Annotated in this window: 109 protein-coding genes, 8 tRNA genes and 1 pseudogene; 49 read left to right on the top strand and 69 right to left on the bottom strand. The window is 68.2% G+C overall.

Features of this window, described 5'->3' with window-relative positions; genetic code table 11:
* Positions 1 to 30 precede the first annotated feature (30 nt).
* Complete coding sequence (locus tag DL990_RS04920) at positions 31 to 591, top strand: TetR/AcrR family transcriptional regulator (protein ID WP_125798022.1); 561 nt, start codon at positions 31 to 33, stop codon at positions 589 to 591.
* Here the strand turns inward: DL990_RS04920 and DL990_RS04915 are convergent.
* Positions 588 to 1,787 carry a hypothetical protein gene (locus DL990_RS04915; RefSeq protein ID WP_125798021.1) on the bottom strand — a complete coding sequence of 400 codons (1,200 nt, stop codon included), beginning with the start codon at positions 1,785 to 1,787 and terminating at the stop codon, positions 588 to 590. The two genes, DL990_RS04920 and DL990_RS04915, sit on opposite strands and share 4 nt — an antisense overlap.
* A complete protein-coding gene (locus DL990_RS04910) occupies positions 1,784 to 3,238 on the bottom strand; it encodes an AAA family ATPase (RefSeq protein WP_125798020.1) in 1,455 nt (484 codons plus the stop codon). Before DL990_RS04910 ends, DL990_RS04915 begins: the two co-directional genes overlap by 4 nt.
* A 163-nt stretch (positions 3,239 to 3,401) precedes the next feature.
* Between DL990_RS04910 and DL990_RS04905 the strand changes: the two genes are divergently transcribed.
* The 7 genes from DL990_RS04905 (at position 3,402) to DL990_RS04885 (ending at position 6,761) form a co-directional block, all read left to right on the top strand.
* Positions 3,402 to 4,409 carry a hypothetical protein gene (locus DL990_RS04905; protein ID WP_125798019.1) on the top strand — a complete coding sequence of 336 codons (1,008 nt, stop codon included), beginning with the start codon at positions 3,402 to 3,404 and terminating at the stop codon, positions 4,407 to 4,409.
* 515 nt (positions 4,410 to 4,924) lie between these two features.
* Positions 4,925 to 4,998 (top strand) — tRNA-Arg (locus DL990_RS04900).
* 35 nt (positions 4,999 to 5,033) lie between these two features.
* Positions 5,034 to 5,110, top strand: a tRNA-Pro gene (locus DL990_RS41205).
* Positions 5,111 to 5,123: 13 nt separating this feature from the next.
* Positions 5,124 to 5,212: transfer RNA gene (locus DL990_RS04895), tRNA-Ser, on the top strand.
* 3 nt (positions 5,213 to 5,215) lie between these two features.
* Positions 5,216 to 5,287: transfer RNA gene (locus DL990_RS04890), tRNA-Arg, on the top strand.
* A gap of 15 nt (positions 5,288 to 5,302) precedes the next feature.
* Positions 5,303 to 5,374, top strand: a tRNA-Cys gene (locus DL990_RS41200).
* 217 nt (positions 5,375 to 5,591) lie between these two features.
* Positions 5,592 to 6,761, top strand: coding sequence for an HNH endonuclease (locus DL990_RS04885; protein WP_125798018.1), 1,170 nt, complete (start codon positions 5,592 to 5,594; stop codon positions 6,759 to 6,761).
* A gap of 82 nt (positions 6,762 to 6,843) precedes the next feature.
* On the opposite strand, the gene DL990_RS04880 is transcribed toward DL990_RS04885, so the two are convergent.
* The 8 genes from DL990_RS04880 to DL990_RS04845 all read right to left on the bottom strand — a co-directional run bounded on the left by DL990_RS04880 (position 6,844) and on the right by DL990_RS04845 (position 13,844).
* Positions 6,844 to 6,917 (bottom strand) — tRNA-Arg (locus DL990_RS04880).
* 42 nt (positions 6,918 to 6,959) lie between these two features.
* Positions 6,960 to 7,049, bottom strand: a tRNA-Ser gene (locus DL990_RS04875).
* A gap of 65 nt (positions 7,050 to 7,114) precedes the next feature.
* Positions 7,115 to 8,764: a phosphatidylglycerol lysyltransferase domain-containing protein gene (locus tag DL990_RS04870; protein WP_125798447.1), complete on the bottom strand. Its 1,650-nt coding sequence runs from the start codon at positions 8,762 to 8,764 to the stop codon at positions 7,115 to 7,117.
* Positions 8,765 to 8,794: 30 nt separating this feature from the next.
* Positions 8,795 to 10,771 carry an acetoacetate--CoA ligase gene (locus DL990_RS04865; protein WP_125798017.1) on the bottom strand — a complete coding sequence of 659 codons (1,977 nt, stop codon included), beginning with the start codon at positions 10,769 to 10,771 and terminating at the stop codon, positions 8,795 to 8,797.
* A gap of 19 nt (positions 10,772 to 10,790) precedes the next feature.
* Positions 10,791 to 11,552, bottom strand: a complete 762-nt coding sequence (locus DL990_RS04860; RefSeq protein WP_125780681.1) for an ESX secretion-associated protein EspG — start codon at positions 11,550 to 11,552, stop codon at positions 10,791 to 10,793.
* Positions 11,552 to 12,694: a PPE domain-containing protein gene (locus DL990_RS04855; RefSeq protein WP_125798016.1), complete on the bottom strand. Its 1,143-nt coding sequence runs from the start codon at positions 12,692 to 12,694 to the stop codon at positions 11,552 to 11,554. Before DL990_RS04855 ends, DL990_RS04860 begins: the two co-directional genes overlap by 1 nt.
* Positions 12,694 to 13,101, bottom strand: a complete 408-nt coding sequence (locus DL990_RS04850; protein WP_125780791.1) for a hypothetical protein — start codon at positions 13,099 to 13,101, stop codon at positions 12,694 to 12,696. Before DL990_RS04850 ends, DL990_RS04855 begins: the two co-directional genes overlap by 1 nt.
* Before the next feature lie 119 nt (positions 13,102 to 13,220).
* Entirely contained in the window at positions 13,221 to 13,844 is a 624-nt protein-coding gene (locus DL990_RS04845; RefSeq protein WP_125780677.1) for a dienelactone hydrolase family protein, read from the bottom strand.
* A 97-nt stretch (positions 13,845 to 13,941) separates the two neighbouring features.
* Here DL990_RS04845 and hisC point away from each other — a divergent pair, with 97 nt between their 5' ends.
* Positions 13,942 to 14,997 carry a histidinol-phosphate transaminase gene (gene hisC, locus DL990_RS04840; protein ID WP_125780675.1) on the top strand — a complete coding sequence of 352 codons (1,056 nt, stop codon included), beginning with the start codon at positions 13,942 to 13,944 and terminating at the stop codon, positions 14,995 to 14,997.
* A gap of 149 nt (positions 14,998 to 15,146) precedes the next feature.
* Here hisC and DL990_RS04835 read toward each other — a convergent pair whose 3' ends face one another.
* The 3 genes from DL990_RS04835 to DL990_RS04830 all read right to left on the bottom strand — a co-directional run bounded on the left by DL990_RS04835 (position 15,147) and on the right by DL990_RS04830 (position 16,804).
* Positions 15,147 to 15,908 (bottom strand): sulfite exporter TauE/SafE family protein, encoded by a 762-nt coding sequence (locus tag DL990_RS04835; protein ID WP_125780673.1) that lies wholly within the window; start codon positions 15,906 to 15,908, stop codon positions 15,147 to 15,149.
* Between the two features lie 81 nt (positions 15,909 to 15,989).
* The gene (locus tag DL990_RS42115; protein WP_255431308.1) at positions 15,990 to 16,124 is read right to left on the bottom strand and encodes a hypothetical protein; all 135 of its coding nucleotides are present in this window, start codon (positions 16,122 to 16,124) and stop codon (positions 15,990 to 15,992) included.
* A gap of 14 nt (positions 16,125 to 16,138) precedes the next feature.
* Entirely contained in the window at positions 16,139 to 16,804 is a 666-nt protein-coding gene (locus DL990_RS04830; protein WP_125798446.1) for a GNAT family N-acetyltransferase, read from the bottom strand.
* Between the two features lie 74 nt (positions 16,805 to 16,878).
* Here DL990_RS04830 and DL990_RS04825 point away from each other — a divergent pair, with 74 nt between their 5' ends.
* Positions 16,879 to 17,571, top strand: coding sequence for a FadR/GntR family transcriptional regulator (locus DL990_RS04825; protein ID WP_125780671.1), 693 nt, complete (start codon positions 16,879 to 16,881; stop codon positions 17,569 to 17,571).
* A gap of 77 nt (positions 17,572 to 17,648) precedes the next feature.
* Positions 17,649 to 18,464 carry a class I SAM-dependent methyltransferase gene (locus tag DL990_RS04820; protein ID WP_125798015.1) on the top strand — a complete coding sequence of 272 codons (816 nt, stop codon included), beginning with the start codon at positions 17,649 to 17,651 and terminating at the stop codon, positions 18,462 to 18,464.
* A gap of 473 nt (positions 18,465 to 18,937) precedes the next feature.
* On the opposite strand, the gene DL990_RS04815 is transcribed toward DL990_RS04820, so the two are convergent.
* Positions 18,938 to 19,438, bottom strand: coding sequence for an FBP domain-containing protein (locus DL990_RS04815; RefSeq protein ID WP_125798014.1), 501 nt, complete (start codon positions 19,436 to 19,438; stop codon positions 18,938 to 18,940).
* Between the two features lie 84 nt (positions 19,439 to 19,522).
* Here DL990_RS04815 and DL990_RS04810 point away from each other — a divergent pair, with 84 nt between their 5' ends.
* A complete protein-coding gene (locus DL990_RS04810) occupies positions 19,523 to 21,007 on the top strand; it encodes an adenylate/guanylate cyclase domain-containing protein (protein WP_125780787.1) in 1,485 nt (494 codons plus the stop codon).
* Here the strand turns inward: DL990_RS04810 and DL990_RS04805 are convergent.
* Positions 20,994 to 21,992 carry a beta-ketoacyl-ACP synthase III gene (locus DL990_RS04805; RefSeq protein ID WP_125780665.1) on the bottom strand — a complete coding sequence of 333 codons (999 nt, stop codon included), beginning with the start codon at positions 21,990 to 21,992 and terminating at the stop codon, positions 20,994 to 20,996. The two genes, DL990_RS04810 and DL990_RS04805, sit on opposite strands and share 14 nt — an antisense overlap.
* Before the next feature lie 358 nt (positions 21,993 to 22,350).
* On the opposite strand from DL990_RS04805, the gene DL990_RS04800 reads away from it, so the two are divergent.
* Together DL990_RS04800 and DL990_RS04795 are read left to right on the top strand one after the other, a co-directional pair.
* Positions 22,351 to 22,824: an Lrp/AsnC family transcriptional regulator gene (locus DL990_RS04800; protein WP_125780663.1), complete on the top strand. Its 474-nt coding sequence runs from the start codon at positions 22,351 to 22,353 to the stop codon at positions 22,822 to 22,824.
* Positions 22,825 to 23,036: 212 nt separating this feature from the next.
* Entirely contained in the window at positions 23,037 to 23,441 is a 405-nt protein-coding gene (locus tag DL990_RS04795) for an SsgA family sporulation/cell division regulator (RefSeq protein ID WP_125780661.1), read from the top strand.
* A 102-nt stretch (positions 23,442 to 23,543) separates the two neighbouring features.
* Here DL990_RS04795 and DL990_RS04790 read toward each other — a convergent pair whose 3' ends face one another.
* Complete coding sequence (locus tag DL990_RS04790) at positions 23,544 to 24,647, bottom strand: S1 family peptidase (protein ID WP_125780659.1); 1,104 nt, start codon at positions 24,645 to 24,647, stop codon at positions 23,544 to 23,546.
* Positions 24,648 to 25,119: 472 nt separating this feature from the next.
* Between DL990_RS04790 and DL990_RS04785 the strand changes: the two genes are divergently transcribed.
* The 6 genes from DL990_RS04785 to DL990_RS04760 all read left to right on the top strand — a co-directional run bounded on the left by DL990_RS04785 (position 25,120) and on the right by DL990_RS04760 (position 32,395).
* Positions 25,120 to 28,083: a LuxR family transcriptional regulator gene (locus DL990_RS04785; RefSeq protein ID WP_125798445.1), complete on the top strand. Its 2,964-nt coding sequence runs from the start codon at positions 25,120 to 25,122 to the stop codon at positions 28,081 to 28,083.
* 171 nt (positions 28,084 to 28,254) lie between these two features.
* Positions 28,255 to 29,106: an ESX secretion-associated protein EspG gene (locus tag DL990_RS04780; RefSeq protein WP_125780657.1), complete on the top strand. Its 852-nt coding sequence runs from the start codon at positions 28,255 to 28,257 to the stop codon at positions 29,104 to 29,106.
* Between the two features lie 30 nt (positions 29,107 to 29,136).
* Positions 29,137 to 29,544 carry a hypothetical protein gene (locus DL990_RS04775; protein WP_125780655.1) on the top strand — a complete coding sequence of 136 codons (408 nt, stop codon included), beginning with the start codon at positions 29,137 to 29,139 and terminating at the stop codon, positions 29,542 to 29,544.
* A gap of 12 nt (positions 29,545 to 29,556) precedes the next feature.
* Positions 29,557 to 31,548, top strand: a complete 1,992-nt coding sequence (locus DL990_RS04770) for a hypothetical protein (protein ID WP_125798013.1) — start codon at positions 29,557 to 29,559, stop codon at positions 31,546 to 31,548.
* Entirely contained in the window at positions 31,545 to 31,874 is a 330-nt protein-coding gene (locus DL990_RS04765) for a type VII secretion target (protein ID WP_125780650.1), read from the top strand. Before DL990_RS04770 ends, DL990_RS04765 begins: the two co-directional genes overlap by 4 nt.
* The gene (locus tag DL990_RS04760) at positions 31,871 to 32,395 is read left to right on the top strand and encodes a YbaB/EbfC family nucleoid-associated protein (RefSeq protein WP_125798012.1); all 525 of its coding nucleotides are present in this window, start codon (positions 31,871 to 31,873) and stop codon (positions 32,393 to 32,395) included. Before DL990_RS04765 ends, DL990_RS04760 begins: the two co-directional genes overlap by 4 nt.
* 92 nt (positions 32,396 to 32,487) lie before the next feature.
* Here DL990_RS04760 and DL990_RS04755 read toward each other — a convergent pair whose 3' ends face one another.
* From DL990_RS04755 to DL990_RS04745, 3 genes are all read right to left on the bottom strand, one after another.
* Positions 32,488 to 33,663, bottom strand: coding sequence for a diguanylate cyclase (locus DL990_RS04755; RefSeq protein ID WP_125798011.1), 1,176 nt, complete (start codon positions 33,661 to 33,663; stop codon positions 32,488 to 32,490).
* A gap of 254 nt (positions 33,664 to 33,917) precedes the next feature.
* The gene (locus DL990_RS04750) at positions 33,918 to 35,180 is read right to left on the bottom strand and encodes an MFS transporter (RefSeq protein WP_125780645.1); all 1,263 of its coding nucleotides are present in this window, start codon (positions 35,178 to 35,180) and stop codon (positions 33,918 to 33,920) included.
* A gap of 72 nt (positions 35,181 to 35,252) precedes the next feature.
* Positions 35,253 to 35,969, bottom strand: a complete 717-nt coding sequence (locus tag DL990_RS04745; protein ID WP_125798010.1) for a hypothetical protein — start codon at positions 35,967 to 35,969, stop codon at positions 35,253 to 35,255.
* A gap of 76 nt (positions 35,970 to 36,045) precedes the next feature.
* On the opposite strand from DL990_RS04745, the gene DL990_RS04740 reads away from it, so the two are divergent.
* Positions 36,046 to 36,894 carry a LysR family transcriptional regulator gene (locus DL990_RS04740; RefSeq protein WP_233620395.1) on the top strand — a complete coding sequence of 283 codons (849 nt, stop codon included), beginning with the start codon at positions 36,046 to 36,048 and terminating at the stop codon, positions 36,892 to 36,894.
* Here the strand turns inward: DL990_RS04740 and DL990_RS04735 are convergent.
* Both DL990_RS04735 and DL990_RS04730 read right to left on the bottom strand, forming a co-directional pair.
* Positions 36,882 to 37,538, bottom strand: a complete 657-nt coding sequence (locus DL990_RS04735) for a hypothetical protein (protein WP_370451244.1) — start codon at positions 37,536 to 37,538, stop codon at positions 36,882 to 36,884. The two genes, DL990_RS04740 and DL990_RS04735, sit on opposite strands and share 13 nt — an antisense overlap.
* Before the next feature lie 114 nt (positions 37,539 to 37,652).
* Entirely contained in the window at positions 37,653 to 38,477 is an 825-nt protein-coding gene (locus DL990_RS04730) for an SDR family oxidoreductase (RefSeq protein WP_125780637.1), read from the bottom strand.
* A 146-nt stretch (positions 38,478 to 38,623) separates the two neighbouring features.
* Between DL990_RS04730 and DL990_RS04725 the strand changes: the two genes are divergently transcribed.
* Positions 38,624 to 39,382, top strand: a complete 759-nt coding sequence (locus DL990_RS04725) for a serine protease (RefSeq protein WP_125780635.1) — start codon at positions 38,624 to 38,626, stop codon at positions 39,380 to 39,382.
* Between the two features lie 7 nt (positions 39,383 to 39,389).
* Positions 39,390 to 39,608 (top strand): RNA-binding S4 domain-containing protein, encoded by a 219-nt coding sequence (locus DL990_RS04720; protein WP_061980312.1) that lies wholly within the window; start codon positions 39,390 to 39,392, stop codon positions 39,606 to 39,608.
* A 176-nt stretch (positions 39,609 to 39,784) separates the two neighbouring features.
* On the opposite strand, the gene DL990_RS04715 is transcribed toward DL990_RS04720, so the two are convergent.
* The 11 genes from DL990_RS04715 to DL990_RS04660 all read right to left on the bottom strand — a co-directional run bounded on the left by DL990_RS04715 (position 39,785) and on the right by DL990_RS04660 (position 51,010).
* Positions 39,785 to 40,222, bottom strand: a complete 438-nt coding sequence (locus DL990_RS04715) for a hypothetical protein (RefSeq protein WP_125798007.1) — start codon at positions 40,220 to 40,222, stop codon at positions 39,785 to 39,787.
* A gap of 332 nt (positions 40,223 to 40,554) precedes the next feature.
* Complete coding sequence (locus DL990_RS04705) at positions 40,555 to 41,103, bottom strand: hypothetical protein (RefSeq protein ID WP_233620394.1); 549 nt, start codon at positions 41,101 to 41,103, stop codon at positions 40,555 to 40,557.
* A 17-nt stretch (positions 41,104 to 41,120) separates the two neighbouring features.
* On the bottom strand, positions 41,121 to 41,819 hold the full coding sequence (locus tag DL990_RS04700; protein ID WP_125798005.1) for a vWA domain-containing protein: 699 nt from the start codon (positions 41,817 to 41,819) through the stop codon (positions 41,121 to 41,123).
* The gene (locus DL990_RS04695; RefSeq protein ID WP_125798004.1) at positions 41,803 to 42,768 is read right to left on the bottom strand and encodes a protein kinase; all 966 of its coding nucleotides are present in this window, start codon (positions 42,766 to 42,768) and stop codon (positions 41,803 to 41,805) included. The genes DL990_RS04700 and DL990_RS04695 overlap by 17 nt, the downstream gene beginning before the upstream one ends.
* Positions 42,765 to 43,787, bottom strand: a complete 1,023-nt coding sequence (locus DL990_RS04690) for a serine/threonine protein phosphatase (protein WP_233620429.1) — start codon at positions 43,785 to 43,787, stop codon at positions 42,765 to 42,767. The genes DL990_RS04695 and DL990_RS04690 overlap by 4 nt, the downstream gene beginning before the upstream one ends.
* A 16-nt stretch (positions 43,788 to 43,803) precedes the next feature.
* Entirely contained in the window at positions 43,804 to 44,784 is a 981-nt protein-coding gene (locus DL990_RS04685; protein WP_233620393.1) for a hypothetical protein, read from the bottom strand.
* A gap of 11 nt (positions 44,785 to 44,795) precedes the next feature.
* A complete protein-coding gene (locus DL990_RS04680; protein WP_233620392.1) occupies positions 44,796 to 46,832 on the bottom strand; it encodes a hypothetical protein in 2,037 nt (678 codons plus the stop codon).
* Between the two features lie 129 nt (positions 46,833 to 46,961).
* The gene (locus DL990_RS04675; protein WP_233620391.1) at positions 46,962 to 47,678 is read right to left on the bottom strand and encodes a hypothetical protein; all 717 of its coding nucleotides are present in this window, start codon (positions 47,676 to 47,678) and stop codon (positions 46,962 to 46,964) included.
* 518 nt (positions 47,679 to 48,196) lie between these two features.
* Positions 48,197 to 48,898, bottom strand: coding sequence for a Crp/Fnr family transcriptional regulator (locus DL990_RS04670; protein WP_125798000.1), 702 nt, complete (start codon positions 48,896 to 48,898; stop codon positions 48,197 to 48,199).
* Positions 48,895 to 49,860: a hypothetical protein gene (locus DL990_RS04665; protein ID WP_125797999.1), complete on the bottom strand. Its 966-nt coding sequence runs from the start codon at positions 49,858 to 49,860 to the stop codon at positions 48,895 to 48,897. The genes DL990_RS04670 and DL990_RS04665 overlap by 4 nt, the downstream gene beginning before the upstream one ends.
* Before the next feature lie 205 nt (positions 49,861 to 50,065).
* Positions 50,066 to 51,010: an Ldh family oxidoreductase gene (locus tag DL990_RS04660; RefSeq protein WP_233620390.1), complete on the bottom strand. Its 945-nt coding sequence runs from the start codon at positions 51,008 to 51,010 to the stop codon at positions 50,066 to 50,068.
* Positions 51,011 to 51,123: 113 nt separating this feature from the next.
* Between DL990_RS04660 and DL990_RS04655 the strand changes: the two genes are divergently transcribed.
* The 3 genes from DL990_RS04655 (at position 51,124) to DL990_RS04645 (ending at position 51,935) form a co-directional block, all read left to right on the top strand.
* Positions 51,124 to 51,411: a DUF2277 domain-containing protein gene (locus DL990_RS04655; RefSeq protein ID WP_125780632.1), complete on the top strand. Its 288-nt coding sequence runs from the start codon at positions 51,124 to 51,126 to the stop codon at positions 51,409 to 51,411.
* 28 nt (positions 51,412 to 51,439) lie between these two features.
* Positions 51,440 to 51,802 (top strand): DUF4190 domain-containing protein, encoded by a 363-nt coding sequence (locus tag DL990_RS04650; RefSeq protein ID WP_125780630.1) that lies wholly within the window; start codon positions 51,440 to 51,442, stop codon positions 51,800 to 51,802.
* A gap of 44 nt (positions 51,803 to 51,846) precedes the next feature.
* A tRNA-Ser gene (locus DL990_RS04645) sits at positions 51,847 to 51,935 on the top strand.
* 49 nt (positions 51,936 to 51,984) lie between these two features.
* Here DL990_RS04645 and DL990_RS04640 read toward each other — a convergent pair.
* Positions 51,985 to 53,757 (bottom strand): RICIN domain-containing protein, encoded by a 1,773-nt coding sequence (locus DL990_RS04640; protein WP_125797997.1) that lies wholly within the window; start codon positions 53,755 to 53,757, stop codon positions 51,985 to 51,987.
* Positions 53,758 to 54,021: 264 nt separating this feature from the next.
* Here DL990_RS04640 and DL990_RS04635 point away from each other — a divergent pair, with 264 nt between their 5' ends.
* Both DL990_RS04635 and DL990_RS04630 read left to right on the top strand, forming a co-directional pair.
* Complete coding sequence (locus tag DL990_RS04635; protein ID WP_125797996.1) at positions 54,022 to 54,429, top strand: YciI family protein; 408 nt, start codon at positions 54,022 to 54,024, stop codon at positions 54,427 to 54,429.
* Between the two features lie 8 nt (positions 54,430 to 54,437).
* Positions 54,438 to 55,580: an RNA polymerase sigma factor gene (locus DL990_RS04630; RefSeq protein ID WP_125797995.1), complete on the top strand. Its 1,143-nt coding sequence runs from the start codon at positions 54,438 to 54,440 to the stop codon at positions 55,578 to 55,580.
* On the opposite strand, the gene DL990_RS04625 is transcribed toward DL990_RS04630, so the two are convergent.
* Positions 55,570 to 56,073 carry a MarR family winged helix-turn-helix transcriptional regulator gene (locus DL990_RS04625; RefSeq protein WP_199746220.1) on the bottom strand — a complete coding sequence of 168 codons (504 nt, stop codon included), beginning with the start codon at positions 56,071 to 56,073 and terminating at the stop codon, positions 55,570 to 55,572. The two genes, DL990_RS04630 and DL990_RS04625, sit on opposite strands and share 11 nt — an antisense overlap.
* Before the next feature lie 540 nt (positions 56,074 to 56,613).
* On the opposite strand from DL990_RS04625, the gene DL990_RS04620 reads away from it, so the two are divergent.
* Positions 56,614 to 57,537, top strand: coding sequence for a neutral zinc metallopeptidase (locus DL990_RS04620; protein ID WP_125797994.1), 924 nt, complete (start codon positions 56,614 to 56,616; stop codon positions 57,535 to 57,537).
* 183 nt (positions 57,538 to 57,720) lie between these two features.
* Here the strand turns inward: DL990_RS04620 and DL990_RS04615 are convergent, their stop codons facing one another.
* Entirely contained in the window at positions 57,721 to 59,268 is a 1,548-nt protein-coding gene (locus tag DL990_RS04615) for a M28 family metallopeptidase (RefSeq protein WP_199746219.1), read from the bottom strand.
* A gap of 80 nt (positions 59,269 to 59,348) precedes the next feature.
* Between DL990_RS04615 and DL990_RS04610 the strand changes: the two genes are divergently transcribed.
* Complete coding sequence (locus tag DL990_RS04610; RefSeq protein ID WP_125797993.1) at positions 59,349 to 60,326, top strand: NAD(P)H-quinone oxidoreductase; 978 nt, start codon at positions 59,349 to 59,351, stop codon at positions 60,324 to 60,326.
* Here DL990_RS04610 and DL990_RS04605 read toward each other — a convergent pair.
* The gene (locus tag DL990_RS04605; RefSeq protein ID WP_125797992.1) at positions 60,323 to 61,522 is read right to left on the bottom strand and encodes a cysteine desulfurase-like protein; all 1,200 of its coding nucleotides are present in this window, start codon (positions 61,520 to 61,522) and stop codon (positions 60,323 to 60,325) included. The genes DL990_RS04610 and DL990_RS04605 overlap by 4 nt on opposite strands.
* A gap of 134 nt (positions 61,523 to 61,656) precedes the next feature.
* Here DL990_RS04605 and DL990_RS04600 point away from each other — a divergent pair, with 134 nt between their 5' ends.
* Entirely contained in the window at positions 61,657 to 62,259 is a 603-nt protein-coding gene (locus tag DL990_RS04600) for a bacterial proteasome activator family protein (RefSeq protein WP_125780620.1), read from the top strand.
* Positions 62,260 to 62,341: 82 nt separating this feature from the next.
* Here DL990_RS04600 and DL990_RS04595 read toward each other — a convergent pair whose 3' ends face one another.
* The 4 genes from DL990_RS04595 to DL990_RS04580 are packed head-to-tail and all read right to left on the bottom strand — an operon-like array spanning position 62,342 to position 66,824.
* Complete coding sequence (locus DL990_RS04595) at positions 62,342 to 63,496, bottom strand: epoxide hydrolase family protein (protein ID WP_125797991.1); 1,155 nt, start codon at positions 63,494 to 63,496, stop codon at positions 62,342 to 62,344.
* Between the two features lie 39 nt (positions 63,497 to 63,535).
* Positions 63,536 to 65,113: a hypothetical protein gene (locus DL990_RS04590; RefSeq protein WP_125797990.1), complete on the bottom strand. Its 1,578-nt coding sequence runs from the start codon at positions 65,111 to 65,113 to the stop codon at positions 63,536 to 63,538.
* Positions 65,110 to 66,081: a spore coat protein gene (locus tag DL990_RS04585; RefSeq protein ID WP_125797989.1), complete on the bottom strand. Its 972-nt coding sequence runs from the start codon at positions 66,079 to 66,081 to the stop codon at positions 65,110 to 65,112. Before DL990_RS04585 ends, DL990_RS04590 begins: the two co-directional genes overlap by 4 nt.
* On the bottom strand, positions 66,078 to 66,824 hold the full coding sequence (locus DL990_RS04580; protein ID WP_125797988.1) for a cytidylyltransferase domain-containing protein: 747 nt from the start codon (positions 66,822 to 66,824) through the stop codon (positions 66,078 to 66,080). Before DL990_RS04580 ends, DL990_RS04585 begins: the two co-directional genes overlap by 4 nt.
* Before the next feature lie 49 nt (positions 66,825 to 66,873).
* Here DL990_RS04580 and pseB point away from each other — a divergent pair, with 49 nt between their 5' ends.
* On the top strand, positions 66,874 to 67,857 hold the full coding sequence (pseB, locus tag DL990_RS04575) for a UDP-N-acetylglucosamine 4,6-dehydratase (inverting) (RefSeq protein WP_038507572.1): 984 nt from the start codon (positions 66,874 to 66,876) through the stop codon (positions 67,855 to 67,857).
* A complete protein-coding gene (locus DL990_RS04570) occupies positions 67,850 to 68,983 on the top strand; it encodes a DegT/DnrJ/EryC1/StrS aminotransferase family protein (protein WP_125780610.1) in 1,134 nt (377 codons plus the stop codon). Before pseB ends, DL990_RS04570 begins: the two co-directional genes overlap by 8 nt.
* A gap of 165 nt (positions 68,984 to 69,148) precedes the next feature.
* On the opposite strand, the gene pseI is transcribed toward DL990_RS04570, so the two are convergent.
* The 4 genes from pseI to DL990_RS04550 are packed head-to-tail and all read right to left on the bottom strand — an operon-like array spanning position 69,149 to position 71,797.
* The gene (gene pseI, locus DL990_RS04565) at positions 69,149 to 70,204 is read right to left on the bottom strand and encodes a pseudaminic acid synthase (protein ID WP_125780609.1); all 1,056 of its coding nucleotides are present in this window, start codon (positions 70,202 to 70,204) and stop codon (positions 69,149 to 69,151) included.
* A gap of 30 nt (positions 70,205 to 70,234) precedes the next feature.
* A complete protein-coding gene (locus DL990_RS04560; RefSeq protein ID WP_125797987.1) occupies positions 70,235 to 70,687 on the bottom strand; it encodes a GNAT family N-acetyltransferase in 453 nt (150 codons plus the stop codon).
* A 3-nt stretch (positions 70,688 to 70,690) separates the two neighbouring features.
* Positions 70,691 to 71,131 carry a hypothetical protein gene (locus tag DL990_RS04555; protein ID WP_125797986.1) on the bottom strand — a complete coding sequence of 147 codons (441 nt, stop codon included), beginning with the start codon at positions 71,129 to 71,131 and terminating at the stop codon, positions 70,691 to 70,693.
* A 36-nt stretch (positions 71,132 to 71,167) separates the two neighbouring features.
* Positions 71,168 to 71,797 carry a hypothetical protein gene (locus tag DL990_RS04550; RefSeq protein WP_125780778.1) on the bottom strand — a complete coding sequence of 210 codons (630 nt, stop codon included), beginning with the start codon at positions 71,795 to 71,797 and terminating at the stop codon, positions 71,168 to 71,170.
* Positions 71,798 to 71,941: 144 nt separating this feature from the next.
* Here DL990_RS04550 and DL990_RS04545 point away from each other — a divergent pair, with 144 nt between their 5' ends.
* Genes DL990_RS04545 through DL990_RS04535 form a run of 3 tightly spaced genes read left to right on the top strand, consistent with a single transcriptional unit; the run spans position 71,942 to position 74,625 of the window.
* Positions 71,942 to 72,886, top strand: coding sequence for an ABC transporter permease (locus tag DL990_RS04545; RefSeq protein WP_199746218.1), 945 nt, complete (start codon positions 71,942 to 71,944; stop codon positions 72,884 to 72,886).
* A gap of 3 nt (positions 72,887 to 72,889) precedes the next feature.
* Positions 72,890 to 73,720, top strand: a complete 831-nt coding sequence (locus DL990_RS04540; RefSeq protein WP_125797985.1) for an ABC transporter ATP-binding protein — start codon at positions 72,890 to 72,892, stop codon at positions 73,718 to 73,720.
* Positions 73,717 to 74,625 carry a glycosyltransferase gene (locus DL990_RS04535; protein ID WP_125780605.1) on the top strand — a complete coding sequence of 303 codons (909 nt, stop codon included), beginning with the start codon at positions 73,717 to 73,719 and terminating at the stop codon, positions 74,623 to 74,625. The genes DL990_RS04540 and DL990_RS04535 overlap by 4 nt, the downstream gene beginning before the upstream one ends.
* Before the next feature lie 88 nt (positions 74,626 to 74,713).
* Here the strand turns inward: DL990_RS04535 and DL990_RS04530 are convergent, their stop codons facing one another.
* From DL990_RS04530 to DL990_RS04515, 4 genes are all read right to left on the bottom strand, one after another.
* Positions 74,714 to 76,174 carry a hypothetical protein gene (locus tag DL990_RS04530; protein WP_125797984.1) on the bottom strand — a complete coding sequence of 487 codons (1,461 nt, stop codon included), beginning with the start codon at positions 76,172 to 76,174 and terminating at the stop codon, positions 74,714 to 74,716.
* Between the two features lie 9 nt (positions 76,175 to 76,183).
* Complete coding sequence (locus tag DL990_RS04525) at positions 76,184 to 76,735, bottom strand: DUF3558 domain-containing protein (protein WP_125780603.1); 552 nt, start codon at positions 76,733 to 76,735, stop codon at positions 76,184 to 76,186.
* Between the two features lie 6 nt (positions 76,736 to 76,741).
* On the bottom strand, positions 76,742 to 77,218 hold the full coding sequence (locus tag DL990_RS04520; RefSeq protein ID WP_233598648.1) for a hypothetical protein: 477 nt from the start codon (positions 77,216 to 77,218) through the stop codon (positions 76,742 to 76,744).
* Between the two features lie 139 nt (positions 77,219 to 77,357).
* Entirely contained in the window at positions 77,358 to 78,122 is a 765-nt protein-coding gene (locus tag DL990_RS04515; protein ID WP_199746217.1) for an ESX secretion-associated protein EspG, read from the bottom strand.
* Positions 78,123 to 78,237: 115 nt separating this feature from the next.
* Between DL990_RS04515 and DL990_RS04510 the strand changes: the two genes are divergently transcribed.
* Positions 78,238 to 78,480 carry a hypothetical protein gene (locus DL990_RS04510; protein WP_016330689.1) on the top strand — a complete coding sequence of 81 codons (243 nt, stop codon included), beginning with the start codon at positions 78,238 to 78,240 and terminating at the stop codon, positions 78,478 to 78,480.
* Here DL990_RS04510 and DL990_RS04505 read toward each other — a convergent pair.
* The 3 genes from DL990_RS04505 to DL990_RS04495 all read right to left on the bottom strand — a co-directional run bounded on the left by DL990_RS04505 (position 78,477) and on the right by DL990_RS04495 (position 82,162).
* Positions 78,477 to 79,490, bottom strand: a complete 1,014-nt coding sequence (locus DL990_RS04505; protein WP_125797982.1) for an acyl-CoA dehydrogenase family protein — start codon at positions 79,488 to 79,490, stop codon at positions 78,477 to 78,479. The genes DL990_RS04510 and DL990_RS04505 overlap by 4 nt on opposite strands.
* A gap of 257 nt (positions 79,491 to 79,747) precedes the next feature.
* On the bottom strand, positions 79,748 to 81,673 hold the full coding sequence (locus DL990_RS04500; RefSeq protein ID WP_125780599.1) for a glycosyltransferase: 1,926 nt from the start codon (positions 81,671 to 81,673) through the stop codon (positions 79,748 to 79,750).
* A 6-nt stretch (positions 81,674 to 81,679) separates the two neighbouring features.
* Positions 81,680 to 82,162, bottom strand: a complete 483-nt coding sequence (locus tag DL990_RS04495; protein ID WP_125780598.1) for a GtrA family protein — start codon at positions 82,160 to 82,162, stop codon at positions 81,680 to 81,682.
* A gap of 101 nt (positions 82,163 to 82,263) precedes the next feature.
* On the opposite strand from DL990_RS04495, the gene DL990_RS04490 reads away from it, so the two are divergent.
* The 6 genes from DL990_RS04490 (at position 82,264) to DL990_RS04465 (ending at position 87,722) form a co-directional block, all read left to right on the top strand.
* Complete coding sequence (locus tag DL990_RS04490) at positions 82,264 to 83,634, top strand: FAD-binding oxidoreductase (protein WP_125780596.1); 1,371 nt, start codon at positions 82,264 to 82,266, stop codon at positions 83,632 to 83,634.
* Positions 83,631 to 84,386, top strand: coding sequence for a decaprenylphospho-beta-D-erythro-pentofuranosid-2-ulose 2-reductase (locus tag DL990_RS04485; RefSeq protein ID WP_125797981.1), 756 nt, complete (start codon positions 83,631 to 83,633; stop codon positions 84,384 to 84,386). Before DL990_RS04490 ends, DL990_RS04485 begins: the two co-directional genes overlap by 4 nt.
* Before the next feature lie 72 nt (positions 84,387 to 84,458).
* Complete coding sequence (locus tag DL990_RS04480; RefSeq protein ID WP_125797980.1) at positions 84,459 to 84,941, top strand: YbaB/EbfC family nucleoid-associated protein; 483 nt, start codon at positions 84,459 to 84,461, stop codon at positions 84,939 to 84,941.
* Positions 84,938 to 86,428 (top strand): WXG100 family type VII secretion target, encoded by a 1,491-nt coding sequence (locus DL990_RS04475; RefSeq protein ID WP_125780590.1) that lies wholly within the window; start codon positions 84,938 to 84,940, stop codon positions 86,426 to 86,428. Before DL990_RS04480 ends, DL990_RS04475 begins: the two co-directional genes overlap by 4 nt.
* The gene (locus DL990_RS04470) at positions 86,425 to 87,135 is read left to right on the top strand and encodes a hypothetical protein (protein ID WP_125797979.1); all 711 of its coding nucleotides are present in this window, start codon (positions 86,425 to 86,427) and stop codon (positions 87,133 to 87,135) included. The genes DL990_RS04475 and DL990_RS04470 overlap by 4 nt, the downstream gene beginning before the upstream one ends.
* The gene (locus tag DL990_RS04465) at positions 87,135 to 87,722 is read left to right on the top strand and encodes a hypothetical protein (RefSeq protein ID WP_125797978.1); all 588 of its coding nucleotides are present in this window, start codon (positions 87,135 to 87,137) and stop codon (positions 87,720 to 87,722) included. Before DL990_RS04470 ends, DL990_RS04465 begins: the two co-directional genes overlap by 1 nt.
* Before the next feature lie 75 nt (positions 87,723 to 87,797).
* Here DL990_RS04465 and DL990_RS04460 read toward each other — a convergent pair whose 3' ends face one another.
* The 5 genes from DL990_RS04460 to glf form a co-directional block, all read right to left on the bottom strand.
* A complete protein-coding gene (locus DL990_RS04460) occupies positions 87,798 to 89,303 on the bottom strand; it encodes a hypothetical protein (RefSeq protein WP_199746216.1) in 1,506 nt (501 codons plus the stop codon).
* Between the two features lie 38 nt (positions 89,304 to 89,341).
* Positions 89,342 to 89,710, bottom strand: coding sequence for a hypothetical protein (locus tag DL990_RS04455; protein ID WP_125780582.1), 369 nt, complete (start codon positions 89,708 to 89,710; stop codon positions 89,342 to 89,344).
* 98 nt (positions 89,711 to 89,808) lie between these two features.
* Complete coding sequence (locus tag DL990_RS04450) at positions 89,809 to 90,768, bottom strand: decaprenyl-phosphate phosphoribosyltransferase (RefSeq protein ID WP_125780580.1); 960 nt, start codon at positions 90,766 to 90,768, stop codon at positions 89,809 to 89,811.
* Positions 90,765 to 91,280, bottom strand: coding sequence for a phosphatase PAP2 family protein (locus tag DL990_RS04445; RefSeq protein WP_125797977.1), 516 nt, complete (start codon positions 91,278 to 91,280; stop codon positions 90,765 to 90,767). The genes DL990_RS04450 and DL990_RS04445 overlap by 4 nt, the downstream gene beginning before the upstream one ends.
* On the bottom strand, positions 91,273 to 92,499 hold the full coding sequence (glf, locus tag DL990_RS04440) for a UDP-galactopyranose mutase (protein ID WP_125780576.1): 1,227 nt from the start codon (positions 92,497 to 92,499) through the stop codon (positions 91,273 to 91,275). Before glf ends, DL990_RS04445 begins: the two co-directional genes overlap by 8 nt.
* Before the next feature lie 81 nt (positions 92,500 to 92,580).
* On the opposite strand from glf, the gene DL990_RS04435 reads away from it, so the two are divergent.
* Positions 92,581 to 94,602: a DUF6541 family protein gene (locus tag DL990_RS04435; RefSeq protein WP_125797976.1), complete on the top strand. Its 2,022-nt coding sequence runs from the start codon at positions 92,581 to 92,583 to the stop codon at positions 94,600 to 94,602.
* A gap of 303 nt (positions 94,603 to 94,905) precedes the next feature.
* Here the strand turns inward: DL990_RS04435 and DL990_RS04430 are convergent, their stop codons facing one another.
* Entirely contained in the window at positions 94,906 to 95,799 is an 894-nt protein-coding gene (locus tag DL990_RS04430) for an LLM class flavin-dependent oxidoreductase (RefSeq protein ID WP_125797975.1), read from the bottom strand.
* Positions 95,800 to 95,878: 79 nt separating this feature from the next.
* Here DL990_RS04430 and DL990_RS04425 point away from each other — a divergent pair, with 79 nt between their 5' ends.
* The gene (locus DL990_RS04425; RefSeq protein WP_199746280.1) at positions 95,879 to 96,679 is read left to right on the top strand and encodes an HAD family hydrolase; all 801 of its coding nucleotides are present in this window, start codon (positions 95,879 to 95,881) and stop codon (positions 96,677 to 96,679) included.
* A gap of 93 nt (positions 96,680 to 96,772) precedes the next feature.
* On the opposite strand, the gene DL990_RS04420 is transcribed toward DL990_RS04425, so the two are convergent.
* The 3 genes from DL990_RS04420 to DL990_RS04410 are packed head-to-tail and all read right to left on the bottom strand — an operon-like array spanning position 96,773 to position 100,613.
* Entirely contained in the window at positions 96,773 to 97,507 is a 735-nt protein-coding gene (locus DL990_RS04420; protein WP_125780570.1) for a 1-acyl-sn-glycerol-3-phosphate acyltransferase, read from the bottom strand.
* Between the two features lie 53 nt (positions 97,508 to 97,560).
* The gene (locus tag DL990_RS04415; RefSeq protein WP_125797973.1) at positions 97,561 to 99,006 is read right to left on the bottom strand and encodes a hypothetical protein; all 1,446 of its coding nucleotides are present in this window, start codon (positions 99,004 to 99,006) and stop codon (positions 97,561 to 97,563) included.
* On the bottom strand, positions 99,003 to 100,613 hold the full coding sequence (locus tag DL990_RS04410; protein ID WP_125780568.1) for a hypothetical protein: 1,611 nt from the start codon (positions 100,611 to 100,613) through the stop codon (positions 99,003 to 99,005). Before DL990_RS04410 ends, DL990_RS04415 begins: the two co-directional genes overlap by 4 nt.
* A 262-nt stretch (positions 100,614 to 100,875) precedes the next feature.
* Between DL990_RS04410 and DL990_RS04405 the strand changes: the two genes are divergently transcribed.
* Together DL990_RS04405 and DL990_RS04400 are read left to right on the top strand one after the other, a co-directional pair.
* Complete coding sequence (locus DL990_RS04405; RefSeq protein WP_125797972.1) at positions 100,876 to 102,819, top strand: DUF6541 family protein; 1,944 nt, start codon at positions 100,876 to 100,878, stop codon at positions 102,817 to 102,819.
* A gap of 105 nt (positions 102,820 to 102,924) precedes the next feature.
* Complete coding sequence (locus DL990_RS04400) at positions 102,925 to 103,248, top strand: hypothetical protein (RefSeq protein WP_125797971.1); 324 nt, start codon at positions 102,925 to 102,927, stop codon at positions 103,246 to 103,248.
* Between the two features lie 26 nt (positions 103,249 to 103,274).
* Here the strand turns inward: DL990_RS04400 and DL990_RS04395 are convergent, their stop codons facing one another.
* The 7 genes from DL990_RS04395 to DL990_RS04365 are packed head-to-tail and all read right to left on the bottom strand — an operon-like array spanning position 103,275 to position 109,672.
* Positions 103,275 to 104,243 (bottom strand): lysylphosphatidylglycerol synthase transmembrane domain-containing protein, encoded by a 969-nt coding sequence (locus DL990_RS04395; RefSeq protein WP_125780562.1) that lies wholly within the window; start codon positions 104,241 to 104,243, stop codon positions 103,275 to 103,277.
* A 35-nt stretch (positions 104,244 to 104,278) separates the two neighbouring features.
* Positions 104,279 to 105,523 carry an acyl-CoA reductase gene (locus DL990_RS04390; RefSeq protein WP_125797970.1) on the bottom strand — a complete coding sequence of 415 codons (1,245 nt, stop codon included), beginning with the start codon at positions 105,521 to 105,523 and terminating at the stop codon, positions 104,279 to 104,281.
* Positions 105,520 to 106,572, bottom strand: coding sequence for an acyl-protein synthetase (locus tag DL990_RS04385; protein ID WP_125797969.1), 1,053 nt, complete (start codon positions 106,570 to 106,572; stop codon positions 105,520 to 105,522). The genes DL990_RS04390 and DL990_RS04385 overlap by 4 nt, the downstream gene beginning before the upstream one ends.
* A complete protein-coding gene (locus DL990_RS04380; RefSeq protein WP_125797968.1) occupies positions 106,569 to 107,966 on the bottom strand; it encodes an AMP-binding protein in 1,398 nt (465 codons plus the stop codon). The genes DL990_RS04385 and DL990_RS04380 overlap by 4 nt, the downstream gene beginning before the upstream one ends.
* Positions 107,966 to 108,691, bottom strand: coding sequence for an SDR family NAD(P)-dependent oxidoreductase (locus tag DL990_RS04375; protein WP_199746215.1), 726 nt, complete (start codon positions 108,689 to 108,691; stop codon positions 107,966 to 107,968). Before DL990_RS04375 ends, DL990_RS04380 begins: the two co-directional genes overlap by 1 nt.
* Positions 108,691 to 108,930 carry an acyl carrier protein gene (locus DL990_RS04370; RefSeq protein WP_037333479.1) on the bottom strand — a complete coding sequence of 80 codons (240 nt, stop codon included), beginning with the start codon at positions 108,928 to 108,930 and terminating at the stop codon, positions 108,691 to 108,693. Before DL990_RS04370 ends, DL990_RS04375 begins: the two co-directional genes overlap by 1 nt.
* A gap of 16 nt (positions 108,931 to 108,946) precedes the next feature.
* Entirely contained in the window at positions 108,947 to 109,672 is a 726-nt protein-coding gene (locus DL990_RS04365) for a UDP-N-acetylglucosamine acyltransferase (protein ID WP_125780552.1), read from the bottom strand.
* Positions 109,673 to 109,829: 157 nt separating this feature from the next.
* Here DL990_RS04365 and DL990_RS04360 point away from each other — a divergent pair, with 157 nt between their 5' ends.
* On the top strand, positions 109,830 to 110,936 hold the full coding sequence (locus tag DL990_RS04360) for a DegT/DnrJ/EryC1/StrS aminotransferase family protein (RefSeq protein WP_125797966.1): 1,107 nt from the start codon (positions 109,830 to 109,832) through the stop codon (positions 110,934 to 110,936).
* Positions 110,933 to 111,892 carry a Gfo/Idh/MocA family protein gene (locus tag DL990_RS04355; RefSeq protein WP_125780548.1) on the top strand — a complete coding sequence of 320 codons (960 nt, stop codon included), beginning with the start codon at positions 110,933 to 110,935 and terminating at the stop codon, positions 111,890 to 111,892. The genes DL990_RS04360 and DL990_RS04355 overlap by 4 nt, the downstream gene beginning before the upstream one ends.
* A 72-nt stretch (positions 111,893 to 111,964) precedes the next feature.
* On the opposite strand, the gene DL990_RS42360 is transcribed toward DL990_RS04355, so the two are convergent.
* Positions 111,965 to 112,351 carry a hypothetical protein gene (locus DL990_RS42360; RefSeq protein ID WP_370305389.1) on the bottom strand — a complete coding sequence of 129 codons (387 nt, stop codon included), beginning with the start codon at positions 112,349 to 112,351 and terminating at the stop codon, positions 111,965 to 111,967.
* A gap of 4 nt (positions 112,352 to 112,355) precedes the next feature.
* Positions 112,356 to 112,584: pseudogene (locus DL990_RS42355) on the bottom strand (hypothetical protein); the annotation flags it as partial.

Raw genomic sequence — 112,584 nt, 5'->3', positions numbered from 1 at the left:
AGTGACTAACACTTTGATAGTGTCTACCACGTGAACCTCCGAGACCGCCAGCGCGCCGAAACCCGGCTTCTTGTGCAGACGCACGCCATCCGCCTCTTCACCGAGGTCGGCTACGACGCGACCACCGTCGCCGACGTCGCCGCGGCTGCCGGCGTCTCGGCGATGACGGTCTACCGGCACTTCCCGACGAAGGAGGACCTGGTCCTCTACGACGAATACGACCCCGTGACCGCTTCTGCCGTTCTTGGGCAGCCTCCTGGCCCCTTGCCCCTGCGGATCGGGCGCGCGCTGGAGACGACCGCCACCCTGGGGTCTTCGCAGGAGAAGGCGTTCCTGCTGGCGCGGCTGCGGCTGATGATCTCGGTTCCGGCGCTGCGGGCGCGGCATCTGGACAGCCAGTACGCGACTGCTGATGCGATCGTGGCCGCTCTCGGTGGTTCTTCGCCTGAGGAGGAGTTCCGGGCGCGGGCCACGGCAATGGCGTGCCTTGGGGCGGCGCATGTGGCGCTTGTGCGGTGGGCGGAGACGGACGGGGAGGCGGATCTGGCGGGGTTGATCCGGGAGGCGCTGACCAGCGTCTTTGGCGACTAGCTAGCCAACCAACCCTTGAAGACCCGCGTCAACTCGCCCTTGAGATGTTCGGGTGCGCAGTAGATGAGCGGGCCCGCCAGTGTGCGCCCCACTCCCACTCTCGGCGCCGCCTCAATCGGCGCGACTACGAACGCCTCGCCTTCGTCGATGAGCAAGGTCCTGGCCTCAACCAGGTAAGCGAGAGCCTGGTCGTACCCGCTACGCAAGTAGGCGCCCCTAGCGGTGTATTTGCACTCGATGACCACGCCGCGCCTCTTCGCGTGGTCCACCAGGAACAGGTCAGCACCCCGAACATGGCCTGGTTGAGCCAACCCAAAGGTTGCCTCCTTATACGGTTCGGTATTCCCTGTTGTGCTCCAGATTTCCGCGGCTTCAAACCACAAATCCCAGGAGTCGGCGCCGGGAACTTCCACCCGGAACGCAGGCCCCTGCGCACGTCCAGCCAGCGGGCGGCGGCTAATCGGCCTGCACTGGAGGTCCCGTAGGACCCCAAGCATCGTTCCCAGTACGCAAAGATGAAAAAGCCGCCACCTGAGGTCTTCGTCGGGCGCCAGCAGCTCAGCGGCAAGCCGAGCCAGGTCACTGGTTTCTTCCTGCCTGAGCAAGTTAGCCAAATCTCCGACCACTCGCAAAAGTGGTCCAGCACGTCGGATCCCTTCGACCATCAACAAGTCCGGCGGCTCGGCCTCCACACCTTGCAGTTCCGGCCTCGCTGCCAGGTCGTCCAACGTCGCCAGCTGGCCTTGTACTTTCTTGCCGATCGCTGGTCGCATCTCCTTGGCATGGAGGTGAACCTTGAGGAGACGCTCGACAGTCCACCGCAAGCTGCTCAGCAGCTCATCGTCCACCCCACGATGGCGAACTCGCCCCGAGAACTCGGTAGGTGGCCACCCTTGCCGGCGAGTGTTGGCCCAGTTGATGGCCCCGCGCGGAGATCGACTGCGCACAGTTTCCGCTTGGGTAGCCACCGGCAGGACGCTCAACCAGTCCTGAAGGTTCTCAGGCAATTGCTCGATGAGTGGTCGACACTGCTCAAAGAGAATGACGTGAGCCCGACGCTCGACATCGTCCTTTGTCCACTCGAAGTCATCCTCGCTGAGCACCGCGGCCAGACCTGCATACAGCTCGCCCTTGCCAGACCAGCTGCGGAAAAGCTCGACAAGACCATCCTCGGGGAAGGACAGCTTCTTCGTCATCGAAGAGCCTTCAGATGGTCCAGGACCCACGCCCACTGCTCGCCCAGCACATCCGCAGCACCCAGCACGACGCCCAACCTTCCCAAAGTGTTTCCGTCATAACCAGACAACCAGGACCCCATACTGGCCAAGTAGCCCTCGGCAACCAACTGCGTGAGATCGGAGTCAGGTTCTGCCAACCCGGCAGCCACGTACTCCGAAACGTCGAGAAGAGCCGCCGGCCCCATCGGATCCAGAACGTCACCTTGAGCGGCGTAAATCCGCTCCAGGATGACGCGCAGTTGGCTTACTTGCGGCTCTGATACCTTGGAATCACTAAGCCTGTTTGTCAGCGCTGTCGTGAATTGGCTGGCCGAAGGCGCCGACACCGGAACGTGGCCGAACCGTCGACCGAGAGCCTGACCAAACCGGAACACGCGCTGCGCATCGACCGCGTTGTAGGTACCGATGAGCCGCCAGTCAGTCCCCGCCACATAGTAGATCGGCTCGTTCGACAGACTTCCCGATCGGAGACGCTCTTCACCGACTACAACACTTCTAGGACCTGAGCCCCAGGTAAGAATTATTGGGCTCGACTTCGGATCCGCGCTGACCCGACCAACCATGACTTCCTTGCCGGAGAGCCAGGTGAGCAATCCGCCGAAGATCCGGTCCAGATCAGCCCGGTTTGCTTCGTCAAGGACCAACCACTGGTCCTGTGCGATGGCTTCCAGCACATGGCCAGGGCTGAACCGCAGTCGTCCCTGGTCGTCGACCGTGTCGCCACCGACCAGATCTCGGGTAGTCCATGACTCGTCCGGTGTCACAATGAGCGGATCGTGGATGAGCCCCATCCCGAACGACTCGGGGTTCTTGCCAATATCGTCAATGAGCTCACCGACCAGCTGCGTCTTCCCAGTGCCAGGCGGCCCCACTAACATGACCGACTTGCTGGACCGTACAGACAGCCGAAGCATCCGATTGATGCGATCATCGATGGCCAGCCTATGCGCACGGGTACGAATCTTTAGGGCCTTCACTACAACGCTTTCTAGCGGCACCCCGAAAAACGTGGCCAGTACCCCAGCGGAGGTAATCGCGGCGCCCTCCTGTACGCCAATCCACTTGACGTTCCACCCAGACTTGTCTTTTCCAAGAAGAAGAGCCGCGGGCGTCTCGTTTGACCGCAGGTAGTCGCGAAGCTCTGCGACTGCTCGATCCGTGTCAGCCAGAGGAACGACCACCGCCACAACCTCGGCGTTGTCAACCCGCGTCGATCGCCTCAGCTGACCAGACAACTCCACAGCCCTGCTGATTTGAATTGCTGCAACACGCGTCACTCGGATGTCCGCGACGCTTCCCAGGTAGTACTCGAGGCGTGAAAACTTCGTCCCACTTGGCGAGCCTAGGTCGATCTGATCCAGGCCGTCTCGGAGCACTGTCTCAGGGGTCCATTCCTCCGCCTCAGTCATGACACCGAAGGTACCGGCGCGCGGTCAGCACGGCCCCGCGCCACGCGCAGTGACAGGCCAGCGACCGAGCTCCCGAAAGTGGACACGCTTCGCGCTACTAGTTGCGCGTACGCAAGCTTCGCGCCACTACACTCAGTCGTCTGCGTCATACGGAGGGGTGGTTGTGGACGAGAACGGCCTGCACGAGCAGCTTCGCAGCCTTCGGACCGAGCGGGTCGGGGATAAGGACGCGCTCCACAAGCCCTTGTTGTTGCTCTGGCTCTTCGGCCGGTACCTCGATGAACGTTCCCCCACGACAAGCTTCGAGGCCGCAGAAGACCCCCTCAACCACCTGATTGATCGGTTCAGCTTGCGGAAGGTGCCTGCCTCGCAGCCCTTCTGGGAGCTCGAGCGGACGCTGTGGACTCCAACAACAGAAGTCGGGTCGCCCATCGCCGAGACTCCTCGCTCAGCGAAGTGGTTGCGAGACAACGGAGCACAAGGCAGCCTCAGGGACGAAGTAGTGAACGTACTCGACGAACCACGTGGCATCTTCACTGCAGCCGACGTGCTCTACGAGTACTTCGCCCCCAGCGTCGTCGACGCGCTCCGCAGTGCAGTCCGACTTGTCCCACCAGTGTTTCTCCGCACTGCCGCCCTGAAGCGCGAGGCCCCGACAGCGACCACGAAGCTGCCACAGACACCGCGGGCCAAGGGCCGCGAAGTTTCCATCGAGTTTGAACGGTCAGTCCGCAACGCCGTCTTCGAGTGGCTCGAAGACCTGTCTGCTCAGAACGGTGGCCCCATCCCGTTCGCGCAAATGACCAACTTTATCTTCGAGGGCACGCGCATCCCGATCCTCAACCCCCAGTCCGGCATTCACAAACCGGCAAAACTCGGCAGCGCCCTATCAATCAAAACGGTCTACCGGCGGCCAACTGAAGAGCGTCCTTACGAAGACGAAGTAGACGGAAGTGGCCGAATTCTTCGCTACAAGTATCGAGGCGAGGATCCTCTCCACTCCGACAACGTCGCGCTCCGGAACGCGATGGAGCGAAAGCTTCCGCTTTTCTGGCTCAAGGGAGTCGACCCCAACGCGAACTACGAAGCGCACTTCCCCCTGTGGCTGGTCGCAGAGCGACCGGAGCAGCATCTCTTCGAGGTGTCGTTCGAAGGACCGCCGAAGGACTAGCCGTCCACACTCTGATCGCCGCACCACAAAGGCGTTGCTTCGCAGCGAGCCTTGAGTCATAGTTAACGCACCAAACCACGTACAGGAGCAGTCATGATGAACATGCACGAGCGAAAGACGCAGCGTCGACATCCGGCCGTCGCGTCCATCGCCGTATGTCCGTCGCGCAGTTCCTGGCGACCTTCCTACCGGTCTGGCCAGCGAGTTCCGGCCTACGAGGGCTCCCCATCATGACGCCATAGCATGCGTGATGCCAGGGAGCCGCCCATCGGGAAACCGATTCGGGCGGCTTCTCTTTTTGGTATGCCCGAATGCAATTCTTTTATCGGCGAGCTTGGAGAGCGGAACGGCTTCCAAAACCGTATCCAGGGGGTTCGACTCCCTCCGCCGGTGCTCGACGCTGCCCATTTCAGCGTCAACCTTGGTAATTGAAGACTTTTCCCAAAGCTCGTCCCCGTCGCCGAAGGAGGCAGCCAGGACGAGCGCCGGTGGAGGCGTGCACTCGTCTCCACCTCACCCCTGTAGCTCAGGTGGACAGAGCGCCGCACTACGAATGCGGAGGTCCCAGGTTCAAGTCCTGGCGGGGGTACTGGTCGGCGTATCGGAGGGGGATACGCCGGTCAACGGATGCGAGGGGCACTGGCGACCCCGCCTGATTTGGGATCAGGAGTCACCGCGTTCGACTCGCGGGCGTCCGACCAGGCAGCACAGCAAGGAGGATTGGCCGAGTCAGGTAAGGCAACCGTCCCGAAAACGGTGGTCGGCGCGCGAGCGCCGCGCAGGTTCGAATCCTGCATCCTCCGCAAGCCCTCGTGGTCCAACGGATACGACACCGGCGTCCGAAGCCGGGAACGCAGGTTCGACTCCTGCCGAGGGCACGATGGCCCGAACTTGGCCCACTTCACGACGGTCGTGCGGCGGCTTGCAAAGCCGTTGGACTCCGGGTTCGACTCCCGGGTGGGTCTCGACAGTCCCTTACAGGACGAACCAGCTCGACCCACCGCTTGACGAGATCAGCGCACAGCAGGAGTTCGTTGCGTCTCGAATCGCTGGTGGCGAGTTTGAGCGGGCGTGGAGACAAGCGCACAGTTAACAGAGGGCCCCAACGGGACACGCAGCACCGAGTTCCACTGCCGCAAGTTTGTGCGCTATCTTCGGACAAACGTTCGAACGGGTGGTTCTATGTCCCTGGATGAGCTCACGAACAGCGACGCCGTGGTCGAGGCATTGCAGCGGTGCGACGTTGTCGACCTAGGCGCTTCCGTGCCTGGGTTCGGGCCTGTTCGAGACTATGTCCTCGAGTTCGACGGCAAGTACTACCACCCAGGAAAAGTCGCTAGCGTTGCTTACGGCGTCCAGTTTCCCGACCGCGGCGTCCTTCCGGCCTCCAAGCTCAACAAGACCACTGCCGACATCGCGCTTGTCTTCGAGCGACTGAACTTTACGATCACCACGACCGTCAAGTTGCGGCCGCCCAAGGTCGGAGACGAGTACCCCCACCGAACCGCCATCTACAACGTCTACGGTGGCAACAAGTTTGCGGGGATCATCAAGTTTCCTCGCGAGACTGTCGTCAACGCCTTCTCAGATGAGAAAGGACCCTACTCGGATGAGCCGCCAAACCTGGTGGCGCCGTTCGAGTATCGCGGTGAAGGACAGACTGGCAAGCAACGACTAGACGCACCGGGCAACAAGATGCTCGAGGAAGCCCGCAGGAACCGTCGTGCAGTGCGCTACTGGTATCGCCCGTTGGGTGGCGTCTTCAGGTTCGTCACGTGGGTGGCTGTCCTCAACCGAGCGCAGGTGTGGTCTCCAGACAACAACAAGGAGTTACGCCTCGAGTACGCGTTTCAGATGATGGCCGTACCGAGCCCCGATGTGCAGACTTGGCCATCTGACGTGCAATCACTGATCGATGATCAGGAGATCACAGACACTTCTCCGCCCAAGCCGCCCGCACAGAACGCCAGCAAGAAGGACCGTCAGAAGACCTATCAGGAGTATCTTCAGGACATCGGTGATCCGCCGAATTCTGATGACGAAGAACCCGGACCGACTAGGCGAGGTCGCAACTACTACCGCCGCAGTGTTAAGTCCCGCCAAGCAGTACGCGTTCGTGCCAACGACGAATGTGAAAACGACCGGTGCACTGGCATGCCAGGAGACACCAAGCCCGACGGCACTGCGATCCTCGAAGTTGACCACATTGACGATCGCGCGCGCGGTGGCTCCGATCACCCCACAGCCATGATCGCCCTCTGTCCCAACTGTCACGCCACGAAGACGTACGGGCGCGACCGAGCGGCCTTCAAACAGCACCTTCGGGCAAGGCTCGCTGCGCTACACCGCTAGTCCACCCATCGCGGCTCCACACAGGACAGACAAAAAGGCCCTCCCGCGAACGGGAGGGCCTTAGTGCTGTCTCAACCAGACGTGCGCCCGAAGGGATTCGAACCCCTGACCTTCTGATCCGTAGTCAGATGCTCTATCCAGCTGAGCTACGGGCGCTTGTTCAGTTATCAATCTAGCACCTGCCGGAACAGGCACCAGCGGAGGCTCCGGGATTTGAACCCGGGAGGGGGGGTTACCCCCAACCGCATTAGCAGTGCGGCGCCATAGACCAGACTAGGCGAAGCCTCCCAGGCCCAACGACCACTGCTCAAATAGGTTACACACCCTGCGGACCCCCTTGGAAGGGACCCCCCTTAGACGCGTTGCAGGGCTCTGAGCAGGCCGGATGGGCGACCTCCGAGGCCTTCGGCTTCGAAGACGGCGACGCCGACTCGGGGTAGGTCGCGGGCCGCGGGGTAGGCCAGGTAGCGCGGGACCCAGCGGGGCTGGAACTTCGCGTTGAAGCGATAGAGGGTCTCGATCTGGATCCAGCGTGAGAAGAATCGCAATGTCCGGGCGGACAGGCGGGCGACGGGGCCGGCGCCGATGCGTTGGCCTTGCTCCAACACCGCGCGGAAGGCGGCGAAGTTCAGGGAGACGTGCTGTGCGGGGGTCGTGAGGAGGAGTTCGGAGATCATCAGTTCGTTGACGCCGTTGTCGGCGGTCCGGTCGCGGCGCATGACGTCCAGCGAGAGGCCCTTCTCGCCCCACGGAACGAACTGGAGGAGGCCGCGCACCCGGCCGTCGTGCTCGGCGGTCACCAGGACCGAGCCCGGGTCGCCCATGCGGCCGAGTGCCATCGAGAAGCCGCGTTCCGTGTCTGTGCCGCGCCAGGTGGCGGCGAGGGTGCGGAGTTCGTTCAGTTCGGCGAGAGACAGGTCTTGGGCCTTGCGGACGCGGACGGTGTAGCCGGCGCGCTTCGTGCGTGAGACGGCTTGGCGGACTCCGCGCATGACGCGGCCTTCGAGGGTGAAGGTCTCCGTATCCACGACGGCCTCGTCGCCGATCTCCAGCACCTCCAGCCCGAAGCGGGCCCAGACGGTCGCGCCCAGTTCCGAGCAGCCCATGGCCGCAGGGGTCCAGGCGTACCGCCGGCAGACGTCCAGGTACTCCTCGATCGCGCCGGGCCACGCTTCCGGGTCGCCGAGGGGGTCCGCCGAGCACAGCGCGACACCGGCGATCACGCGATAGGTCACCGCGGCCTTCCCCGACTTCGAGAAGACCACGAACTTGTCCCGGCGCAGCGCGAAGTAGCCCAGCGAGTCCCGCTCACCCAGCAGCGCCCTGAGCCGCTCGACCTCGTCGTCGGTCAGCTCCGGCGCGGGTTCGGCCGAGCGGAGCAGGAAGTACGCCGCCAGCAGGACCGCGCCGATGCCGAACAGGAGGCCGACGGCGGCCGACAGGTCCTCCAGCCACAGCGCGGGAAACACCACCGGACCGCTCACGCCGATCAGGGCGAGCATCGACTGCGCCAGGCGGTCGGCGGCACTCGCGGCGACGGGCGCGACCGAAAGCAGCACGAAGTTGATCGCGACACCGGCCGCCGTCAGCTGTAGGAAGACCCGGATCGCGCGCCATCGGCCGGTCACCGGATCGGGGAGCGCGATGAAATACCTGCGCGTCGCGATCAGGGCGATCAGCAGCGCGAGCGACACGAGCCCCGCGCCGAGGGCGTGCCGCAGCCCGAGGTGCGACACGGTCAACAACGCGGCGGTGGCGACCGCCAGCTGCCAGGCCCGGCGCTTGCGCCGCTTGAGACCGGTGGCGAGCAGCATCAGCAGCACCCCGGTCACCAGCACGACCGTCGCCGCGCCGACCGTGGCCTCGTGCGGCAGTTCCAGCCATTCGGCGACGCGTCCGCGCAGGGTGCGCCGCCCGGCCGGGACCAGCACCGAGACCAGGGCCAGCAGTCCGGCCAGCCGCGTCACCCAGGTGATCGCCGCCACCGAGGTGGCACCCGCCACCCGCCAAGCGCCCGCCAAATCCCGCTCCCGTTAACTCCTTGCCAGCTCCACGAACGGTACAAGGGCGTCGGGGTTCAGCAGGGCATCCCGGCTGACGGCGCGGTCAGGCGAAACCCCCGAAAGGATCTTCTTGACCGGAACCTCGCATTTCTTGCCGTTGAGCGTCCGGGGCACTTCGCTCACCTGGACGAACCGGTCGGGTACGTGCCGCGGCGACAGAGCCCCGCGCAGTTCCTTGCGCAGGGCGGGCTCGACCTCGTCGAGTGACGCGCCCTCGGCCAGCACGAGGAAGCACAGCAGCTGCCCGTCCTCGTTTCCCGCCGCCGACGTGTCGATCACCAGCGAATCCGCGACCTGGTCGAACGACTCGACGACGCGGTAGAACTCGGCCGTGCCCATCCGGACGCCGCCGCGGTTGAGCGTCGAATCGCTGCGCCCGTAGATGACCGCGGAGCCGCGGCCGGTGATCCGGATCCAGTCGCCGTGCCGCCAGATCCCGGGGTACATCTCGAAGTACGCCTCGCGCAGCTTTGAGCCGTCCGGGTCGTTCCAGAAGAACACCGGCATCGACGGCATCGGCTCGGTGATCACCAGTTCGCCGACCGTCTCCACGGCGGGCTTCCCGTTCTCGTCGAACGCGGCGACGGCGGCGCCGAGCGCGCGGACGGAAAGCTCGCCGAGCCAGACCGGGACGTCCGGGGCGGCGACGACGAACGCCGCGCACAGGTCCGTGCCGCCGGAGACCGAGCAGATCTGGACGCGTTTGCCGACCTCGTCGACGATCCACCGGAAGCCCTCGACGCTCAGCGGCGCGCCGGTGGATCCCAAGGCGCGCAACGCGGTGAGGTCGTACCGTTCGGCCGGTTTGATGCCGGCCTTCAGGCAGCTCTGGATGTACGGCGCCGACGTGCCGAAATAGGTGACGCGGTGCTGTTCGGCCAAGTGCCACAACACGTTCAGGTCCGGATGTCCCGGGCTGCCGTCGAAGAGCACGATCGTGGTCCCGGTCAGCAGGCCGGAGATGAGGAAGTTCCACATCATCCAGCCGGTGGTGGTGAACCAGAAGAACCGATCGCCGGGACCGAGATCACTTTGCAGGGCAAGGGCTTTGAGGTGTTCGAGGGTGATGCCGCCGTGCCCGTGGACGATGCCCTTCGGCAGGCCGGTGGTCCCCGAGGAGTACAGGACCCACAGCGGGTGACCGAATTCGACGGGCTCGAAGGCCAGCTCCGCGCCGGCGTTGTCGGCGAGCAGCGTGTCCCAGTCGAGCGTGCCGTCGAGGCGGCCGCCCGCGTAGTCGATGAGCACCGTGGCTTCGAGCGTGGAGATCTCGTCGCGCAGGGAGTTCACCGTCGACCGGCTGTCGAACCACCGTCCATTGTAGACGTAACCGTTGACGGCGATCAGCACCTTCGGCTCGATCTGCGCGAACCGGTCGGTGATCGCGCGGACGCCGAAGTCCGGCGAGCACGACGACCAGATCGCGCCGAGGCTCGCGGTGGCGAGGAAGGCGATCAGCGTCTGCGGGCAGTTCGGCGCCAGCGCGACGACCCTGTCCCCTTTGGACACTCCCAGCTTCCGCAGCCCTTCCCGCGCCGAGGCGACGGCGGATCGCAGGGCGCCGAAGGTCAGCTGCGACGAGAGGCCGTCTTCGCGATGGAAGATCACGGCGACCTCGTCGTCGGCCTTCGCGGCGCCCGCGACACCGGGCATGAGCGAGTGCTCGGCGTAGTTCAGCGTGCCGCCCTCGAACCATCGCGCGTTCGGCATCTCGCCGGTGAGCACCGCACCGGGCTCGTCGTGCCAGCGCAGGCCGAGGAAGTCGGCGACGGCGGACCAGAACTCCGGTCCGCGCTGGACGGAGAACTCCCACAGCGCGTTGTAGTCGTCGACTTCCACGCCGCGTTCGGTGCGCAGCCACTGGCGGAACGCGTCGATCTTGGTGTCGGACAGGCGGCTCGGCTCAGGGCGCCAGAGCACTTCTGGGGCGTCGGCGGTGTGCGTCACCCCGCGATGTTAACCCTCGTTAACCGAACTGGCGAGCCCCCGTGAACAGCTCGTACGCCATCGTCTTGAGCCGAGCCGCGTCGAGCGGGGTGATGGTCAGCCAGCCCCGGTCGCGACGAAGCCCGTAGCGGCCGTCGGGGGTGTCCACCCAGGTCAACGTGCCCTCGCCGCGCACCCAGCGGCCCTCCCACGACTTCCTGGTCGCGCCGAGCCGCCCGCTGCCGATCCGCTGTGTCGCGATCCGCACCATCACGATGACCTCGGGTTCACGCAATCCGGCGTCACGAAGAACGTCGGAGAACGCCGGCTGCCCGCCGCGCTCCCCCGCCTCGCACGCGGCCGTGTAGTCGTCGACGCGCAGGTTGACCGAGAGGCCCCGCCCCTGCTCGCACGGCGGCAACGCCTGCAGCAAGGTCGCGGCGACGAGTGGTTCCCGCAGAGCCGACAGCTCGACGTCGGTGCCCGAGACGCCGATCGCGACCGCGCCGCGATCGGACACGCAGCCGACGGCCCGGTACGCCGGATCGCCGTCGAGCCGCAGGTCGAGTGTCAGTTCGCTGTTCGCGACGGTGTGCAGCAGCCGGACCAGCTCGGGCGAGGGCGCCTCCACCGTGCCGAGGCCGCGGTCCGAGAGTGTCCCGTTCGCCGTGGCCACCAGTTCCGCGCGGAACTCCGGGGTCCGCCCGACGTGCGGAATCTCCAGTACCGCGGGCAGTTCGTCGCGTCCGTGCGCCGACCAGAGCAGGAACAGTTCGCCGATGTGCAACCGGATCCAGTCCATCAGCGACCGCTCCTCGGGTCTTCGCCGATGACCGGCGGGGTCACGTGCCCGCTGAGGCCCCAGATGTCGGAATCCTCGACGAGGTAGTCCGGCGCCTTGTGGTCCTCTTCGCCCTGCCGTCCTTGCGAGGGCGCCATCCCCATCGGCATCCCGCCGAAGCCGCCCATGCCCGCGGCCGCGGCGCGTGTCCCGGCGGGTTGACCGGGCTGCTGTCCCGACGGCCCGAAGCCGCCGGCACCGGATCGGCCGCCCTGTCCTAGCTGTTCGTGGGTTCCCCCGGAGGACCCGGGTGACGGCGGCGGCACGTAGGCCCCGCTGCTCGCGCCGGGTGCGCGCGGCGTCTCGACCGGCTCCCGGACCTGGATCGGGGCGGCGTCGTCGGCGCCGCTGCTGCGCGTGGAGTCGTCCGGCGGCGGCACCGGTTCCGGCGTCGGTTCGGGTTTCGGCTCCGGCTCTTCGGGTGTCTTGAGCAGGTTCGGCTGCTTGCCGTACGAGGTGAAGGTCGGAACGTTCTCGTAGACCTCGCCGGAGCTCCGCTGCATCCGCGTCATCACATCGGCCGCCTGCCGGTGCAGATCCTGCGAACTCTCGTCGGTGGGTTCGGCGATGATGCGCCCCGCCTCGGCGAAACCGGATCCGGACGGCGCCGACGGTGTCGACGCTGACATCGCCTGCGTCGCATCATCGGAGACCGGGATCGGGCGGCGTCTCGGCGGCTCCGGCATCTTGGGCCGCGGCGCGTGCCCCGGCGGCTCGGGCATCGTGCGCCGCGCGGTGTCGGCGATGTCCGCCTGGCGGCGCACGCAGTTCGCGACGTTCTCCGCGCGCCAGCCCGTGTCGCCCGCCCAGTCGACGAGCTTGATCGCGGCGTCACGGGCCCTGTCCGCGCCCTCACCCGTCCAGCCGTCGGCGGTGGCGACGAGCGCCGCCCTGAGTTCGGAACCGACCCTGTCGAGGAACGCGCTGATCTTCGTCCACTGCGCGGCGACGGCTTCCGCGCTCGCGAGGTCCAGCTCGTTGTGGACCATCTCGTAGAGCTCTCGATGCGAGTAGCTCATCCAGTCGATGTCGGCGTTGAGGTGCTCGGGGCCGGGCCGCGGTTCGGGCTCCCGCGGCGGCCACGGCATGGGAAGGATGCGCATCAGTGCTCGTCCTTCCGCTCCTGCTCGACGATGTCCTCCATGTCGAACCGGCGGGCGACCCGTTCGAGCTGCTCCTGGCCTTCTTCGTCCGCGGCGACGTACATCTTCCGCGCCGCCATCACGGTGAGCTGGAAGTCCTTGAGCACCACGGCGAAGTCCTTGAGAACGGGCACGGCCGCTTCGGTCCCCTTGTTCGCGGCGCCCTGGAAGCGTTCGCTCATGGTGTGACCGACGAAGTTGTCGCCGAGCTTCAACGGCGCGTTGAACTCCGTCGAGTCCTTGATCAGCGCGTTGAGCTCATGGCGTGCTTTCAGCAGCGCGTCGACGAGCTTCTTGGCGGCGTCCTCGGAGACCTTGACGGTCCCCTTCTTGGCGTCGGTCTTGGCATCCCGGATCTGACCCGCCACCGGAGCCAGCGCCGGAGCCGAAGCTCCGAAAGCGGCTTGTGGCGTCGCAGGTACCTTGGGTGACTGTGCCATTCGACCCTCCCCTGTCACATCTCAGGGGAATGCTAGCGCGAATGGCGTCAGCGCAGGTGGGCGTCGAACCAATTCAACGTGCGCTGCCAGGCCTCCGCGGCCGCGTCCGGGTCGGCGTCGAAGCGATGGTTGGCGCCCGGGTAGTGGACGACGTTCGTCGCGACGTCCGCCGTCGCCGCCGCGTCACGCAGCTGTTCGACCTCGGCGCCTCCGGCCTCGTCACCGGCGTCGCCGTACATGCCGAGCCACGGGCTGGTGAGCCGTCCGGCGATCTCGACGAGCACCGGCAGCCCGGTGACGCCCTGCCCGCCGACGCTCACCGCCGCGCCCAGCCTGCGGTTCGACGCCACGACCAGCGCGGCGGTCCCGCCGAGGTCGAAACCGACGACACCGACGAGATCCGCCTGGATCCCGCGCTCGCCGAGCCACGAAAGCGTCGCGTCGGTGGCTTCGAGCAGATCCTGCTGCGTGAGGTCGTCCCGGTCGAGATGCGGGGTGACGGTGAGCCAGCCTTCGCCGGCGAGCCCGGCCAGCAGCAGGTCCAGACCCTCTTCGACCTCCCCATGCAGCACTACGAGCCCGCCGCGGACGACACCGTCCGGTTCGGCGAAGGTCAGGCGCAGCGTGTGGCCGTCGGCGTGCTGGTGTTCCACGGTGGTCGTGAGGGTCATTCCTCCATCAGACCACTCTTAGGTAAATATTCGGAGCTTGCCTTCGCGCGGGAGGATACGGTGTCGGAGCCGTCCCCCAGACGTAGGAGCGCCGAAGATGTCACCTGTTTCGCCGCGTGCGGATCTCGAATCGTTGCCGAAGTACGTCCCTGGCCGGACAATCCAGGGCGCGATCAAGCTGGCGAGCAATGAGGTGCCCGGCGGGCCGCTGCCGAGTGTGGCGCAGGCCATAGCCGAAACGGCGCAGGGCATCAACCGGTACCCGGACATCACGGCTTCCGGGCTCGTCGAGCGGCTGGCCCGCGAACTGGACGAGCCGGTCGAGCGGATCGCCGTCGGCTGCGGTTCGGTTTCCCTTTGCCAGCAGATGATCCAGGCCCTGTGCGGGCCGGGCGACGAGGTCGTCTTCCCGTGGCGTTCGTTCGAGGCGTACCCGATCGTCACGCAGGTGGCGAACGCCGTCAGCGTGAAGGTGCCGCTGACAGTCGGACATGGGTTGGATCTGGAGGCGATGCTCGCCGCGATCACGCCCAAGACGCGGCTGGTCTTCGTGTGCAACCCCAACAACCCGACCGGGACCGTCGTGCGGCGCGCGGAACTGGAGCGCTTCCTCGACGCCGTGCCGTCGGGCGTGCTCGTCGTGCTCGACGAGGCGTACAAGGAGTTCGTGACCGACGCCGAGGTGCCGGACGGCGTCGAACTGGCGCGTGGCAGGGACAACGTCGCGGTGCTTCGGACGTTCTCGAAGGCGTACGGCCTCGCCGGCCTTCGCGTGGGTTACGCGGTGGCGCCGGAAGCGATCACCGTCGCGCTGAAGCAGGTCTACGTCGCGTTCTCGGTGAACATGATCGCCCAGGCTGCGGCCATCGCTTCCCTCGACGCGGCCGATGAACTGCTGGAACGCTGCAAGGAGATCGTCTCGGAACGCACTCGCGTCCGGGATGCCTTGGTGGCCAAGGGTTACGAGGTCCCGGAGACGCAGGCGAACTTCGTCTGGCTGCCGCTCGGCGAGCGGACGACCGAGTTCGCGGAGCACGCACTCGAGCGCAAGCTGATCGTGCGTCCCTTCGCGGGTGAAGGCGCGCGAGTGACCATCGGGACGCCCGAGGAGAACGACCTCTTCCTCGAAGCGGCCGGGGATTTCCCGCGCTGACAGGTTCAGCGTGTCGCGAAAGCCACTTTCGGGACGCCTGGCGTCGCGAAAGTGGCTTTCGCGACGCCTGCCGAGGCTGCTGGTTGGTTCGGTGCGCGTGATTCGCGTGCGTCCAGGCAGAACACGCCGGAGGCCTGGAGCGGGCTTTCCTATTTGAAGAGCAGCTGCACCATCGCGGCGAGACCGATCACGACGATCACGCCGCGCAGCACCTTCGGCGAAAGCTTGCGACCGATCTTCGCGCCGATCTGGCCGCCGATCGTGGACCCGACCGCGAGCAGCGCGACCACGGGCCAGCTGACCGGCGCGATGAAGGCGTAGATCGCGCCGGCGACGATGTTCACGACCGCGGAGAGCGCGTTCTTGACGCCGTTGAGCCGTTGCAGCGACTCCGACATCAGCATCCCCATCACGGCCATCATCATCACGCCCTGCGCGGCCGTGAAGTATCCGCCGTAGATGCCGATCAGGAAGATCAGGAACAGCAGGAGCGGCCCGATCTTGTGGACCGTCCCGTTCTCCTCGCGGCGCTTCGCCACCCAGGCTCCCACGCGCGGCTGGACGATCACCAGCACCACCGCGAGCCCGACCAGCGCGGGCACGACGGTTTCGAAAGCGTCCTTCGGCAACGAGAGCAGCAGGATCGTCCCGCAGATCGCGCCGAAGAACGACGCCACGGCGAGTTTGGCGACCTGGGGCCAGTAGCCCTTGAGCTCCTCGCGGTAGCCGATCGCCCCGCTGACCGTGCCGGGGGCGAGGCCGATCGCGTTGGACGTCGTCGCCGTCAGCGGCGAGTAGCCGAGCGCGACCAGAACCGGGAAGGTCACCAGCGTGCCCGAACCGACGACCGTGTTGATGGTGCCCGCCCAGAGCCCCGCGACGAAGATCACGACCGCGTGCCACCACGTCATAAAGCACTCACGTCCGCACCCTAAGCACCGTTACCTCCTTTCGCGCTGCGGATGTGTCTAGTCGAACATTCAACGAGCCCGTTATGTCTCGTTCGGGGTGAAGACGCAGAACTCGTTGCCGTCGCGGACGAGTTTCGCCCCGGCGGCGACCAGCTCGGGCGTCGAGCCGAAGACGCCGATGCGCATGCGGTTCTTCACGGTCTTGACCTCGGGCACCGGGTTGACCCGGATCAGCGGGCCGCGCCCGGCCGGATCCTCGATCGCGACCGGCCGCTCTCCTCCGGCAGATGAGCCGCGGTGATCTCCGTGGCGACCGCCCAGCCGAGCGCGAGGTACAGCGCCCGTCCTTCTTCCGTCGCGACCAGGACAGCACGTTCCGCCCCGGCCGCGACCGCCACCTCGTCGAGCCGGCGCATGACGAATCTGCCCAGCCCTCGCCGCTGATGCTCGGGCTCCGTCACGACCTGGTCGATCACCGCCGTGCCACCGGCGATCGCGACCCGGCCGGTGGCCGCGCGCGAGCCGTCGGGCGCGCGCACCACCACGTCGGTGACCACGCCGTCGCCGACCAGCTCCGCCCAGTACGGCTCGGGCGCGGCCATGACCGGCCGCAGCGCGAGCGGGGCGCTCATCAGGTACTCCGGCGGGCCGACCTCCCACTCCGGCGGCACCGTCTTCGCCACCTCGTCCCGCGAACCGCTCACCTTGAGCCACGTGCCCGGCTCGGTCAGCGAGCGGGCCCGGCGCGCGACCGACCCGGCGTCCGCCAGCACATATCTCACGCGATGCCCGGGACGCCCGACGTCGAGCCGGTAGCCGTCCGGTTCGGCCACCGGGATCCCGACGCCGCGGGAGAGCGCCCAGCCGTGCACCCATGCCTTGATCAGCCCTGCCACCCCAGTCATCGTTCGATGATGGCATCGGCCACCGACAGTCCCGGGCGAGCGGGCGAACCTGCGAGGATGGCGCCGTGGCCGACGACGAGCGCGAACAGGTGTGGAGTGCGACCGTCGATCATCTGCGCACGATGATCGATTCGGGCAGGCTCCCCGCCGGGTCGAGGCTGCCCGCCGAACGGACGCTCTGCGAACAGCTCGGGATCAGCCGCGGTTCACTGCGGCAGGCGTTGCGGGTGCTGGATTCCATCGGCTACGTGCAGGTGCGGCCGGGTTCGGGCACGTATGTCCGCGAGAAGATCGACGAGCAACCGCTGCGCGGCTGGTTCTCCGAGCACGAGCAACTGGTCGAGAAGCTGTTCGACCTGCGCACCACCGTCGAGCCGACGCTGGCCGAGCGGCTCGCGCTCGACCACACGCCGCGGGTGCTCGCCCGGCTGGAAAGCACCGTCGACGAGATGGACCAGGCCGCGGCCGACGGCGACATGCTGCGGGTGATCGCGGCCGACGCCGAATTCCACCGGGTGATCGCGGGCAACGCCGGCAACGACGACGTCACCGATCTGCTGCGTTCGGTGCTCTCGCTGGTCGGCGAGGAGCGGCGTGCGGCGCTCCGGCTTCCGGGGCAGATCCGGAAGGCCGTCGACGAGCATCGCGCGATCCTCGAAGCGATCCGCCGGTCGGACGCGGCGGCCGCGCGGGAGATCACCCTGCGGCATCTGCTCGACGCCAAGACCTACGTCCACGACTACACGGCCAGGGATTGACGTTTCCTTGATGGCGTGACCGGCTCCTCGCGAGTAGAGTTTTCAGAAGTTTGTGAAACTTCTGACGGGGGTGTGCGATGGAGAAGGTCCGGTTCACCGAAGAGAAGGCGACGATGCTGGCCACGCTGTACGGCCGGGCGCTCGACGCCCGCAGCGACCGGCCGATCCTCGGCGACAAGGCCGCAGACGAGGCCGTCAAGCAGATCGACTACGACTTCGGCTCGTTGGGCGTCACCGCCGACATGGGCTTGACCGTCGCGCTGCGGGCCAAGCCGATGGACGACTGGACCTCGGAATTCCTGAAGGAACACCCGGACGCGACCGTCGTCCAGCTCGGCTGCGGCATGGACAGCCGCGTGTACCGCGTCGACCCGCCGCCCTCGGTGCGCTGGTTCGACGTCGACTATCCCGAGGTCGTCGACCTGCGCGCCCGCATCTACCCCGAGCGGGACGGGTACCGGACCATCGGCTCGTCCGTGACGGACTTCGCCTGGATCGACGAGATCCCGTCGGACAAACCCGGTCTGGTGATCGCGGAGGGGCTGACGATGTACCTGCGGCCGTCCGAAGGCGAGGAATTGCTGCGGCGGCTGATCGCGCATTTCCCCCAGGGCGGCGAAATGGTCTTCGACACGTTCAGCAGGCTGGGCATCAAACTGCAGAAACTGAATCCCGTGGTCCGCAAGGCCAAGGCGACGCTGTACTGGGGCATCGACGAGATCTCGGAACTGGAGCGGCTCGGTCTGACGCTGGTCTCGGGACTCGACTCGACGGATTACGCGACGCCCGAGGTGAAGGAGCGGATTTCGACGTCGATGCGGGCGCAGTTGTGGGTCGCGGGACTGTTCCCGGCGTTCAAGAAGATGGGGCGGATCCTGCGGTTCCGGTTCTGAGGGCGGGTCGGCCCAAGTACGTGACTAGCTTCCTCTTACTGGGGAAGGGGCCTTCACGCATTGCCCGTGGTCGGTGCCGTGGGTCGTGAGTGGCGATTCGGGTTCTGGCGAGCCTCTCTTTGGTACCTACTGCGTGACCTGCGGCGCCTCTTGCGTGCTGCTGAAGTACATGAAGGTCTCCTTCCTGTACGTAGTCGCAAGGATGAGGGCTTCACGTGCTGTCGCTGTAGCGCTGAGGCCCGCGGTGGCGTTCCTGCCCGCCCGTGGCAGCGGGGCCGCCTCGGCCCGGGCTCCGAGGTGGCCCGGCGTCGAACTCTCATGTCGTGAAGGGCCCCTTTGAGACCTTCACCGTCTCAAAGGGACCCTTCACGACATCCCCACGAACCGGGCCTGCCAACAACCGCAGCCGGAACCCACGTAGGTACCTAAGACACCCTTCGGGTTCTAACCCGAAGCGCCACTCACGAGGTCGGTCAGCGTGACTCGAGCACCCGCTCGACGAACCGGTGCAGCTTGTCCTCCAGCCGGGACACCCGTTCCTCCAGCGTCAGGGACTCGAACGGTTGCGGCACGTCCGACTTCAACTCGCCGCGGATGTACTGGCTGCACGCGAGATTCGCGCACGCGTAGATGCCGAGCGTGTTCCCTTCGCGCCCCAACTTCCCGGCGCGGCGGCCGGAGAACAGCGCGATGTCGGACAGCGGATGTGTCGTCGTGCACAGGCCGCACATATTGCTCAGCAGGACACGGCCCTTCGGCCGGGGCGCGGTGCGAAGGGACAGTCCGACGGTTTCCCCGCCGTACGGCAGCACGAGATACGCACGGGAGACGGCCTTCGGATCACGCCAGCCGAGGAATTCCCTGTTCTCCCAAGGGATTTCCTCGGGCCGGGCGGGCAGCGTGACCCCCTTGGCCTCGCCACGCGTGCAGTTCACGAAGGACGCCCTGATCTCGTCCTGGCCCAGCGGTTCCATACCGGCACGGTAGCCAGCGCACGCGAGAACTGGCGAACCGTTTTCCGCCGGAGGTCATACGATCACCGGGTGCGCGGGAAGACGATGTCGAGCCGGTTCCGGCTGGTGCTCAGGACCAGTCTGGGGTTCGCCGCGCTCGGCGTCGGGTCCAGTGTGTGCGGTGCCGGTGTCGTGGCGTTGCTGCTGCTGTTGCAGGGCCTGCCGAGCGAGGTCGGCGACCGCGGCTGGATCCTCGGGGTCACCGCGGCCGGCATCGTCGCGCTGTCGCTGGTGGTCGGCACCGCGTGGACGGCGTGGCTCCAGCGGCGCACGGCGGTCTGGTTCGTCTTCGGCCGCCCGCCGACGAGGGCCGAGGCCGAGCGGGCGCTGCGGCTTCCGGTCGACATGGGGATCGTGAGCGGGACGCTCTGGCTGATCGGCACGATCGTGCTCGGCGCGCTCGCGCGGGTGCTCGGGTCCTGGCTGGACGCGCTCGGGATGGCGCTGGTCATCGGGCTCGGCGGGCTGACCACGGTCGGCCTCACCTATCTCGCCGCGGAATGGGTCGCCCGTCCGGTGATGACGATCGCGCTCAAGGTGACCCCGCCGAAGGGGACGCTCCGGGTCACCGTGCGGACCAGGGTGGTCGTCACCTGGGCGCTGGCGAGCGGGGTGCCGTTCCTCGGCGTGCTGCTGGTGGCCGCCCCGCCTGACCTCGGCCAGGGCGACCACGTCGCGAGCCTGATCATGCTTTCGGCGATCGGGCTCGGCGTCGGCGCGATCGGGACGGTGCTGCTCGCGAAGGCCGTCGCGACCCCGTTGCACCGGCTGCGGGTGGCGCTCGACGAGATCGCGCGCGGCAACAAGGAGATCGTGGTCGACGTCGACGACTCCAGCGAGATCGGCCTGCTGCAGTCCTCGGTCAACGACCTGGCCGCCGGGCTCCGCGAGCAGGAGCGGATGCGGGATCTGTTCGGCAGGCATGTCGGGGACGAGGTCGCGCGGCACGCGCTCGAGTACGGCGCCTCCCTCTCGGGTGACGTGCGCGAGGTGACGGCCTTGTTCGTCGACGTCGTCGATTCGACGGCCTTGGCTGGCCGGACCCCGCCGGAAGACCTGGTCAAGATGCTCAACCGGTTCTTCACCAGCGTGGTGAACGCGGTCGGCGCGCGGGGCGGGCTGGTCAACAAGTTCCAGGGTGACGCCGCGCTCTGCGTCTTCGGCGCCCCGACACGGCTCGCGGACGCGCCGACGGCGGCGCTTTCGGCCGCACGGGTGATCCGGGACGCCGTCCAGAAGACCGGCGAGCTCGACCTCGGCATCGGCGTCGCGAGCGGGCGGGTCTTCGCCGGGCAGCTCGGGACCAGCAGCCGGTTCGAGTACACCGTCATCGGCGACGCCGTGAACGAGGCCGCGCGCCTGACCGAGTACGCGAAATCCGCCGACGGCCGGATCCTGGCGAGCGAGGCGGTGCTCAAGGCCGCGCTGGAAAGCGAGCGCTCGCACTGGGAGCCGTACGCGGAACTCGAACTGCGCGGGCGCCGGGAACCGACGCACGCGTGGGAAGCGAGCGCGCTCAGCCCGGAATGACGTCCGGCCAGCGCAGCAGCGTCGAACCCCAGGTGAGCCCGGCGCCGAAGGCCCCCATCACGACGCGGTTCCCCGGCTGGAGCGCGCCTTCCTTGGCCGCGTCGGCCAGCGCGATCGGGATCGACGCCGCGCTCGTGTTGCCCACCTTCTCGATGTTCGAGTACATCACGTCCTCCGCGAGCCCGAGCTGCTTCGCGCAGGTCTGCAGGATGCGGATGTTCGCCTGGTGCCCGATGAACCGGTCGATGTCGCCGACCCCCCAGCCCGCGGACGCCAGCACGGCGCGCGCCGATTCGGCCATCCGGGCACAGGCGTGCCGGAAGACGGTCTGGCCCCGCATCACCAGATAGTGGTCGCTCGGATCGTCGGAGCGGCGGTTCTTCGCGCCACCCGCTTCGACCCAGAGCAGCTCCGCGAGCTCGCCTTCGCTGTGCAGGTCGAACGGACCGAGGGCGCCGAGTTCGTCGGCGTCACCCGCGCGAAGCAGGACGGCGCCCGCGCCGTCACCGAAGATCGGCACCGTGCCGCGGTCTTGGGGGTCGACGAGCGAGGTGAAGACGTCGGCGCCGATCACCAGCACGCGCCGCGCGATGCCGGCGGCGATCAGCCCGGCGCCGGTGGCGAGCCCGTAGATGAACCCGCTGCACACGGCGTTGACGTCGAAGGCGGCGACGCCGTTCAGCCCGAGCTTGGTCGCGACCTGCGGCGCGCTGGCCGGGCACAGCTGATCGGCCGTGGACGTCGCGAGTACGACCGCGTCCGCGCCGCCCTCCCCCGCCGAGGCCAGCGCCCGGCGCCCCGCCTCGACCGCGAGGTCCACAGTGGACGTTCCGGGGTCGACGACCCGGCGTTCGGCGATGCCGGTCCGCGAGCGGATCCACTCATCGGAGGTGTCCAGCCGCTGGGCGATCTCCTCGTTGCCCACCACTCGCGGAGGCAGCCAAGAGCCGAGACCGGCGAGAACGGCCGCCTGAGATGAGGGCACCAAGGAATCCTTTCGCGGGGAATGAGAGGTCTGCCATTCACTTGTAAGCGCTACCATTCAGTAGACCCGTCAGTTGTGTTCCGGGTCACATTTCAAAGAATTCTCAGCTTTTCCCGCCGCGCCGTGCCCGACCTGGCTCGACTGCAACCGAGCAGGCAGGAAGGGTGACCGGACACACGAGCCGCCCGTGCCGCCTCGACACCCGACCGGGCGAATCCGGCGCCGCGAACGCCACGGGCCGTGGCCGCCGAACCCTTCCGATCCCTCGAACGCGGGCACTTGGCCGCGTGATCCACACCGCGCGCCGCCACGGCCGGAGATCGGGCGCCCGGAAGAGCCATCCGGTTAGCCTGACCTGGTGCACACACCCGACCTCGACAGCCTGGACGTCGCCATCCTCGCCTGCTTGCAGTCCGACGCCCGCACGATCGCCGAGACCATCGGCGCGAAGGTGGGCCTGTCGGCGGCCGCCGTGCAGCGGCGGATCAAACGGCTGCGCGAGGCGGGGGTGATCGAACGCGAGGTGGCGGTGCTGTCGCCGCGGGCGCTCGGGCTGTCGATGACGTTCGTGGTGATGGTCGAGATGGAACGGGAGAGCCTCGCGGTGCTCGACGGGTTCCGGCGGCAGGTGCTCTCGGACGACAACGTCCAGCAGTGTTACTACGTCACCGGCAACGCGGACTTCGTGCTCGTGGTGACCTGCCGGGACATGGCGGATTTCGAGGCGTTCACGCGGCGGATGTTCTTCGACAACCCGAACGTCCGGCACTTCACGACGTCGGTGGCGATGGACCGGGTCAAAACGGGACTGTCCTTGCCGCTGGAGCCGTGAGCTCCCCCTCGTCCAATTAGGACTCCACGACCTCGTCACCACGGGTATCCGTCCGAACGCAAGGGGTCTGTGCCCGGCGTTACACCACTATGGACAGATGCAGCCGATAGCGTGAACGTCGTCGCAGTCGCGTCATCCGGCGTCCGCCCGGGCATCTCCTCCCCGAGACGAAAAGTTCGCGCCGCGCGAACCACGAGCACCGAGGAGTGGCCGTGCACACCGACGCAATTCACCAGAGCCAGTTCGTTCTGCTGAACAACAGCAGCACGCCCGTTCTCTCCCGCCTGTCCTTCCACGCCGACGAGCCGTTCGCGGTCACCGTGTCGTTCCGGACCGAGCGCGGCCGGTGGGTCGAGTGGACCTTCGCGCGGGAACTGCTCGTCACCGGCCTGACCGACCCGGCCGGGCTCGGCGACGTCCGCGTCCGCCCCGACCTCTCCGAGGACGAGGCGCTGCTGACGCTCGAAATCGAGTCACCGGACGGCTATGCGTCGTTCGAGCTGGAACGTGAGGACGTCGAGACGTTCCTCGAGTCCACTTACGAGCTGGTCCCGCTCGGCTCCGAGAGCGAGCACTTCGACGTCGAAGCGCTGATCGAGGAGATCAGCAACGTCTGAAACTTTCCCGCGGCACGAAAACGAAGGGCGGCCCGAGTGCGCTGGAGGCACTCGGTCCGCCCTTCGTCCTGTGCGCGGTCCTCGGACGACCGGGGCTGAAGGTCAGCCGAGGACCAGGGAGGTCCCGGTCGCGGACAACGCCGGCCGGACCGGGAAGAAGTACGTCACCGAGCTGTTACCGCCGGACAGCATGCCCTGGGCCTGGTTGCCCGCGATGAACGAGCCGCCGGAGTCGCCCGCCTGCGAGCGCACGTTCGTGGCGGTCATGCCGTAGACCGTGCCTTCGGCGTAGCGGACGGTCTGGTTCTTGGCACCGACCGTGCCGCAGGTCCAGCCGGTGGTCGACCCCGATTTGCAGACCGAGGCGCCGGTGGCCGCCACGGTCGAACCGCTCACGCGGGTGCCGTTGTTGATGACGCCGCGCGGCACCCAGTTGCTGTTGACCCGGACGTGGCCGTAGTCGTTGGTCGGGAAGCTGACGCGGGCGAACGACCCCATCGCGACCCGGTTGTAGCCGGCCACCGTGCCCGGGCCGCAGTGCCCGGCGGTGAGGAAGCCGCCGTTGACCGAGAAGCCGATCGAACAGCGCGACGAGCTGTTGATGTAGTAGGCGTCACCGCCGCGGACGTCGTACTTCAGGGTCGGCACCGCCGCGGTCTCGACCACCGCGACGGCGGCCTTGTCCACCTTGGTCTTCTCCAGATACGAGCCGACGACGCCGCTCTTGCCCGGCAGGACGTTCACCGTCACGCGGTTGGTCTTGGTGTCGACGCCCCAGCCGGTGATCGCGCCGTCCGCCGCGCGCTCACCCGCGTTCAGTTTGTCCACAGTGGAATCCAGCTGGGCGGCCGAGAAGCGCACGAGTTCCGCTTCCGCGCCGCTGGCGAGGACCTGGCCCAGCTTCGCCGCGTCCGTGACGCCGACGCGGAGCTTGCCGGTGGCCTCGTTGTAGCTGGCGCCGCCGAAGCTGCCGGCGAGCGCCGAAGCGAGCGACTGTTCGAGCGTGCCGGCGGCGGTCTCGCTCTGGATCCTGGCGAGTGCCTGGCCGGCGGTCAGGCCGAGGTCCCGTTGCAGGGCGGGAACCATCTCGGCGTTGAGCAGGGTGTCCGAAGATGTTGAGGACGCTGCCGCGGGGGTACCCGTGACGAGCACGCCGGTGGCCAGTGCTGCCGTGGCGGCCACACCGAGGAGCTTCGTGATCTTCATGCTTCTCCCTCGTCATCACGCACGGCTCCGGTTCGCCATGCGATAGCCCTCCCCCGATGGGTGAGAGTTCTGGACTCCGGCGAAGGCCGCAATCCGGGTCGGCGCGGGATAGGTATACCCATTCTTCGGAACCCGAATCCCCTGCTCCACGGGCGGACACCTAGAGCGGGCACCCGGACGGACACGTCCGTAAGTAGGGTTTCGAGCGAATACCTTGTGTAGTCGTCGCCACCCCCGGAACGTGGGATGACTCGCCGAATCGGGTTTCTCGCCGATGTTTCGGGTGCCTGGTGATTTTCCAACCGACGATCCGTCAGCCAACCGGTGACGGTGTGTCCGCGAACGGCCCCACAGGGTGCCCTTGGTGTCCGTGTTGGGTGGTTTACGACCAGGTAGGCAGTGCTTAGGCTCCGCAGGACAACGCACAAGATCGTGTCGGGCTCAGCGGGAACTCCCCACCGAGGAGTGCATGATGTGGCTTGCCACCCCTCGCCCGACCTCGGTTTCGGTCCGCGCCGGATCGACGGCACTCGTGGGCCGGGACGTCGAGGTCTCGGCGATAGTGAAGATCTTGCTGCGCCGTCCCGCCGCCGTGCTGATCGAAGGCGAACCCGGGATGGGCCGCAGCAGGCTGCTCGAAGAGCTGGCCGGACGCCGCGAGTTCACGTCCGGCCGGGTGCTTTCGGGCGCCTGTCAGCCGATGCGCGAGCCGTTCCCCTTCGGGCCGCTGCTCGAAGCGCTGCGTTCGGTCGGCGATCGGCCGCTCGGCCCGCTCAGCCCGGTCGCCGGGGTGCTGAGACCCTTGCTGCCCGAACTCGCGGAAAGCCTTCCTCCCCGGCCGGAACCACTCGCCGACCCCTGCGCCGAACGGCACCGCCAATTCCGCGCGGTCCGGGAACTCCTGATCGCCTGCGGGCCCGCGCTCGTCCTGATCGACGACCTCCAGTGGGCCGATGAGGACACCCGTGACCTCATGCGGTTCCTCACCGCGGCCATGCCCGCCGAACTGGCCGTCGTCGCGGCGTACCGGACCGGTTCCCCTTCCGGACACGGTGCCGGCATCCCGTTCCGTACGAGAGCGAACGTCCAGACCGCCCGCGTGACGCTGGGCCCGCTCGACGTCGAGGCGGTCGGGAAACTGGCGGAAGAACTGCTGGACCTGCCCAGGGTTTCGGCGCCGTTCACCGCGAAACTCCACGAAAGCACCGCCGGGATCCCGTTCGTGGTCGAGGAGACCCTCCGGGCGCTGCGGGACGCCGCCGGACGGCTACCGATCGGCGAGGTGCTCTCGGACCGATTGCTGGAAAGCCTCGAAGTCCCGATTTCCCTGCGCGAAGCCATCACCGAACGGCTCGACGCGCTCCCCGAACCCGCTGTCCGGCTGGCCTGCGCGGCGGCGGTGCTCGCCGTCCCGTCCGAACCGGCGGTGATCGGCGAACTCGCCTGCCTCGACGGCGACGGGCTCCGCTCGGCACTGCTGTCCACTTTGGACGGTGGCGTGCTCGGCGAACTCGGCGGCGACCGCTACGGCTTCCGGCATCCGTTGGCCCGCAAGGCCGTCTACGACACGATAAGCGGTCCGGAGCGGACGCTGCTGCACTCACGCGCGATCCAGGTGCTCGCCGGTCAGCCGGTCCCGCCGCTGACCCTGCTGGCGAACCACTCGCGCGCGGCGGGGCGGACCGAACAATGGCGCCACTACGCCGAAGCCGCCGCCGACGAGGCCATCGCCCGCGGTGACACGTCACGCGCGATCGACCTGCTCCAGTCCGTGCTGGCAGAGGCGAGCCTCGGCGAGGACGACATCGCCCGGCTGGCCACGAAACTCAGCCAGGTCGCGCTGCGCGGCTTCCGCCCGGACGTCATCGAGACACTGGAACGGATCCTCGAAGACCTCACCGACCTGCGGCCCAGCGTGCGCGGGACGATCCGGCTCAGCCTCGGGATGCTGCTCGTCCGCACGATCGGACGGCTCGGCCGGGGCCGGGTCGAGGTGGAGAAGGCGATCACCGAACTGGTCGACGAGCCGGAACTGGCCGCCCGCGGCATCAACCTGCTCGCCCAGCCGATCGACGGGCTGACCCCGTTGTCCTGGCACGAGGTCTGGATGAACCGCGCCCGCGAGGTCTTCGACCGGATCGAAGACCCGGAACTGCGGCTCGCGCTCCTCGGCGACCGGATCTCCACCCAGGCGCATATCGGTGACGGGTCGGCCTGGACCGAGTTCACCGAACTACCGGACCACGGCGGTGTGGTCGACGGGGTCGCCGAACGGGTCCAGCTAGCGCGGCTGTGGTGCAACCTCGCCGACGCGCAGTCCTGGGCCGGACATCTGGCCAGGGCGGAAAAGCTGGTCACGGAAGGGATCCGGCGCGCGACCGACGCCGGCGCGCTCTACGCCGCCGGGCTCGCGCAGGGCACCAGGGTCCGGCTCGACTGGGTGCGCGGCGACTGGTCCGGGCTCGCCGAGACCACCGAACAGCTCCGCGACACCTATCCCGACCTCGGCCCGATCGTCATGGAGTGCTCGCTCGTCCTCGGCGGGCTGGCCGCCGTCCGCGGGGAATTCGCCGCCGCGCAACGACATCTGACCGCGGCGAGTGTGCACGCCCCGGAACACGGGCCGATCCCCGTCGTCCTTTCGGCGGCCGGGGTCCTCATCCGCGTGCTCCTCGCGACGGACGACGTCGACGGCGCCTGCGCGGCGGCCGACAACGCCGTCACCGCGGCCCGGCGCAAGGGGGTCTGGGTGTGGGCGGCGGCGCTGGTGCCCGCCGCGGCCGAGGCCTACACGCGAGCCGGACGCTGGTCCGAGGCGGACGCCGTCGTCGAGGAGTTCGCCCGCGGCATCGACGGCAAGGACTCGCCGGTCTCCCGGGTCGCGCTGCTCGCGGGCCAGGCGATCCTGCTCGACGCGCGCGGCAAACATCCCGCCGCGGCAACGGTTTTCGATGAAGCGGCGACAGGCTACGAGGCGCTGCCGATGCCGTACCAGGCCATCTGCGCCCGGGAGCGGGCGGCGCTGTGTCGTCTCAACGCCGGCCGCCTCACCGCGGGCAGGCTCACCGCCGGTCAACCGACCGCGGGCGACCGCAAGGCGATCGAGGAGCTCACCGCGGCCGCGGAGGCCTACGAGCGGCTCGGCGCGACCAGGGACGCCGGCCGCTGCCGTCACCAGCTGCGGGAACACGGCGCGTGGGCACCCTCGCAGCGCGGGCGGCGTGGCTACGGCCAGGAACTCTCGCCCCGCGAACTCGAGGTCGCGCGCATGCTTTCCGACGGGCGCACGAACCGGGAAATAGCGGACGGTTTGTTCCTTTCGCCGCGTACTGTGGAACAGCACGTCGCCAAGGTGCTGCGGAAACTCGGCGCCCGTTCCCGGACGGATGTGGCCCGCCGGATGACGACCTACGCACCCGCGACGGCCGACCGCTGACTTCGGCCGTTATTCCTTTAGGGGCAAGAAAAGTGCCCGATCGGGCACTGTGATCCATTCCATCGGGTCCACCGGTGTTCGTATGGTTCCGTACAGTCATGCGCTGTGCTAGTTTGTTTTCGCCATTAACAAAGTCGGGGCCCGGCGCCCGTGAGGGAGTAGCGCAAAAGCATGGCTGAACGAGCCGATTTCGCGCTGGGGACGGTAGAGGCGACCGTGGTCGGACAGGCGCTCGGCGTCGATGTCCGCTTGTTTCCGTTGCGCGTCCGCAACACTTCGATCGACCCGGAGCGATACGCCGCCGTCATCCGGAAGGTCTACGCCGACCTCGAACAGCGCCGCCTGTCGATCAGCGGCGAGCTGAACCAGGCCATCCGCACCGCGTTCGCGCTGCTCTCGAACCACCGGATCACCGTCTCGGTCAACGGCATCGACGGCATCGGCCAGGACATCGCCGTCCTCACCCTCACCGACGGCAGGCAGGCGCTCGGCATCACCCAGGCCCACGGGGAAGACCTCCTGCAGTTCGCACTGTTCGCGGACGAAGAGCTGGTCGAGGTCCTCGCCGGGGTCCTGCCGCGGATGCGGCCCGCGTCGACCGGCCGCCGCACCCTCGTGCAGCAGGAAGAGCGCGCCGTCTCCGCGATGACCGCGCGCCGTCAGGCGGAGGCGGAATTCGACGAGGAGGAGACCGACGCGTTCGGCAACCTCCAGTTCACCGGCGTCGTCCGCGCCCGGCCGGAGTCGCCTTCCCCGCGCAACGACGAGAGCGACGTCGCCGTCCTGGAGCAGGTGCTGTCCGGAACCCGCCTCGGCGGCGGGCACATCATCGTGAGCGGGATCGGCCGCCGCGGCGAGCGGCTCCGCTCGACGCCGCTGAGCTGGCTCGACACCGAGGACGGCCGGTACCTGGTCTGGACGGAGACCGACGAAGCCTCCGGCGCCGTGATCGGTCACTACGACCCGGCGAGTCAGTCGGGCGTGGCGAACGCCATCCGCGCGGCCATCGCTGACATCTACTGACCCTCCTGAACCCGGCGAGAGGATCCTCCGTTGACCGAGGAAGCACAACAACTGCAGCCGATGATGGCGGTCCGGGCCAAGCTCGCGGGCACGGAGCTGAAGGCCCTGGCGAAGCAAGGCCGTTTCGCCGTCGACGAGAGCACCGGTGAAGAGATGATCCGATCACTCCAGGGAGTGATCGACAGTCTCGAAGAGCGCTGGAGCGCGCTGACCAAGCTGCGGAACACGCCGCCGATGAGCTCCACCGCGACCGCGCGCTGGGTGTCCGAGCACATGCATGGCACCGCGACGGACGCGCAGGGCCTGCTCACCCAGCTCGAAGCCGCCCGCGCCGAATTCCCGACCTACGTCGAGGCGATCGAACTCGCCAAGCGGAACTACCGGGAACGCGACGACGAGAACCAGCGCACCCTGACGCGGATCGACACCGAGATCTAAGAGGAGAGACCCGTGACCGAAGCCGCGGAGAAGACCACGAAGGTCTCCGACCCCCAGTCCGAGGACTACAACCCGGACGACCCGTTCTACGACATCACGGCCGACTCGTCGTCCCCGTACTACGTCGGGCCGCTGGCCGACAAGGCCGCCTCCGGTGACGAGATCCGGGCCGGGGCCACCGCCGGGACCGACATCCTGTTCAACATCCTCGGCTGGGGTGACACGGCGCTCAACGGCTTCAAAGACGTCTTCACGCAGAAGATGTACGAGGGGCAGCTGGACAAGGCGCGCGAGGGTCTCGACAAGAACCTGGACCTCCGCAAACCCGGCAGCCCGCCGTCCACGGTCTGGGCCAACGCCACCCACGAGCAGATGCAGTCCGCGATCGCGGACAACGCGGATCCGGCCGCGGTGGGCGAGACCTCCGAAGAGTGGGTCCGGGCGGGCAACGACCTGGCCACGCACCAGCGCAACCTGGCGAAAGCGATCAACGCGAGCACGGCCAACTGGGAGGGCGAAGGCGGCGACGCGGCCCGCGAGCACCTCGCCGGTGTCGGCAAGTGGCTCGGCGCGACCGCGAACGGCGCGACACTGGCCGGGCGGCAGCAGCAGATCCACTCACAGACCCTCAACGAGACGCAGAAGCTGATGGCGGCGAACCCGCCGGTCGCGTTCAGCGTGCAGGAGGCCAACGCCAACCTGCAGACGATCACCGACCCGCACCTGTACATGGCGCAGCTCGGCAAGGACCTCTCCACCTTCAAGAAGCAGCAGGACGCGCGGGATCAGGCCGCGAAGGTGATGACCGACTTCGACGGCACGGTCGGTTCGGCGATCGCCACCCCGGCGTTCCCCGCCCCGCCGAAGCTGCCGACCATGCAGGCGGCCAAGCAGCTTCAGGGCAGCCCAGCCGGCGGTGGAGCGGGCTCGCCCGCCCAGACGCTTCGCGACCGGATGGCAGCCGAAGGCGCCGATGGCACCCCGTTCACCGCGAGTTCCGACGGGACCATCGCCGCCTCGGTGGACGGGACCACCCAGGGTGGACCCGGTGGACCCGGCAGTGTGTCGCCGTTCAACGCGCCGAACGGCGGATCCGGCGGCAGTGGTCCTGGCGGCAGTGGTCCCGGCGGCAGCGGTCCGGGCGGTGGCTTCCCCGGCGGCGGCGGTCCTGGTGGTGGCTTCCCCGGTGGTGGCGGTCCCGGTTCCAACCCGTCGATGCCCAACATCAACATCCCGAACGGGCCGACCGGCGGCGAGACCTACAAACCCGCGGCGTCGGCGGGCCCCAACCTCCCGAACCTGCCCAAGATCGACGACAGCACGCGCACCACGGGCTACACACCGCCGTCCGTCACGCCGCCGTCGTTCACCCCGCCGAACATCCCCATCCCCGAAAGCGGCGGGCCCCGTCCCGGTGGCGGTCTCCCGTTCACCCCGCCGAACATCCCGATCCCGAACGGGCCCAACAGCGGCGGGCCGAAGCCGGTCATGCCGAACATCCCGCCGATCCCGCGGCCCGGTGGCATCGGCGAGCGGCTCGGCGGCCCCACGTTCCCGGACGGCAACTCGTACAAGGGCACGCCGTACAACCCGCCCAAGCTCGGCATGCCGAACATCCCGGGCGGTGGCACCAGCGGTCTCGGCGGCAGCACCAGCGGCTTCGGCGGCGGGACCGGCGCGGGCGGCGCGGGTGCCGGTGGCGGTGGCCTCGGCGGTGCCGGAAGGGCGACGGGTTCGCTCGGTATGGGCGGTGCCGTCGGCGCGGGTGCGATGGACGCCGACGGGGCCGCGGCCCGCGCGGGGAGTTCCGGCGGCAAGCCGGGTACGCCCGGCGGTATGCCGATGGGTGGCATGGCACCCGCGGCGGGCAAGGGACAGGGCCAGGACGACAAGGAGCACAAGGTCGCCGACTACGTCGAATCCGACGACCCGTCCTTCTTCGCCGCCGACGAGATCGTGGCCCCGCCGGTGATCGGCGACTGGAAGAACAAGGACTGGAAGTGACGGCTTCGTTCGAGGTCGACCCGGACGACCTGACCGCGCACGCGAGCCATCTCGAAGGGCTCGTGGACCGGCTGAACACCGCGCACGGCGCGACCGGTTCGGCGATGTCGTCGGACGCGTACGGCCTGCTGTGCGCGTTCCTGCCGCCGATCGTCAACCCGGCGGGCGAACGCGCGGCAGAGACGATCAAGGCCGCGGCGGAAGGCATCCAGTCGACCGCGGACAACGTCCGCACCGCCGCGAAGTCCTATGTAGACGGTGACAGGACCAACGCGGAACCGTTCAAGGCGGACTTCAAGGCCTTGGACATCGGAGGGAAGAAGTGACCGGAGGGAACGAGCTCGGCGAGCTCATGCTGGACCCCGACGAGGCCCAGCGCAAAATGGACCGTTGGGCGGCGGGGCTGGAAGAAAAGGCCCAGCGCTACGCGGCCGCACAGGAGCGCACGGAGCAGCTGCGGCTGACCGCGGCCAGCTCCGACGGCGCCGTCAAGATCACCGTCGGCGCGGACGGCGGCGTGACGGAAATCGAATTCGGGAACAAGGCGAGGACGTACCCGCTGGAGGAACTGTCGCGGCAGATCCTGCAGACGATGCACCAGGCGCAGGCCGGCATCGCGGGCCAGGTCGCCGAGGTCATGCAGGAATCGCTCGGCGACGAGGACCAGGAGACCAGGGCGCTGATGATCGGCACCCTGCGCAGCCGCTTCCCCGAGATCGAGGAGGAAGAGCCTCCCGCGCCGCCCACTCCTCCCGCGTCGTCGTCCGCCGACGCTCCGCCTCCGCCGCAGGCGCCTCGCGATAAACGCCACGAAGCACCGGAAGACGAAGAAAACTCACCCTGGTAGAACTCCGCTCACGCGTGATTGGGGGCGTATCACGTGAGTTACGCCTCCAATCACGTGAGTTACGCCCTCAATCACGCGAGTTCGGCGTTGCGTCAGGCGGCGGCGAGCGAGACGACGCGGTTCCGGCCGCTGTTCTTCGCCTGATAGAGCGCGGAGTCGGCGACGTGCAGCAGCCGCTCCAGCACGGTCCCGCCCGCCGGGTAGACCGCGACGCCGATCGACACCGAAAGGCCCCGCACGACCCGCGGCCCCGAAGCGGTCGCGACCTCGACCTCGATCGCCATCACCGCCTGCCGGACCCGCTCGGCCACAGGGATCACCTCGGTCTCCGTCGCGCCAGGAAGCAGTACGACGAACTCTTCGCCGCCGAAGCGCCCGACGGAGTCGTAGTCGCGCACGTGCTCGGAGATCGTCTCCGCGACGACCTTGAGCACGACATCGCCCGCGAGGTGCCCGTAGACGTCGTTGACCTGCTTGAAGTGGTCGAGGTCGAGCATCAGCACCCCGAGCTTGCTCTTCGCCCTTGCCGCCGACGAAAGCTCCCGTTCGCTGAGCACATGCCACGCGTGCGCGTTCAGCACGCCGGTCTTGCCGTCGATGTTCGCCGCGATCTCCAGTTGCCGCACCAGCACACTGCGGTGCAGCACCAGCACGGGCAGCAGGATGAACGGGACGAGCGCGGGCGCGTGCACGATGCCCAGCGCGGTCGAGGTCCCGAGCACCAGGGTGGTGACCTCCAGCAGGTTGTCGTCGCCCGAGCCGAACAGCGAACGCGGCGACCGGCCCCCGGTGTGCAGATACACCGAAAGCGCCACGACGAACGCGTTGGCCACGGTGAACACGGCCGCCGCCTCGACGATCTTCAGCGAACCGGCGAACCCGACGGGCAGACCGTTCCAGCCGGAGACGATGGCGCCCGAAGCCAGGCAGGACAGCACGATCGCCGCCGCGCAGTACACGACGCGGTAGGCGGGGCGGTGGCTCATCCCCCGCCAAACCCGGAGCCAAAGGTGCAGGTAGATGAGCAGGCCGAGGGCGAGCGCGAGCCCGGACGGCAGGACGAGCACCCCCGCGAACGTCCACACCGAAGTCATGTTGATATGCGGCCGGTCACAAAGCGTGCGCCGCAACCGTTCCACCGAACGCGAAAGCTCGGCCTGCAGGAAAGCAAGGCCGAGCAGTGATCCAAATCGGACGAATTCCGTAGTCTCGTAGTTCGATCGGAGCAGGGCGACTACGGCGACTGCCGCCGCAAGTCCTTCCACCACAAGAAAAACCGCCGGCACCCCCCGCGGTCCGGACCATAAGTCCCAGTTTCGGACCCAGGTTCTCAGACGCGTACCGGCCCCTTCTCCGACGAGTTCCGCATCCCCCATAATCATCGTCACCGGTCCCCCTTCCGTACGCGATTCAATGTATCCGAGGTAGTACTGAGGGTGGCTCGAGTCAATTCCGGAACACACAGATGGAGCAGTGGGAGGGAGGACCATCATGAACGGTCGCGAGGACTGATCCCACCGATTCAGCCGGTTCGGCTCCCTGCCGGGAGCCATACATCGGGCCCGGTGGCGATGGTGCGTTTCCACGCCATCGCCATCGGGCCCGCCGAGGCGACGGCGACCGTCGCGGCCACCCCGACGGCCACGAACGGACCGGTCAACTGGGCGAGACCGCCCGCGAGCATGATCCCGATTCCTTGTACGGTCACCAAACTCGTCGAGGTCAGGCCCATCACCTGCGCCCGGACACCGTCCGGCACCGCACGCGCCATCAGCGCCACGGCCTGCAGGTGGTACGGCGCCGCGAACGCGCCGCTGAGCCCGATCAACGCGAGACAGACCGGCAGTGACGGATGAAAGAAGACAAAGACCAAGGGAACGACGGATGCGATGGCGAGAATGCCGACCATTCGCGTTTTCCGTCGCGCCGGAACCCATTTCGTGAAGATCCACGATCCTATTACCGAACCCACCGGATCCGCCGCGAGAATAAGACCGACCGCGAAATTCCCCGCCCCGAGCCCGACGGCGAGCGGCGCCGCGAGCCCTTCCGGCGCGATGGCGAATCCGGCGAGCATCTTCAGCCCGAAGAGCACCCGGATTCCCTTGCCCTGCCACAGTTCTCTGACGCCTTCACCACTGAAAGCCCGCGCTACCCGGCTTTTCACCGAAGATTCCGTGGCGGCGGGCCCCCGGCGACGGACCCCTGTGGACACGAGCAGCGCCGAGACCACAAAGGTCGCCGCGTCGATCACCAGTCCCCAGTGGGGCGTCACGAGCCCGATCACCAGTCCGCCACCGCCGAATCCGGCCAGCTGTGCCGTTTGGATGGTGATCGTGCGGACCGCGAGCCCGGCGACGTACCGCTCGCCTTCGAGGACGTCCGGGAGCAACGCGAGCTGTGCCGCCCGGAACGGGCCACCCGCCATCGTCAGGATCACCAGCAGCCCGGCCAGCACCGGCAACGGCGTCCCCGGGACCGCCATCAGCGCCGCGATCGCGGCCCGCAGCAGGTCGCAGACGATCATCACCGTCCGCCGCGAATACCGGTCGGCCAGTCCGGCGAACAGGGTGCCGCCGATCAGCGTCGGCAGGTACGTCAGCCCGTAGGTGAGCCCGGTCAGCCCCGCCGACGCCGTTCTTTCCCACACCAGTACCGACAACGCGACCCTGGCCAGCTGGTCACCGGCCTGCGAAAACGCCTCGGCCGCCCACAACGCACGGAACTCGCCGACCGCGAAAGCGGCCTTGAACGGTGTGCTCCGAGTGGAATCCCCCTTTTCCATGAGCCCCTCCCCTTGGCTCACGGTAGTCGATCACTTTCGCTGTGTCAGCGGCCATCCGGCGCACGACCGCCGTCAGCGTCCACTATGGACAGACTGATTCGCGTGCTCCACGGCGGCACTGGCGAAGGCGTGAACGAGCGGATGGGGACGGGTGCCGTCGCCGGCGAGTTCCGGTTGGAACAGGGTCGCCAGGAAGAACGGGTGCTCCGGCAGTTCCGCGATCCGCGCGTCGCCCTCGCCGTCGAATCCACTGAAGACGAGCCCGTTCGCCGCCAAGGTGTCCCGATGCCGGGCGTCGAGGCCGTACGAACAGTGGTACCGCTCAACGGAACGATCCGCGCCGAGGATCCGCGCGGCCAGCGTTCCGGGCGTGACGTGGACGGCGCTCTCGTGCCCGACGAGCGAACACGCCAGCGGGACGATCAACCGCTCGGCCGACTCCGGCGCGTTCTCCCCGTGCCCGATTCCGCCGAGGCCGCAGACGTTCCGTGCGAATTCCAGCAGCGCGTGCTGGAAACCGGCGCAGGTGCCGAGGAACGGGATGCCGTTCTCGCGAGCGGCGCGCACGGTGTCCACCGCGCCGGCTTCGGATCGATAGGGACTGCCGGGCACCAGCCAGACGGCGTCGAAACCGGTGACGTCGCCGACGGCGTCGGTCGGGATCCAGTAGGCGTCGAGTTCGAGGCCGTCACGTTCGGCGAGACGGTCGAAGAGCATCGGGATCCGGACGTGGGAGCGGACGCCGTCCGAACGGTCGCCGACCAGGGCGACCCGCGCTGTCTGTGTCATGCGGCCATCCTGACCCGGGGGCCGAGTTCAGCGCCAACGATGATCCTTGCTGAAGTCATAAGCGATACTGATGACCATGGAGACCCATCTGCTCCGCACCTTCGTGGCGGTGGCCCGCGGCGGCTCGTTCTCCCGGGCCGCACGCGAACTCGGTTACACGCAGTCCGCGATCTCCCAGCACATCGCCACGCTCGAACACGACCTCGGCACCACGTTGCTGACCCGGCGGCCCGTCACCCCGACGCGGGCCGGGGAACGTCTGCTCGAACACGCCGGCCCGCTGCTGACCCGGCTCGACGCCGCCCGCGCGGACCTCGCCCGGCTCACCGCGGCCGCGACCGGCCGGGTCGTGCTCGGACTGACGCCGCTTTCACTCACCGCCGAAGTCGCCGCCGCCGCACAGCGCGGCACCGAATTGCGCGTGCTGCGCCGTGAAGACGTCCTGATGGAGGTCGCGACGGGCTCGCTCGACCTCGGTCTCATCGACGGTATGACCGCGCCGAGTGATCCGCTCCCGCTGCCGGACTTCGGCCCGCTCACCACCACCGTCGTCGGCGAACGCCCGCTCGCGGTCGCGGTGCCCGCCGGCCATCCGCTGACCGGACGGACCGCCAGGCTGGCCGAACTCGCCGGCGCGCACTGGATCGACGCGCCGGACACCGCGATTCCCTTGGAACGGTTGAGAAAGTCCGCTTCGACCGACGGATTCCGCGGTCGGCTGCGGTACACCGGGACCGACGTCCACGGCCTGCTTCGCCTGGTCTCGGCCGGTCAAGGGCTGGCGCTGCTCCCTGCCGACGTCATCACCGGCGTGGGCGTGCTTTCCCTGTCCTCGCCGCGCGTGGTCCACCGCACCGAACTCGTGCACGGCGACCCCGGCGAGGGCTCCGCGCTGGCCGCCGCGCTGACGGGTCAGCGGCCGTAACTCATCATTCCCTGCGCCATCTGCATCGCCAGCGAACTCGCCACGGCGGGGTCCATCATGCTCCGGAGGTCCTCCGCGGCCTTGTCGCGCGCTCCGAGGTCCGAACGCGGCTGCTCCGGCGGCTTGGTCTCGGCGGGCGGCAGGGCCACGACGCGTTCCCTGACGGGCTTCTTCTTCGTCGCGGGCGCCTGCTGCTTCACGGTGACCGGGACGTAGACGGTCACCGGGGCCGCCTGCGGCGCGGGCTGCGCGACGGGCGGCTGCTGGGTCACCACGGCGGGCAGCGGCGACCCTGGCAAGGCGGTGTCCTCCACCGGCTCGAGGGTGAACGTGCCGGCGAACCAGCCGATCGCGAGCAGCGCCACCCCCGCTCCGCCTGCCAGCCAGGACCGGGCGCGACGGTGGATGACGACGGCCTTGGGCCGGAGATCCTTGTCCACGACCGGTTCGCAGACCGGGGGCCGCAACGGCATCGGCTTGGGCTCCGGCTCGTTTTCGGGGCTGCGCCGCCTCTTCGGCAGGCTCGCCGCGATGATCCCCGTCCGGTCCAGTAGTTCGACGGTCTCGACAGGCGCGGAGAAAGCGTCGGTCGACGGACGGCGCTGGGCGGCGCGCGGCATGGGGACCTCCGGAAGGGGAATCACGAACTTGAGCATTGTGGTGCATTTCCGACGCCGCCGTAAGTAACGCACCCCGATCGAGTTATGCCGAGCCGTCCGGACCACAGAGGGTTACTCCGTTCAGTGGCTTCCCCTTTCTCAGAGATTCCGCATTCCCCAGCGCCCGAGCAGGGCGAGTGGCCGCTGGTAAAAAGAGCCGAGCACGCGGGGAATCGCGTCGATGGCATACGCGTCCGGACCGATCAGGATGCGCGCCGTCCCCCGTTCGATACCACGCACGATGGTCTGCGCGGCCTTCTCCGGCGTGGTCCTCGCGATCTTTTCGAACCCCTCGGCGGCTTTGTCGATGTCCCGCTCGACGCCGCCCCGCGCGTCGCGGGCGATATTCGTCTTGATGCCGCCGGGATGCACGCAGCTGACCTTGACCGGATGACGGGCGATCAGCATTTCCTGGCGCAGCGCCTCGGTGAACCCCCGCACCGCGAATTTCGCCGCGTTGTACGCACTCTGCGTGGGCACGCCGATGAAGCCGAACACACTCGAAAGGTTGACGATGTGCCCGTCACCCGAAGCGATCACCTGGGGCAGAAAGGCTTTCGTGCCGTTGACCACGCCGCCGAGATTGATCCCCATCAGCCAGTCGTAGTCGTCCCAGGTCATTTCCTCGACCGTGGCGCCGAGTGCGACCCCGGCGTTGTTCACCACGACGTTGGCGCCCCCGAAATCGACGGCGACCTCCTCGGCGTGCGCGAGGACGGCGTCACGGTCGGCGACGTCGAGCGCGTACGCCTTCGCGGTCGCGCCGGCCGTCTCGCACTCCGCGACGGTGCCCGCCGCGCGGACGGCGTCGACGTCGGAAAGCGCCAGCCTGGCACCCCGCCCCGCCAGCTCGATCGCGAGTGCCTTGCCGATTCCCGAGCCCGCGCCCGTGATCACCACGACCTTGTCCGTGAACGACCTCATACCCGCTCCCAACCCGCTCGACTGTTACCGGAGGTAACACATACTACGACTGTGAGCTTGCTGTGCGTTGATCGATTCGGGCTGTGTTCGTGCCCCACTTATGGTGATCTGTGACCGGACAGCCGTGGAAGAGCGAAAGGAACGCGATGCGCCGCGCCCTGTTGCTCGTGCTCTGTGTCGTTCTGTCCGGTTGCTCCGCCGCTTCGGATCCTGCCGCGACCGACGCCGGCGACACCGCCGCGACGGTGGCCGCCACTCCCGCGCCGCGGACCAACCCGGCGATCGGCGCGCTCTTCATCGACGGGACGCATTTCTGCACGGCCAGCGTCGTCCACAGTGCCCCCGGCGACCTCCTGCTCACGGCGGCGCATTGCCTTCACGACGGCGAAGGCGGCGAGTACGCGACGGGGATCTCGTTCGCGCCCGGCTATCACGACGGCGTCGCGCCGTACGGCTTCTGGGACGTCTCCGATCCGCAGGTCCCCGAAGGTTGGGCCGATTCGTCCGATCCGGACCTGGATGTCGGCTTCGCGACCGCGCATCAGGCCGGGACCACAAAGACCCTCGAAAGTGTCACCGGCGCCAACGCCCTCGTGACCGGCGGCGGATTCGCCCACTCGATCACCTTGACCGGGTATCCCGACGAACGGGAGGCGCCGGTCGTCTGCCACGGCACCAGCAGCCAGGCCGACACCTACCAGATGCGTGTCGGCTGCCCCGGCTTCACGACCGGCACCAGCGGCGGCCCCTGGGTGGTCGACCCCGACCCGGCGACCGAACTAGGCACCGTCGTCGGCGTGATCGGCGGCTACCTGTACGGCGGGGACGATCCGGACACGTCCTACAGCAGCTACTTCGACACCGACGTCGCCACCCTGTACCGGAAAATGGACGCACGGGGATGATCTCCCCATGAGCATCCACGACGTCCCGATCACCGGCGAGCCGATCCGCCTCGGCCAGTTCCTCAAACTGGCCAACCTGGCCGAAGACGGTTCGCACGCCAAAGACCTCCTCGACGCCGAAGAGGTCACGGTCAACGGCGAGGTGGAAGTCCGGCGCGGCCGTCAGCTGACGAACGGCGACGTCGTGGAGGTCGGCGGCGAAGGCGGCCGCGTCGTCCTGTCCTGAGCGCCGTCCTGTTCGCGGTCTTCGCGCCCAGGTGCATTGACCTGCGGAAAAGGAGCGGGGGACCTTTGGTGTCGCGGGAGGGCCATCGCCGACTGTGTGGATTTCGGTGCGTTGGATGACCCGAAATCCACACGGTCACCGGGAGGGGGCCGCGAACACGACCTACAGGACAGCGCCTAAGCCGGCGACGTCGCGCTGTCCGACAGGACCTCCTCGCCTCGGACCACCACCAGCCGGTTCGGCTTGATCTCGTAGGTGTACGCCCCTCTCCGGGCTGTGTACCCGTCCACGGTCCGCTGGGCCGGGATCTGCAGGTGGTGTTCGTCCGTCACCGGTTTGCCCTTGCCCTGCCCGTCGTAGAAGAGGCGACCGTCGGCCGTTTCACAGACGGTGACGAGGTGCCTGTCCGTCTGCAAGCGGACCTTGAGGACGCCCTCTCCTCCTGGCAGGAATCGGGCGACCTCGGCCGGGCAAGGGCTCCCTTCCTGAGCCCGGAGACCGTTCGACGCTGAGCTGCCATCTCCGGAACGCGACTTCCCGCCTCCACCGATGGCGACCACGATGAGGGGTACGACACAGCAGAGCACCGTGAGTGACGCCAGGCCGAGCGCCACGAAGGTCGAGACTCCGCTTTTCGGCCGGTACGGCCTTGGCGAAGGAGGCCGATACGGCGGACCGGCAGGCGGCGACGGGATATGCGGACGTGGCGGAGGAGGAGGAGGAGGAGGTGGCGGGGCGGTGGCGTATCCCGTCGGCGGCTCGGCACGGCGGGGCTCCTGTGCCGCTGCCGACGTCTGCGGCCGCCTCGGTCGTCGACTCCGCACTATCGTCACCTCGGACGACGTCGTGCTCCCGGCCTCCCGTTCGCACCGTCTACACGTCCGGGAGGCACCGTCGTTGATGGTGTCGCAACCGTCGCAGGACCACTTCACGACTGTTCCTTCCCTCAATCCGGCGGGCCGGGGAAACCGCCGTGTCCCAAGGGGCGGTACCCGATCCAATCCGGCGTCCCCGGGATACGGGAGAAGTCGAGCTGTGGAAGCACGGCCTTCTCCGCCCGGTCCCGGCGGGTCGTGAGAGCTCCACCGTCCGGCGGTGAGACCCGGTGGTCCCAGATCGTCCGGAGCGCGTCGGACAGCACCTCGTTGACCACTGGCCGCGACTCCTTCCGCACCGGTTTCCGACCGGTGTTCGACCCGGCACCGGGCACGGCTCGACGGCCGCCTCCCGGTGGTGCGGGCGGATCGGGCGTGATGGAGTTCGTCAATACGACCAGGTCGTCCCAAATCGAGGCCGGGAAGTGCAGGACGACCTCCCCTGACGGCTCACCGTCCACCGCCGCCCAGCGGAACGTCAATTTCGCCCGGACCTCGTCCGCGGCGGTCGTGACGTGGCCGAGCCGGGCTTCCGAGCAGTTCGTGAGCGGGATGTCCAGCCGGACACCCGCCGCGTCGACGGTCACCCGCTCACGGTTCCAGCCCACCGTCACACCCACGCCGTGCAGGATCGCCATCACAGGCTGTTCGCGATGGTGTTGATGATCTCGCCCATTTCCCATTCCTCAAGGCCCTCACCCGCGTTGGACGGGAAGAACAAGGTGTTGTTCCAGTCGTCCGCGATCTCCGGCCATGGCGAGATCTCCGGCGCGAACAGGAGCAGCCGCTTCGCCGAGTTGTCCATGACGGAACGCTGGCTCCGGGCGTGCCCCCACTGCTCGAACAGTTCGTCGATCGAATCCGGGACCGACGTCGGGTAGGTGGCGGCCGCCCGTTGCCGAGGCGATCCCAGTGGATGTGCCGGGGCGTCGGTGAACAGCACGACCACATGCCGCCGTCGGTCGAGGCCGCGTTCCCACGGGGCCTGCACGGCGAGGGCGAGCGCTTCGAGGCCGGATTCCGGGATGTCGCCGCCGCCGTCGGCCTCCAGGCCGTGCACGAACTTGTCGAACTCCACCGAACGCTCGGGCAGCATGAGGAAGTCCGTCTGTTCGAGAGCGTCTTCGGCACAGTCTCCGAAGTCACGGAAGGCGATGACCTTCAGCCTCAGCTGGCTGATGGCCTTGCCCTTCGCCCGCATCTCGGCGAGCAACCTCTCGTGGAAGGACAGGGCACTCGCCTTCACGTCATCGAGGACGTGCGCCATGCTGGCGGTGGAATCGATGCACAACACGATGTCGACCGCGTACTTCAGGGCCTCATGTGGCCGGCTCATGGGGATTGCCCTCTCTCTGACGATTCGCGGACAGGTTGATCCGCAGTCGGGACCGTTTGGTGTCCACCAGGGACTTGTCGTCCAGCGCGAGCAGCACGGCAGCCGCCGTCGGCCGGGCACGGGGATCGGCCTCGAGCAACGCCTGGATCAAGGCCGTAGCCAGGTCGCTCAACTTGCTGTCGAGCCGGATGTCCGCTCCGGCGTTGACCGCTTCCGCGACGGACCCGTGTGCACCGGCGAATCCGGGTGGTGCTCCGGTGAGATATCCGTGCAACATCAGGCCGAAGGCGAACATGTCCGCGGCCGTGGTCAACTGGTCCGGCCGGATCGACGGGTCGTTCTTCAAGTAGCGCACCAGTTCCGGGGAGGCATACCCCGCGTCTCCGCCGATCGTGTCGCGGTCCGGTGGCGAACCCGAAAGGTAGGCGTCGTCGAAGTCGATGAGCTTCGCGGTGTAGAGGTCGCTACGCGGCGGCCGGTGCAGGAGCACATTGTCCGGTTTGAGATCACCGTGCACGATCTTCTGGCGATGCAACAAGGCCAGGCTGTCACCGAGCGTTCCGAGCAGTACGACCTTCTGCTGACTCGAGAGTGCTTCCGGCGGCGGCATCGGCACCGGTGTCATCCGAGCCGTCACCTTGTAGTACTTGGTACCCACACAGAAGAAGTCGAGTGCCGTGACCAGATTGCCGGCATAGGGGTCGGTCGGGTCGAGGTTGTTGATCACCGCCCAGTGCCTGCGCTCGAACTCCTCGCACTGCTCAAGCCGGAGCCGTTTGGACTCTTCGCCGCCCATCGAGTTGCGGCCAGGACGTTTCGGATCGAGGAACTCCTTGATGAAGTACTCGTGCCCGCCACGTTCCACGAAGGCCCAGAGGCACTTTCCGGCTCCGTCGTTGGTCGGCTTGGTGACCACCCGATAGCCGTTCAGGCTGTCGCCTTGCTTCATCGATCTTCCTCCTTGAACGGCATCCGGCGTTCGTAACCGGACCGGTAGTGCTCCCAGGAACCTTTGCGAGCAGCGACGAAACCCTCGCGGTCCGCCCTCTCCTCCGCCGCCCGCAACGGCTCCCAGAACTCGGTCCTCACCAGGCCGAGCCGCGCGGCGTAGTGGCCGCGAAGGTCTTCGAAGTCTCGGAAACCCAAGGCCAGCAAGGAAAGCGATGCGTCATCACCCGTGTACGAGCAGACCGTCTCGACAAGATTGCCCGCCCAATGGTCGAGGTCCACCGCGCTGCTCAACGACTTCAAGAGGAAGTACTCGAAGTCGGCCGGGCCCCGTACGTATCCGAAAAAGCCGTCTGTCGCACAGAGCAGCACACAGGGCGTCGGCGCGTCACCGAGCGCGGAGTTGACCACGAACCGCCTGTCGGCGGAAACCAGGTTCGTCATCGGCGGGTCTTCGATGAGCAGGGTCAGCGCGTCGGCCGAATCGGCGTCGTCGAGCGACAGCTGCTGCAGCCCGGACTCCTCAAGGAGGTAACAACGCGAGTCGCCTGCCCAGAAGACCTGCCAGCGGACCGCGTCGTCACCGACCTCGTAGCGAATCGACGCGAGGGTCGTCGGCAAGGTCCGCCGCATGCTGCCACCCAGCTTGCTGGGATTCCCGATGGCCATCTGACCGAGCCGGAGATCGAGCAAGCTCTTGAGACCGAAGGGGCCGGGGTCGGCGTTGTCCTCCGCGACACGCACGTACCACTCCTCCGTCGCCGCTCGGGCCGTCCGGGACCCGACCCAGGCGCCCGTCCGTTCGCGACCGTCCGGCGTCGATCCCGCCCCCGCCGAACCCGCTCCACCCGCGCCATCGAAAACCGCGATGAGACCCTCGGCCGCGGGCTTTCGATGAATCAACAGAGGTTCCGCGTCCTCACCCGCACCCGCTTTCCGTTCGGTCCAGACACCCAGTGCCTGGATTCCCCGTTCCTGCCAACGCCAGTACGCGGCACCCGGACTCGTGGACGCGACCATCTCCACGTTCGCCCCCTCAAGCGTCCGGATCGGTTCGGCCCGGCGCTTGCCCCAGGCCACGAACCCGGTTCACCGGCTCGTCGGCTTCCAGCCGATCGGACCGCGAACGCGTCTGCTCCTCGGCTGCCGGGTCGGACGCGGGCGCGAGAGAACCGGTCAGCCGCGACTTGCGTTTTTTCGGGCGATCCTCGGTCGGCTCACCGAGCAGCCTGGCCGTCAGCTTCTTCCGTTCCTCGCGGAAAGCGAACGGCTCCGCACCTTCGCTGGGCTCAAGCGCCTTCATCGTCCTCAGCATCAGTTCCGCTTCATCAGCTCTCGCGGTCGCTTCGAATTCCAGCAACTGCGACGGGTCCCCACCGCGTTTGGCGAGCCACTGGGCGTACATCTCATCGCGGCCGCCGCGAACGACATCGGCCATCGGCTCGCGTCGCATCCGATCCATCCTGATCGCGCGGCTCGTGTCGTGGAACTCCGCGCTGCTCTGCTCGACAGCGCCACCGGCGTGCAGCTCGACGAGATAGCCGCCCAGGTAGACGGCGGAGTCTCCGGTGAACTTCTCCAGATGCGCGTTGATCGCGGCCTCGGCTTGATTGAACTCCGAGATGTCGTATTCGCGTGCGGCCTGGCGCATCAGCCTCGCCATCTGAAGCCGGAGAGATCCGGTCATGTCCCGCACTCGGCGCTTCGCGATCTCCGTGGGGTTGTGCACCCGGCAGGTGAAGCTGACGGTCGCGGTGAACTGGAACGAGGGATCCGCACTGGGAACCCGCTCTTCCAAGCTGAGCGCGTAGTTCCCGAGGTCGATGAGGTACGACCGGTGGTACTTGCCGAGCCGGGCTTCGGGGACCCGATCGCCGGCGGCGATCACCAGGGGCGGCCCTTCTTCCGGCTCCAGCACGAGACTGGTTCCGAGCCGTGGTGCGGCGATGGGAGTGAAGACCCTGAGCCGGGGAAGCTCTCGAAGCTCGAGAATCGGGTCGTAGGTCACGGTGGGCATGAAGGCTCCGTTCAAACGGGTACAGCTAGCTCGCGCAGGATTTCGAAGGCGGCGGCGGAGGGATTCCCCTCGGAATCGGCCCACAGTTCGAGGTGGTACTCGAGACGCTCACAGTCCAGGTCGCTGAGCCCGGCGACAGTGAGAATCTGGGTCCGGACCGCCTGGAAGACGCTCGGATCACGATCCGCCATCCTCAGCCACTCGTGCAACGCGTCCAACGCCAAGGGCCTGACCTGAGCGTTCGCCAGAGCCCGCGCCCAGAGCTCGGCGAGTTCCTTCGGCGCGTTCACCGCGTTCGAGAGCAACGTCGGCAACCCCGGGCGCCGGACCGGCACCACCGTCGTCTCCGTCTCGGCCCGGCTGACCGGATTCCTGGCGGCGAAGGTGAACGCCACCAGTCCCTTCTCCACCAGCGCGCTCTCGTCCTGCCGAGCGGTCCAGGCGAGCAGCGCCCGGAGAACCTCGGTGAAGGAACCACCGTCGAGAAGGTGCAGGATCCCCACGGCGATGACCTCCAGGGAATCCCAGTCGTCGTCCTCGGCCAGGCACCGCAGGACGCCCAGCGCCCTGCTCGGGTCGTCCAAACCCCACGGACTGCCTGCCACCAGCCCCGCGGTCGCGGCCATGCGCCGTTCGTAGACGTTCTCCGGTGCTTCGGCCCAATCCCGCAACAAGGCCCAGACGCTGTCGGTGTGCTCCGACAGCGCGCCGACGACGCTCAAGGCGAGCGCGATGCTCTGCCTGAGCGGACCAATCTTGCTCCGCGCCCACGGCCTGAGATAGCGGTGCATCGCATGCTGGAGATCGCCTGACGCGATGATCCCGACAGCCGTTCCGGCCCTGGCTCGCACTTCGACGTCCGGGTGTCCGCACAGGCTCTTCAACCAAGCCTGGAGAACCGGCCGGTACATGTCGTACTCGTACCAGATGTGCGTGAGTACCACCGGCTGCAAGCGCTGGTTGCGAAACCTCACCAGCTCCACGGCTCCCGGCTCATCGCCGACGTCGAGCTCGATCCAGGGGTGGTCCTTCCGCAGGGTGCCCCGGAAATGCATCGATTCCTCGCCGGGAGCGTCGGGAAGTCTGGTGAAGAGTTGCGCAGCGGCGTCGGAAAGCGTGAGGTAGCTGCTTCCCTCGAGTACCGCGACCGCGAACACGAACGCCAGCTGATCGTGCCTCTTGTGTTCGGAGAACCACTCCCGGACCAGTTCGCCGGGCCGGTCGAGCCTCGCGACCGCGTCACGCAGATCGCCACCGTCGCTGACGACCCTGACGACTTCGGCGGCGAACTCCACGGCGAACCGCGGCCTCGGCCGGGCCTCCAGCAAAGGCCTCACCCCCGCCTCGGTCAGTTGCCGTTTGATCGTTTCCCGATCGAACAGACCTGTCCGGCACAAACGTTCCGTGACCACGTCGAAGGCATACGGCGCCGCGAGGTTCTCGACCACGAAGTCCGTACGCCAGGTGGCCTTGGCCAGCTCGTCGCTGAGTGGTTCCGTGAGCACAACCAAGTAGGCACCCGCCGCCGCCAGACCTTGGGAAACCGCGTCGAACCAGGTTTCGCTGAGGAGCCTCAACGAGGCGTCCTCCCGCGGGACCAGGTACCCGGCCGCGTCGTGCGGTGGCTCCCAGGTCCGGTCGCCCAGCACCTCCAGGGCGTCCAGCTTGTACAAGACCGGTTCGTCGACCCCGAGTACCCGCCGCAGGAGTTCCAACGCCGCCGTGCGCTGGCCGAGCCCCTCGGCGGTGGCGAGGGTGACCACGTGCTTTCTGCCGAGCACCCTTATCGCCCTGCTGAACCCTGCCGGTTCGACGAACGCCGCCGTGTACTCGGCGATCTCGGCGGCGTCGATCGCGACGAGGGTCGCGTTGGTCCGCCGCTTGCGGTTCTCACCGCCACCACCGATGGCGAAGTCACGACCCGCGTGCACTTCGGAGGCGAAGTAGTTGATCGTCGTCGCGCCGGGACCGCGGGTCCGCTCGATCCACTCGTTGATGATCGCCTGTGAACGGTCGCTGTCCTCCCAATCCGGGCCCTCGTCTTTCAAGGCCCGGAGCGCGTCCTCCTTGGTTCGCGGAATTCCGGAGTCTTTCTCGTCCTCCGTAGCCTCGCCGTACCCACCGGTGTCAGGCGGCCGATTTTCGCCGCTCTCTGTCGTTTCCATGGTTCTCGCAGGTCAGTCGTTGTTGATGACGAAGTCGCGATGAGCGGTGACCGGGCCGGCGAAGAGCGTGTTGGCGGTCATGCCCGCGGTCTTGGCTCCACCGGGGCCACTTGCCTTCTTCTCCGCAGCCGGGCTCTCCGGGGGGCGGGTGAAACCGGGAACCCGGATCCATGCGGGTTTGCCGATTCGCTCGACCGTGATCTCCCGGTACTGCGCCGCGCCGGTCTCGTCGGGATGATGGCGGATGAGGTCGTGGAAGAGCCGGTCCGAAGCGATGACCACGCATTGGGCCCGCTGGATCTCCTTGAAACGACTCTTCAGCTCTTCTGCGTCGAGCAGGCGGAACGCCGAATTGAGCGCGTCGCCACCGTAGCCGTGCCGATCACGGTGGACCTCACCGACGTGCAGGGCGATCCTGAGCCGCAGCCAGTCCGAGAGCGCGTTGGACCGGTTGTGTTCCTCCAGCGAACTGACGAGTTGCCCGAGGAACGTCCCGGCAAGGTGGATCTTGGGCACCGTCGAGTCGACGAGGATCATGACGCCGTCTCCTCGATCCTCCCTGACCTGGTGACGCTCGCTCACCCCTGCCTTGCCGAAAGCCTCGTCGAGGATCTCGTAGAGCGCCTTTCTGACTTCCATCTGAGCCGGGTCGGGCAGTTTGGTCGATCCCTCCACGTCGACGAGCACCATGGATCGGTACTCGGTGACCGGCGGCCCCGACTGGTTCATGAAGACCAACTTTTGACTCCACTCGCACTATTCGCCAGCAACTGGCGGCAAGTTTCAAAGGCCGGGGCCCTCGATACAAGGACAGAATCAGGACAACAGGGTGCCACCCCAGCGGGAAGTGACAAAAAGTGGACAAATATCTGCCACCGGAACCCGGGGCGGCCGGCCCCCCTCGAGCCGGCCGCCCGGCCCCCTCAGCCGAACAGAACGCTCACCAGCACAAGCAACAGATGCGGTTCCATCGAGCGTCACCTCCCTCCGTTTTCGCCGACCAAGGCAGGCCGGGCGGTCAACCGAGAGAAACCCCGATGAGCAGTCCGACGAATAGCGAAAACGCACACAACTTGAGCACCACATTCGCACCGCACATGACCTTCACCGATTCACCTCTCGGAAGAGTCGGGGATCCCATTGTTCGACGAGCCGCGAGCCTCGTCGAACAATGGGATCAACTCGATGAGAAGAATTTATGCCGGTCAGCGACCGCGTTCCACATCAGATGATGCGGAACGGAGAATTCATGAATCCAGCCGGATGAGCGAACGCAGCCGTCCGGTTTCGACGATCATCCGGCCCCTGCCGGTGTGAAGCGCGCCGGCGTCGCGGAGATCCTCCAGTATCCGAGTCACCGAGGGCAGGGACGCGGGCACCATGTCGGCGAGTTGCTGCTGCGTGAGGGTGATCGGCACACGCGACCGGCTGTCTCCGGGATGAGCGTCCTCGGCGATCGAGAGCAGACAGAGAATGGTGCGTTTGCGGACATCGAGCCGGTACTGCTGCCGCTGGTCGTCGCTGTCCCTCAGCCGGGCGACGGCCGTCCGGAGCACGCTCCAGGTGACTTGGGGCCGTGCATGACACAGCTCCACGAACCGGGCGGCCGGGAGCACGAGGAACACCGAGGCGGACAACGTCCGCACCGTCGCCGAGGCCGGCGATCGGTCGACGGCCGACATCTCACCGATCAGCTGTCCGGGCCTTCGCCTGGCCAGGATGGTGCGGATACCGTCCGCGTCCTGCCGGAAGATCTCCGCCGAGCCGGTGCACAGGAGATGGACGGTGGACGACGGCCGTCCTTGTCTGCAGATCTCGACCCCGCGCGAAACCGATATGGATGTCCCGGCGGTGTTCATCGCTCGCCTGTCGTCCATCGACAAGGTGTCCCAGAAGGCGCCCGGTTCGCTCTCGGGTACCGGGTCCCGCCATGTCCGGCCATCGCTCACGACATGGTCCATTGGACGCCGTAGCCGAACCCGGGCAACAGGTCGCGGAACACGACATGGAGCTCGCCCGCCTTGTCGGGCACCAGGACGTCGCCCGCCGGGGCCTCGTCGTCGAGGTCGCGATGGAAAACCTCTTCGACTCGCCAGATCCGCCCGGGTGGATCGACGAGTCCGAAGCGAACCCGGAGGTCGAAGAGATGGCACCGCCTTGGCGACGTGTACACGTAGTGCTCGCGCATCGCCTGCCCTTCGGGAACCCGATATCGCATCGCGTACTCGTGGCGTTCTCCCGCTCGGAGTGGCTTCGGCAGGGTGAGAACGAACTCGAAACGGCTGCCGACCGGGCGCCTTCGACGAAGGAGCGTCCCGCCGTAAAGGACCTCCGCCGCCAGGTCCCGGTCCCTTTCCTTCGCGGCGGGCACCGTCGGCAGGCTGAGTGCGACGACTATCTGGTCGAGGTCGTCGCGCTCGGCGACGATCGTGCGCCTCTCCAGCGCCTCCGGCGCACCACGATCCAGTATCAGGACCGCGCTGAACTGCTCGACATGGAAGTCGCTCTGATCGTTCTCCGGCCGCGGAGACGGCGCGCTGAGACAGCGGGCCGCAACCTCCGCGAGTTGGGCGATGCCGTCGTCCATCCGGCGACGGACGGTTCGCTCGTCTCGTCCGATCCGCTGGGCGAGCCACGAAATCCGCCCGGTCAGGAACTGGTGTCTCGCCGCGGGATGGAGCGCGACCGCCGCCGAGGCGGCCACTCGCAGGTCAGCGGGCAAGAAGGCCGCCACGTCACCGAGGTGTCGCAGGAGCTTCTCTCTGACCTCTGGCACCTGGTCGTCCGCCTGGATGTAGCAAAGCTCGCGCAGGGTGGGGCCTATCCGCTGAGTGATCTCAGCGGAGAAGATCCCCCGCCCTTTGCGCAGAGCTCGCAATTCATCAAGCAGGCCGGTGTAGTCGGCCGCCATACTTCCCCCTCTGGCACCGTCTTCTCGAACCAGCAATCAAACCAGAGAAGACACACCGAGAGGGACCGCATAATCACCGTCAGTTCGAATATCGTCGACAAGCGCGCGACAGAATCACCCGGTCAGCCCAACAGGTGACGGAATCGCGAATTGTTCGTGATTCCCCTCCCTCGGCGGCACGGCATTCACGAGGACGGATCAGGGGTCAGCGGCCGCCGAAGCCCGGCAGCCTGAGTGCCCTCGCGAGTTCTTCGAGCTCGCGGTGCACCGGCTCGTTCAGCGGGACGCCCAGCGCCTGGCACTGTTCGAGGTACTGCGCCTCACGCCAGCCCGGATACCGGACCGGGGCGCCGCCCTCCCAGCCGAGCAGGCTGCCGAACAACGCGCTCGCGGCCTTGTAGAACCCGTCGGCGCTGCGCAGCGTCGTCGGCGCGATGGCCATCACCATGAGGCCGGTGTCGTGATCGTGGTCGCCGACGCCCGAAAGCACCCCGGCGAAGATCTCCACCAGCAGGGCGAAGCCGGCGACGGCGGCACTATCGACGTCCGCGAGGGTGTCCAGATCCAGCACGAACTCCGGATACGCGCCCGCGGGGGCGGCCATCCCGAGCGGGTTCGCGGCCTTCCCGAGCTCACCGCCCGCCGCCATGACGAGCCCGATCATGGTGTGCGGCAACGCCCTCGCGGCATGGTGCCCGGCGCGGCCGAACGGCCCGACGCCGCGGACCGACATGAGCCCGACGCCGTACCGGCCCGCCCGGGACACCGCGCGGTCCATCGCGTCGCCGACGGCCCACAGCCCCGGCGCGCGGCGGTAATCGATCAGGGCGGCGGCGCCGCGGTCGGCGATCATCAGCGGTTCGGCCCTCGGCCGCACCATGCCGTCGACCAGCATCGGCAGATGCAGCCGGGTCAGTTCGGCGACACCGGATTCCGGCGTTCCGGTGAGGTCGCCGTGGCACACCGCCTCGGCGGCCATCCTCGCCCGTGACCACGGCAGATCGTGGGCGGTGAAGATCTCGGTGACCAGGTCGATCAGGGCGTCGATCGGGACGCGCTGCCAGACCTGTTCCGGTATCGGGGAAGGCTCGGCCGGTTCGGGGATCGGCTCGACGGGCGCGCGGCGAAGAGAGCGGGGTCTGAGGGGCACTCCGCCGAGAGTGCCCAAACGCGTTTTTCGGCGTCAACGAACCGGGGCAGCTTCTAACCGACTGTGTGATCGAAGCACCCGGAAACGTCGGTGGGCGGACGTACGATCGAGTCATGTGCCGGAACATCACCACGCTTCGAGGCCTCGAGCCGGCGGCGACGCCGGACGAGATCGAGGCCGCCGCCCGCCAATACGTCCGCAAGGTGTCCGGGGTGCAGAGCCTGTCTGACGCCACCCGTGAGCCGTTCGAGGCCGCCGTCGCCGAGATCACCGAGATCACCAGGCGGCTGCTGACCGAACTGCCCGCCCGCCGTCAGCCGCCGGCGACGGTGCCGCCGTTGCGCCGTCCCGAGGTCCAGGCGCGGATCGCGGCGAAGGCCGAGAAGAGTCAAGCGTCCTGAACCGATCTCCGGCGGTTACGGTGAGCCGGTGACATATCCGCAGGATCCCTACGGTCAGCAGCAGCCGTACGGTCAACAACCTCCGTACGGGCAGCCGTACCAGCAGCCGGGCTACGGCTACGGCCCGCCGCAACCGCCGCAGGAACAGGGTCTGGCGATCGCGGCGCTGGTCGTGTCGATCGCCAGCCTCGTCGCGTGCAGCGGGCTGCCGTCGATCGCGGGCGTCATCATGGGGCATATCGCGCATTCCAAGGCCAAACGCGGGGAAGCGGGCGGCCAGGGCATGGCGCTGGCGGCGATCATCATCGGCTACATCGGCGTCGCGATCATCGTGCTCCTCCTGGCGTTCTTCCTCTTCATCGGGATACTGACGGACTGGGACTTCGACTAGATCCGAAGCATCCCGGCAAAGCACCGTCGGATATCCTCGACAGCGGTAGCGTGTCCGAGCGGCCGAAGGAACATGTCTTGAAAACATGCGAGGGCTCTGTCCTCCGTGGGTTCGAATCCCACCGCTACCGCCAGTCTTGAAACCAAGCTCCCCAGGTCCGCAGACCTGGGGAGCTTCGCGTTTCACGCGGGCACGAGAGCCCAGACGGTCTCGTCGCTGCGACCGCCCACGAAGGGCCGCTGCTCAAGGATCGAAGCCTGCCGCACCGCCAGCCGGCTCGCCCGGTTCACCAGCCCGTAGCGCATGTCGGCGCTACGCAGCAGCTTCCACTGCTGATTGGTCGACGAGCCGCAGTGCGTCTGTTCGAGGAGCGCGCCGTCCGCGGTACTGCCCGAGACCGGCCGCAGGCACAGGCCGCTCCGCTCGTTCGAGATCCTCCAGTACCCGCCGCCCACGTCGGTGAGCTTCCACTTCTGGCCGTTGTCGTTCTGCCTGGCCACGTGGGTGATCTTCGCGCCGGAAGACGACGAGCCGTCGACCACTGCGGCACTGTTGCCGTTGGTCGCGACAGTGAGGTAGTACTTCGTGCTCGCCTTCGGGCCGGGGTCGGCGACGGGGTTCAGGGTCCACTGTTGATTGGCCGCCCCGGTGTAGGGCTGCTGGACGAGCGAGGCCGGATACGCGCCGCCCTCGGTGATCGCGTAACCCGTCAGATAGTTGAAGATCGCCACCTTGCCGTTGCCGAGCGGCTGGAACGCCCACCGCATGCCGTTCTGGCCGTTGCAGTTGTACTGGAGGATGTGCGTGCCGGGCGCCGTCCCGCTCTGGGCGCTGTCGGCGCACAGCTGGCTGTTGGCGTTCACGAGTTGCAGACCGGTGTTGTAGCCCAGGATCCACTTCTGGCTCTGGGAATCCGTGCGAGCCCGGTGACTGAGTTCGACGAGGCCGCCGGTCGACGAACCCACGACGTCGATGGCGTTGCCACTGGCGCCGGTGATGACGTACGTCTTCCCGCCGCGTGCGTGGCCGTCGTCGTTGTCCGGGGTGTCCTTCTTGATCAGGAAGGCGCTGTTGGCGACGTTCCAATGGGTGGCGAGCCAGCTGCCCGGCGTGGGATTCGTGCTGAAGTAGTCGTCGTTGCCGCAGTCCAGCAGCCGATCGAAATCGCGCTCCGTGCAGTCGAAGGACTGGGTGTCGCCGTAACACATCAGGTCCCATTCCTGGGAGCAGTGCCCGCCGCCCTGGTAGTGCGGGGCGCCGGGCAGGACGGCGCCGAGCATGTGGCCGAGTTCGTGGGCGGCGGCGTTCACGCCCCAGCAGGGGACGGCGATCTCCGTGTAGTGCCTGCCGTTGTTGAAGGCGTTGGCGGGACCGGGCTGGTCGTCGCTGTCGCCCCACGTGCCGGCACAGGTGTGGGGGTTGTCGGAGAACAGCATGTAGTCGCGGTCGGCGTGGTGGAAACCGGCGTTGATGGCGGCGTCGCGGATCGCACCCGAGGTGTACGTGCCGTTGGGCACCACGAGGTTGCCGACGGCGACCTGGCAACCCGCGCCCGCCGTCGTCACGTACCGGAGATGCCTGCTGGCGCCCGTGGCCGCGGCACTGTCGTTGAACGAGTCGTCGATCCCGGACGCGTAGGCGCGCAGGGAGGGCACGACGGTCGCGTACCGGTCGGGCTGGCCGGCTTCACGGACGTAGACCAGCTCGACGCGTTTGCCGGAGACGCCGTCACCCTCGCAGATCACCGGATTGGCGGCGATCTGCGCCTGAGCGACGGAAGCGGCAAGCGGGGCCACCGGGGTCGCGCCGGGCGGCAGCGGCCGGCTGTGGTCCTTGACGGCGGGTGCCGCCGGGATGTCGGAGGCCACGGCCCCCGCGGTCTCACCCACGAACAGGCCGCAGATGAGACCGGCGGTCACCAGCAGGCCGGCGGATCGCCGTTTTGCCTTGGACAAGGGGTTCTTCCTTTCGCGAAGGGAAAACTGCCGCGATAAAGAAGGCTAGAGATCGGATGTATGGACCACCAGACGCCATTGAGGGCCGGTTTTCCGCGATTAATCCGTTCTGAGGTCCGATGAAATCGGTCGCCTCCGCTATGTTCCCGGTCATCGGGCAGCATTACTGTTCCCGACGATGTCGAGAACCCGCACCCGGCTCCGTCCCTGGCGATGAAAGCGGCCGAACCCCGGCCGCGTCACCCTCATCGAGGAGAACAAGTCATGGCGAAGTACCTGCTGCTCAAGCACTACCGCGGCGCTCCGGCGGCGGTCAACGACGTGCCGATGGCCCACTGGGCGCCGGACGAGATCACCGCGCACATCGAGTACATGAGGGAGTTCGCACTCCGGCTCCAAGAGACCGGCGAGTTCGTCGGGGAACAGGCCCTGGCCCCCGAAGGCACCTTCGTCCGGTACGACGGCGAAGGCAAGCCGCCGGTCACCGACGGCCCCTTCGCCGAGACCAAGGACCTCATCGCGGGTTGGATGATGATCGACGTCGACAGCTACGAGCGCGCGCTCGAACTGGCGGGCGAGCTGTCGGCCGCTCCCGGCGCGGGCGGGAAGCCGATCCACGAGTGGCTCGAACTGCGGCCGCTGTGGGGCGAACCCCTCGTCATCACGGAGTGAACACCGAGATGGACGAGGCTCTCCTTCGCGGCCTCACACCGAACGTCCTCGGAATCCTCGTCCGCCGCGGAGCCGACTTCGCGGCGGCCGAGGACGCCGTGCAGGAAGCGCTGATCGAGGCCGTCCGCGTCTGGCCAGGTGACCTCCCGAAGGATCCGAAGGGCTGGCTCGTCACCGTCGCCTGGCGCAAATTCCTCGACATGGCCCGATCGGACGCCGCCCGTCGCCGTCGCGAGGACCTCGTCGAAGAGGAACCGGAGGCCGGGCCCGCCCCCGCGGTGGACGACACGCTGCAGCTCTACTTCCTGTGCGCCCACCCGTCACTGACGCCGTCGTCGGCGGTCGCGCTCACCCTGCGCGCCGTCGGCGGGCTGACCACCCGGCAGATCGCCCAGGCGTACCTGGTGCCCGAAGCGACCATGGCGCAGCGCATCAGCCGGGCCAAACGCACCGTCTCCGAGGTGCGTTTCGACCAGGCGGGTGACGTCGCCACCGTGCTCCGCGTGCTCTACCTGGTGTTCAACGAGGGCTACTCCGGCGACGTCGACCTCGCCGCCGAAGCCATCCGGCTCACCCGGCGGCTCTCGGCCTCGATCGACCATCCCGAGGTGCGCGGGCTGCTCGCCCTCATGCTGCTCCACCACGCCCGGCGCGCCGCCAGGACGACTCCAGGCGGCGACCTGGTGCCGCTCGCCGAACAGGACCGCGGCGAATGGGACACGCGCCTGATCGCCGAGGGCGTCGAAATCCTGCAAGCGGCGCTGGCGCGCGACAGGCTGGGCGAATTCCAGGCACAGGCCGCCATCGCGGCGCTCCACGCCGACGCCCCCACCGCCGAGGAGACCGACTGGGTGCAGATCGTCGAGTGGTACGACGAACTCGCGCGGCTGACCGGCAGCCCGGTCGTCCGGCTCAACCGCGCGGTGGCCGTCGGCGAGGCGGACGGACCGCGCGCGGGCCTGGCGGCGCTGGCGAAACTGGACGGCTCGCTGCCGCGGTACACGGCGGTGGCGGCGTACCTCCACGAGCGCGACGGCGACCTGGCGACGGCGGCGCGGCTGTACAGCGACGCCGCGGGAAAGGCGGCCGACCTGGCCGAGCACGCCCACCTGACGCGTCAGGCCGCGCGGCTCAACGCCCTCAAGAAGTGACCGGCGGCAGCCGCGGGAGACCGTCGATCGCCGACAGGTGCTCCAGCACGCGGCCGAAAGCCCGCCCCAGCACCTGCTGCTCTTCGGGGCTCAGCAGGTCGATCAAATGCTCCCGGACGCCCTCGACGTGCGTCGGCGCGGCACCCGCCAGCAGTTCCGCGCCACGTCCGGTCATCTCCGCGACGACGCCGCGTTTGTCCGCCGGGTCACGGGTGCGGCGGATCAGCCCCTCGGCCTCCAGCCGGACCATCTGGTGCGAAAGCCTGCTCTTGGTCGAGCCGAGCATGCTCGCCAGCTCCGTCATCCGCATCCGGTTGTCGGACTGGAGCGAAAGGCAGACCAGGACCTCGTAGTCGGCGAGCGTGACGTCGTGCCGCTCGGAAAGTTCGCGATGCAGGCGCTGCCGCAGCCGCATGGTGGCGACGATGTACGAGCGCCAAGCGACCATCTCCGACTCGGACAGCCAGCGCACTTCCTTCTGCTCCACCGCCATCCACGCAGCGTAGAGCGTTGATCGCACAAGGCGCATACCCGCCGGTCACTTTTCGGCCGGTGAAAAACCGGACGGGACATTCGCCCGAAGGAGGGTTACGAAAAGGTTGAGACTCGGCGCGAAAAGGCGCATTCTTCTTGTCAGCGGATGGTCGGGCAAGTAACGGGCGATCTCCACGGACGATCGCCGGACTCGCTCCCCAGCCGGGAAGGGTCAAGGTGGTGGTATGGCGGGTGATTCTCGCGGTTGACCGCCTGCTGTGTCCCCGCGACCGGAACGGAAAGGACCGGGTCGGTCGCGACTGCGAACAGCGACGAGCGCGGGCATCTCAGATGCGCACGACAATTCTCGCGCATTCGGCGTCACTCCGGCCTGTTTCGGGTTCGCGGCCTCTTCGACCGCCTCGGCAGCGCCCGGCGCCGGCCCGGTGATCGCGGCCAACCGGCGATCTGTACAAGACAACCTCGGTAGTTCTGGGTGCGGCCGCGCTGCGTGGCCGCACCCAGGCATATCCGGCCTCTTCCGGCTACGCTTCCCCCCGTGCGATTCGACGAAGGCGCGGGCCTGGACACCTCCGAGGTCGAGGACCTGCGCGGCGGTGGCGGTGGCGGCGGCGGTATCGGCGGCCGGGTGGCACTCGGCGGCGGCGGGCTCAGTGTGGTCGGCCTTGTCATCTACTTCCTGATGTCCCAGTTCGGCGGCGTGAGCCTGAACCCGTCCTCGGTCGGCAGCCTCGGCGGCCTTGGCTCCGGACAGCAGATGGACAACACGTCGCTGTCGCAGGAATGCAAGACCGGCGCGGACGCGAACCGCAACCACGACTGCGCGATCGTCGCCACCATCAACTCGATCCAGGACTACTGGGGGCAGGAGTTCCAGCGGTCCGGCTCGACGTATCGCAAGGCCGTCACCAACTTCTTCAGCGGCGGCGTGAACACGGCCTGCGGCAACGCGACTTCGGACGTCGGGCCGTTCTACTGCCCCGGCGACTCCGAGGTCTACATCGATCTCGCGTTCTTCAACGAACTCCGCACCCGGTTCGGCGCGCAGGGCGGACCGTTCGCGGAGGCGTACGTGCTGGCCCACGAATACGGCCATCACGTGCAGAACCTCACCGGAGTGTCCAAAAAGGGCACCGGGAGCGGGCCGACGTCGGGTTCGGTGCGGCTCGAACTCCAGGCCGACTGCTACGCCGGCGTCTGGGCGAACCACGCCACGACCACGCCGACCGAGACGGGACGGCCACTGCTCACCGAGCTCACCCAGGAGGACATCAACTCCGCCCTGGACACCGCTTCGCGGATCGGCGACGACTACATCCAGTCCAAACTCGGCGGCGGCCGGGTCGACGAGTCGCAGTTCAGCCACGGCACTTCGGCGCAGCGAAAGAAGTGGTTCACCACCGGCTTCCAGACCGGCCAGCCGGCGCGGTGCGACACCTTCGCGACCAACAGCCTGGGCTGAGTTCCCCTCGCTCGGTGCTCCCGATGTGGCATTGGGGACGCTGAGCGCCACCAATGCCACATCGGGAGCACCGGTCTCCAGGGGTCTGAGTCCCTGAGCAGCGCATCTCCAGAGACGCAATGAAGGGGCCTTTCATCGCAAATTTTGCGATGAAAGGCCCCTTCATTGCGCTTGAGAGAGCTACTACGCGGCGACGTGGCCGTGGTGGTCGTCAGCGTGGACGGAAGCCGTCATGCTCCGCTGCTGAGACCGCTCCGCGGCGCGAAGGGCCTTCGCCTTCGCAGCCGAGGCACCCGAGACACCGTTGATGTTCGCGGTGCTGGTCGCGTACACACCCAGCGCCCAGGCGACGGCGTCCGAGTTGCGCTCGAGCGCGACGCGGTCGACGTTGCCGAGGTTGTCGCAGGCCTGGTGGTAGCACTTGTCGTAAGGAACGTCGGCGCTACCGCCCCACTTCGCGGCCTGTGCGGCGGTCTTCACGCCTTCGGCACCGGTGAACAGGCCACCGGCCGGGATGCCGACCGCGATGAACTGGCCGTAGTCGGAACGACCGGTGAAGTCCGTGCCTTCGACCGGGACACCCTTGCCCAGCTGGAGGTAGTCCACAAGCGTCTGCTCGAGCTGCGCGGAACCGTACGGGCCCGCGCCCGCGCCGACACCGTCGGAGTTGTCACCGTCGTAGGCGAAGTACGCCGCGTTCGGTGAGCCGATCATGTCGTAGTTGTAGTACAGCGCGATGTTGAGCTGCTCTTCGAAGCTCAGCGAGTTGACGTAGTGGGTCGAGCCGACGAGCCCGAACTCCTCGGCGCTCCACCAGCCGAAGCGGGCGGCGTTGTTGGCCTTGGGCTTGCTGCCCAGCTGCAGCGCGGTCTCCAGCAGCGCGGCGGAACCGGTGCCGTTGTCGTTGATGCCGGGCCCCTCGGTGACGCTGTCGAGGTGGGCGCCGAGCATCACGACGTTGTCCTTGCGACCGGTCTTGGTCTCGGCGAGGACGTTGTAGCTGGTCCGCTCCTCCTGGAAGGCGCGCAGGTCGAGGGTGACCGAGGAACCGGCCTTGGTGGCGAGCACCTGGCCGTCGGCCTGGGTGATGCCGCCGGTCGGGATCTTGCCGGCGGCCGGGTCGCCGAGGGTGCCGTTGACCGGGCCGGGGACGTTGTTGTAGACGATCGCGCCGACGGCGCCCGCCTCGGCGGCGGTCGCCTGCTTCTGCGCGAAGGAGCAGCCACCGCGCTGGATCAGCGCGATCTTGCCGGCGACCCCGCCGGCGTAGTCCGCGGCTTCACAGCCGCTCGTGTCGTCGACCGGGACCACGGCGAGCGGGGCGGTGATTCCACCCGTCGGCGTCGACGGGCTGTAGGACATGATGATGACCGGGACGTCGGCGCCCGCGACCGTCAGCTTCTCCGCGAGGGTCTCCGCGTAGGTGAACGGGAACTCCTGCCGCGTGACCGAGTACCCGGCCTGCTCCAGCTTGGTGGCGATGTATTCCGCGGACTTCTTGTGCCCTTCGGTGCTGGCGGCGCGGCGGCCGCCGTTCGCGTCCGAGATCCGCTGCATGGCGATCAGGTGCCGGTTGACGTTGTTCACGTCGACCTTCTTGACGAGCTGTTTGGCCAGCGCGGGGCCCTCGGGCCCGGTCGTGGCCGTCGCAGCGGGAGCCATTCCGACCGTGAGCGCGGCGGTGGCCATCACCACGATCGAGGGAACAATGCTTCTTCGCGAATATGACATGAGCGTCACCTTTATGTGGTTTGCGCCACAGGTCAACCGACGTTCGGCGGACTTTACGACACCGGGATAGGGTCGCTTGTATGTACGCGATCACCATCCGTGAGCCCGGCGATCCCGATGTTCTCGAATGGACCGAGGTCCCCGATCCGGTAGCGGATTCGGGCGAAGTCGTCATCGAGGTCGCCGCGAGCGCCGTCAACCGTGCTGACCTGCTGCAACGCCAGGGCAACTACCCGCCCCCGCCGGGGGCGAGCGAAATTCTCGGGCTCGAATGTTCGGGCACGATCGCCGAAATCGGCGAAGGCGTCGAGGGATGGCGAATCGGCGACGAAGTTTGTGCTTTGCTCGCCGGTGGCGGCTATGGGGAAAAGGTCACCGTCCCGGCAGGACAACTGCTTCCGCTTCCCGCCGAAGTCGAATTGCTCGCGGCCGCCGGCCTGCCCGAAGTCGCGTGCACGGTCTGGGCGAACGTGGTGATGCACGCCAAGCTGTCCGAAGGCGAGGTCCTGCTCGTCCACGGCGGGGCGGGCGGCATCGGCACGCACGCGATCCAGGTCGCCAAGGCGCTCGGCGCGACGGTCGCGGTGACGGCGGGTTCGGATGACCGGCTGGAGAGCTGCCGCCAGCTCGGCGCCGACATCGCGATCAACTACAAGGAACAGGATTTCGTCGAGGTCCTGCGCGCCGAGACCGGCGGCGCGAACGTCATCCTCGACAACATGGGCGCCAAGTACCTCGACCGCAACATCGACGCACTGGCCATGGACGGCAGGCTCGTCGTCATCGGCATGATGGGCGGGGTCAAGGGCGAACTCAACATCGGCAAGCTGATGACCAAACGCGCGAGCATGTTCGGCGCGGGCCTGCGTTCGCGGCCGCTGGAGCAGAAGGCGGCGATCGTCGCCGACGTCCGCGAACGGCTGTGGCCGTTGGTGGAGCAGGGTTCGGTGCAGCCGATCGTCGGCCAGGTCGTCCCGATGGCCGAGGCCGCCTCCGCGCACCGCGCTTTGGAGGACGGCACGGTTTTCGGCAAGGTTCTGCTCGCCGCGAAGTCTTAGCGGATCTCTTCCAGCACCCGGACGAGCTGATTGACCTCGAAGACGTTCGAGTAGTGCGCGAGGCCGATGCGGACGGCGCCGCCGACTTCGGCGGCGCCGAGCGACCCGAAGACGCCGCTCGTGCCGTCGTCGGCGAAGGCGCAGAGCCCCTGGGACGCCAGGTACTCGGCGACCTCGGGCGCTTTCTTGCCCGCGACGGCGAACGCGAGCGCGGGGATCCGGCGCATGGCGTCGCCGATGACCATGACATGCCGCAGCGACCGCAGTTCGGTGGACAGCTGCGCCAGAAGTCCCGCGTGGTACGACTTCGCCGAGCCCAGCGACGTCACCAGCTTCTCGCGCCGCGAGCCCATCGCCGCGTCGTCCAATCCGGCCAGATAGTCGATCGACGCGATCAAGCCGGCCAGCAACGGATACGCGTGCGGCCCGAGCTCCATCCGGGCCGGACCGCGTGCGGCCGGGTCGAGCGAGACCGACGGCAGGCGTTCGAGCAGTTCGGGGTCGCGGAACACCAGCGCCCCCACCGAAGGCCCGCCCCAGGCCTGCGCCGAAACCACCATCACGTCGGCGCCGAGCGCGTTGAGGTCCAGCGGCACGAACGGCGCCGCGTACGTCGCGTCGACGACGACCAGCGCGCCGACGCGTTTGGCGAACTCGATCACCGTCGGGACGTCGGGGCGCGTGCCGACCGAACCGGACGCCAGCGTGACCGCGACGGCCTTGGTGCGCGCGGACACGAGGTTCTCGTACTGCCACGCGGGCAGCTCGCAGGTCTCGATGTCGATCTCGCCCCAGCGAACGACCGCGCCGACCCGCTTCGCGGCGCGGCGCCACGGCGCGAGGTTGGCCTCTTCGTCGAGCCGGGACACGACGACCTCGTCGCCGATCGTCCAGCGATCGGCCATCGCGTCGACGAGACGGCGGATGAGGTCGGGCGCGTTGGGCCCGAGCACGACTCCGGCCGGGTCGGCGCCGACCAGGACGGCGACCGCCCGGCGAGCGGCCGTGACAATGCTTTCCGCGCGCTGGGAGGCCGGAAACGCTCCGCCCGGTCCGGACACCGGAGCGCGCATGGCCGTGGATACGGCCGAAGCGACCTGTTCAGGTACGAGCATTCCGGCGGCGCCGTCGAAGTGAATCCAGCCGTCACCCAGCGCGGGAAACAACCCACGGATACGAGCGACGTCGAACGCCATGGGGACACCGTACGGACGTGCGGTTTGGCGCTTTACCCGGGGTTGGCTGCCCGAACACGGGGTGCGACGATTCCCGCTACGCTCGGAGACGGCGCCGAAAACCACACTGCGCTTCGCGCCCGACGTAGGCCAGGATGGAGCACATGACCGACCCAGTTTCCCGCGAATCGAACACCCCCGGTGACGGCGGCGGAGACTCCTCGCCCCACGTGGTGGTCGTCGGGCCCGACGGCACTCCGGTCGGCACCGCGCGCCTCGCCTCCCCCGGCTCCGGCGAGGAGGCGGCCCAGGAGGAGTCGCTCGGCGACCTCGTCGAAGAACCCGCCAAGGTGATGCGCATCGGCACGATGATCAAACAGCTGCTCGAGGAGGTCCGCGCCGCACCGCTGGACGACGCGAGCCGCACCCGCGTGCGCGAGATCCACCAGACCTCGATCCGCGAGCTGGAACAGGCGCTGGCGCCGGAGCTGCAGGACGAGCTGGAGCGGCTGGTGCGCCCGTTCACCGAGGACTCGACGCCGTCCGATGCCGAGCTGCGGATCGCCCAGGCCCAGCTGGTCGGCTGGCTGGAAGGGCTGTTCAGCGGCATCCAGACCGCGCTGTTCGCGCAGCAGATGGCCGCGCGGGTGCAGCTGGAGCAGATGCGGCGTGGACTCCCTGCCGGTCCTTCCGCGGGCGGCGCCCTTGGCGGGCACGCTGCGGGCGGCGAGACGCACGGGCCCGGCCAGTACCTCTGACACGCGCCATGAGCGTGCAATGAAGGGGCCTTTCATAGCAAAATTTGCTATGAAAGGCCCCTTCATTGCAGCCGGCGGGGCGTCAACGCAGCCGCCGGAAGAACGTCCGCAGGTCGCCGATGAGCAGATCCGGCACCTCCAGCCCCGGGAAGTGACCCCCGCGGTCCGGAGTGGACCAGTGCACGATGTTGTCGGTGCGCTCGGCGAGATGCCGGATCGGGAGGCCGGTGTCCTTCGGGAACACGGCCACCCCGGTGGGCACTGTGGACTTCGGCGGTTCCTCGCCCCAAGCCGGTCCCAGCGCGGCGTAGATCCGCGAAGACGAGTTCGCGGTCCCGGTGAGCCAGTAGAGCATCACGCTGGTGAGCAGGTCGTCGCGGTCGATGGCGTCTTCCGGGACATCACGGGAGTCCGAATAGGACTTGAACTTCTCCACCAGCCACCCGAGCTGTCCTGCCGGTGAGTCGGTGAGCCCGTAGGCAAGCGTTTGCGGTTTGGTCGCCTGGATCATCGCGTACCCCAGCTCGCCGGTCCGGAACTCCCGCCCGCGCGCCAGCGCCGCCTCGCCCCGCGCGAGTTCCTCACCGGTGAGGCCCGCGAGATCAGCCTCACCGCGAGGCACCGCGTGCGGCAGCATCGTCAGATGCGCGCCGATCACCCGCTCCGGGCATCGGACGCCCACCTCGCGCGACACGATCGCGCCCCAGTCGCCGCCGTGCAGCCCGAAGCGCTCGTACCCGAGTCGCGACATCAGCACCTGCCAGGCATCGGCGGTCCGGCCGGCACCCCAGTTCGCGTCGGTCGTCGGCCCCGAGAAGCCGAACCCCGGCAGCGACGGCACGACGACGTGGAACGCGTCCCCGGGGTCGCCGCCGTACGCACGCGGGTCCGCAAGGGGGCCGGCGACGTCGAGGAATTCCACAATGGACCCCGGCCAGCCGTGCGTGAGCACCAGCGGGATCGCGTCCGGCTCCGGTGACCGCGCGTGCAGGAAGTGGACGTTCGCGCCGTCGATGTCCGTCAGGAAACCGGGGAAGCCGTTGAGGCGTTCCTCGTGGGCACGCCAGTCGTAACGCAGGCGCCAGTATTCGGCGAGCTCCTGCAGGTATCCGAGCGGCGTCCCGAGCCCCCAGCCGACGCCGTCGAGCTCGTCCGGCCAGCGCGTGTTCGCCAGGCGGGCGGCGAGGTCGTCGAGGTCACGCTGGGGGACATCGATCCTGAACGGCGAGATGGTCATGCGGACGACGGTAGGAGCGATCGAGGACGGCTACGGTCCTCAGCCGCCCGGCAGTTGGGCACGCAGACGATCGAGCCAGCGATCGATGGTGTCCTCGTACCGGCCGGGGTCGTTCCGGCGCTGCGCCTCGTCGACGGACGCGGCCACCGCCGCCCGGATCGACGCCGCGTGTTCGGGCAGCGCGAGGACCTCCTGGTAGTAGCCGTCGCGCATCTGGACGTCCGCCACCAGCTCGTAGTCCCTGGCCGCGTCGGGGACGATGAGACCGTACGCCCAGCCGGGGGTCTGTCCCTGGCCGCGGGCGGTGACCACGATGACCGTGGGACGCGCGGCCTTGACGACGTCGGTCACCGGTGCGCCGTGGGCGATGGCCTCGTCGTTCAGTCCGATGTAGTCGATCGACTTCCAGCCGCTGTAGTACGGGATCGCCCCCGCGTCGGAGACCGCGAGACTGCGCGCCGCCTCGGGCACCTTGGCGTTCGCGAGGCCCTTCCCGATGGCGACGTGGGCGCGTTGCAGATCGGGACCGTAGTTGGCGATCACCGGCAGATCCGCCGATTCCGCGCCGGTGACGGCGACCCAGCCGACCGCGACCGCGCCGGTCACGGCGGCGATCCACCGGCGGCCGAGCTGTGCCATGGCCAGCCCCGCGCCGAGACACAGCACCGGGAACGCGTGGAAGGCGAACCGGTGCAGGTAGTCCATGGTCGGTCCGGACACCGCGTAGGTCATCCCGGTCAGGAGGACGACCGAGCACAGCACCAGGCCCGCACCCCGGCTCGCCTTCCGGAACAGCAGGAAAGCGGTCAGCACGAGCAGCGGGGCGACCAGCCAGGCGGTCGTCTCCAGCCACACCGAACCGGAGTCGAGGTTGCCGAACTTGACGTAGAAGGTGTTCGGGAACGGGTGCCCGAAGTAGCTCCACCGCCAGCCGAAGTACGCGCCGCCGACGACGGCCACTCCGGCCACCAGCGCCCAGGTCCGGCGGCTCCCGCGGCCGAGCCAGCACCAGACGAGGAAGGCCGGGACGGTCGCGAGCACACCCTCCGGCCGGATCATGCCGGCGAGGAGCAGCAGCACCGGCGGCTCCCACACCCGCACCGGGCGGCCTTGGACCAGGTTCACCCCGACGATCGCGGCCCGCAGTACGACGGCGGCGAACGCGATGGTCTCCAGGCCGGCGGTGACATGGAAGTAGGACGGCACGAAGAGCACCAGCGCGCCGCCCGCCACGAGCGCGCCGAGCAGGCCCGCGCCGCGGTGGCCCGCCCGGACCAGCAGCACGAGGATGCCGATTCCCAGTACGAGCGACGTCACCTTCGCGACGGTCTCCAGCGGCACTCCGATGAGCGCGAAGGGCACGTGCCAAAGCATCCAGAGGAAGTTGGTGAAGCCTTCGATCGGGTCTTCGCCGACGTTCCACACCGGGCCGTGGCCGTCGGCCATGTTCGCCGAGTACCGGAAGGTGATGAAGGCGTCGTCGATGGTGAGGAACCACGCCGCCCAGCAGCCGACGAGGAAAAGCGCCCCGAATCCGAGCAGGACGACGAGGGGGCCTCGGCGTCGCTTCGGTTCCGGGGCGGCGTCAGCCTCGGTTCGCTCCGCCGTGGTCGTCATCCCGTCACCCTCGTCTTCTCCAGCCGGTCCAGCACCCGGTCCACACCCCGCCCGTCCACAAGAGCCATCGAAGTCCAGGAAAGACCGTTACGCGCCGACGGGTCCGACATCAGTCCGCTGAGCGTCTCGGTGGCCTGGCCGTCGAGCGCGTCCGCGCTGCCCAGCCCCGCCGCCAGCCCGAGACCGAGCGCCGCCCGGTAACCCGCGTCCTGGTTCGGGACCAGGCGGACGACCGCGGTGGGCACGCCGAGACAGCACAGTTCGAGGAGGGTCACCCCGGCCGCGCTGATCGCCAGATCCGTTTCCACCAGCAGGCCGAGCAGCCCCGGCCCGGGCGGCGCGACCCGGAACTCCTGCCCGGGCAGCGGTTCGGGCACGGCCGGTTCACCGCGCACGAGCACGTCGGCTTCGAAAGGCAGCCGAGTGTCGCGAAGGGCTCGCAAGAGGGCGCTGACCGTTTCGGCCCATTCCGCGCCGCCGCCGAGCACCACGGTGACCCGCGGTCGTTCGCCGTCGGATCGTCGCTCGGAACGCTTTTCCCTCGCCTGCACGACGGCTTCGCGCAGCGGCGCGTATCGCACGCCACGCAGCAACTCCCCCGATCCGTCATCCGGCCTCGGCCCTGGTTCGAAGGCGCAGTCGACGACAAGGTCCGCCGCGCGCCTGCCGAACACGTCGTCCTCGATGGAGACCAGCAGCGCGCCCGCGGCGTTGACCTCTTCGCGCACTTCGCCGAGACCGTAGTGATCGACGACCACCGCGTCGAAACCCTCGAAGGGCACCGACGGCACCACCGGAACCGACAGCTCACCGAACCGGGCGGCCAGCCATTCGGCGTTGTCCACCCGGCCCGAGAAAACGACCTCCCAGCCTCGCGCGACGGCGCGTTCGGCATAGGCGACCATGCGCGAGACGTGGCCGGCGCCGATCGACGGCGAGGCGTCGGCCCGGAGCAGCAGCCGGGTCATCGGGCGACCTTCTTCTGCTCGACGTGCGCGTTGAGCTCCGCCAGCTCGGGCCGTGCGCGCAGGACGGAGACCACCTCGCGCCAGTCGCCGACTCGGTCGCCCAGTTCGGCCACGATCCCTTCGATGACCGCCCAGTCCTCGGGGGTGTCCAAGGTCACGCGCAGGTCGTCGGCGGGCGGGCTCACGACGATCCCGGCGCAGGAATACCGCTCCGGCTTCGCGTAGATGCCCGAAGTCACATGCTCGCGATCGGCGCCGCGGGCGGTTTCGACCTGTTCGACGAGCACCCCGGTGCGCACGAGTTCGGCGTCGAAACCACGCGGCAGGGTGCGCACCAGCACGGTGCTCAGATAGTCCAGCGACGGCTGCGCGCGCCACTGCGCCACGAGCTGCCCGATGAGCCCGGGGTCCAGCAGCGGGCAGTCGGCGGTGAGCCGCACCACGGCGTCGGCCGGGTACGACTCGACAGCGACCGCGAAGCGCGCGAGGACGTCGTCGAGCGGTCCCCTGGCGACCAGGGCGCCGTGCCGGGCGGCCTCCTCGGCCACCGCGTCGTCGTCGGCCTCCGTCGACGTCGCGACCACGACGTTGTCGATCCCCGGCGAAGCCGCCGCCGCGCGGACGACCCAGCCGAGCACACTCCGGCCCGCCAGCGGGCGGAGGACTTTGCCAGGTAGCCGGGTGGACGACGCGCGTGCCTGGATGACGGCGTTGACCACGTGGGCCCCGGGGTCTGCATCCATGGGTGACATGATGTCGTGCGGCAGTAGCACCGAAACGCGGAGGTCAACGATGTCCGAGCTGGATGGCTCCAGCATCCTGCTCACCGGCGGGACCGGTTCGTTCGGCAAGGCGTTCATCACCTACGCCCTGGCCGAGCTGAACCCGCGACGGCTGGTCGTGCTCTCCCGCGATGAGCTCAAGCAGTACGAAGCCCGGCAGCAGTTCGACAACGACCCGAGGCTGCGCTGGTTCATCGGCGACATCCGGGACCGCCGCCGCCTCGAGCGCGCGATGCACGGCGTCGACTACGTGGTGCACGCCGCGGCGCTCAAGCAGGTCGACACGGGTGAGTACAACCCGTTCGAATTCGTGCAGACCAACGTCGTCGGCTCGCAGCACGTCATCGAGGCCGCGATCGACACGGGCGTCAAGAAGGTCGTCGCGCTGTCGACGGACAAGGCGTCCAGCCCGATCAACCTCTACGGCGCCACGAAACTGTGCGCCGACCGGATGTTCATCAGCGCGAACCACTACGCCGCGACGCATCCGACCAGGTTCTCCGTGGTCCGCTACGGCAACGTGATGGGCTCGCGCGGCAGCGTGATCCCGTTCTTCCGCGCGCTCGCGGCCAAGGGCGAGTCGCTGCCGATCACGCACAAGGAGATGACCCGCTTCTGGATCACGCTCCCGCAGGCCGTGCAGTTCGTGATCGATTCGTTCGACCAGATGAACGGCGGCGAGCTGTACGTGCCGCGTATCCCGAGCATGCGGCTGGTCGATCTCGCGCAGGCGATCGCGCCCGGTTCGCCGATGCACGAGGTCGGCATCCGGCCCGGCGAGAAGCTGCACGAAGAGATGATCGCCCCCGACGACGCCCGCCGGACCGTGCGGCTGAGCGACCGGTACGTGGTGCAGCCGCATATCGCGGGCTGGGGCTACGAGCCGCCGACGGGCGGCGAGGCCGTGCCGGAGAACTTCGCCTACCGCTCGGACACCAACGACCTGTGGCTCGACGCGGACGAGCTGCGCGACCTGGTCGAGCAGTATGGGTGACTTCCTTCCCTACGGCCGTCAATCCGTTTCGGACGAGGACATCGCCGCCGTCACCGAGGTGCTGCGCGGCGATTGGCTGACCACCGGCCCCGCCGTCACGCGCTTCGAAGAAGACCTCGCCGAGCACACCGGTGGCACGCCCGCGGTGGCCGTGACATCGGGCACGGCCGCGTTGCACGTCGCCTACGCGGCGGCCGGGATCGGCCCTGGCGACGAGGTCGTCACCTCGCCGATGACGTTCGTCGCCACCGCCGCGACCGCGGTGCTGCTGGGTGGCAAGGTCGTGTTCGCCGATGTCGAGGCGGACACCGGCAACCTCGATCCGGCCGCGGCTTCCGCGGCCGTGACCGCGCGGACCAAGGTCGTCGCCGCCGTGGACTACGCCGGCCACCCCGCCGAGCTGGACGAGCTCGGCCGGATCGCGCACGACAACGGCGCGCTGCTGCTGGAGGACGCCGCGCATTCCGTCGGCGGAAGCTGGCAGGGCAGGCCGGTCGGCTCGCTCGCCGACCTCACGACGTTCTCCTTCTTCCCCACCAAGAACCTCACCACTGCCGAGGGTGGCGCGGTCGTCGCCGCTTCGGACGAGCTGCTGGCGCGGGCCCGCGGTTTCCGCAATCACGGTCTGGTGCGGGACAAGGCGGCGCAGCGTTATCCGGACGAGGGCGCGTGGCATCAGGAGGTGCACGAGTTCGGCCTCAACTACCGGCTGCCGGACGTGTTGTGCGCCTTGGGAAGCAGCCAGCTGCGCCGGCTCGCCGAGTTCAAGAAACGCCGCGCGGAGATCCACGCGCGCTATACCGCCGCACTGTCCTCTTTGGACGGCGTCCTGACGCCCGCGGTGCGTGAAGGCGCGGACCCGGTGTGGCACCTGTACCCGCTGCGAGTCCTCGAAGGACGCCGTCGCGCGATGTTCGATCACTTGCGCGGCAAGGGAATCGGCGTGCAGGTCAACTACATCCCGGCGTACTGGCACCCGGTGTTCGAGGACCTCGGTCACCGGCGCGGGATGTGCCCGAACGCGGAGCTGTACTACAGCCAGGAGCTTTCGCTGCCGCTGTTCCCGGCGCTGACCGACGCCGACGTGGACCGCGTCATCGACGAGGTCCACGCCTTCTTCGGCTAGAGCTGAAGGGGACCCTGGCCGCATGGCTTCTCGACTGTCCACAGGGGACGGTCCGAGGTGGCAGTGCCCGATTCGGGCCTTGTCAGAAGTCCGTGAAGGCCTCCTTGAGGGACCCAGAGTCCCTCAAGGAGGCCTTCACGGACCAAAGCGCCCTTCAGCCACTCCCTAGATCAGGCCCCAGGTGAGCGCGGTGCCCTTCGGGACATCGGAGGCGAAGGTGCGGCCCAGCACGTTCACGATCTCGGCGGGCGCCAGCCCACCGGCGGGCCGAATCGAGCGCACGTTCTCCCGCGTCACCGTGTCCCCGGCACGCACGTCCTCGACGACGTAAAGGGAACGCCGCAACCGCAGGCCTTCCTTCTCGCTCTCACGCGGCCCGATCACCGCCGCGCCCAGCGCTTCCCAGGCGCGGTGCGATTCGGTGACCAGCGCGGCCAGTTCGGCGGGCTCCAGGGAGAACTCCGAGTCGACGCCGCCGTCGCTCCTGGCCAGCGTCACATGCTTTTCGATGGCGACGGCGCCGAGCGCGACGGCCGCCAGCGGGGCGCCGATCCCTGGGGTGTGGTCGGACAGGCCGACGAGCGTCCCGGTCACGCCTGCCAGGACCGGCAGGCCACGCAGGTTGCTCTCGCTGGGCGACGCCGGGTAGCTGGCGGTGCAGCCGAGCACGATCAGCTGGTCGTTGCCCGCCTCACGCGCGGTCCGGACCGCCGCGTCGATCTCGGCGACGCTGGCCATCCCGGTCGAGATGATCAGCGGCTTGCCGGTTTTCGCGCACAGTTCGATCAGCGGCAGGTCGACGATCTCCGACGACGCGATCTTGTACGCGGGCGCGTCCAGCGACTCCAGCAGGTCGACGGCGGTGGGGTCGAAGGGGCTGGAGAAGATTTCGAGGCCATGGGCGCGGGCGCGCTCGAACAGCGGCTCGTGCCACTCCCACGGCGTGTGGGCGCGCTCGTAGAGCTTGTAGAGGTTCTCGCCGCCCCACAGCGAATGCGAGTCGCTGACGCGGAAAGCGGGGGCGTCGACGTCGATGGTGATCGTGTCCGGCCGGTAGGTCTGGAGTTTGACCGCCTGCGCGCCGGTTTCGGCGATCGCGTCGACGATTTCGAGCGCCCGCTCCAGCTCACCGTTGTGGTTACCGGACATTTCGGCGATGACGAACGGCGGATGCCCGGCCCCGATGCGGTGCGCGCCGATCCGGACTTCCTGTGCTGACATGGACGAAACGCCTCCCTGACGACGGTCTGGTCAGGACACAGTCTTACGCAGCTTCCGGAAACCGTCGACGGCAGGCGCGGTCTCGGCGTACCCCGCCCGGTCGAATAGCGCGGCCGACGCCGCGTTGTCCCGGTGCACCGCGGCCACGACGACCCGCACGGGATGGCTCGCGGTCACGGCTCGTTCGCCTTCCGCCAGCACCGCGCCCGACAGACCGCGTCCCCGGCTTTCCGGCGCGAGGGTGATGCTGACCTCCCAGACACCCTCGTCCTCGCGGTCGAACCGGACGGTGCCGACCGGGACGTCGTCGAATTCGACGACGTACAGCTCCCTGTCCGGTGACGCCAGCACCCCGCGCAGCCAGGCGGAATGTTCTTCGAGCGTGATCACGCCGGTCGAACGGGACGCCTGACGGGTGCGAGGGTCGTTCCGCCAGGCGAGCAGCAGCCCCGCGTCGGCTTCCGTGGCCTTTCGGGCAGGCACGGGCTACTGAGCCTGCTCGATGGTGTCGCGCTGGCGGTCTTCGATCCGGCGCAGCCGGTCCTCGTACCGGGCGATCCCGGCGAGCCGGACGCGGATCTGGGCGTGCTGACGCTGGATCTCCTGGATCAGGCTGCGCGCCTCGGCCAGTTCGGGCTTGTCGGCGTGCGCCGGCAGCGACAGCGACTCGCGCAGATCCTCCAGCTGGGCCTCCTGGGCCGCGACGCTCGGGATGAGGCGGTCGAGCTCGGCGCGGGTCCAGCGCAGGTCGCCGCGCGCGCCCTCGAGGCCGCTCTCGGCGCCGTCGAGCCGGCGCCGGTGGTCCGCGGTGGCGTGTTCGAGGTCGTTGACGCGCCCGTTGAGGTCGCGAAGCCGCTCGTCGATCCGGAAGTCGATGAGCCGGGCGATCCGGCCGATCACGCCGCTGCGGAGTTTCTGCACTGCCATGGGGTGGTTCCTTCTCGGAGTGGGCTGGCTGGGAGTTCAGCGCAGGAGTTCGGTGTCGCCGGTCTTCGTCCAGGAGTCCAGCAGCCTGCCCTCGGCGGCGATCTGGTGTTCGGGGCCGACGATGCAGGAGTCGCCCGCGGCGTGCTCCCAGTGTGTCTGGTCGGGGTCGTCGATGAACGAGAACCCGGACAGGACCAGATTGGCGTGCGGGAAAGACGTCCGCGCGATCCAGGCGGCCAGCGTGCCGGTGGTCGACCACAGGCCCTGTTCGCGGCTCGGCAGGCCGAGCGCGTCCGAAAGCGGCAGGACGACCTCGCGGTTCGGCACCGGCACGTAACCGAGGTCCGCGGGCCACCAGCCCGGGATGTCTTCGGGCTCCCAGTGCATCCGGCCCGGCTCGACCAGCAGGTAGAGCCGCTTGCGGTAGTCACGTAAGACGTGCTTGGTGGCGCGGACGGCGCGGTTGAACACGACGACGTGCACCCGGCTGCCGACGGCTTCGGGGCCGCCCGGCTCGTCCACGACGAAGCCGTTGACGCGGATCACGAGGTCGCAGGCGTCGATGGCCTTCGCCCGCCGGGGGTCCGGCGGCAGCGGCTGATTCCCGACCACGGCCACCGAACGAGGCTCCGGCCGGTCGGCGTACGCGGCGAGCAGATTGACCATCAGGCTCGCCTCGCCGAGTGCAGCAGTCATGAGGGCAGAAAGTACCAGCACACGCACCGCGTTCGGGTGCGAATCCGACGGTAGCTTTCCGTGGTCGGGCGGGGCGGCCCAGGCAGCACCGGCCCCATCGGTACCCTCGTTCCCGTGCATGCCACCAGCACGGTTCACGCCGCCGACGGTGCTGCGCCGACCTCGGTTCCGCCGATTTCGGACAGCAAGACCTTTTCGCGCGCGTTCGCCGACATCAAGACCGGTTTCGCCGCCAAAGAGCTGTGGGGACACCTCGGCTGGCAGGACATCAAGCAGCGCTATCGCCGCTCGGTGATCGGCCCGTTCTGGATCACCATCAGCCAGGGCATCATCGCGCTGGGCCTCGGACTCCTGTACTCACAGTTGTTCAACCTGCCGACGGCGACGTTCCTGCCCTACATCAGCACCGGTTTCATCATCTGGGGCTTCATCAGCGGTTGCCTGTCCGAGGGAATGGAGACCTTCATCTCCAACGAGGGGCTGATCAAACAGCTCCCGGCACCGCTTTCGGTGTACGTGCTGCGGACGGTCTGGCGCCAGACGCTGATGCTGGCGCACAACCTGATCGTCTACGTGATCGTGGTCGCGATCTTCTTCACCAGCCTGGACCAGCCGTACGCGATGAGCGGCGCGTGCGTCAACGGCGCGCTGTGCCACCCCGGGCTCGGCTGGTACTCGCTGAGCGCGATCCCCGGCATCCTGGTGCTCGCGCTGAACGCCGGCTGGGTCACCCTGCTGCTGGGCATCATCTCGACCCGCTACCGCGACATCCCGCAGGTGATCAACTCGCTGATCCAGCTGCTCTTCTACATGACGCCGATCGTCTGGCCGATCGACCAGCTGATGGCGGGCGGCGCCCGTGACGGCGTTTCGTGGGCTTTGCCGTACGTCTACGGCAACCCGCTCTTCCACTTCATCCAGATCGTGCGCGCGCCACTGATCGGCCAGGCCGTCAGCATCAACAGCTGGTACGTGGTGCTCGGCATCACGGTCGTCGGCTGGGGCCTCGCGCTGGTCGCGATGCGCAATTACCGTTCCCGCGTCTCTTATTGGGTGTGACAGATGGTCAGCATTGATGTGCACAACGCCTACGTCGACTTCCCCATTTTCGACGCGAAGACCCGCTCCATGAAGAAAAAGGTGCTGGGCAAGGTCGGCGGCAAGATCGGCACCGAAAGCAAGGTGCCGATCATCGAAGCCCTGCACGACGTGAGCCTCCAGCTCAACGAAGGCGACCGGGTCGGCCTCGTCGGCCACAACGGCGCCGGGAAGTCGACGCTGCTGCGGCTGCTGTCCGGCATCTACGAGCCCACCCGCGGCTCGGCGAGGATCACGGGCAAGATCGCACCGGTCTTCGACCTCGGCATCGGCATGGACCCGGAGATCTCCGGGATGGAGAACATCATCATCCGCGGCCTGTTCCTCGGGATGACCGCGAAGCAGATGGAAGCCCGCGTCGACGACATCGCCGAGTTCACCGAACTCGGCGACTACCTCCAGATGCCGCTGCGGACCTACTCGACCGGTATGCGGGTGCGCCTGGCGCTGGGCGTGGTCACCTCGATCGACCCGGAGATCCTGATCCTCGACGAGGGCATCGGCGCGGTCGACGCGGCGTTCCTCAACAAGGCGAAGGACCGGCTCAAGGATCTCGTGAAGCGGTCGGGCATCCTGGTGTTCGCCAGCCACTCGGACGAGTTCCTCTTCGAGCTCTGCGACTCCGCCATCTGGATGGACGAGGGGCACGTCAAGCAGCGCGGTTCGCTGCGCGAGGTGCTCACCGGCTACAAGGGCCGCGACCCGTTCGAGAACATGAGCAAGGAGACACTGGAGCGGTTCGGCGTCGAGGCCGACCCGGAGCCCGTGTCGCTGACGAACGGTGGCCAAGGATGACCAGCGAGACCCGGCAGTTGCCCGAAGGCGCCGTCGTCGGCGTCGTCGTCACGCGCCATCGCCGGGAACTGCTCGCGGACTCGCTCAAGGTGATCGCCGCGCAGACGCGACCGGTCGACCACCTCGTCGTGGTCGACAACGGACCGGACAAGTCGGCGCGGGACATCGTCGAGAACTTCCCGCTTCCGTTCACGTACCTGCCTTCGCACCGCAATCTCGGTGGCGCCGGCGGGTTCGCGCTCGGCATGCTGCACGCGCTCTCCCTCGGCGCGGACTGGATCTGGCTTGCCGACGACGACGGCCGCCCCGCCGACGAGAACGTCCTCGCGATCCTGCTGGACGAGGCCGAAAAGCGGGATCTGGCCGAGATCTCCCCCGTGGTGACCAACATCGACGCGCCGGACAAGCTCGCTTTCCCGTTGCGGCGAGGGCTGACCTGGAAGCGTTCGTCGGCGGAACTGGGCACCGACTTCCTGCCCGGTATCGCCTCGCTGATGAACGGCGCGTTGTTCCGCGCGTCCACTTTGGACGTTGTCGGCGTGCCCGATCTGCGGCTGTTCTTCCGCGGCGACGAGGTCGAACTGCACCGGCGCCTGGTGCGTTCGGGGCTGCCGTTCGGCACCTCGCTCAAGACCGCGTACCTGCACCCGGACGGCTCGGACGAGTTCAAGCCGATGCTGGGCGGCCGGTTCCACGCCCAGGACCCGGAGAACGAGGTCAAGCGCTACTACACCTACCGCAACCGCGGATATCTGCTGTCGCAGCCGGGTATGCGCAAGATCGGCGCGCTCGAAGTGGTGCGGTTCGGGCTGTACTTCATCGGGGTCAAACGGGACCCGAAGGCGTTCCTGCAGTGGCTCAAACTGGTGCGCCAGGGCCGCGCGGAGAAGTTCTACCGCTACTGAGGCGGTCCCCCACTTGAGATGAAAGGCCCCTTCATTGCAAATTTTGCAATGAAGGGGCCTTTCATCTCACTTCCGGCGAGGCGCTGCCCTATTCGCCGATGACCGGCGGCGCGGTGCGCATGTCGGTCCCGAAGACCTCGTCCGGGTCGCCCTCGACGAGGTACGTCGGACGCTGGTGCTCGGTGTCCTCGTCCCCGTCGGCCTGCTGACCGCGGCCACCCATGCCGCCGCCCATCCCGGGTCCGCCACGACCGGCGGCGCCACCGCCGAGGCCACCCATCCCGCGGCCTGCCGCCGATTCGGCCGCGCCGACACCACCGGGCCGGGCCGCGCCGGACGCGGAACCCGAACCGGGCGTGGAACCCGCGCCGCTACCGGGACCGAACCCGCTTCCGCCGCCACCACGGCCGCTTCGGCTGTTGTACTCCGAGTCGCCCATGCCGCCGCCCATCATGGGCGGCGCCATCGGCATGGGGCTCATCGGCATCGCGGTGTTGTTGTTGGGGCCGGGTGTGGTGATCGGCGCCGGCCCGTTCTGGAAGCCGGACGGCGTCGTACCCGACGGCAGGCTGCCGGACCCCGTGGTGCTGCCCGGACCAGGCAGGTTGGAGCCGTAGCCGCCGCCACCGCCGCCACCACCGCCGCCGCTACCCCCGCCACCGCTGCCGGGCGGGATGTAGGTGTTGCCGGGGTTGTTGGAGCCGGGCGTGTTCGAGCCGGGCGGAACCTGGTACGGCTGCCGCTTGCCCGGGTCGTCGATACCGCCACCGCCGCCCTCGCCGAACTTCGGCGGCTCGGCGAACGCCGGCTGCTTCGACGCGGCCTCGTACAAGGACTTGTCGTAGCTGTTCATGGCGGAGGCCGCCTGGGTGTGCGCCTCCTGGCTGTCCTTCTGCTTCTGGATGGACTTGTCGATGTTGTCACCGAGATTGAACGGGTTCGACGTCATCCACCCCCCGACCTCGTCCTTCCAGTCGAAGGGGATCGGTTTGGGCATCGTGTTCTTCACCGTGGAAGCCGCGGTGCCCTGGTCGTAGATCGTTTCGGAGGCGAGCTTCGCGTTCTGGGAGTTCGACTCCGACCACTTGCTGAGGCTCTTGAAATAGCCCTGCGCGTTGCCGGCCGCGTCACCTTCCCAGGTGCCCTGGGAGGCGGTGACGGCCTGGTCCATCGTCCTCGAGAACGTGTCGAAGGCCTTGTGGATGTCGTGGTACGCGGTCGAGACCTCGGAGACCTGTTCGACGTTCAGGTTGCTGTTGACGAACTGTTCGAGCTTCTGGTGGTCGTAGCCGAGGTAGTCGCCGTTGGGCGGCTCGAGCCCCTCGACGTACTTGACGTCCTTGTTCTTGGTCAGCTCGTCGACGGTCTTGTCCCCGACGTTTTCGGAATGCTGCTGGGCTTTGCCCTGAGCGATCAACCGCTGGAAGATCGCGAACGGACCGTCGCCTGCCTCGCCGCTCGCCTTGTCCTGGTAGTACTGATCCCGGGCTTGGGGCGAGAGACCCGCGACATACTCTTCCTCGGTCACATGAGCCTTGTTCGTGGTCATCCTGTCCCCCTAGCCCTTCGGAAGCTTCGGTTCGACGATGTCGGCGATCTTCTCCGCCATCCCGCACGACTTCTCCGGATCCGTGCTGACGACCACGAGGTCGACCCGCGCCGAGGCACTGATTTCGAGCGCCATCAGACAGCTGCCGGGAGGTTTCGGGACGAGCACGGCTTTGCGTCCGTTGACGTTGCCGGTGGTCTTGCCGTTCCCGCCGTCGACGACACTGTCGATCCCCTGCTTGTCACGAACGCCGACGCTGAGGGTGACGCTGTCAGCCGCCGTCTGGGAGTCCTTGGTGAACTCGCAGCCGCGGGCACCGCCCACGTTCCCGGGGACGGGTGGCTCGAAAGTGCCGAACGACGCGAGATCGGCCGCGCCGAAGAGCGAACACGGATCGATCGACGCGGGATCGGCACCACCGGTGGCCGTCGTCGGGGCGGTGGACTCGCCGCCCTGCGCGGGCGACGACGGCGCCGCGGAGGGGGTGCCCGGCTTTTCGGTGGAACAGGCCGCGAGCACGAACGCGGCCGCGGTCAGCGGTACGAGGAGCAGCTTCTTCATTCCGCCTCAGCCCTTGAGCCGATCGAGCGCCTCGACCGTGTCTTGTTCTTTCTTCTTGTACTGCCCTGAGGCCCGTAACAGTGCTTCTTCGGTGTCCAGGACCACCTGCCGGAACTGACCGATCACCGCACTCGCCGAATTGGCCGACTGGGCGGCACCCTTGTGGTCGTGGGCGGCGACGGCCCTGCCGTACGGGTGGTCGCCGAGTTGCGGCGCTTGGGAAAGGTGGACCGTCTTGCTTTCCAGGCTGTTGAGCTCTTTCGCCATGTCGCGCACCGCCTGGAGGAGCGGCTTGACGCCTTCCTCGGTGATCTTGAAACCGCCGCCCTTGGCGGCCGAGACCAGCTTCTGGGTCTCGGCGCTCACCTGGGCGATCGCGGCCGCGTTCAGACCGCCCATCGCGACGTAGTTGGCCGCCGCGCCCATGGCGGAGCCGATCGAGAAGTCCGGTGCCGCCTGTCCGCCGTCCGCTTCGAAAGCCATCGCCCGCCCCACTGCATCGTCTGCTCGCCCGTATCGCCCGGCAGTCTACTAGCCGAGCACCCAGCGCAACGGTGATTCACCGATCACCGAAGATCTCCGGAACTGTGACGAAACGGGCGTCTGCCCGGTTCCCCACGGTTCAGAACTGGCCCTCGAGCTGGGCATACAGCTGTTGCGCGATCCTCGCGTTGTCGGCGGGAGCGTAAGTCAGCCAGCTTTGCCCGTCGGCCGCCTGGCGCGACGTCATCATGAACCGGCCGGCTTCGGTGTCGAACCACGCCAGCGGCGGGAACACCTGGCCGCCGCGGATGTACACGCTGAACTGGCCCACTCGCTTCATCGGCTTCTCGAAGATCCGCTCCACATGCCGCTGCTGCGGATTCGACCCGTGGGAACGGGGACCGCTGACCTGGGCGAAGGGGTCGTACGCGTCGTCGTTCCGAGCACGCTTCGGCGCGCGGGCGGGCTTCGCGATGGTGACCGACTGGCCGGGGCCAGCCGGGGTGAGCGGCAGTAGATCGACGATCGACGCGACGATCGCGGTCGGCCTGGTCTCCTCGAACACGAGCAGGTTTTCGTCCTGGCGCACGACGACCGCGAACTGCCCGTTCGTCGTCGCCCGCGCGAACAGCTGCTTGTCGTTGTCCATCTGCGCGACCGTCCAGACGGCCAGCTGCGGGTTGACGAAAGTGGCGAGCGCGAGTTCGACGTCGGCGTCGAGCCTGCCGCCGCGCATCAGGCCGCGGCCCTCGAGATCGCGGAAGACGGCCTCCCGCACCATCGCGCGCTGATCGGTCGTCGTGCCCATGTGCGGGACTTCGAACGGGGCGGGCGCCGTCCCCAACCGGCCGTGTTCGAGCAGGATGTCCACCGCCGCCAGCGACAACGAAAACGAATGCGGCATCGCCATTTCCCCCCGCGGGTGTCTTGTCCGTCGGGGATGAACGTAGTCCACTCGCCCGATACGCCCGCAGCGAACCCGCTTGCCCGGTTGTGATCAAGGCTGGTGCGATGGATTCATGGCAGACCAGAAACCCGCGCTCGTCCTCCATCTCGCCACCGGCGGAGAGCCGCTGCTCTTCGCGCTCACGACGGAAGAAACCGAACGGCTGACCAAGGATCTCTCGCATTTCGTCCGCACCGGTTCGGTGCAGACGATCCAGACGAGGGACGACTCCGAGGTGGCGATCAACTTCTCCCACGTCGCCGCCGCCTACATCGACGACCTGAACCGCAAGACCCGTGTATTCGGTCTCCACTAGTTCCGGGAGAAAAGCTCCAGCAGACCGGTTTTGATCTCCGGACGGCTGGCGGCGACGAGCAGGAAGGTGGCTTCCCGGACGAGCCGCTGGGGGTGTCGTCCGGCGAGTACCGACGTGCTGCCGTTGGCCGCGACCAGCGCGCCCGCGGCCCGGAACGCGAGCTCCGCGCCCGCCGCCCCGACCGCGGGCAGCGACGGCGGATCGGCGAGCGCCGCGTCGAGCCGCCCGCGGACGGCGTCGATCTCGGCCCGGATCCCGGCGGCGACGTCGGCCTTGCCGAGATCCTCGATGAGCCTCGCGGCGCGGGCGGCCAAGCCGAGGGGCGCGCAGCCGTTGAGCCGGGACGCGAAGGTGTTGCCCGCGACGAAGTCCGCGTGCGGGGTCTTCCCGTAGACGCGTTCGTCGGCGAGGAAGTAGCGAGTGAAGCCGAGGTGCACGGTGGACGTGCCCTGCGCCGCGACGAGGTCGAGCGGCCGGACCTCCAGCCGCTCCCCCGCCACCGGGTCGATGATCGCGCTGATGACGGTGTCGCCGTCCCGGGCACAGAGCTGGAGCAGGTCGATGACGCCCCAACCGCTGACGAACGGGGCCTCGCCGTCGAGCAGGTAGCCGCCGTCGACGCGTTCCGCGCGCAGCCTGGGCGGGGTCGGGATCACCGCGGCGAACGCGGCGCCCGCCTTGAGTTCTCCGCTGATCAGCGCCGGGAGGTAGCGATCGCGCGGTTCGGCGCTGTCAGCTTGGCTCAGTGCCGCGACCAGGCCGTGGTGCTGGATCCAGGTGAACATCGTGCTGAGGCAGCCGCCCGCCATGACTTCGAGGACCTGGACGATCGTCGGGAGGTCGGCGCCCGGACCGCCTGCTTCCTTCGGCGCCGCGAGGCCATAGAAGCCTTCGGCGGCGAGGGCGTCGAAGTGGCTTGAAGGGACTTCGCCCTTGGCGTCGACTTCGGTGGCTGCCGGGAAGAGGAGATCATCGGCGAGAGCGTGGGCGCGGGCGACCAGATCCGTCATGCCGGTAAGGCTACCCTTACTTGAGTTTTCGTGGTTCTAGCGCCGCTAGGAAAGCTAGCGATACTAAAGGTCCCTTGCTCCCTTTTTCGAGGGCCTCGAGCGCTCCCGATGTGGCATTGGGGACGTTGAGCGTCCCCAATGCCACATTGGGAGCACTTCGCGAGCGGTACCGGGGCCCGAATGAGATGAAAGGCCCCTTCATTGCAAAATTTGCAATGAAGGGGCCTTTCATCTCACGCCAAGTGTGCGAAGCGGGCCTACAGCTCGTAGAGCCGCTTCCAGTTCTCCCGCGAGGTCAGCTCGGGCATGGAGCGCTTGTACTGCTCCTGCACCGCCGCGCCTTCCTTGCGGAGCCGCTGGATCACCTTCGCGCCCCGGCGCGCCAGGTCGAACATCTTCGCGCGGTCGTACGAGCGGACCCGCACGCCTTCCTGCGAAGCGTCGGTGACGACTGCGGTGTCGAAGGTCGCGACGTGCCACCAGTGGGCTTCGTCGATCGGGATCGCGCCGAGCGAGTGGCGGCTGCGGCCGAGTACCCGGTCGAGGATCCGCTTGATCAGCACCAGACGCTGCATGCTGGGCCGCGGCGCGCTGTTGATGATGCCGATGTCGTTCGACGCGATGCCCGGGACGTCGGTGGCCTTGTGCCGTTTGGTCTCGGGGTACTCGTCGCGGATCCGGCGGATCTCCTTCATCGCGGCGACGCCGCCGTCACGCAGGACCTCCGGCCCCTCGAGGAAGTCCTCGACGGCCTTGATCAGCGTGGCGGACAGGCCGTACTGCATGCCGAGCAGGTACCGGACCAGCTGCGCGATGAGCACGCGCGAGAGCAGGTTCAGGTTGAACGGCGAGTGCAGCGCGGCGGTGATGATCGAGTTCCGCAGGTTGAAGTAGCGGTGCCACTCGTCCCAGTCCTTCCAGTGGAAGTCGGCGTGCCAGACGCCGGCGCCCGGAAGGGTGACGGTGGGGAAGCCGTGCGCGCGGGCGCGGTAGCTGTACTCCGCGTCGTCCCACTGGAAGAAGAACGGCAGCGGGTAGCCCGTGGCCTTGACGACCTCGTACGGGATCAGGCACGACCACCAGCCGTTGTACCCGGCGTCGAGGCGGCGTTCCTGGCGGTTCGGCTTGAGGGTCTCCTCGTCGACGCCGAGCAGGTCGGCGGTCGACAGCGAGTGCTGCACCGGCTGGCCGGGTTCCAGGGTGTTCAGCCGGGCGTATTCGGCGCCGACGTGCAGCTGGTTCGGGTGCAGCAGGTTCAGCATCTGCCCGCCGACGATGACCGGGTTGACCGTGCGGTTGGAGAACGCGGTCATCCGGATCACCAGATCCGGCTCCAGCAGCACGTCGTCGTCCATGAACAGGACGTTCGCGTGCTCGGTCTCGGTGTGCCCGGCGACCTCGAAGAGGCCGCGGGTGAACCCGCCGGCGCCGCCGAGGTTCGGCTGCTTGATGTAGTGCAGTTTGTCGCCGAGGTCCTTCGTGACCTGCTCGAAGCCGTCGCGCGACTCGACGAGGTCGGTGCCCTGGTCGGCGACGTAGATCGCGTCGAGCGTCTCCAGCGAGGAGACGTCGGCGGCGAGCGCCTGCAGGTTCGACAGGCAGTCGTCGGCACGGTTCATCGTGCAGATGGTCACCGCGGTCGGGCGGATCTTCTCCGGCGCTTCGACCGTCCAGCGGACGTTCTCGACCCGCAGCGACTGGCCGCCCTCGGTTTCGAGGTCGAGCCAGAGCGCGCCGCCGTCGTAGAACTTGTCGAGCTTCGCGGTGAGCGTCACCTTCTGCTGCTTCGCGCCCGCGACGATCTCGGCGGCGACCACGCGCGCGTCGCCCTCGATGTCGGAGGCACCGACGGACAGCTGGCCGTCACCGGTGACGACGGCCTCGACCTGGACCTCGGTCACGTCGGTCCAGCGCTGCCAGTAGCTCGCGGGGAAGCGCCCGAAATAGGTGTTGCCGGACACCTTCGACGCCTGCTCGATGGCGATGCCCGCGCGGTCGCGCACGGCGGTGCCCCATTCGAGCTCGGCGTAGAGGTCCTTGCTGACGATGGGGGCCGGGCCGGCGTAGAGCCCGCGCTGCGCGGTGAGACGGCCCTGCGGGGTGCGTTCCGCGAAGCGGGTGTCGTCGATAGTGCTCACCATGGCGCTCGGGGCCTCTCCGGTGACGGCGGCTTTACCGGGCATGAATCCTCAGTTCTCCTCTGTGCTTGACACGACTGGGCGGGGCTCACGGAAGACGACCCACTTGAGCATGACGAAATTGATCACGGTCGCGGTTGCCTGCGAAACGACCCAACCGAGGGTGGCCTTCCAGGCCGACTCGGGCAGGACGTGCAGCATCGTGCGGTTGACGCCGACGGCGACGAGGAACGTCACGGCGTACAGGAGTACGAAGCTACCGATCTGACGTGCGCCCTCCTGGCGTCCACCGGCGAAGGTGAACTTGCGGTTCAGGAAGAAGGCGGTCGTGGTGCCCACGATGAAGCTGAGCGCGCGGGCGATGTCGACCCACGGCGTCGCGTCCATGCCGAGGGCACGGAGCCCCTGGTAAACACCGAAATCGACCAGGGCGCAGAAGCCGCCGATGAGACCGAAGCGGATGAGCTGCCCGAGCAGCCCAGGGGAGGACGGCGCTGCTGCCGTCACGCCGGCTTTCGGGTCGGTCGCCACCACTGCTCTACCTCATAAACTGCTGGGGCTGATGCTCAAAGTGTAGAAGCGAGCACTTCAGGGTCACGTTCCGGGCATTGTTCGGCGTGGTTACCCTGGTCGGCGTGACCCAAGCACCCAAGACACAGCGGCAGACGCTCATGGGCTGGGCAAGGACGTCGCCGAGTATCGCGGACGTCCTGAGCACCCCCGACGTGGAGACCATCGCCCGCGCGGTGACGCAGGCCGGGGAACGCGGGGTCATCGCGCGCGGTCTCGGCCGGTCCTACGGCGACCCGGCGCAGAACGCGGGCGGCCTGGTCATCGACATGACCGCGCTGGACCGCATCCACTCGATCGACCCGGATTCGGGCATCGTCGACCTCGACGCGGGCGTCAGCCTCGACAAGCTGATGCGCGAGGGCCTGCCGTACGGCCTGTGGGTGCCGGTGCTGCCGGGGACGCGCCAGGTGACCATCGGCGGCGCGATCGCGAACGACATCCACGGCAAGAACCACCACTCGGCGGGCAGCTTCGGCAACCACGTCGTTTCGCTGGACCTCGTCACCGCCGACGGCCAGGTGCGCACGCTGACCCCGGAGGGCCCGGACTCCGAGCTGTTCTGGGCGACCGTCGCGGGCATCGGCCTGACCGGCGTCATCGTCCGCGCCAAGATCCGGATGACGAAGACGGAGACGGCCTACTTCAAGGCCGACATCCAGCGCACGGCGAACCTCGACGAGACCCTGGCGCTGGTCACCGACGGCTCCGAGGACAACTACACGTACTCCTCGGGCTGGTTCGACTCGATCTCCCGGGGCGCGAAGCTCGGCCGCGCCGCGTTCCAGCGCGGCTCGCTCGCGAAGCTGGACGAACTGCCGCCCAAGCTGCGGGCGGATCCGCTCAAGTTCAACCCGGGCACCCTGGCGACCCTGCCGGACGTGTTCCCGAACGGGCTCGCGAACAAGCTGTCGTTCTCCGCGATCGGCGAGCTGTACTACCGCAAGACCGCGAAGAACGCGCGCGACCAGATCCAGAGCTTGACCGCCTTCTACCACCCGCTCGATCTGTTCGGCGAGTGGAACCGCGCCTACGGCTCCAAGGGTTTCCTGCAGTACCAGTTCAGCACGCCGCTGAACGCGCACGAGCCGCTGCGCCGGATCATCCAGAAGGTCGCGGACTCCGGGCACGTGTCGTTCCTCAACGTGTTCAAGCAGATGGGCGAGGGCAACGCGGCACCGCTGTCGTTCCCGCACCCCGGCTGGATGGTCTGCCTCGACTTCCCGATCAAGGACGGGCTGAGCCGGTTCTGCCAGGAACTCGACGAGGACGTGCTCGCGATCGGCGGCCGTCTGTACACGGCGAAGGACTCGCGCACCTCGGCGGAGAACTTCGCGAAGATGTACCCGCGGCTCGAGGAATGGCGCAAGGTGCGCGCTTCCGTTGACCCCGAAGGCGTTTTCGCCTCTGACATGTCCCGAAGGTTGGAACTGTGATCGACGCTGTGGGCAACCCCCAGTCCCTGCTGCTGCTCGGCGGCACCTCCGACATCGCGCTCGCGATCGCGGAGAAGTACCTGGCCGAGAAGCCCCTTCGAGTCGTGTTGGCCGGACGCCAGTCGCCGCGGCTCGACGCCGCCGCGCAGCGCCTGAAGGACAAGGGCGCCGAAGTATCCACTGTGGACTTCGACGCGAAGGCCATGGAAACCCACCCCGCCGTGCTGGACAAGGCGTTCGAGAGTGGCGACATCGACGTCACCGTCGTGGCGTTCGGCCTGCTCGGCGACCAGGAAGAGCTGTGGCAGGACCACGCGAAGGCCGTCGAGGCAGCGACCGTGAACTACACGGCCGCGGTTTCGGTGGGTGTCGCGCTTTCGAACAAGCTCAAGAAGCAGGGGCACGGCAAGGTCATCGCGCTGTCCTCGGTCGCCGGTGAGCGGGTCCGCCGGTCGAACTTCGTCTACGGCTCCACGAAGGCCGGTTTCGACGGCTTCTACCTGGGCCTCGGCGAGGCCCTGTCCGAGTTCGGCGTGCAGATCACCGTCGTCCGCCCCGGGCACGTGAAGACCAAGATGACCGAGGGTCTCAAGGACGCCCCGCTGGCGCAGACCGCCGAGCAGGTCGCCGAGATCGCCGTCAACGCCTCGCGCGCCGGCAAGGAACTGGTGTGGGCTCCCGCGCCGTTCCGTCTGGTCATGTCGGCCCTGCGGCACGTGCCCCGGCCGATCTTCCGGAAACTGCCGATCTAGGGAACGAGCCCGCTACGCCATTCGTCTCACCCGGGCACGGACGCCCCTCCGTCCCCGGGTTGAGAGGAATCGATGGCTGACCAGGAAGCCAAGCTCGACGCGGCCATCCGGTCGTTTCAGGAGCAGGCCGCCAAAGCAGCGGAACTCAAGGACAAGATCGCCGGGCTGCGCGGATCCGCGCGCAACGCCGACGGCTCGGTGACGGTGACCGTCGCCCCGTCCGGCGCGCTGCTGGGACTCCAGCTGTCCCCCAAGGCGATGAACCGCACGCATACCGCGCTGCAGCAAGAGATCCTCACCGCGATCAGAGAAGCGACGCAGCAGGCGGCGGCCGCGATGCAGCAGACCGTCCAGCCGATCATCGGCGACCGCGCGGAACAGTTCAAAGAGGCGTTCAACGCCCACGTCGAACCGCTCGGGCCGAGTGCTCCCCCGCCCGCGGAATCCCTCGCCGGGCCTGCTCTCCACCAGCCCGTCCGCACGTCTCGTCCGACGCGCCCCGCTCCCGCCGACGATGACGACTTCGGCGGCCCGATCCTGCGGAGGGACTCGTGACCGGCTTCGGCGTACAGACGGAAGCGCTCACAGCGCACGCCACGGGGTCCAAAGAGGCCTCGGGGAACTTCGGCAGCCTCGCGAGCCTGCTGGAGCAGGCCAGGGTCTCGGACGACTGCTTCGGCCCGCTCGGCGAGCTGATGGCGTTCAAGTACTTCGAAGGCCTGCAGGAATGCCAGGACCTCGCCGAGCAGGCGAAGTCCTTCATGGACCAGATCGCCGACAAGACCACCACCGCGGCGAAGACCTACCTCGACCACAACCAGGGCACCGCCGAGGTCATCACCGGACTCGGTGCCGGGCTGGACGACGGCGGCAGCGGCCCCGGCAGCCTGAGCGACCTCAACAGCGCCGGCGACTCGGGCCGCAAGGGCTTCTGGGAGCAGAACGGCGGCTACGGCAGCTCGTGGATCAGCACGTCCTCGGAGGTCGCCAGGGCGAGCAGCCCGCCGGACGTCGCGATCGCCACCGTGCACGCGCGGATGGAACAGCTTCAGCTCGTGACGAGCCCTGGACAGTCCTTTTTGGACAACGGGCTCGGCTTCCTGATCGGGATCGTGATCAGCCCGCTGGTCGAGCTGGTGCTCGAACCCGCGATCGGTGACCCCGAGCAGATGCGCAGTACCGCCAAGGGCTGGGAGCAGACGGCGAAATGGCTCGACGGCGTCGCCGAGCACGAGCAGAAGCGGGCCGACGCCACCAAGGAGCCCTGGAAGGGCCAGGCGGGCGACGCGTTCCGCGGCCAGATGACCGAGTTCTCTGGCGGCGCCAAGGCGTTCGCGAACGACGTCCGCGGGCTGCAGCAGATCCTGGAGATCGCCGCCGACCTGTTCGACGCGTTCGTCGAGATCGTCATCGACATCATCCAGGAACTGGTGATGGGCCTGATCATCGAGTGGCTGGCCGCGCTGGCCGCCTCGTGGATCACGGCAGGTGCCTCGGTCGGCGCGGCGGGCGCGGCCACGGCCGGCCAGGTCGCGGTGACCGGCGGACGGCTCGGGATGAAGGTCAAGCAGCTGCTCGGCAAGCTCAAGCCGTTGATCGACAAGCTCGAAGACATCCTGAAGATGCTCCGCAACGGGCCGCTGAAGAAGGTCGTCGAGCGCACCGAAGGGTTGCGCGACGGCAACTGGCTGCAGAAGCGGCTCGCCGACCAGATCGACAAGAACCCGCTGGCCAAGATCGTCACGAAGGCCAATCCGGCGACCGGGGCCTCCAAGACCGCCAACAGGTTCGCGGACCGCTACGGCGTCGGCGGCGAGGGCTCGGACGCGCTCACCACGAACCTCACCGAAGCCGGGCTGCGGGCGATGGGCATGAGCGGGACGACCAGCGTCGGCAAGGCCGCTTTCCGCGGCAGTGCCGGTAACCTGGCCGAACTGGGCGTCGAGCAGGGCGTCAAGGCGGGCTACCACGAGTCTCAGGATTCGTCGTCCGAGGAAGAGCGCCGCGCGGCGACCGACAGAGGGTTCACGATCGAAGAATGAATCTCGCCTCCCCGCTCGGGGCCGCGTCGCAAGCCCTGCCTTCGCTGCGTCAGGGCGAACGGTTGTTGTGGGCCGCGTACGGCCAGACGGTGAACTACGACGTACGCGGCCTCGATCCGTGGGGTGTGCCGAAGAAGAGCGTGTTGGGCAAGCTCGGCTCGGGCGCCGCGAACTTCGCCGGCGACGTGGTCAGCGCGGCGCTGGGCGGGGCAGACGAAACGGGGGCGTCCGCCCCACCATCGCCGCAGGTCGTCGTGCTCGGCGAGCAGGGCGGTCTGGCGCATACGGCGCTGCGAGAGCTGCCTACGAGCGGCTCGCCTTCGCGGTTGTGGGCGCTGACCAGCGCACGGCTGCTGATGCTGGAGAAGGCCGTTCCACCGGAGCCGGAGAAAGCCGGCAAGTCGTTCATCGGGAAGGCGATCGGCTTCGGCAAGGGCGTGGTCAAGACCGGCAAGGAGATCGCCACGATCATCACCACGAAGACCTACGGCGACAACGCCGCGGGTGTCCCGATCGCGCGGCGTGAGATGGTGCTGTGCGCCGAGATCCCGCGTGACCGGATCGCCGGCTTCGCGGTGGCCGAGCACGGCAAGAAGCGGGCCCCTTGCCTTCGTACGTCCTTTGTAGACGGATCGGGCCTGGACTTCCTGTTCTACAGCGACGATCCCCGGCATTTCGCCTGGCTCTATTCGTTGACGGTGAGCTGATGGACACCAAAGCGGCGAAGTCCGTCGACGAGATCGTCGAACGGGAACTGCACCAGTTCTGGCTCGCGCCCGGCGAGCGCCTGATCATCGGCTGCCCGCCCGCGCACGGCTACGTGGGAATGCTGCTGGACGGCAAGCTCACGCTGCCCTATTCGCCTTCGCGGGAAACCCCCGCGGTGACCGGGAAACCGCGGTGGCCGCTGCCCGCGTCCGACGTTCTCGAAGCCGACTGGACCGACGACCCGACGATCGCCTACTGGGTCGTCGCCCAGACCGCGGAGCAGACCGCCGCGCGGCTCGCGGACCACCTCGCCGGTGGCCACGGTGAGGCGCGGCTGACGCTGTCCGATCGGCGGCTGGCCGTCGTGTACCCGGCGCGGATGCTGGAGGGCGAGGATCCCGCGCAGCCGTTCCGGACCTTCGACGAGCTGCCGTCGGAAGTGGTGCGGTCGGTGTCCGCGCAGTTCCTGGGGCGGAGTTTCCCGCCGCGGCCGGTGCTCCGGTTCGCTTTCGCCGACGGCTCCGTGGTCTTCCAGCGAGACCAGCTGGCGGTCGACAAAGCGGCCCGGGCCGACACACGCCGCTGACCCTCGCAATTCGGCACCAGGTTGCGATGGTCGGCATCGCGAACTATCGCAAGCAGGTGCCGAATTGCGAGGGGGTCATCGCGCGGGGAGCAGGTAGAGCTGCTGCGTGCCCATCCACGGCGAGCTGATCGTCCAGGTCGCCAGCGCGTTCGGTGGCGGCGTCTTCCGGGTGGTGGCCAGCACGAGATCCGGGGTCGCGGGCGGGACGCTGTGGTCGAAGAACCGGAAGTTCGCCTCCAGCAGGGCCTTCCCGAGATCGCTGCTGCGGTTCTTCGTCTCGACGATGGCCGGGTCGACCGAGCCGCGGTCGGAGAACTGGTCGACGATGTCGCAATCGCAGGCGTAGGCGAGCGCGCCGACCTCGCCCGCGCTTTCCACCTTGCGTCCCTTGGTCAGTTCGCCCAGTTGCGCGCCGATCCGGCGGTACTCGTCGGACGCGGCGTGGTTGCTGGTGATGGGCGCGAACCGGCGCGGCAACTCAGGAGCCGCGTAGGCGACGGCGCTCACTAGCAGGAACGCACCGGCGAGGAGCCCCGCACCGAGCCGCGCGCGACCGGGTACGGCGCAGGCAGCGGCGGCGAGGAAGACCGTCGCGCCGGTGATGCTCGGCGCGTAATACCAGTGGTACGGCGGGACGTTCAGCCAGCAGTAGGCCAGATAGTGCGCCGCGCCGGCGATCGCGAGCGTCGCGAACGGCAGCAGCTGCTTCGCCCGTTCCGAACCACGCCGGAAATGGAACGTCCACAGTAGACCGGCGAGCCCGCCGATCACGAGTGGCAGAAAGGAAAGCGTCGCGGCGAGCGGGAAGTTGCGCCAGTACAGCAGCGGGCCGTTGGTGAAGCTGAAATGACCCCACGATCGCTGCATGATCTTGATGACCAGGGTGTCCGGCACCGCCGAACCCAGCACCAGCCAGCTGAACAGGAACCACGGCAGCATCACCGCGAGCGCGGCGAACGTCATCCGCCAGATGCCCACCCAGAACTCGCGGCGCGCGAGGAACAGGACGAAGGCGATCAGCAGCAGATCGATCCGGATCAGCGCGATCAGGCCGATCACCGCACCAGCGGCGACGGGACTGCGTTCGTGCAGGAACACCATCAGCCAGACGACCGCCGTCGCGCCGAGGGCGACTTCGAGACCGACGGACGACAGCAGGAGCGGGTTCACCAGCAGCAGGCCCAGCGCCAGCGGGGCGAACCAGCCGGAAAGCCCGGTCGCGGCGCCGATGCGGCGCAGACCGAGGACGAGCGCCACCTGACTGGCGACGAAGACGATCCCGGCGGCGAAGACGGCGTCCCGGACGATGAAGGTGACGAGCGCCAGCACGAGGACGTTCAGCGGCGACGTCGCGGTGTTGGCGGTGCCCTCTTCGATCAGGCCCCAGTGGCCGTGGAAGGCGAGGTTCTTCGCATACGACAGCGTGATGTACGTGTCGTCGATCAAATGCCCGCTGACCAGCACGAACACCAGGGCCGAAGCCACCGCCGCCCCGGCAGGGAGCACCCAGGGCCGGGCAAGGACGGCGGCTCCCGGCAGCGCACCGGGAGCCTGGGGCAGATCGGCGGAGGCGCTTCGCATCACGAACACCGTACACGGCGACGTGATGATTCCGTTATCTACCTGCCGTGGGACTCGTCACGCCAGCCGCGGTCTCCGGGGCCGTCACGGAAGTCACGGTGCATGCCGGGACCGCCATGACCACGGTGTTCACGGGAGAAACCGGGCCGGTCACCGTCGCGGGAGGCCAGGCCGACGGCGGTGCCGATGATGCCGCCGCCGAGGATGAAGCCGAGGGCGCCGACCGCGACCAGCTGCGTCGCGCGGTGCCCGGCGAACCGGCGGAATCCGCCCTTCTTCGGCGGGACCTGCTGCACCGGAGGGGGCGCGGCGGGAGCCTCGGCGGGCTTCTTCGGGGTCTCGTCGCCCACGGCGGGCTGCTCGACCGTCTTGTCTTCGTCTTCGGACGGCCGCTGCGGGTCGCTCATCTTTCGCTCCTCGAGTAGATGGGGGCGGGCTGCGTGCCCGCCCCCACCACCGAGGATGCGTGCGCTTCCTATGGATGCGCTGTGCGTGAGCTGTCGAATCAGAGATAGAACGACAGGAACAGCGTGACGACCCAGCTCGCGCCGAGCACCTGGAGCACGCGGTCCTTGAGCGCGATCTCCTCCGGCTCGCCCGCGTTGCCGCCGTCGACGTCGACGGCGTAACGCAGGACGGCCACCACGAACGGGACCATCGAGACGACCGCCCAGACCGAGTCGTGCTCGACCTGGCGGATCTCGAACGCCCACAGGCAGTACGACATGATCAGGATCGCCGCGGACGTCGCCCAGACGAACCGCAGGTAGCTCGCCGAGTACTTCTTGAGCGAAGACCGGATCTTCGCGCCGGTGCGCTCGAAGAGCATGATCTCGGCGTAGCGCTTGCCCGCCACCATGAACAGCGAGCCGAACGCGGTGACCAGCAGGAACCACTGCGAAAGCGCGATCCCCGCGGCCACGCCACCGGCGATCGACCGCATCAGGAAGCCCGAGCCGACGATGGCCAGGTCGACCACCGGCTGGTGCTTGAGGCCGAAGCAGTAGCCGAGCTGGACGGCCTCGTAGACCGCCAGCACGACCGCGAGCTGCCAGCTGGCGAGGAACGAGATGCCGAGGCCGGCGGCGAAGAACACGCCCGCCGCGACGAAGGCCACCGGCACCGGCACGATCCCGGCCGCGATCGGCCGGTTCCGCTTGGTCGGGTGGGCCTTGTCCGCCTCGACGTCGATCGCGTCGTTGATGAGGTAGACCGAGGAGGCCACCAGCGAGAACGCCGCGAAGGCGATCAGCGCGGCGATCAGCAGGCCGGTCCGGTCCGTCGACTTCGAAAAGGCGAAGAACGGTGCGGCGAACACCAGCACGTTCTTCACCCACTGGCGCGGGCGTGCCGTCTTGATGATGCCGCCGACGAGACCTCCGGCGACCTTCTTCGGTTCGGCGGCCTCGGCCACGGGTTCTACGTCGTCAGGCTTGGAATCGGCCTTCTCGGTCGTTTCACTCATCGTCGCTTCAGCTTCCTACGTATCAAGCCGCCGACTATGCCCCCTAGGGCCGCTCCGGCCAGAACGTCGGTCGGGTAATGGACGCCGAGCACGAGCCGGGAGGCCAGCATCGGCGGTACCAGGGCCGGGACCAGGTTACGCCCGGTCAATCCGGAGTAGAGCACCGCCGCCGCCGTAGTGGAGGTCGCGTGCGAGGACGGGAAGCTCAGCTTGCTCGGCGTGGAGACCAGGACCTCGACGCTCGGGTGGTCCGGTCGCGGCCGCCTGACCACGCGTTTCACCGCGATGGACGCGGCGTGGGCGCCGACGACGCCCGCCGCCGCGACCAGCCAGTCCTTGCGGCGCGTCTTGTCGACCGCGGCCCCGACGAGCCCCAGCGCGAACCATCCCGCGCTGTGCTCGCCGAAGTGCGAAAGACCCCGTGCCGCCTTGACCGTGACGTCACTCTTCAGGACGCCCTGAGCCTTCGAAAGAACCGCCACCTCGCCGGTGGGAGCGCCCTTCTCAAGCATCGAGGGACCCGTCGAGAGGCGCGCCATCGGTCAGGTGCGGCGCGATCTTGTTGTCGAACGCGGTCAGCGCCGAACCGATGGCCATGTGCATGTCGAGGTACTTGTAGGTACCGAGACGGCCGCCGAACAGGACGTTGCGCTCCTTGGCCTCGGTCTTCGCCAGCTCGCGGTAGGCCTCGAGCTTCTCGCGGTTGTCCGGGGTGTTGATCGGGTAGTACGGCTCGTCGGCCTCACCGGCGAACCGGGAGTACTCGCGGAACACGACCGTCTTGTCGTTCGGGTAGTGCTTGCGCTCCGGGTGGAAGTGCCGGAACTCGATGATCCGGGTGTAGGGCACTTCTTCGTCGTTGTAGTTGACGACCGAGGCTCCCTGGAAGTCGCCCGTCTCCACGACCTCGGACTCGAAGTCCACGGTGCGCCAGGTGAAGCGGCCCGCGGAGTAGTCGAAGTAGCGGTCCAGCGGCCCGGTGTAGACGGTCGGGGTGCCGGCGGGGATGTGCTCGCGGACGTCGAAGTAGTCGACGTTCAGCCGCACCTCGATGTTCTCGTGCTCGGCCATCTTCTCGAGCCACGCGGTGTAGCCGTCGACCGGCAGGCCCTCGTAGGTGTCGTTGAAGTACCGGTTGTCGAAGGTGTAGCGGACCGGGAGCCGGGTGATGATGTCGGCGCCGAGGTTCTTCGGGTCGTTCTCCCACTGCTTGGCCGTGTAGCCGCGGATGAACGCCTCGTACAGCGGACGGCCGACCAGCGAGATCGCCTTCTCTTCGAGGTTCTGCGCGTTCGCGGTCTCGAACTCCGACGCATGCTTGGCGATCAGCTCACGCGCCTCGTCGGGCGTGTGCGACTTGCCGAAGAACTGGTTGATCAGGCCCAGGTTCATCGGGAAGGAGTAGACCTGGTCCTTGACCTTGGCGAAGACCCGGTGCTGGTAGTTCGTGAAGTCGGTGAAGCGGTTGACGTACTCCCACACCCGCTTGTTGGAGGTGTGGAACAGGTGCGCACCGTAACGGTGCACCTCGATCCCGGTCTCGGGCTCGGCTTCGGAGTAGGCGTTGCCACCGAGGTGGTGGCGCCGCTCCAGCACGAGGACCTTCTTGCCGAGCTCGGCCGCGGCCCGTTCGGCAACGGTCAACCCGAAGAAACCGGACCCGACCACGATGAGGTCGTAGCCGGTGAAATCGGCTTCAGTAATCTTGTCGGGGTTCGTGTGCGCGCTCACGGGCGTCGAGGGTACGCACGTCGCCAGCGCGCCCTGCACCGAGCACCGATTTTCACCTTCGACAGACACATTTAGGAAGCAGTGCCTACTCCGGACACCTTCTGGTCGTACTTCGGTGCGACCCTGACCTACCTGGCCGTTCTGGCGATCCCCGGCGGGCTCGTCGGCCGGGCCGCGGGCCTGCGCGGCTGGGCCCTGGCAGGCCTGGCCCCGCTGTTGTCCTACACGGTAACCGGACTGGCCGGTCCGTGGCTGGCACTCGCCGGTGTGTCGTACAACCCGCTGACCGTGGCGGGCGTCACGGCCGTGCTCGCCGGACTGGGCTTCGGCCTGCGGCTGTGTGTCCGAAAGCAGGGCCAGGCACGCGGCCGGCTCGAGCCGGGCGCCGAGGAGCCGCCGACGAAGTGGCACCCGCGCGCGCACTACGCCGTCGCCGCCTGCGTCGCGCTGGCCGTCGGGATCTCGATCCTCGTGGTGCTCTCCGCCCGCGGCGGCACGACGGCGGTCTTCCAGCGCTGGGACACCGTGTTCCACGCGAACGGCATCCGCTACATCGCCGAGACCGGCGACGGCTCGCTGACCGGCATGGGCACCGTCAACTGGTACCCGGACGGTTCGTTCTACCCGAACGCGTATCACCTGGTCGGCTCGCTCGTGTACTCGATTTCGGGGACGACGATCCCGGTCACGCTGAACGCCATCACCATGCCGGTCGCCGGGATCTTCGCGCTGTCGATGGTCGCGCTGATCCGCCAGCTCGGCGGGCGCGCGGTGTTCGCGGGCTGCACCGCGCTGGTGGCCGCCGCGGCCACCACCGGCGCGTACGAATCGGTGTCCAGCGGGCTGCTGCCGTTCGCGCTGGGGATCGTGCTGACGCCCCTGGCCGTGGTCGCGCTGGCCCGCTTCCTCGCGCGGCCCGGCCTCGACACCGGCTACGTGCTCGCGCTGACCGCCGTCGGCCTGCTCGCGGCGCACTCGTCGGCGCTGTTCGGCGCGCTGCTGTTCGCCTTCCCGGTGGTGGTGCAGCGCTGGTACCGCGCGCTGCGGCACAAACGGCTCGACGGCGTGCCGGAAGGCCGCGGCGGCTGGCGGGTCATCGGCGGCGACGTCGTCAAGATGGTGCCGGTGATGGCAGGGAGCGCGCTGCTCGCGGCCCCGCACATCCTCGGCGCCCTGAAATTCACTTCGGGTTCATACCCTTATTACGCGTGGGGCTCGGAACTGCCGGTGCTGAAGTCGCTGGCGCTGCTGGTGACCTTCCGGCAGGTGCTGAGCGCTCCGCAGGTGTGGCTGACGGTGTTGCTGGTCATCGGCGTCCTGAGCTTGTTCCGGCTCGGGCGGATGCGCTGGATCGGGCTCGCCGCGCTGGGCTTCTCGGCGCTGTTCGTGCTGGTCGCCTCGTTCGGCGCCGAACCGTGGGTGATCTCGCTGTCGCGGCCGTGGTGGAACGACCGCTACCGCCTGATGGCACTCGCCGCGATCCCGCTCTGCCTGCTGGCCGGGCACGGGATGGCGGAACTGCAGCGCTGGTTCGCGAAATGGGCGAGCGGCCGGTCCTGGGTCAAGAGCAGGCCCGCCCTGCCCGCCCGGCTCGGGCTGGCGACCGCCGTGTTCATCGTCGCCGCGTCGGCCGTGCTGACCAAGGGCTTCTACACCGAGTCGAACGCGCACGCGGTGTCTTTCCTGTACTACAACGGGCCGGAGGGCGAGGTCACGCCGCCGGTCAGCGCCGACGAACTGGCCGCGATGAACGAGCTGACCAAGATGAACATCGGACCGGACGAGAAGGTGCTCAACGAGCGCTTCGACGGGACGGCCTGGCTGTACGCGATCACCGGCATCCACCCGGTCGCCGGGCACTACGACCCGGGCGTGCCGCCGCCGGACGCGAAGTACCTGGCGCTGCACTTCCGCGACTACGACACCGACCCCGAGGTGCGGGCGGCGGTCAGGCGGCTGAACATCAAGCACGTGCTGATCGGGAGCACGCCGATCAAGATCGGCGAGCCGCCGGCGCCGGGGCTGCGTGACCTGGACGGACTGAACTTCCTGCGCAAGGACTTCGGCAACGCGGGGGCGTCGATCTACACCCTGACCCGCTGAGGTCTTTCTCCCGCCAGTGCAATTAAAGGCCCCTTCATAGCAAAATTTGCTATGAAGGGGCCTTTCATTGCATTCGAGATCACGGAGTTCCGTCTCCGATCACGCGAGTCGCGGCCAAAGATAAAGGCTCGCGTGGTCGCGGACTGCCCCTGCCGCGACCACGCGAGCCTCAGTCCCCCATTCACCCCCGGGGTGACCCATGAGGGGCAGCCGACTTCGGCCGCACCCACTCGCTGTACTTGTCTGTCAGACGACCATGGGGCGGAACTGGTTTACCCGGCCCGCCAACGTCACCCGAACGGCCTAAGAACTTCTTCCCTGGAGTACTGGGAGTACGTCGCTGACGACCTCTTCAAGCGTCGACTCGCGGCCGACGTAGTAGTCGCCGGACCGCGGCCAGTGCGTGACGATGTCGGTGAACCCGAGTTCCTCGGCTCGCCCGGCCGCATCGGTGAACGCGCCGACGCTGGAGAGCGAGAAGACCGGCGCCGAGTCGAGGCTCAGGAAGCGTTGCACGCCCGCCTTGTCCCGGCCGACGGCCTCCAGCCGCTCGTCGAAGGTCTTCACGAGTCCCGCGACGCCCTTCCACCACTCGTCCTGGGTGTCCGCCTTGACGCCGGTGGTGGCCCAGCCCGCACCGAACCGCGCGGCGAGCGTCATCGTGCGCGGGCCGTTCGCGGCCACCAGGAAAGGCAGCCGCGGCCGCTGCACGCAGCCAGGCAGGTTCCGTGCGCCTTTGGCCCGGTAGTACTCGCCCTCGAAATCGAAACCGTCGGTCATCAGCAGCCCGTCGAGCGCTTCGACGAACTCGGTGAAGCGGTCCGTGCGCTCCTTGACCGACAGCTCGGGGCCGTCGAGGACGGTCGCGTCGTAATTCGTGTTCGGGACGCCGGCGCCCACGCCGAGGATGAAGCGGCCGTCGGAGATGTCGTCGAGGGTGGTCAGCTCGCGGGTGAACGGCACGGGGTGCCGCGCGACCGGCGAAGCCACGAAGGTGCCGAGTCTGATCCGCGACGTCACCATCGCGGCCGCCGTCAACGTTGGCATCGCACTGAACCACGGGCCGTCGACGAGATTCCGCCAGCCGAGGTGGTCGTACGTCCAAGCGTGGTCGAAGCCGTATTCCTCGGCGGCCCGCCATTTCGGCTCGGCCGCCCACCAACGATCTTCCGGAAGGATCACGATGCCTACGCGCACACCCCGGAAGGTACCGCGAAGCGCGGCTTCGCCCGATGGGCGGATCATCGGGGACAATGCGCCGGTGGACAAACCCCTCTTGATCGCCTCCGACGTCGACGGCACCCTGCTCGGTCCGATGGAGACCCTGTCCGATCGCACGATCGACATCGTCCGGCGGGTCACCGAGGACGGAGTGCCGTTCGTGCTGGTCAGCGGCCGCCCGCCGCGGTGGATCGCCCCGATCGCGACCCCGCTGGACCTGACCGGGTACGCGGTATGCGCGAACGGCGCGGTGCTGTACGAGATCGGGACGGACCGGATCGTCGCGATCCACGGCCTCCTCGAACCCCAGTTGCTGCACGACACCGTCAGTGCTCTTGATCACGCTCTTCCCGGCTGCCGGTACGCCGCGGAACGGGTCGGCGAGTCAGCTCAGGATCCGGGCACGCGCAGTTTCGTGATCGAGCCGGACTACCACAATCCGTGGGGAAACCACGAGGGCGCGGAGGCGCCGAGGGCCGAGGTGCTCGGGCATCCGGCGATCAAACTCCTGATCAGCAGGCGCGGCATGAGCTCCGACGAGATGGCGCGGGCGGCGCGCGAGGTGCTCGACGGCTCGGTCGATATCACCTACTCGACCAACAGCGGCCTCATCGAGGTCGCCGCGCACGGCATCACGAAGGCGACCGGGCTGGCCGAGGTCGCCGAGCGGCTGGGCGTCCCGGCCGAGCGGGTGATCGCGTTCGGTGACATGCCCAACGACGTCGAGATGCTCGGCTGGGCCGGGCACGGTGTCGCGATGGCCAACGGGCACCGCTACGTGCTGGACGTCGCCGACGAGGTGACCGCGCCGAACTCGGAGGACGGCGTCGCGCAGGTGCTCGAGCGCTGGTTCTAGGTCGTGACGTCCATCTGGACACGCGTGACGGGACGGACGGCTCCGCGTGACTGGACGGACGACACGCGTGATCAGACGGACGGCACAGGCGGTCTAGCGGCCTTCGCGGTCGAGCTTCGCGGCCTCTTCCGGGGTCGGCGCGGTGCCGCCGAGGTGCGCGGGCAGCCACCAGCGCTCGTCGTCGGAGTCCGGCTTGGCCGGGTAGCCGGCCTGGACGCGGTCCACGAGGGCGGACATCCGCACGCGAAGGTCCTTCGAAAGGACTTCGGCGTCCTCGTCGGCCTTCGGGTGCATGGGCTCGCCGACGAGGATCGAGATCGGCACGTGGCGCTTCGTGAGGTCCTTCGGGCGGCCCTTGGTCCACAGCCGCTGAGTGCCCCACAGCGCCATCGGCACGACGGGGACTCCGGCCTCGGCGGCCATCCGGACGGCGCCGGACTTGATGTCCTTCACGGTGAAAGACCGGCTGATCGTGGCTTCGGGGAACACGCCGACGACCTCTCCGGCCTTCAGGCGCTCGACGGCTTCCCGGTACGACGCGAGGCCCGCGCCGCGATCGACGGAGATGTGGTGCATCCCGCGCATGAGCGGTCCGGCGACGCGGTTGGAGAAGATCTCCTTTTTCGCCATGAACCTGACCAGGCGTTTCGCCGGCTGCGCGCCGAGCCCGCAGAAGATGAAATCGAGGTAGCTCACGTGGTTGCAGGCGATGACCGCCCCACCCGTCGACGGGATGTGCTCGGTCCCCTCCACCCGGATGCGGTTGTCCAGCACCCGGAACATCAGCTTCGCCGCCATGATGACGGGCGGGTAAACGAGCTCAGCCATTCGTCCAGGTTACGCTACCGTAGGGTAACCAACCTACGGTCGCGTAGGTCACATCACTCAGAGCGTTCTCGCCGCACGAAGGTCACCAGCGCAAGGGCGACGCCGAGCACCGTGCAGAACAACGCGATCACCTGGTGCTTGACGTTCTCCAAGCCGTCGCCCAGCGCGGCCAGCGCGAACTGACCGACGGCGACCGCGAGCAGGAATCCCAGCGTGACGCCCACCGCCTCGCGCCGCGTCTTCCAGCCGCGCCACGCGATCAGTGCCCATATCGGCAGTAAGGCGAAGAAACCCAGTGGCGACAGCAGTTTCGTCACGGTCGAAACGATCGGGACGCGATATTCCTGTGTTTCCGGGGCGAAGCCCGCCGCCCGGTCGAAGCTGCCGAGGTAGGGCGGCCGCGCGGTGAGCAGGTCGCCCGCCGCGCGGTTCAGGATTTCGGTGGTGCGCAAGGGATGCGTCGCGAAGTACTCGACGACGTTGCGCCTGCTGATCTGTTCGCGGTACTTCGGGTACTCGGGATCCAGCGTCGCGGGTTTCGGATGCCACCAGCCGTTGCCCGCGTACTGGCCGAACGAGGCGGGCAGCCCCAGCGCGGCGAGGTCGGCTCGGGTGTCGTGCCGACCGTCCACAATGGTCAGGAAGATCGTGTTGAACATGTTGATCTCACGCGAATCGTCGCCTGGCCTCGCGGCGAGAGAGCCGTCGGGCAGCTTCGCCGGTTCGACGGTCTGCTGCGCGTAAGCCGTACCTCCGGCGAGCGCGCCGATGACGAACACCACGGGAAGCCAGCGCTTCAGGCCGCGAACATCCGCCGGGCGGACGAGCAGTGCTGCGAGCGCGAGCAACGGCAGGATCATCAGCGTCTGGACCTTGGCGTTGACCGCGATCACGCCGCCGAACAGCAGCACGGCGAGGCCCGCGTAACGCCACCAGCCGGGCCTCGCGGCCACCAGCAAGCCGCCGACGGCGAGCAGGAGACCGAGGAAGGCGGCACCTTCGCCGAGCACAGAGGCGAAGTAACCGAAGAACGCGGAGTCCGCGACGACCAGCAGCAACCCCAAGGCCGCGAAACCGCGGACGCGGCGCGAGTACGGCAGGCCGACGACGATCAACGCGACCGCCGCGGCGGCGAGGACGCTGGTGAGCACGCCGAGAACGACCAGGCTGAGCGTCGATTCGAGGCCGAGCACATCGCCGATCGACCGCGCTATCCGCGCGAACCAGCTCTGGGTCAGGAGATAAGTGGCGTCGCATTCGCCTGCCGGGACCGTGTAGGCGAGGTGGACGAACCCCTCCGGCTTGCCCTTCCACGGGATGCCCGCGCCGCACAGCACGCGGAAACCGTCACCGTTGTCGGCCATCCCGACCGGCCGCGGCACGAGGAAACGAACCAGCAGCACGGTGAGCGCGGCGCCGAACACGGAGAGGCCGAACAGACGCGACGATGCTTCAAGCGCTGCTGGTCGGCTGGGGGAAACGCGTTCGTCGACACTCACGAAGGGCACGGTACGTGGCGGAAATCGGGTGAGCGGTCGAGGGCCGATCTGACCGACCGCTCGACGTCCGCCCGCAGGAACACGGTCAGCCACGACGAGGTTCCTTCACGCGCGAAGGTCGCGACGCGGTACCTCGCCGCGTACGCCGGGTCGATCACGCAGGACTGCTTCGCCGAGTAACCGCTGTCGGTGATGACGGCGATCGTCGGATGCCGCCGCGAGACGACGGCCTCACCCGCTTCCTCGGCCTGGCCACGGACGCCGACGATCTGCAGTTGCGTCCCGGCGTGGTACGACAGCACGCCGGGCGCGGACGTGCTCACCACCGAACCGGGCGGCAGATAGCCGTCGAGCCAGCGGCCGATCTCCTCCATCTGCGCGCCGTGGTCGTGCCAGGCACGCACGCGGGCGAGCATTTCCGGGCTGAACACCGAGACCAGCACCGCAAGCCCGGACAACGCCACCGCGGCGGCGGGCATCAGCCGCTGGACCGGCAGCCGCGGGCGGGGAGCCGGTTTCGCGGCCGCGGTCAGCACGCCGTAGACCGACACCGCCGCCACCGACAGCAGCGGCGGGATCGGCGCCAGCAGTCGCCAGGCCGGTCCGGCGTCACCGCCGAAGAACACCACGAACGCGGTGTGCGCGACGGCGGTGACGAGCATCAGCCAGGTCAGCGACCTGGCTTCGGCCTCGTGCGGAGTCCTTCCGGTGCGGCGCAGGAGCAGCGCCACCGCCGCGATCAGGCCGAGCAGCAGGAACCCTTGATGGGCCACCGAGAAGCCCGACAAGTACTGCCAGCCGTGGTCGATTCTGCCGCCGACATCGAGGTCGAAGGGGATGAGAACCGACGTCGGCAGGACGTGGTCGTAGTAGGTGACCCGCCACGCCGTCCACGGCACGACGAAGACCAGCCCGCCGAGCAGCCAGCCCGCCGGGGACCACCAGGTGTATCGGCCGCGGAAAGCGGCGATGACCAGCCAGATCCCGACCATGACCGCGAGCAGGAGCCCGGCCGGGCGCGTCATCATCGCGAACGCGACGAGCACTCCCGCGACCACCGGACGCCGGGCCGCGAGCGAGGCGAAGACGCCGAACACGAGCAGGACGAACAACGGCGTCTCGGTGCCGGATCCGCCGTACGCGGCAAGGCCGCCCGCGCCCGCGACGAGCACCGCGGCGGCCACCCCGTAGGCGGGCCGCGGCTCGCCTACGGCCCTCGCGACCACCCGGTTCACCGTCACATACGCGAGCAGGACGGCGCCGAGGGCGGAGAGGATGCTGAGCACTCTCGCGGAGGTTTCGATATCGGCCCCGAAAGCCGCCTTCGGCAACGCGATGAGGATCATCCAGAGGAAATTCGCGTAACCCTCGATCCGCTCGCCGGTGTTGAACACCGGGCCATTGCCGTCGGCGATGTGCTCGGCGTACCGGAAGGTGATGTACGCGTCTTCGGCGATGGTCGAGAACACCAGCTGATGCAGCAGCGAGAAAACGAGGGTGAGCGTCAGCGCGGCGGCACGCCAACCGCGGTCGGTGCCGATCTTCGGCCAGGCAACCATGACGAAGAGCGCGACCACGAGCCAGGCGACGACGAGCGCGATCACCACCTGATCCCACACCCTCCCGGGCCGAGCCACTCCGTGTGCGAAAGACTACGGTCAAGTATCGATCACCGCGCCGATGTGTTTCTTTCGGCGCAGTCAATTGACACGAACGGTCCAGCAAGTGTGCACAAAGTAGGCAACGTTCCGCCGTTTTGCCCGTGGGGATGTGACTCCTTCGGGTAACGGCCCTCGGTCGTTAATCTGGCTTCCCATTCCGTTCCGCACCCGGGGGTTCCGTGCGGATTCCCCACCCCCGAGGAAGCCCGTGCCCACCCATACCGCCCTGTCGGCCGACGTCCTCACAGTGATCGTCGCGCTGCTCGTCATCGGCCTCCCCGGCCTGCTCACCGGCCTCGCGGCCGGCCTGCGCGGCTGGGTGCTCGCGGGGGTGACGCCGTTGCTGAGCTACGCGATCGGCGGTCTCGCCGGGCCGTGGGCGGCCGCGCTGGGACTCCCGTTCACCCCGGTGACGTACGCGGTGGCGACGGCCTTGTTCGCCGGAGTGGCGTACGGCCTGCGACGGCTCACGCTGCGCAAATGGCCGCCCGCGCCGGAAGAACCGCTGTGGGGGCGGGCCGGGCACTTCGCCGTCGGGGCGTGCGTGCTGCTCGCGACCGCCGTCGGGATGTACGCGGTGGTGCGCGGGATGGGCAGGCTGGACGCCATCCCGCAGGGGTTCGACGCCGTGTACCACGCGAACGGCGTCCGGCAGATCGCCGAAACCGGGGACGGGAGCCTGTTCGGCACCGGCGAGGTCAACTGGTACGGCGACGCGGCACCGGTGTTCTACCCCAACGCTTACCACCTGCTCGCGTCCGTGGTGTACCTGCTCAGCCCGGCGAGCATCCCGCTGGCCCTCGACGTGAACACCGCGCTGCTACCGGCGTTGCTGGCGTTGTCGCTGGTCACGATGGTGCGCGTGTTCCGCGGGCGCGCGGTGTTCGCGGGCGCCGTCGCCCTCGTCTCCATCGCGCCGGTGATGGGCCTGTACGAATCGATGAGCAGGGGACCTTTGCTCCCGTTCCTGCTCGGCCTCGCGCTGACCCCGCTGGCCGCCGTCGCGGTGAAGCGGTACCTCGACCGGCCGGCGCCCGACACCGGCTTCGTGCTGCTGGTGAGCGCCGTCGGACTGCTGTGCGTGCATTCGTCGGCGTTGTTCGGCGCGATCCTGTTCGCCGGTCCGCTGCTGCTGCAACGCTGGCTCGCGCCCGGTGAACGGTGGCGGCGGATCGGCCGGGACCTGCGCGCGCTGGCGATCGTCGGGACCGGCGCGGTCGTCGTGGCGTGGCTGCAACTGTTCGGCGCGATCGGGCTCGCGAGCGGCGACGTGCCCTACCGCAGCTGGCCGGTCGAATGGCGGGCGACGACGGCGCTCGGCGCGCTGCTGGGGTTCCAGCATTACGAGCCCCATCCGCAGATCTGGCTTTCGGTCACGTTGTTGCTGGGCTTCATCTTCTTCTCGCGCGCGGGCGCGCTGCGCTGGATCGGCGTGACGGCGTTGCTCACCGGGCTCGCCTACATCGCGGTGACGTCGTCGGAACACCCTCTCGTGCTGGCGCTGTCGCGGCCGTGGTGGAACGACCCGTACCGGTTCATGTCGATGGCGGCGATCCCGCTGTCGATCATCGCGGCGCACGGCCTCGCCGAGTCGCAGGCGTGGCTGCGGGACAACGTGGCACACCGGAAGGTGCCCGCGTTCGTCGTCGCGGTGGTGGTCTTCGGCGGGTTCGCCTTCCTGAGCAACGGTTTCTACGCGCCGTCCAACGCGGAAAAGGTCGCGCCCGGCTACGCGAACACGCCCGGCGTCGACCCGCACAAACTGCCGGTGAGCCCGGACGAAGTCGTCGCGATGGAGAAGCTCGCCGAGTTCGCGAAACCCGGCGAGCGCGCGGTGAACGACCGGCTGGACGGGACCGTGTGGACCTACGCGCTCTCCGGCGTCCGCACGACTTCCGGGCATTTCGACGAGACGCTGGCGCCGTCGGACGCGCGGCTGCTGGAGTGGCACTTCCGCGAGTACCCGTCGAACGCCCAGGTGCGGGCGGCGGTGGCGCGGCTGAACGTGCGTTGGGTGATCCTCGGGCAGTACGGCTACCCGACCGGCGCCCCGCGCCAGGCCGGGCTGCGCGATCTGGACGGGCTGAACTTCCTGACCGAGGTGTACCGCAACTCCGACGCCGTCGTTTACCGGGTAAACCCCCGCAATTAGTCACCTACTTGCGGCCGTCACCCGGGTGATGAACGCGAGGTGATGAGCCGCAAGTAGGTGACTAATTGCGCGGGCTCTTGGCGTCTCTCGGTGCATGCTGTGTCCGTGACGCAGTGGATCCGCTATTTCTGGGCCGACGACGACACCGTGACTTTCCTGGAGATCGACGAAGACGGCTGGGCGCGACGGCAGGTGATCCTTCAAGGCGAGCTTCGCCTCCCGGTGTCGGCCGCGACTCTTGATGAGGTCATGCACCTCCGTGACCACGGCACGCTCGCGGACATGACCGCCTACGAAGATCGCTACGGCGTGCTGGCCGAGGGCGACGTCCGAGACTGGGAGGACACCGACCAGGTCGTCGAGATCACGCGAGCGGAATTCGACCAGGCTTGGGTACCGGCGCGGGAGACCCTGGACAACCGCGTCTGAACCCCTGAACCCCCGCAAGTAGGTGACTAATTGCGGTTCACGAGGCGGGCGGAGAGGGCGGCGGCGCCGGCGGTGATCAGGTCGGCGACGGTGAACATGACCCGCGAAGCGATGGCGAAAGCCGTCGCCTGGACGACGGTGAGACCCGACGCGGTGAGCACGGCGACCTGCGCGACCTCGCGGACGCCGACCCCGCTGGGCAGGATGAACGCGAACGTCCCGACGGTCATCGCGACGGCCATCGCGCCGACGCATAGCACGAAACCGCTGAAGCCGGGTGTGCCGACGGAGTTCGCCAGCAGCCACAGGTGCACGCCCTGGAGCGCCCACGCCGCCGTCGACGAGCCGAAGACCTTCCCGACGACCGACCAGCTCAGCCGGTGGTCCAGCGGCGGTCGGCGCAGGATCCGCAGCACCAGCGACGTACCCCAGGTGAGCACGCGCGGATGCAGCATCGCCAGGCCGACCGGGATCAGTACGAACAGCCACAGCGCCCGCGGGCTGTTGCTGAACACCGCGGGGGCCGCGAGCAGCGAGACGACCAGCGCCGACACCACGCCGACGCCGAGCTGGATCAGCGAGCCGGTGAAGATCCGTGCCCTGGCGAGCCCGGCCTTGCGGCCCAGTTCCATCTGCAGCAGGTACGCCCACACCGAACCCGGCACGTATTTGCCGAGCGAGCCGACGAGGCAGATCTGCGCGCCGCGGGCGTAGCCGATCGGCTTTCCGAGGTCGTCGACCATGACCTGCCAGCCGTAGGTCGACACCATGATCGCGGCGATGAGCGCGAGCAGGCTCAACGTGGAGGATTCCCAGGCGACCTCGGACAGCGTGCGCCAGAATTCACCCCAATTGGTGACCAGGGTCTTCGCCGCGAATCCCACGACCAGCAGGATGGCGACCCAGCGGACGACGTCGAGGATCTTCGCCTTGGTGGATTTCGGCTGCTTTACCGCAACCGAAGACTCCTCTTCGGGCGTTTCGACTGTCGTCACTGAACCTCCTCTGCTGAAACCTCTGTCGCCGCAGGTCAGGCCTGTACGGTCACCAGGCGGCTGAACTCGGTCAGCAGATCGTAGCCGTCCCAAATCGCGGAGAACGTCAGGGCCGATCCGAAAGGAACGACACGGTCGACGCCGCGGCCGGCCAATTCCGTCACGAATTCCGTCAATTCTTCTTTGGTGAAGCCGAATTGACCGACGGTTTGATCTTTGCGGAGCACGATCGGGACGAGGTCGGAAAGCGTGTCGACCCGCGCGTTGGCGAAAGTACCCGCGCCGAGCCACTCGCGCGGCAGGATGGCGGGATCGGTCAGCTCCAGCGTCGCCAGGCCGTTGCCCTGGAACTCGATGCCGTTGACGAGCCCGTCGACGGCCGCGCCGTACGCCGAAACCCGCTTCTGCACGGCCATGGCGGGCTCGGTGACGTGCTGTTTCGTCGCCAGCACCTCGGCGAGCAGCTTCCGGAACTCCTGCCCGGCTTCCTGGGCGCCGTCTTCGTCGCCGACCCAGAACACCGCGCGCGGCGACGAGCAGGCGGCCTGGTCGAACCAGTACGAGTCGTTGTAGAAGCCCTCGGCCGCGCCGCGACGCTCGGCTTCGGAGGCGTTCTGCCAGCCGCGCACCGACGCGACCGCGAACGAAGACCGGTCCGGGAAGGTCAGGTCGCGCGCGTGCGGGGCCAGCGGGTACTTGCGCAGGGCCGCGACCGAGGCGTCGCCGCCCCAGATGACCCGCAGATCCGCGGCGACCGACAGCGCGCCGCTGATCGCGTCGCTGCGGTCGTAGGTGACCATGCGCTGCGTCGCGGTGATCGCGGCGGCGGTGTCGGCGTCCACTTCGGACAGTGCGGCGTTCAGGGCCTCCAGCACCGTTTCCGCCGCACCGGCCGAACGCGACGACACCCGGACGACGTTGTGGTTACCGGCCAGCGCCGAAAGCGCCCACGAGTACACGAAGATCGTGTCGACGTTGGCGGGCGGAACGTGGAAGACCAACCCGCGCGGGAAGCGCAGCGCGTCGCCGGAAGTCTCCAAAGTGGACAGAGCTTTGGCGATCTCTCCCTTGCGCAGGAAGAACCCGAGCGACGCCAGCTCCGGGAACCGGCGCGCGGTCGCGGGCGCGAGCAACTTGCGCGCGAACTTCGTCAGGAACTCGACGACACGCGGATCGCCCACGCGCAGCCGTCCGCCGACGGGTTCGGCCCGCAGCTCTTCGACCAGCGAAGAGACCTCGATCGCGTCGCCGAGCGGGAAACGCTGGTTCAGTGTGCTCATGCCGCCGCCCCCTGGAAGGTGTCCGAGCAGCCGCGGGCCTCGGCCTTGGGCAGCCTGCCCATGACCGAGAAGTGCTTGCCAGGCCAGTCGCCGTCGTCGATTCCGTTGTAGACACCGAGGTCTTCGGTGAGCAGGACGTGGCCCGGGTACGAGTGCGGCAGCGTGCTGACGACCTCGATCACGCCGGGTTCGCCGACCGGCTGCTCTTCCCACGTCTCCGGGTTCCGGATCACGACGTCGGCGAAATCGGGGCAGTACAACGAGTTCCCGGACGGACCTTCGAGGAACACGGTGCCGATCTGCTCGATCATCCCGTAGTAGTTGTGGATCCGGGTGAGCCCGGTGTCCTCTTTGAACCGACGGCGGAACTCGGTGTTGTCGACCGCGCGGTCGATCAGCTTCTTCCAGCCGCCGGAGTGGATCAAGATCCCGTTGGACAGGTCCAGCTTGTGCTCGCGCGCGACCTCGTAGAGGTACTGCCACACCATGAAGGTGAAGCCGAAGATCAGGAACGGCTTGTCGCCGTAGGTGGCAAGGAACGTCTTGACCGCTTCGACGTCCGGCTGGTCGTTCTCGTCGAGCACGTAGGTGTGCTTGCGGCCGAAGTTGGCCATGCCCAGCACGCCCGCGCCGCGCGCGGAGAACGAGCGGCGGTTCTTGATGATGCCGATCGTGTCGACCATCAGCATCGGCAGCCGCTCACCGCCGAGGACTTCCTGAAGGGTGGCGCCGAGCTGTTTGGTCTGCGCGCCGGCGGCGGCCTTGTCCAGGTAGATCCGGGACGCGCCCGCGCCGGTGGTGCCCGACGAGGTCAGCGTCTTGAAGATCTCGGACTCGGGGATGCTGCGCAGGTCGTGCGTCTTGAACATCCGCACCGGCAGCCACGGCAGGTCCGCGATGGAGTCGAACGACGCGTCCCGCGCGATGCCGAGCGACGAGAGGATGCGCTCGTACCCCTCGGAGTTCTCGCGGTGGTGCGCGGTCAGCTCGGCGAGCTGCGGAAGCAGGTGCTTCTCGCGCTCCGCCTGAGACAACGTAAAGACGCTCATACCTGGGCCTCCAGCGACCGGTAGTCGATCTTGCCGCTGGCCAGCAGCGGCACGGTGTCGATGGGGCGGACGTCGAACCCGCTGGTGTGCAGGTGCAGCCGCTCGGACAGCGCCTTCGACGCGTCCTTGCAGATGTCCTTGTCGGCGCCCTCGGCGAACAGGACGACCTTGTCCCCGGCCGGGACGGCGGCCACGACGTCGATCCCCACCGAGGCGGAACGCACGGCGTGCTCGAGATCATCCAGGCTGACCCGGTTGCCGAAGACCTTGCCGATCCGCTTGAGGCGTCCGGTGATGTAGAGGAACCCGTCCTCGTCGAGGTAGCCGAGGTCGCCGGTGGCCAGCACGCCGCCGTACTCGTCGCCCGCGGCCAGCCCGGCCTCGTCCTCGGCGTAGCCCATCATCACGTTGGGCCCGCGGTAGACGACTTCGCCGACGATCTTCGGGTGCTTGGTCTCGGAACCGTCCTCGCGCCGGATCGCGAACGCGCCGCCGGGCAGCGCGGGCCCGGCCGAGCCGAGCTTCTCCGCGAGCCGTTCCGCCGGGACGGTGGTCATCCGCGGGGCGGCCTCGGTCTGCCCGTACATCACGAACATCCGCCCGCCGACCTCGCGGATCTTGTCGTTGAACTGGGCGACGAGGTCGTCGCGGAGCTTGCCGCCCGCCTGGGTCAGCGTGCGCAGCGTCGGGTACTTCGCCGGGTCGAACTTGAGGCGCCGCAACATCTCGTAGTGGTACGGCACACCCGCGAGCGAGGTGACCTTGTGCTCGTTGACCGCGTCCCAGAACCCGCGCCCAAGCACACCCGACGGCTCGATGACCACGGTCGCGCCGCGGACGAGATGCGAGTTCAGCACGGACAGGCCGTAGCTGTAGTGCAGCGGGAGGCTGGTCGGCGCGACCTCGTCGCGGTCGATGCCGAGCACCTCGGCGATCGCGTCGGCGTTCGCGTAGACAGCATTGCGCGCGAGCCGGACCAGCTTCGGGTTGCCGGTGGAACCGCTGGTCGGGAGCAGGATCGCCAGGTGGGGATGCGGCTCGACGCCCTCGGCGGACTTCCGGACCCAGTGTCCGTCGGAAACGCCGTAACCCTCGGGTGCGGGCGCGTCCGGCGCGGACAGCACGGCGGCCGGGCGGAAACGCTCGATGAGCCCCGCCAGGACGTCGGCGTCCAGCGCCGGGTCGATCAGCGCGATCGCGCGGCCCGCCTCGAACGCGCCGAGGTAGTTCAGCACGCTTTCGAGGTCCACCGACATCCGCGCGAACAGCGCGCCCGGCGGCAGCAGCGACAACGCGGCACCCACGCGGGTGACCTCGGCGTCGAGTTCTTCACCCGCGAGCGTTTTGCCGCTGGTGACGTCGATCAGTCGTGCACCCACACCCAACAGGGTCATCAGAGAACTAATCCTCCATCGATACCCAGCACCTGGCCGGTGATGAACGAGGCGTCATCACTGACGAGGAACCGGATCGCGTTCGCCACGTCTTCGGGCGTGCCGAGCCGCCCGAGCGGGGTCTTGCCGATGTTCTCGGCCTTGGCGTCCTCGGTGAGACCCGAGGTCAGGTCGGTGTCGATGACGCCGGGCGCCACCGCGTTGACCCGGATCCCGGACCGGCCGAGCTCCTTCGCGGCCGAACGCGCGATGTTCGCCACCGCCGCCTTCGAGGCCGCGTACACCGTCTGACCGGCGCTTCCGTGCTCGCCGACGATAGAAGCCAGCACCACGATGGCCCCGGTCTTCTTGCGCATCATCGCCCTGGCGGCGGCCTGGACGGTGTGCAGCGTGCCGGCGACGTTCGTGCTCAGCGTGGTGTCGACCAGTTCCTCGCGGATCATGCCGAGGAGCGCGTCCTCCATGATCCCGGCGTTGGCGACCACGATGTCGAGTTTGCCGTGCTCCTTGGCCACGCCGCGGACCAGCGTCGACACGGCCTTGGCGTCGGTGACGTCCAGGGCGAGCCCGCTCGCGGCCCCCGCCGCGGCCGCCGCTTCCTTGGCCTTGGCCTCGTCGCGGCCGGTCAGGACGACGGTGGCGCCCGCCTCGGCGAGCGCCCGCGCGGTCGCCAGCCCGATGCCCCGGGTACCCCCGGTGACCAGGGCGATCCTGCCGTCCAGCATCACTTGTTCTGGAGGTCGGTCACCATGTCGACGGCGACCTTGAAGCTGGACATGTCGATCACCTGGTCGGTGTCGAATTCCACGTCGAACTCGTCCTCGATGGCCGCGACCAGCGCCATGTGACCGACCGAGTCCCAGGCCTCGATGTCGCGGTACTTCAGGTTTTCGACGTCGACCTCGCCATCGAGGTCCAGCGCCTCGACGAAGACCTCACGCAGCTTGCCGGCGACTTCCGCCATCTTCAGACTCCTAGTGTCACTCGCGCGGACGGGCGTCCCACGCCTTCACCAAGGTAGAGAGGTCGCCGGGCAGCCGGTCGGCCAGCCCGTCCTCAGGGAGACCGGCCTTACCCTTCAGCCACGGTCCCAGCGCCTCGATGGCCGCCTCGTCCAGGCCTCGGCGAGACAGGCCCACCGTATTGACGCCCGTCACTCGCGCGGGGTTGCCGACGGCGATGGTGAACGCGCCCACCTCCTTGCGGACCGCGGAGCTCATCCCGACCATCGCGCCGGGGCCGACGACGACCCGCTGGTGCAGGATCGCGCCCATGCCCAGGTTCGCCCCGGACCAGATGTGGCAGTGGCCGCCGGTGATGACGTTCGAAGCGACCGTGACGGCGTCTTCGACGATGCAGTCGTGGGCGATGTGGGAGCCGCGAAGGAAGTAGCCGCCGTCGCCGATGGTGGTGGTGCGCCAGGTGCCCTGGTGGACGCTCACGTACTCGCGGATCCGGTTGCGGCTGCCGATGACGACGCCGTGGCCGTCGTGATCGGGATCACCGTTCGGCGCGGATTCCCAGGCGGCGGGGTGCTCGCGACCGCGATCCTCGCCGGGGGTCCCGATGGTCACGTGCGGGCCGATCCAGTTGCCGTCCCCGATCCGCGTGGGGCCCACGATGACCGTGAACGGTCCGATGACGTTGTCTTCACCGAGCTCGACACCCTCGCCGATGACTGCTGTCGGGTGGATGCGGTTCACCACGTGAGTTCCGTTCGTTGTGGCTGGAGGCAGCCTGGGGTATTGGGCGCTTCGGCGGTCCCGGTAACGTGTGGCCCGCGCCAGAGAGGGCGGCCGGGCGCAGAACCGGCGGCTCACTGTACCGGACGCACCAGAACGCCCAGTCGAGAGAGACTTGCAGATGATCCCCATTACCGTGGTCGACGTCCGTGACGCGGAGGACCTCGTCGTCGAGGTGCTGCGATCCGGCGCCATCGCACAGGGACCGATGGTCAAGCGCTTCGAGGACGCGTTCGCGAGCGTTTCCGGCACGAAGCACGCGATCGCCGTCAACAACGGCACCACCGCGCTGGTCGCCGCCATCCAGGCGCTCGGCCTTCAGCCGGGCGACGAGGTCGTCACCTCGCCGTTCACCTTCGTGGCGACGCTGAACGCGATCCTGGAAGCCGGCGCGACCGTCCGCTTCGCCGACATCCGGCGCGACGACTTCGCGATCGACCCGGACGCCGTCGCCGCCGCGATCACCGACCGCACCAAGGTCCTGATGCCCGTGCACCTCTACGGGCAGACCGCGGACATGGGCAAGCTCGCGCCGCTGGCAGCCGAGCACGGTCTCAAGGTCATCGAGGACTCCGCGCAGGCCGTCGGCGCGTCGTTCCAGGGCAAGCCGTCCGGCTCCTTCGGGATCGGCTGCTTCTCCTTGTACGCCACCAAGAACGTCACCACCGCCGAGGGCGGCGTGATCACCACGGACGACGATGGGCTCGCGGACAGCCTGCGCGTGCTGCGCAACCAGGGCATGCGCGCCCGCTACCAGTACGAGGTCGCCGGGCACAACTACCGGATGACCGACCTGCACGCCGCCGTCGGCATCCCGCAGCTGGAGAAGCTCGACCAGCTCACCGCCGCTCGCCAGGCCAACGCGAAGCGCCTCACCGAAGGCCTCGCCGGCACCCCGGGCCTCGATCTCCCGCAGGTCCTGCCGGGCCGCGAACACGTGTGGCACCAGTACACCGTGCTGGTCGGCCCGCACGCCTTCCTCTCGCGCGACGAACTCGCCTCCGCCCTCACCGAGCGCGGCATCGGCAACGGGATCTACTACCCGAAGATCGTCTTCGACTACGACTGCTACCGGGACAACCCGCTGATCCCCGACGCGAAGGTCGAGGACTTCCCGGTGGCCGGTTCCGTCGCCGCGCAGGCGCTTTCCCTGCCGGTGCACCCGCACCTTTCCGAGTCCGACCTGGACACCATCATCGAAACGGTTCGCGAGGTTCTCGGCGCATGACCACGCACAAGATCGCCCTCATCGGCACCGGGAACATGGGTTCGCTGCACGCCCGTGTCCTCGCCGCGAACGAGCGCGTGGACCTCGTCCGCGTGATCGACCCGCGCGAAGAGGCGGGCCGCAAGGTCGCCGAACGCTACGAAACCCAGTGGACGCCCGAAATCGGCTCTCTGTCCGATGTGGACGCCGTCGTGCTCGCTTCGGCGACCGAGGCGCATTACGAGCTGGCGCAGGAGATCCTCGGCCAGGGCAAGCCGATGCTGGTCGAGAAGCCGGTGTGCAACAGCTTCGAGTTCTCCCAGGAGATCGTCGGGCTTTCGGCGAAGAAGGACGTCCCGCTGATGTGCGGGCTCCTGGAGCGCTACAACCCGGCCGTGATGACCGCGCGGGCGCTGGTCAACGAGCCGATCCACCTGATGGCCCGCCGCCACGGCCCGTACGCGCCGCGGATCAAGACCGGTGTCGCGTGGGACCTGCTGGTGCACGACGTCGACCTGGCGATCCAGTTCTTCGGTGGCGCGACCCCGCAGCGGGTCGCCTCCGGCGCCGGCTACTTCCACCCGAACTCGGTCGAAGGCGCCGAAGACACCATCGAGACGGTGCTGTCGTTCGAGTCCGGGCTCGCCACGGTCTCCGCGTCGCGTCTCGGCCAGCGCAAGGTCCGCTCGCTCTGGGTGTCCGAACTGGACCGCATGATCGAGATCGACCTGCTTCGCCGCGACGTCACCATCTACCGGCACGTCTCGCACGACTCGGTCACCGAGGACGGCCTCGGCTACCGGCAGCAGACGGTCATCGAGATCCCGGAACTGGTCACCGCGCGCGAACCCCTCGCCACCCAGCTGGACCGGTTCGTCGACCTGCTCGAAGGCAAGATCGACGCCGACACCGAGCGGGACCTGATCCTGCCTTCGCACGCCGTCGTCGACCAGGTGCTGACGCAGGCCGCGGCCTGATCTCTCCTCGCAATTCGGCACCTGGTTGCGATCCTTGCGCGTGCAACGATCGCAACCAGGTGCCGAATTGCGTTATTTGGTGAGGCGCTGGCCCTTCGCGTCGTAAGCGATGAGGGGGGTCAGCGCTCCCGCCGACTCCACCTGGGCGCCGTCGAACCAGAAGAGGACGATCGACGGGTCCTCGCTCCAGGGGATCGCCTTGGCCTCGACCGGTTTCCCGCGGACGGTGCTGGTGATCCGCGCCGCCGGACCGGCGAAGTAGCCGAACACGGGCACGAACGTCCCCCGGATCACGTCGCCGCCGTCCACCGCGTGGAAACCGAACGACCGATCGGATCCCTTGAACTCGTTGCTGGCCAGGAGCGCGTCGTACTCGCCCGTCTGGTTCCGGTACGCGACCTGGAGGCCGAACCTGACGTCCGGCATCTGCGGCTCGTCGATCGCGAAGGCGTAAAGCACCAGATCACGGCCGCCTTCTCCCTTGACCCCAAGCGAGATCGCCTCGCCGAAAGGCTGCTCGGACGGGGCTTCGGTGATCGTCGGGCTCTCCGGTGCCGGTATCGGTGCCGACGATGACCAGCACCGTCACCAGCGTGGCGGCGACCCCGCCCGCACCGGTCGCGAGACGGCGGCGACGCCGGATCCGCCTGCCCTTGGTCATGATCGCGCCGAGATCGGGTTCGGCGAACTCC

Origin of the sequence: Amycolatopsis sp. WAC 01416 (assembly GCF_003947485.1) — a bacterium.
Lineage (GTDB): Bacteria > Actinomycetota > Actinomycetes > Mycobacteriales > Pseudonocardiaceae > Amycolatopsis.
This window is presented reverse-complemented; position numbering and strand designations above follow the sequence as displayed.

Excerpts from the sequence above, each read along its gene's own strand:
- DL990_RS04915 (WP_125798021.1), bottom strand. The coding sequence starts at position 1,787 with ATGACGAAGAAGCTGTCCTTCCCCGAGGATGGTCTTGTCGAGCTTTTC.
- DL990_RS04910 (WP_125798020.1), bottom strand. The coding sequence starts at position 3,238 with ATGACTGAGGCGGAGGAATGGACCCCTGAGACAGTGCTCCGAGACGGC.
- DL990_RS04885 (WP_125798018.1), top strand. The coding sequence starts at position 5,592 with ATGTCCCTGGATGAGCTCACGAACAGCGACGCCGTGGTCGAGGCATTG.
- DL990_RS04860 (WP_125780681.1), bottom strand. The coding sequence starts at position 11,552 with ATGGACTGGATCCGGTTGCACATCGGCGAACTGTTCCTGCTCTGGTCG.
- DL990_RS04855 (WP_125798016.1), bottom strand. The coding sequence starts at position 12,694 with ATGCGCATCCTTCCCATGCCGTGGCCGCCGCGGGAGCCCGAACCGCGG.
- DL990_RS04845 (WP_125780677.1), bottom strand. The coding sequence starts at position 13,844 with ATGACCCTCACGACCACCGTGGAACACCAGCACGCCGACGGCCACACG.
- hisC (WP_125780675.1), top strand. The coding sequence starts at position 13,942 with ATGTCACCTGTTTCGCCGCGTGCGGATCTCGAATCGTTGCCGAAGTAC.
- DL990_RS04835 (WP_125780673.1), bottom strand. The coding sequence starts at position 15,908 with ATGACGTGGTGGCACGCGGTCGTGATCTTCGTCGCGGGGCTCTGGGCG.
- DL990_RS04820 (WP_125798015.1), top strand. The coding sequence starts at position 17,649 with ATGGAGAAGGTCCGGTTCACCGAAGAGAAGGCGACGATGCTGGCCACG.
- DL990_RS04815 (WP_125798014.1), bottom strand. The coding sequence starts at position 19,438 with ATGGAACCGCTGGGCCAGGACGAGATCAGGGCGTCCTTCGTGAACTGC.
- DL990_RS04810 (WP_125780787.1), top strand. The coding sequence starts at position 19,523 with ATGTCGAGCCGGTTCCGGCTGGTGCTCAGGACCAGTCTGGGGTTCGCC.
- DL990_RS04790 (WP_125780659.1), bottom strand. The coding sequence starts at position 24,647 with ATGAAGATCACGAAGCTCCTCGGTGTGGCCGCCACGGCAGCACTGGCC.
- DL990_RS04785 (WP_125798445.1), top strand. The coding sequence starts at position 25,120 with ATGTGGCTTGCCACCCCTCGCCCGACCTCGGTTTCGGTCCGCGCCGGA.
- DL990_RS04780 (WP_125780657.1), top strand. The coding sequence starts at position 28,255 with ATGGCTGAACGAGCCGATTTCGCGCTGGGGACGGTAGAGGCGACCGTG.
- DL990_RS04750 (WP_125780645.1), bottom strand. The coding sequence starts at position 35,180 with ATGGAAAAGGGGGATTCCACTCGGAGCACACCGTTCAAGGCCGCTTTC.
- DL990_RS04745 (WP_125798010.1), bottom strand. The coding sequence starts at position 35,969 with ATGACACAGACAGCGCGGGTCGCCCTGGTCGGCGACCGTTCGGACGGC.
- DL990_RS04740 (WP_233620395.1), top strand. The coding sequence starts at position 36,046 with ATGGAGACCCATCTGCTCCGCACCTTCGTGGCGGTGGCCCGCGGCGGC.
- DL990_RS04730 (WP_125780637.1), bottom strand. The coding sequence starts at position 38,477 with ATGAGGTCGTTCACGGACAAGGTCGTGGTGATCACGGGCGCGGGCTCG.
- DL990_RS04725 (WP_125780635.1), top strand. The coding sequence starts at position 38,624 with ATGCGCCGCGCCCTGTTGCTCGTGCTCTGTGTCGTTCTGTCCGGTTGC.
- DL990_RS04720 (WP_061980312.1), top strand. The coding sequence starts at position 39,390 with ATGAGCATCCACGACGTCCCGATCACCGGCGAGCCGATCCGCCTCGGC.
- DL990_RS04700 (WP_125798005.1), bottom strand. The coding sequence starts at position 41,819 with ATGAGCCGGCCACATGAGGCCCTGAAGTACGCGGTCGACATCGTGTTG.
- DL990_RS04695 (WP_125798004.1), bottom strand. The coding sequence starts at position 42,768 with ATGAAGCAAGGCGACAGCCTGAACGGCTATCGGGTGGTCACCAAGCCG.
- DL990_RS04690 (WP_233620429.1), bottom strand. The coding sequence starts at position 43,787 with ATGGTCGCGTCCACGAGTCCGGGTGCCGCGTACTGGCGTTGGCAGGAA.
- DL990_RS04685 (WP_233620393.1), bottom strand. The coding sequence starts at position 44,784 with ATGCCCACCGTGACCTACGACCCGATTCTCGAGCTTCGAGAGCTTCCC.
- DL990_RS04675 (WP_233620391.1), bottom strand. The coding sequence starts at position 47,678 with ATGAACCAGTCGGGGCCGCCGGTCACCGAGTACCGATCCATGGTGCTC.
- DL990_RS04665 (WP_125797999.1), bottom strand. The coding sequence starts at position 49,860 with ATGGCGGCCGACTACACCGGCCTGCTTGATGAATTGCGAGCTCTGCGC.
- DL990_RS04655 (WP_125780632.1), top strand. The coding sequence starts at position 51,124 with ATGTGCCGGAACATCACCACGCTTCGAGGCCTCGAGCCGGCGGCGACG.
- DL990_RS04635 (WP_125797996.1), top strand. The coding sequence starts at position 54,022 with ATGGCGAAGTACCTGCTGCTCAAGCACTACCGCGGCGCTCCGGCGGCG.
- DL990_RS04630 (WP_125797995.1), top strand. The coding sequence starts at position 54,438 with ATGGACGAGGCTCTCCTTCGCGGCCTCACACCGAACGTCCTCGGAATC.
- DL990_RS04625 (WP_199746220.1), bottom strand. The coding sequence starts at position 56,073 with ATGGCGGTGGAGCAGAAGGAAGTGCGCTGGCTGTCCGAGTCGGAGATG.
- DL990_RS04615 (WP_199746219.1), bottom strand. The coding sequence starts at position 59,268 with ATGTCATATTCGCGAAGAAGCATTGTTCCCTCGATCGTGGTGATGGCC.
- DL990_RS04610 (WP_125797993.1), top strand. The coding sequence starts at position 59,349 with ATGTACGCGATCACCATCCGTGAGCCCGGCGATCCCGATGTTCTCGAA.
- DL990_RS04605 (WP_125797992.1), bottom strand. The coding sequence starts at position 61,522 with ATGGCGTTCGACGTCGCTCGTATCCGTGGGTTGTTTCCCGCGCTGGGT.
- DL990_RS04600 (WP_125780620.1), top strand. The coding sequence starts at position 61,657 with ATGGAGCACATGACCGACCCAGTTTCCCGCGAATCGAACACCCCCGGT.
- DL990_RS04595 (WP_125797991.1), bottom strand. The coding sequence starts at position 63,496 with ATGACCATCTCGCCGTTCAGGATCGATGTCCCCCAGCGTGACCTCGAC.
- DL990_RS04590 (WP_125797990.1), bottom strand. The coding sequence starts at position 65,113 with ATGACGACCACGGCGGAGCGAACCGAGGCTGACGCCGCCCCGGAACCG.
- DL990_RS04585 (WP_125797989.1), bottom strand. The coding sequence starts at position 66,081 with ATGACCCGGCTGCTGCTCCGGGCCGACGCCTCGCCGTCGATCGGCGCC.
- DL990_RS04580 (WP_125797988.1), bottom strand. The coding sequence starts at position 66,824 with ATGGATGCAGACCCCGGGGCCCACGTGGTCAACGCCGTCATCCAGGCA.
- pseB (WP_038507572.1), top strand. The coding sequence starts at position 66,874 with ATGTCCGAGCTGGATGGCTCCAGCATCCTGCTCACCGGCGGGACCGGT.
- DL990_RS04570 (WP_125780610.1), top strand. The coding sequence starts at position 67,850 with ATGGGTGACTTCCTTCCCTACGGCCGTCAATCCGTTTCGGACGAGGAC.
- pseI (WP_125780609.1), bottom strand. The coding sequence starts at position 70,204 with ATGTCAGCACAGGAAGTCCGGATCGGCGCGCACCGCATCGGGGCCGGG.
- DL990_RS04555 (WP_125797986.1), bottom strand. The coding sequence starts at position 71,131 with ATGGCAGTGCAGAAACTCCGCAGCGGCGTGATCGGCCGGATCGCCCGG.
- DL990_RS04550 (WP_125780778.1), bottom strand. The coding sequence starts at position 71,797 with ATGGTCAATCTGCTCGCCGCGTACGCCGACCGGCCGGAGCCTCGTTCG.
- DL990_RS04540 (WP_125797985.1), top strand. The coding sequence starts at position 72,890 with ATGGTCAGCATTGATGTGCACAACGCCTACGTCGACTTCCCCATTTTC.
- DL990_RS04535 (WP_125780605.1), top strand. The coding sequence starts at position 73,717 with ATGACCAGCGAGACCCGGCAGTTGCCCGAAGGCGCCGTCGTCGGCGTC.
- DL990_RS04530 (WP_125797984.1), bottom strand. The coding sequence starts at position 76,174 with ATGACCACGAACAAGGCTCATGTGACCGAGGAAGAGTATGTCGCGGGT.
- DL990_RS04525 (WP_125780603.1), bottom strand. The coding sequence starts at position 76,735 with ATGAAGAAGCTGCTCCTCGTACCGCTGACCGCGGCCGCGTTCGTGCTC.
- DL990_RS04520 (WP_233598648.1), bottom strand. The coding sequence starts at position 77,218 with ATGGCTTTCGAAGCGGACGGCGGACAGGCGGCACCGGACTTCTCGATC.
- DL990_RS04515 (WP_199746217.1), bottom strand. The coding sequence starts at position 78,122 with ATGCCGCATTCGTTTTCGTTGTCGCTGGCGGCGGTGGACATCCTGCTC.
- DL990_RS04510 (WP_016330689.1), top strand. The coding sequence starts at position 78,238 with ATGGCAGACCAGAAACCCGCGCTCGTCCTCCATCTCGCCACCGGCGGA.
- DL990_RS04505 (WP_125797982.1), bottom strand. The coding sequence starts at position 79,490 with ATGACGGATCTGGTCGCCCGCGCCCACGCTCTCGCCGATGATCTCCTC.
- DL990_RS04500 (WP_125780599.1), bottom strand. The coding sequence starts at position 81,673 with ATGCCCGGTAAAGCCGCCGTCACCGGAGAGGCCCCGAGCGCCATGGTG.
- DL990_RS04480 (WP_125797980.1), top strand. The coding sequence starts at position 84,459 with ATGGCTGACCAGGAAGCCAAGCTCGACGCGGCCATCCGGTCGTTTCAG.
- DL990_RS04470 (WP_125797979.1), top strand. The coding sequence starts at position 86,425 with ATGAATCTCGCCTCCCCGCTCGGGGCCGCGTCGCAAGCCCTGCCTTCG.
- DL990_RS04465 (WP_125797978.1), top strand. The coding sequence starts at position 87,135 with ATGGACACCAAAGCGGCGAAGTCCGTCGACGAGATCGTCGAACGGGAA.
- DL990_RS04460 (WP_199746216.1), bottom strand. The coding sequence starts at position 89,303 with ATGCGAAGCGCCTCCGCCGATCTGCCCCAGGCTCCCGGTGCGCTGCCG.
- DL990_RS04455 (WP_125780582.1), bottom strand. The coding sequence starts at position 89,710 with ATGAGCGACCCGCAGCGGCCGTCCGAAGACGAAGACAAGACGGTCGAG.
- DL990_RS04450 (WP_125780580.1), bottom strand. The coding sequence starts at position 90,768 with ATGAGTGAAACGACCGAGAAGGCCGATTCCAAGCCTGACGACGTAGAA.
- DL990_RS04445 (WP_125797977.1), bottom strand. The coding sequence starts at position 91,280 with ATGCTTGAGAAGGGCGCTCCCACCGGCGAGGTGGCGGTTCTTTCGAAG.
- DL990_RS04420 (WP_125780570.1), bottom strand. The coding sequence starts at position 97,507 with ATGGCTGAGCTCGTTTACCCGCCCGTCATCATGGCGGCGAAGCTGATG.
- DL990_RS04390 (WP_125797970.1), bottom strand. The coding sequence starts at position 105,523 with ATGAGCACACTGAACCAGCGTTTCCCGCTCGGCGACGCGATCGAGGTC.
- DL990_RS04385 (WP_125797969.1), bottom strand. The coding sequence starts at position 106,572 with ATGAGCGTCTTTACGTTGTCTCAGGCGGAGCGCGAGAAGCACCTGCTT.
- DL990_RS04380 (WP_125797968.1), bottom strand. The coding sequence starts at position 107,966 with ATGACCCTGTTGGGTGTGGGTGCACGACTGATCGACGTCACCAGCGGC.
- DL990_RS04375 (WP_199746215.1), bottom strand. The coding sequence starts at position 108,691 with ATGCTGGACGGCAGGATCGCCCTGGTCACCGGGGGTACCCGGGGCATC.
- DL990_RS04370 (WP_037333479.1), bottom strand. The coding sequence starts at position 108,930 with ATGGCGGAAGTCGCCGGCAAGCTGCGTGAGGTCTTCGTCGAGGCGCTG.
- DL990_RS04360 (WP_125797966.1), top strand. The coding sequence starts at position 109,830 with ATGATCCCCATTACCGTGGTCGACGTCCGTGACGCGGAGGACCTCGTC.
- DL990_RS04355 (WP_125780548.1), top strand. The coding sequence starts at position 110,933 with ATGACCACGCACAAGATCGCCCTCATCGGCACCGGGAACATGGGTTCG.